This is a genomic window from Roseomonas populi (assembly GCF_024594815.1).
GTDB lineage: Bacteria > Pseudomonadota > Alphaproteobacteria > Acetobacterales > Acetobacteraceae > Roseomonas > Roseomonas populi.
This window is the reverse complement of record NZ_JANJOU010000010.1, coordinates 1-115,343: the sequence shown is the minus strand read 5'-3', so window position 1 is coordinate 115,343 and position 115,343 is coordinate 1. Positions and strand designations below refer to the sequence as shown.

The following is a 115,343-nucleotide window of genomic DNA, read 5'->3' as shown; positions in this document are numbered from 1 at the left end:
CTACTACCTCAACGGCATCTACCTGCACGCGACCGAGGCGAACGGCACCAAGGTGCTGCGCGCGGTGGCGACCGACGGCCACCGGCTGGCGCGGGTGGAAGAGCCCCTGCCGGACGGCGCCGAGGGCATGCCGGGCGTGATTGTCCCCCGCAAGACGATCGCCGAGCTCCGCAAGCTGGCCGAGGAGGCCACGGACGAAATCGAGATGCGGCTCTCCGACACGAAGCTGCAGGTGAAGGTCGGCACCGTCACCCTGACGAGCAAGCTGATCGACGGCACCTTCCCGGACTACGAGCGCGTGATCCCCAAGGGGAACGACCGCGTCATGTCCGTGGACAAGACGGCTTTCGCCGCCGCCGTGGACCGCGTGGCCGCTATCTCCTCCGAGCGCTCGCGCCCCGTGAAGCTCTCGCTGGAGAAGAACCACCTCCTCCTCACCGCCGCATCCCCGGACCAGGGGCAGGCGCAGGAGGAGCTGGACAACGACACCGTGACCTACGATTCCACCCCGCTCGAGATCGGCTTCCAGGCCCGCTACCTGAAGGACATCACGGACCAAGTGGACGGGCAGGTGGAGTTCCGCTTCGCCGACGGCTCCGCCCCCACCATCGTGCAGGATGCGGCGAAGCCCGAGGCGCTCTACGTCCTGATGCCGATGCGGGTCTGAACCCGCTCGGCTTGATCCGGCGCCAACCGGCGCCATCTTCCCCTGGGGATGCGGGGCCGGATCGGGTGATTTCCGCCCGGTCCCGTTCCCTTTGCCGGCATCGGCCCTGATTTCCGCGGCGCCCTGCCCCGGCGCTGTCAGGATGGCCCCGGACCCGACGTGACCCCCTCCCTTCGCCTCACGCGCCTGCAGCTGCAGGATTTCCGCAATCACGCGCGGGCCTCGCTGCGGTTCTCCGCAGGGATCGTCGTGATCGCCGGGGAGAACGGCTCGGGCAAGACGAACCTGCTAGAGGCCATCTCCCTGCTCGGCCCCGGCCGCGGGCTGCGGGGCGCGCGGATCGCCGATCTCGGGCGGCGCGTGGGGGAGGAGGGTTTGCCCTGGGCGGTCTCCGGCCGCTTCGAGGGGCCGGAAGGAACCTTCGACCTTGGCACGGGAACCGCCCATGGCGGCTCGCCCGAGAAGCGCGCCTTCCGCCTGGACAACGAGCCGGTGAAGACCCAGGCGGAACTTGGCCGGCTTGTCGCGGCCGTCTGGCTGACGCCGCAGATGGACCGGCTGTTCCAGGAGGCCGCCTCCGGCCGCCGCCGCTTCCTGGATCGGCTGGTCTGGGCGCTGGACCCGGACCACGCCCGGCAGGTCTCGGCCTACGAGAACGCCATGTCCCAGCGCAACCGCCTGCTTTCCGAGGGGCGCGAGGGGCGGCGCCCGGACCCTGCTTGGCTGGATGGGCTGGAGGACGCCATGGCGCGCCACGGCGTGGCTCTGACGGCCGCCAGGCGCTCCCTCATCGCCCGCCTGAACGCCGCCCTGGCGGAGGGCGTGGCGGGGGCCTTCCCGGCCGCCCTGTGCGCCCTGGAATGCGAGACGGCGGCAGCGCTGGAGACCAGGTCCGCCCTGGCGGTGGAGGACGGGCTGCGGGAAGCCCTGGCCGCCCGCCGGGGGCGGGACGCGGCCGCCGGCATGGCCCTGGCCGGGCCGCACCGCTGCGACCTGCGCCTGTCCCACCTGCCCAAGGGTGTGCCGGCCGAGCTCTGCTCCACAGGGGAGCAGAAGGCGCTGCTGATCTCCACCGTGCTGGCCCACTCGGCCCTCATCGCCTCGGCCCGCGGCTTTGCGCCGCTGCTGCTGCTGGACGAGATCGCCGCCCACCTGGACGCGACCCGGCGGGAGGCTCTCTTCGCCGCTCTGACGGCCCTTCCGGCCCAGAGCTTCCTGACCGGGACGGAGCCCGGGGTCTTCGCTTCCCTGGACGGAACGGCCGAGTCCTTCGCCATCGGGCCGGAGGGCGTGGCGGCCGCCTAGACTCCCGTTCGAAGCCTGTTTTGCGGCGCTTTTTTGGGCCCGGGATGCCCCCGCCCATGGCTTCGCGCGCGCGGAATCCTTATATTGCGGATAGATGATTCCGAACGCCGCGCAACCGTTTCGCGCGGCCCGAGAGGTCCCCGATCCGCATGAACGAAGCCGCCCGCGCCGCCCATGACGCCGAGGTTGCCGCCGCCGGCGCCGATGGCGCCTATGACAGCGCCTCCATCACCGTCCTTCGGGGCCTGGAGGCCGTCCGGAAGCGCCCGGGCATGTATATCGGCGACACCGACGACGGCTCGGGCCTGCACCACATGGCCTTCGAGATCATCGACAACGCGGTGGACGAGGCGCAGGCCGGCTATGCCGACACCTGCGTGGTGGTGCTGAACGGCGACGGTAGCGTCACCGTGACCGACAACGGCCGCGGCATCCCGACCGACATCCATGCCGAGGAGGGCGTCTCCGCCGCCGAGGTGGTGCTGACGCGGCTGCATGCGGGCGGCAAGTTCAACCAGAACTCCTACAAGGTCTCCGGCGGCCTGCACGGCGTGGGCGCGGCGGTGGTGAACGCGCTGTCCGAGTGGATGCAGGTCCGCATCTGGCGGAACGGCAAGGAGCACCTGATCCGCTTCGAGCACGGCGACACGGTGAAGCCGCTGGAGGTGGTGGGCGAGAGCGACCACCCGACGGGCACGGAGGTGACCTTCAAGCCCTCCGCCGGCACCTTCACCAAGACCGAGTTCGAGTTCGCCGTGCTGGAGAAGCGCCTGCGCGAGCTGGCCTTCCTCAACTCCGGCCTGCGTATCCGCTTGCGCGACGAGCGGCACACGCCCGTGCAGGACGCGGAGTTCCACTTCGAGGGCGGGCTCGTCGCCTTCGTGGAGTGGATGGACGCGGCCGAGGACCCGCTGTTCAAGCCGCCCGTGTCCTTTGCCTCCAAGGAGGTGAACGGCATCAAGGTGGAGATGGCGATGTGGTGGAACCGCTCGCCCCGCGAGCGCACCCTCTGCTTCACCAACAACATCCCGCAGCGGGACGGCGGCACGCACCAGGCGGGCTTCCGCCAGGCGCTGACGCGCGTGGTGACGAAGTACGCCGCCGAGTTGGCGAAGAAGGAGAAGGTTGAGCTCTCGGGCGAGGACATGCGCGAGGGCCTTTCCTGCATCCTCTCCGTGAAGGTGCCGGACCCGAAGTTCTCCTCGCAGACGAAGGACAAGCTCGTCTCCTCCGAGGTGCAGCCGGTGGTGCAGGTGGCCGTGGCCGACGCGCTGTCCCACTGGTTTGAGACGCACCCGAAAGAGGCGAAGTTCGTCCTCGATCAGGTCGTGCTCTCCGCCGTGGCGCGGAAGGCGGCCCAGGCGGCGCGCGAGAAGGTGGGGCGCAAGAACGCGCTCGATATCTCCACCCTGCCCGGCAAGCTGGCGGACTGCCAGGAGAAGGATCCCGGCAAGTCCGAGCTGTTCCTGGTGGAGGGTGATTCCGCAGGCGGCTCCGCCAAGCAGGGCCGCAACCGCGCCAATCAGGCCATCCTGCCGCTGAAGGGCAAGATCCTGAACGTGGAGCGCGCGCGGATGGACAAGATGCTGTCCTCCGCCGAGGTGGGCACGCTGATCACGGCGCTCGGCGCCGGCATCGGCGCGCGGGACCCGGACCGGCCGAACATGCCGTTCTTTGACCCGGACAAGCTGCGCTACCACCGCGTGATCATCATGACGGACGCGGACGTGGACGGTTCCCATATCCGCACGCTGCTGCTGACCTTCTTCTTCCGGCAGATGCCGGAGCTGATCGAGCGCGGCTACCTCTACATCGCGCAGCCGCCCCTCTACCGCGCCAAGCGCGGCAACGAGGAGCGCTACCTCAAGGACGACCGCGCGCTCGAGGAGTTCCTGCTGGAGAAGGCACTGCACGGCGCCCGCCTCCTCTACGCCGACGGGCGCGAGATCGCCGGTGAGGAGCTGCGCACGGCGGTGGACGAGCTGCGCAACGCCTCCCGCCGCATCCGGCGCCTGGCGAGCAACGTGCCGGCGGAGATCGTGGAGCAGGCGGCGGTGGCGGGCGCCCTGGGTGCGGATTCGCACCCGGAGGCCGCGCCGCGGCTGGTGGAGCGGCTGAACGCGCTGGCGGCACCGACCGAGCGGACCTGGAAGGCGACGCTGGACGCCGATGGGCTGCGCGTGTTCCGCGACGTGCGCGGCGTGCGGGAGAGCCATCACCTCGATCCGGTGGCGCTGCGCTCGGCGGAGGCGCGCTGGCTGGAGGAGCGGCGCGACGCGCTGGCCGCCGATTTCGCCGCGCCCGCCACGCTGCAATTCGAGGCGCAGCGGCAAGAGGTGCGCGGCCCGATGGCGGCGCTGGACCGCATTCTGGCCCAGGGCCGCAAGGGGCTGGCTGTGCAGCGCTTCAAGGGGCTGGGCGAGATGAACCCGGACCAGCTCTGGAAGACCACGCTGGACCCGGAGGCGCGCACCCTGCTGCGCGTGGCCGTGGAGGATGCCGACGATGCCGGGCGCGTCTTCTCCACCCTGATGGGCGATGTCGTGGAGCCGCGCCGCGACTTCATCGTGGGCAACGCGTTGAAGGTGGCGAACCTGGACGTGTGAGGTGTTTGTGTGGTGCCAGTGGACTTGTCCCGGTGCCACATCCTGTCACTGGCTTCGTTCAGTTCAAGGCCCTGATTAGATTTGTTTTTTTGGCTGAGAGCTGGAACGTGACAGGGAGCAGGCAGGCGATCATCTGCGGGACACATCGGGTGGCACATCGCCGAATGGCAGATGGGCCGAGTGCATCAAGACTATCAGTTGCACTGTTCGGGAGAGGTCCTCGCATCGAGCGAGATGCGTGACGAATCCGCATGCGAACACTGCTGCTTGCGAGGGCCCAAGTCGGGAAGGCGCGTGATCAACGCGTCCGAGCAGGCGGCTGCCCAACTGGCTTGCCGTTCGGATGGCATGGGAAAGGGGAAGCCGATCGAACGAGCCGCCATAAGCGTGCTGTTGCCGCCTAAGCCGGTCAACGATGTAGCGAGACGCGAAAGCCATTTCCGGCTCCATGGCAGGCGTCTCGACCTCTGAATACTTCGTGCCACACGGGCAGACGGCGATGGGTGACCTCTCGTGGCTCAATCGCCTGCAGCAGGAAGGACACCTCGTCAGGAACATGCTGCCATGCTCCGGGCAGCCTCCCAGCGCTTCTACCGTCCACCACCATCGCTGGTGTGGGCTCAATCCAATGCAAGCCGGGCATATTCGGCGTGGCTCCCAGGAAAGGTCCGCGAGACGCAGTTCAACACTGTGCCAAGTTGCGGGTGCATCCCACGACATCAAATCTTGAACACGAGGCTGCATGGCTGCGAGCCGTCTGCACGAAATTCCCGCAAGGGCTCCCAAGTAGATCAAGTCATGTTCAGCGTAATATGGGGCAGGATACCGTACCCCTACATGTCCAAGTATCTCGGCCGGATGGGTCGCGAGATTCCGCTCGGCCAAGCGTAGCAAGAAGCCGTTGAGATCCTCATCAGCCGATGGCCTGCAGCGTAGCGGCAGGGGATGTACGGGAGGAGCAGGAAACACAGGTTCGGCTCGTGCTGGCACTGGCTGATCGTGATTTTTGGCAATTGCTCTTACAGGAAAATCCTTCGACTTGCAGCCAGTAGGCCGAACTGATCGGAATGGCTCCGCCCTGGAAGATTTCCTTTAGACGCCTAGGAACCTCGGCAGAAACACGCCGTTATGTTGACAAGTCTTCAGCCGCAGGCAGAGTATCGGCTGCAGTTCGGTACCTTGAACGAGATGAAAGCTGATGGCACGAGTCAACGCCTTGGCCCGAAGGGTTGAGGCGCAGTTGGCGTTGCGGTGAAACTACGGAACCTGCCGAACATTATGTGCATGTGATCGGTTCGATCCGGAGCCGCTCATAGCATGAGTTTCAAGACCGGCGGCAGGAACTCAGGGTTTGGGCTGTCTGGCAGATTCGCCGACTATCCGCAATTCTGCTTGGTGCGCCTTGATCCTGAACACGCCTGACGGTCCTGCCTTGAGCGGTGCTAATTCGGAGGCATCGCTGTAGTGGGTCTCGCGCCTCTGCAGCCAGTACGAAAGGAGTTCCGATGTCAGCCTTGCCTGATGGATCTTTATTACGAACCTGACCAACAGAAAGGCCGGTTCGCATAAGCGAACCAGCCTCTGCTAATACAGTACTCTGAGTGTGCAGCCACACACCCAGCGATAGAACGGCTGCGGGCGTCCACGGATGCAGCGCGGCCGTTCACGAACGCGTTTTATGCGAATTCCATTTACGACGTGGGTTTGGTCGCCCGTATAGGTGAGCCGGTAATTTAGCGGTGCGGCACATCGTCCTGAGAATGTTTCAGCTACAAAGCTCGTTATGAGAGCCGTGAGGCTGAATGTGTCGTGCATAGCTCTGCGTCATGCCCTTCCTACTTCAAACCATGACAGCACGGTTCTCAGAGAACGGTTCACCTCCACCATTCGACCACCAGGAAGTAGCAGCACGGTCCCGCTGTCGGTCTCGCACGCGGCGACGACCGCGCTGGCCGAAAGCGCCTGGAGCGTCCCGTCCCGGTCGTGCAGGAGGACAAACTTTCCCAGCCGTTCGCCGTCCTCGAACTCGGTCTGCCGCAAGCTCATCTGGACCGACCCTTCCGCCCAGTGACGACGGATCCGCCGGGGGAGGCAGGCGTTCCTTCCGTGGCGTGGCAGTGACCGGGCTCGAGAAGCCGGAGGAGCGCATCGGCATCGACGTCGCCTTTTTCGACCAGCACCTCGGCAATCCTGTCCAGGCAGTCGCGGCGTGCATGCACCAGGGCCCGAGCCTCCTGGTGGCTCCTGGTCAGCAAGGATGCGACCCGTGCCCGGAACTGCGGATCGGCGAGCAACCGTTCCTGGCTCCCGGGGCGGTCTACGTCGCCGAGGTGGACCAGTGCTTCGGGGTGGTCGTCCAGGCCCAGCATCCCTATGGTCTGGCACGCGATTCGGGTAGCCAGGGCGAGGTCCGAGTGCGGAGCTCCGCCTGCACCGGCGGACGCTGCGCCCAGGACCTCCTCCTCTGCGGCGCGCCCCGCAAGGAGCGCTCCGATGAGGGACTGCGCAACGGCCGCGGTCACCACAGGCAGCCTGCTGACGATGGGGCCAGGATCGTACTCGGTGAAATCGGCTCCGCCGGTCCGGCCCACGCTGACCCTGTGCAGCACGCCAGCGCCCAGGGATGCGAAGGCGATGGCGTGCCCGGCCTCGTGGATGGCGATCCGCCTTCGCGTCTGCTCGTCACGTTCGAGCGGCCGCCCGCCCTGTGCTGCCCAGAGGTCGCCGATCGACAGCGACCTGCCGTGCGCCCGGGCGGAGCGCCGCGCCTCGCGGCACCACAGCTCGACGTCCGAACCTACGGCTCGCCTCGCCTCGGCGGCTCCAGCCAGCTCCGCCAGGTCGGTGTCGGCGAGCTCACCTGCCAGATGGACGCGGTAGATGGCCAGGAGCGCCACCGCATCCGGCCTGGCGATCCGGATGACGCGCTCGAGGCGCCCAGCTCGCGTCAACGCATGGTCGAGCCCGCTCGCGTCGTTGCAGGTGCCGACAACGAGTACGCCTTCCCGATCCGCCGCCCCGTCGAGCTGTTCCAGCAGCCCGTCCACGACCTGGACCACGTAGTCGCGGTGGCGGTGCCTCACCGAGTTCCGGTCCGGGACGCTGTCGATCTCGTCGATCAGGAGCACGCAGGGGCTCTTGCGGCGAGCCTCGACGAAGGTGCGGCGCATCGCGGCGAGCAGGGTGCCGAGATGGCCGTCGCGGTCTCCCTGCCATTGGGCAAGGGAAGTCGAGAGGAAATCGACGCCCGCGCTGTTGGCCAGGGCCCGGGCGAAGGACGACTTGCCGGTGCCCGGGGGGCCCTCCAGCACGACCCCGCGATCGAGTTCGCTCCAGGTCAACCTGCCTTCGGCGAACGCACGCAGGTCGCGGGCGGTGCTACGGCCCCAGGCTTCGGCCGCGCCCAGGCCCGGAAGCGTCTCCAGGGTGACGGAGGATCGCCTCGGGTCCTTCCTGGCCCCCGCGTCGCGCCGTCGGACGAGTTCGGCCAGCCGTCGGAGATAACCGTCCGCGGTCTGCCCCGGGCGCCTCGCAAGCAGGACGAGCGCTGGCGTCAGGGTCTCGGCAGCCTTCGCGATCTCCGGCGGCACGACCGGCAAGGCGTCGGACAGGTTTCCCTCCATGGCCGCCAGCGTTCTCGCAAGGATCGCGAGCATCCTTCCGTCGGGCCGACCGACGACGAGGCGCTGGTCCTCCGCCAGGAGCAGGTCGGGGTGGAAGAGCCCGTCCGGGTGGTGGGAGATGGCCACGAGCGGCGTTCCGGCTCGAGCGGCGAGATGAAGCTCGTCCTCGGCACCATCCTTCCGGACGCGCTCCAGGGCCGCGATCACGGACTGGCGCAGCCGTCCTCGCTCCGGTCCCGCACAAGGCGGTTCCGCCGGACGGAGTCGCACTGCGTCGAAGGAGGCCGCTTCGTCGCCCGGCCCGGCTGCCATCGCCTGCTCCGCCAGGACGTCCCAGGCCGCGATGACCTCGACGCCCCAGGCAGCATCGGGCACGCGCAGCACCGAGACCGCGCTGGGCTCCCAGGAGCGCCGCACGAAATCCGGCTGTGCTTCGACGGCTGCCCGGAGCATCAGGAGGGCGCATTCCGCGGCAGGTCGAAGACCGGAGCCTTTCCGATGCAGGGACCTTCCCGCCTCGTCCCCGGCTCCGATGAACTTCACGTCGATGGGGGCGCCGTAGGTCGGCCAGTCCATGTCCACCGGGACATCGGCCAGCGCGTCGGCACTGCCCGCGGAAGCGGCTTTACCTCGAGAGGAGGCCCTCCGGGTGGGCGTCTTGCGCCTGCGGGGCTTGTCAGCAGTCATCGGACCGCTCCTTGCCGAGGACGTAGTAGCGAGACAGGGTGCGTGCCCACCGACCGACGAGGTCAAGCGCGATGATCTCGGTGGTCTGGACGAAGCCGTCCGCCAAGCGGGGATGGCCTTGCCCGACGCCGACGATCGTCGGGACGGTGCGCGCGACGGAGTGCCACCTCTCCACCAACGGGCTGGCGCCGATGTCATGCGGCTGAGGTGCTTGGCCGTCCGCAATCGCCCGGAGGTCGGACGCGAGCCTTTCCAGACGGTCGGCTTCGAAGACGAGGAGCGGGCGTGCGTGGACGAGCCCGCGATGAACCTGAATCATCGGTGCGATACCTTCGGTGTCGATGGCGAGTGTTCGAGCGGGGCTGAGCCGCTTCAGAAGGGCGCGGCAGGGCCTATTCGGTTCGCGGCAGGCCGGTCCTGGCGCGCACGGGCGAGACCCGCCGGTCCGTGCGCGCGACAGTCAGGGAATAGCCGGGCGTCTTGCATGAGGAACAAGTAACGAACGCCCCACCCACGTGTCTAACTCATTCTTTTCGTGGAAATATGTCGTTGCTGGCTAGCCCGTCGACCGAGGCTCGAAACCTTCCGGGGACTGCATCGCTGCCCGAGCATGGGAGGACCATTAAGACCGAGGGAGATCCTGACCGAGATATTCCAGCACCTCTGCGTCATCATCGGCGCGGCAGGGCGCGGTGGCTGCGACTTTCCGGTGAACTTTGACGCCTTCGCCACATACACCCCCAGGAACGAACATGGCGAACCGTTGGCAGCGACACGCCGAAGCGCGACGCCAGCTCAGCCCGCCCGACACGAGCCGATCGACGCGCTTGGCGCAGGCGCGGACCAATGTGGGAACGAAAAGGATTCTGGAACATCGGCAAGTCGGAATAGCAGGGATTCTGGTGTGGATCGGGAGCGCCGAACAGACCCGGTGGAACCGTCGCACGAGTATCCTTCTCATACCCGGGCGCACGCGCCATGTTCCGTGCATGTCGGATGAACGCAGCAACGAGCGGCGCTGGGTCGTGGTGGCCGAGGATGGCCGCTACGTCACCCTGGGTCGCGCCTCGGACCCGTCTGAAGAGGAGATCCTCGGCGCAGAAAAGTCCCTCGTCGCCCAGGGGATGTCCGGTTGGCTAGCCGTGATGCAAGGCAGTCCGCACGTCGGTGCCACGCCGCGGCTGATGGAAGTGCGTGTGCTTGGGAAGCCGAAGGCGGCGTTCGCCGCCGCTTCCGATGCGTGCGTTGCGGCAATCCTGGAACGGCGGCGCGAGGTCAGGGGCTAACCTTGCCTAGCGGCGCCGGAGACTTGGCTACTCGGCGGCGAGCGCCAAATTGTCTTGGCGCGGGTCGAACCCCGCTACTTGGCTGACACCGGTGAGGCTCTCGACGATGGCCCGCATCACGGGAGGGCAGACGCCGTTACCGAGGAGCTTGATCCGGTCGCGCCGCTGCCCGACGCCGTCCAGGGAGTAGGTGTGGTCGAAACCCATCGCCCGGGACAGCTCGTCCACCTGGAGCATCCTAAGCATCGCGGTGCGCCCTTCCCAGGTCACGAGGCCGAAGCGGTCCAGCGTGGTGATGGTGCGAAGGGGTCGGTTCAGGGGCTGCCAACCGCCGCTCCCGTCCGAGCCGTAGTAGACGATCAGGAAGGGCTCCCTGGGCGGAAGCGCGTCCATGGCGCGCTTCGCACGCTCCAGGGTGGCCGGTGCCCGCCGGTCGCTGAAGAGCGGCCGGGACATGTATTTGCCGGGCTTGGCCAGGATGCTGGCCGCGGACCGGAACCGGCGCGCGCGGGAGACGACCGCGAGCGGCTCCTGCTCCAGGTCGCACAGGATAAATACGCGGCGGCGAGCCTGTGGCACGCCGAAATCCGACGCATCGAGAACAAGCTCGCGGGTGCGATACCCGAGGCCATGGAGTTCCTCAAAGAGGAGGTCGTAGCCGTCCCAGCCGCGCATGTGTACGACGTTCTCGATGATGAGCCATCGCGGCCTGGGGTTTAGGTCACGGGCGAACCTCGTGACGTAGTAGGCGGTCCGCTTGCTCTCCTCATCACGGGGACGGCCGCCCCGGGCGCAGGTGTGGTGCGTGCATTCCGGCGATGCCAGGATCAGGTCGATGGTGCCGATGTTCCCCAGCGCCTCCGGACCTGTGTCCGGGGTCATGGTCAGATGGCGCGCCTTGTGGCGCCCGAAGTTCTGGCCGTAAGCCTCGACCGCCCGGTCCCAGGCATCCACCCCACACACGATCTCGGCGCCCGCAGTCTGAGCGCCCCAGCTGCTGCCACCACCGCCACTGAACAGGTCAAGAACACGAATCGGCACGCGCACAGACTAGCGGGTTCCGAATTCCTGGCCAGGCCGATTCGTTTACCTGCGGGGAATCCGGCGGCGTTTTGCCCGACGCGGCAGCAGCTCTTCGACCCTGGCAATGCACCCGTGGAGGTCACGCTTCACTTGGTGCTCCCAGAGCCGGATGACCGTCCATCCGGACCGGCGAAGTTTCCTGAAGTTTCTGGCGTCCCTCCGGCGGTTCGCCTCGATCTTCGCCTCCCATGCCTCCGACAGCTTGTCCCGCCAGACCGGGAACCTCCACCCGTGCCAGAAATCCCCGTCTACGAAGACGGCCACCATGGGGGCGCGGAACAGGATATCCGGACGGCCAGGCAGGTCCCTGGCGTGCGTCTCGAACTCCCAGCCGCGGGATATCAGGGCCTCCGCCACGGCCCGTTCCGGCCCCGTATCCTTGCCGCGGATGCGCGCCATGACGGCACTGCGCTTCTCGGGAGACATGATGTCTCCACGGTGACGGCGGGCCTTCTGCGGGGCCGGGCTCTCAGCCTGCCTATGCGCCAAATCCGGCTTCCTCACACCGCTTCCTTAGGGCGATCAGGCGTTCCGACTGCCAGTCGGTAGGGATTCGTCTTGGAATGACACAGGCGGCAGCCAAAGCGGTCAGATCATCCTGCGTCGCGACGCGGCGGCTCGTGGCGAACTCCCGGATGGTCCGCCAGAACGCGCCTCCTGCTTCCAGCACCTCTTTCTGGGCTTCCAGGCCATCGGCAACACGCTGGCCGCCACGTTCGTCCCGCTTGGCGGCCGTGACATCGGCCTTCGACACCAGGAAGCCGTCCAAGCCATCCACGACGGGGACTGCCGCCTCGAGCGCCTTGGTCCTGCATGCCTGCTGCTTGGCCCACTCCGAGATGTTCTGCCCATCGACGACGGGCGACCGAAGCACCTGCGCCATCACCTCGGCTATTGCCAGAAGCTGCTGTTGCAGCGCCTCGCCGGACGCCTGCATGCTCCAGACCCTTGCGAAATCGAGAATGCCGCCCCTGCTCTCGTCGCTCGCCAGCTTGGAGAGCCTTGCGAGAGTGTAGGCGACGATCTGGGAGCGGTAGCCGCCACCATACCACGGAGCGTTAGAGACCAGCTTCTCGGCTGCCTGGAAGAGGATGTTCCGCGCCACAGCCGCTCGGAACCAGTCATCCCCGTAGGTGCTGCGGCGACTTTCGTCGAGCCACTCCTTGGTCATGCGCTCCGCGAACGCCGTGAATGCTTTCTCCGCGCCCTTGCATGCGACATCGGGCAGAAGGTCGAAGCAGCTCTCGACCTTCGCCATGTCGGTCTTGGTGATAACCTGCTGCCTCGGGTTCTGACGCACGAAGACATCGCGCTGCGCGTCCGTTCTGCCAGCCTGGTCGTTAAGGTACTGACCCCTCGCCCGCTCGTAGTACCAGTGCGTCTGGGTCAACGAGCCGCTTAGAGCGGGAGCCAGTATCCGACGCGACAGCGTCTCCATCCTCCGATGGAACGGATGGTTGGCGAAGAAGTCGCTGTCGCGCACGCTATTCTGCCGATTGGCAAACTTTGAGATGCGAGGAATCAGCTCCTCACCGATGGCGGGAGCGACAACCGACAGCTTCATCGGCACGAAGACCTTGCCCGCAGGCAGCTTCTTGTCACGCTTGAAGCTCGCCAGCGTCGCAGTGGTCTGGGCACCGTTGACTATCTGGAGGTCGGTGATTGCTGTCAGCAGACATGTGCCGCTTTCGCCCTGCGTCTTCTCGACTTCAGATGCCGTTGCCGCGATGCCATTGTTGTACGCGAAAAACCGCTCGGGCTCCTTCCCCAGCGTGTCCAGCATGCCCTTGTTCGTGTTGCCTCGCCTTCCAAGGAAGGTACGGACGTTGCCTTCGAGCAGGCGGCTGCCGTGCTTGATGTAGATATCCGACAGGGTTTCGGCGGGGATGACGGCGAGATAGGCGTCATACTCGTTCTCGCCAAGGGATGCTGGCAGGACAGGAAGTCCACCGCCCGGTAAGGAGGTCAGGTCGATGACGAGGTCGTCCCTGACGCTCACCGCATCGTGGATCCGACGGAGCCTCGTCGCGTCCCAGATCTGAAAGGTGATCGGCACATCGTCCTTCGTGCGATTCGGCGGGATATCCTTGAGACGCTCGCTGGTCGGCCTGTCCGTAAGGACATGGAGCCGCAGCGCGGTGAAGGCGCCTGAGCTATGGATGCGGTTTGCCAGTCCTGCCAGGGGCCGACTCTCTTCGATGCTCGCCGACAGCCAGCCATCGCGAGCCTGTTCGTAGACGTTGGTGAGCCGGTTGAACCCTTGTTCACGCGCCTCGGCCAGGGTGATTGGGGTTATAGGCGACCCCTGCTGGGCCTGGATTGCGATGAAGAGATGCACGGAGCCGTCCGCCTCGTCGAAGGCGTTTGCGTCGATTTCCAGGCGCCTCCTCTGAGGCCCCGTGAGCATCTCCGGGCAGATCTCTGCCTCCGGCGCTTCACCGGCTTCGCGGAGCCGTTCGAGGACTTCCATGACGAAGCCTTCGCGCAGGCTGGTGTTGTGAACCTCGGCGCGTGCGGCGCTCGATGCCAGCAGCTCGGTGCGGAATTCCTCATCGGTCATGGAGCGTCCACAAGTCCTGAGCCCTTCCTGCCGGGGAGAAGTACCCGATAGCTTGCCTCGACAATACCGGATGGCACGGTGCTACGAATGAGCTTCGGGAAAGCCGGGCCAACCGGATACGGGTCGACGGCCATGGGTCTGAGCGCCAGCTCGTGGTGCGATGGGTGCTCGTGCCACCGCAATTGGCCTAACGCGATGTCGAAGAGGCGCTCCGCCTGGGGATGCCCTGCCAGTAACAGGCGGGTCCCCGCGATCAGCCCCGGAGCAGTAACGGCGCCCGCAGCGCCGGGCTGGGAGTTCTCGACGCGCACAGCGATGAGCGTGAGCGGATCACCGAGACCGTCGAGCTGCGCAAGATTGGCGATGCTCACCTCGTTGGCGTGTGCCCGTATCGTCTTCACCTCCACCCTGGCGCCGTCCGGGAGAATGAAGTCCTGCGGTGCTCCAGCCGGGCCTCGCCACGACGCAACTGACTGAAGCGGCCCAAGGGTGGGAAGAAGCAGATCCCGCAGGACCAGCAGTTCGCCGATCAGCCCCTGCAGGACGCTTTCGCCCAGCCCCCCGGCCTCGCGGTCGAGAAGCGCGCGCCAATGCTGTATGCGTTGGACGACCACTCCTCCGAGATGGCCCGGCGCGATGCCCTCCCGCGTGCAGGCCACGATGTCGTCACACAGGGCAGCAAAGACGGGACGGAGCCGAGGCTCGTTCAGGGTGAGGCGCAACGTCCATCGGCCATCGACCCTCGTGCGGACCTCGACAGCTATCGCCCGCATCGTCTCCACGGGTGGAGGCTTGTCCTGCAAGAGGACCAGCAGGCCGATGGCGCCCGGCGGAACGATGTCGGCATAGATATCATGCGGGTGCCGGGCATCGATTCGTGTCTGTGCCGCTACGCCGCCTGTTGCCAGCTGGTTCCAGAGAGGCTCAATCGACATCGTCCTGACCATTCAGGACGTCGTCGTCCTCCGCATCGGTCTCGGGGAGCAGACTGCGCTGTGCCACACGATTCAGCCGGTAGTGCACCAGTTCCTTCTCGGAATCCGGACTTGGCTTGCCTGGGAAGTGCATACCGAGCGCGGGAAGGAGCATCCCTTCCCGATAGGGCGTGCGCGTGTCCTTGTCCCGGACGACGCCCCGGATGGGGTAGAGGATGAGGAGGGGGTTGGACATCACATCCCTGATCGACGGCTCGTCCTCCGTCTGCCCCTCTTCGGTCAGCTCTTCGTATTCTCCAAGGGTGAAGGCATGTCGCAGGTCAGACTTTCCGCCGACACGGGCGGACTTGCCTGAAATCTGGACGGCCCTGTCGTTCGGCTTGTGCTTGACCACGCGTTCGCTGGCGTTGATGTTGAAATCGGCCAGCGCTGGGAACTCGATCACCTTTGTCTTCGACTGGCCGCCCGTCGGCATGGCGACGGTCCACAAAGCGAGTTTGTTTCCTTGCTCCTTATTCCGTCGCACGAACTCGGCGATCGAGTCTGGCTGGAAATCGTAGTTCATCGGGTGGACTGCAAACCGTTCGAGCATGGCCGCGACGAGTTCGGCAGGCACCTCCCGCCATACCAGCGCCCCCTTGAAAGGCGACTCGGCCGGGTTAATGCCCTTCGCGCCCATGGCGTTCACAAACTTCTCGATTTCCGCGACGTTCCTCTCGTTCTCGGTCTTGCCCGCGTAGAGCAGTGGCGACTCGATGCCGCGGCCAGTGAGCGAGATGTCGCGCTGGATTGCGATGGTCCGACCTGTGAGCATCTTGTTACGGGCGGTTATAAGCAGCGTCCCGGGATGCGTCCTGACCCGGAGGCCGAATTCGCGCGGTGTTGCCTTCCGCAGGATCATTCGGGTGAAGTCGGACTTCAGCTCCAGCGTCGCCTCGGTCACCTTGCGGTACATGCCGCGAGCATCAGTGGTGAGCCAGATCCGACAGAGATCCTCATAACCGTCGCGGTATCCAAACCAGCGCCCCATCTGCAGCAGGGTGTCATAGGCCCGAGAGTCCCGCAGGAAGTAGCTTGTGGTCAGTCCTTCGAGGGTAAGGCCGCGGGAGAGGCTGTTGCCGCCGACTGCGATGACGCGCGTGCCGGGCGCTTCCTTCGCAACCGTGTAGTCGAGGCTCTTGGCCCCTGTGCTTTGGTTAACAGCCTGAACGGTGATAGGCGCCATGGACGTGTGGAGGGCTCTTAGCACCATCGGCCAGGTCACCTCGACACGCATGAACTCCTTGATGAACATGCGCTCGAGGTCGGCCACCTCGGGAGAATCCCGAGCGGCACGATCCGGCGGCAGTTCGCCGTAGAGTCGGACGGCGCGCCTGACCTGTTCCAGCAGGTCATGCAGTGCAACGGCCAGAGTATTCTGCACGGCAGTGAAGCGTGAGACGTTGACCAGCATGGAGCGGTGGATGCCCCCACCGTTTCCGGGCGCGCCCGCCGCAGCACGCAGATCGCGGATGGCCGTGGCAAGCAGGAAGCTGAAGACGGCGTCCCGAAGGGATGCGGGCAACGGACCCAGTTCGTGGTCCTTCTTGTGCCCGTCAGGCATCCACTCGTCCGCGTCGGTGACCGTGCGGATGACCTCGTGGTCCAGTTCCTCGTCAGTACCTTCGTTAGGCGTATTGAACAGGCGATGCATGCCGACGTAATTCCCCGGCGGCTTCAGCACATGGATGAAGTCTCTCGGAAATAGGTCATCGTCGAGCATCTCGTGAGTCGAGTCTGGATCGATGAAAATGTTGGCGAACGGGGTGGCGGTGAAGCCGACGTAACTGGACCTGTCGAAAAGCCCGAGCAGATCGCGAATGGCCTTGTTGATGGCGGTGGTCTCGTTCGGGTCGCTCTTCGTGTTGATGGAGGCGTTGTCCGCCTCGTCGTCGATGAGCAGCATCGGCAGCGCGATGCGCCCGTTCTGTGTGGGGTTCCTCGCCCTGAGCCAGCTCGCCAAGCGCTCCAGCACCGCCTTGTTCTTCTTCATGACGACGAGAACGGGTTCGTTCACAGCACCAAGTGATATGTTGAGCGCCGATGCCGCGGCTTTCTGGAAGTCACGATCTTTCGAGGTGAACACGACGCCGAAGCGCTGCGCGTTCTTCAGGCCAACGCCAACGGGGCGGCGATGCTTCACCTTGGTGTCGTTCAGAAAGTCGCTGCTGTCGTAACCAATGAACGATTCGTCGAGGCGCTCCTGCGTCTGGCGACGGACGTTCTCGAGGATGCCCGTGAGCAGGATGATCATTCGATAGCCTGCGTCGGCAGCCTTGCAGATCAGGGCGGCGTATGTCGCCGTCTTCCCCGACTGGACGTCACCGACAACTAGACCGCGACGTCGCCATTGGCCAGAACTGATGGGGTCTCCGAGAAGGTCGAGCATCTCGTCGGTGGATTTGTCGAGCGTCGCGGCGACCATCGCCGACCAGCCTCGCTCGATTAGGAATTCTCTGTATCGCGTCCAGTAGAATGGGTCGATTGAGGCGCGGCGGGGATTTAGCCAAGCTGCGTGTTCGGCGGAATCCCGGAGGGTGTCGCCCATCTCCATGCGGATGGCGAAGCGCGCATGGATTGTCCTGCGGGCGTCCTCTACGACCTTCTCGGGCAGCTGAAAGGCGTCCTTCAGCCGGGTCAGGAAGTCAACGATCTGGGCTTCCGTCGGAGGATGCGCGGGAAACCTGTTGCCTGCCATTGCGGTGATCTGGTCGGGAGTCATGCCGAGAGCTCCGCCTGTACGGATTTCGCCGCTTCAGGATTGCGGTTGAATGGGTCAGTGAAGGGAAGTCTCTGCAGCAGTGCCTTGAGCACGTCGGGCTGGTCCGAGAAAGCAGCCACTAGTCTGGTTGCGTGGGCCAGCAGGTCTTCCCGGGTGGGAACGGCCGCCTCGGCTACTGGGAGGTCATTGCTGATGTGCAGGTAGATCTCGTGGGCGGGCAGGGTAGACTCGAGCAGGCTAAGCAGCCTGCTGACATCTGCGCCGCTATGCTGGCCCTCCGTTATGCTGGCGACTGCGGGGTGGGCGCGGTTCACCACCCATGAAGCGGCTCCATCCCTGTCGTCCTGGCGTAGCCAGATCGGCACACGCTCGGCGGTAAGCTGTACTGTCCCCCGATGGGTGTAGACACGCTTACTGCGGGTAGCGACGTCTCCGACAATCCTCTTCAGATGCGGACGGAGTGCAGGCGGAGGTTCGGCAGTCGTCTTCCGGATATCGATTTTCCAAATGTGATCAAGCGCAACGGGCAGCTCGACCCGTACCCGGGCAAGGCGCAGCAACTCGTCAGCCGGGATTATTCTGAACCATCCTCCGGGCACCACGAGCCGCCCGCCGCGGTAGATGTAGAAGCCGTGGTTGGACTTCAGATTCTCGCGGCCGCCTGCGCGTTCGAGGTCCTGTGCGCCGAGGCGGGAAGGAAAGGGCAGCACGAAGGGAGACACACAGACGGTCTGGCCATCGAGGAGAAAGGTCTCTCGATGAAGCGTCTGGCCCCTGGAATGTCCCTCGAGAAACGGGTCGATGCGGGGCAGGGAGCGCCCGTTCAGGCGTATGTCGAAGCCCTTGCCGAATTCTCCGCCGAGGTAGCGATGGAACGTCAGGGCGAGGTGGTCCGCCGCATCGTTCATGACGGCGTTGAATGCGTTGTGGACGTCGCCACTTGGCTCCACAAGGCGGTCGAGTTTCTCCCACAGGATGACGGTGCCGCTCTTGCGACTTTTCAGACTCGCAAGGACATCGGCGGGAAGCGCTTCGGGTTCAGGCCGTTCGAGCCACCAAGCCTCCAGGCGCTCACACTCGTCAAGATCCCAGCGAGCGACTGACAGCGACCCGTTTACCACGGACGCCACGGTAAACCGCTTGCATTGGGACAGGGATGCCGTCTTCAGGCCGAGGCCGAAGCGGCCGAGGTCGGTTGGTTCCCGCGCCAGCCTCGGATCACGGCTGCCGAAGCGCATCGCGGAAACCAAGGCGTCTGCATCCATTCCGCAGCCGTCATCTAGTATGGTCAGGCTCGGTACAGCCTGCGACGAGAGGTTGATTTCGATGGTTCGCGCGCCCGCCGAGACGCTGTTGTCGAGGAGGTCGGCGAGCGCGGCACGCATGCTGTAGCCGACGGCCCGCAGCGAGTTCATCAGGAGCGGAGCGAGAGGAGGAAGGTCCAGCCCGGCAGCAGACATTCAGCCGCCATGCCCCAACAAAAAAGATCGGGGAGCGCCGCGAAGCGCGGCAGCTAACCCGAACCCTGGCGTGCGCACTTGCCCGTGCTGCCTACCCTCCAAGGCCACCCCCGAACGAATCTGCCCCAACACGGTCCATCCCAGTGATGGTGTACGTCTCAAGCAATCGCCCGTGTGAGATTATCAGCTTCGTTGGCGGTGTGTAGTTCCAGCCCCAGGAAATATTCGCTTTCAACCGGCGTTCCTGAGGCCGTTGCGCCCCTGAGAAGCGTTTGGCGACGGGCGGCACCAAGGATTCTACCAATTCCCTCCCGCACCCCGCCAGGAAATGACGGGGTCTGTGAGTCGAGCCGGACGACCACGTGCCCGCCTTCTGGCGAATTGCCCGCCGATGCTGCTCGTGGTGAGCCCCGTTCATTCAGCTCGGACACCCTTGAAGATTTCAGAGACGCCCGGCCGCGGGACTGTGGCGGGCAGTTACACTGCAGGGGTACCCCGGAAAATGCTGGGCTATGCCGGAAGCGACACCTGGGACGGGCTGACGAGGTGCGGGGCCCCGACCCGGTCAGCAGACGGACGGCGCTGGTGAAGCGGCCGGGCAGCCAGGACTTCACTAGACAGCCCCTCAGTCGTCCGCGGCGCCCCGGGAACCGCGAGGCGCCCCTGCCGCCGCGCTAGGTTCCCTGTCATTCGGGGCTCTGTAGAATGGTCGGATACGTCAGATTCGCTGCCCTCATCTCGGTTCCGACCTTCGGGCAGCGTGTCGAGTCGCCAAGCTGACCCAGTCACAGCTGGCCTTCCAGGTCGCGATCTCCTTGCCGACACTGCGCCAAGCCGAGCGGGGGCAAGAAGCGCTCTCAACCTACGTTGTCCTTGCGAGCGAGTTGGGCCAGGAGATCGGCGGTCGCTCCCTGCCGCCCGGGGAATTCTTGGGCGCGCGTCTATCGGCGTTGCGTCGGCGGAGGGGCATGGGGCGCCGTGTCGTGGCCGAGCTGGCGGGCCTGAGTGACCGTTTGAGAATTCAGCGATGGGCGACCCTGCGGAGGAGGAGGGCGCCAATGGTGACGTGGATCATGGCTTCGGAGACGTCGAGGCGTCGCTCGTAATCGCTGACGAGGCGGCGCCAGCGGATCATCCAGCCGAAGGTTCTCTCTACCACCCAGCGCCGGGGTAGGACCGTGAACCCGGCCGGGTCGGACCGGCGGACGATCTGGACGACAAAATCGAGAAACGCCGCCTTATCCATCAGCTTAGAGCACCTGACGAAACCGGCCGGTGAGCGTTCTGAGGGGCTTGGCGAAACCCCTGGTTCCGGACGATCTATGGGCGGTTGTTGAGCCGCTGCTGCCGCCCGAGCGGCTCAAGCCGAAAGGCGGTCGGCCGCGGCTATCGGATCGGGCGGCGCTGACGGGCATTTTGTTCGTGCTGAAGTCCGGCCTGCCCTGGGAGATGCTGCCCGCCGAGATGGGTTGCGGGTCGGGGATGAGCTGCTGGCGGCGGCTGCGGGACTGGCAGGAGGCCAGGGTCTGGGCAGCCTTGCACCGCGTGCTGCTGGAGCGGCTTCAGGCCGCAGGTGCCATCGACTGGCGCCGGGCAGCGCTCGACAGCGCGAGCATCGCAGCCAAAAGGGGGGCGAAGCGGTCGGGCCCAACCCGACAGACCGTGGTAAACTGGGTACCAAACGCCACCTCGTCACGGATGCCCGCGGCACGCCGCTTGGCCTGACGTTGAGCGGGGCCAACCGCCAGACAGCCGCATGCTCGCCCCGACCCTGGACGCCATCCCGCCGATCAGGACCGGCCACCGCGGCCGACCTCAGCGCAGGCCGGGCAAACTCCACGCCGACAAGGCCTACGACCATCGCCGCTGCCGCCAGGAGTGCCGCGCCCGCAGCATCATCCCGCGTATCGCACGCCGCGGCATCGAGAGCAGCAGCCACCTCGGCCGACACCACTGGGTGGTGGAACGCACCTTCGCCTGGCTGGCCCGTTACCGCCGTCTGACCATCCGGTATAAGCGCCGAGCCGACATCCACCTCGCCTTCACCACACTTGCCTGCGCCCTCGTCTGCCTCAGCCAGATCAGACGGTTCTGTTAGATGTTCTTAGCTCCTCCCGTAGTTGCCAGCTCCGGGGGGAGGGGGGCGAGCATCCGCTTGCCCGTGGCGTGAGACGACCGCGCGTCATGCACCACGGGCAGGCTTGATGGTCTTCGTCAGGTCGTGGCGAGCAAAGCCGCCGGGCTACGGGCGTCTTGGAGGAGGCGAGCCGCGTCACTCATCGAGGCGTGCCGTTCGTGGACTAGTGCGGGCAGGGCGTCCGCCAGGATGGGCAGCCCCAGAATGCTGCGTTCGGCGAGCCAACCTTCCAGCCGAGCGGCCACGTCGGGATTCTCCCACGGCTCGTCGCCGACCTGCCAGAGGTAGGTTTCCCTGACATGCCGGATCCAAAGCCAGGGCTCCACCCGCTCGACCGAACTGTCCGGGCGGATGCGCCACATCGGCTTATAGTCGCGCGAGAAGACGACGATTGACCCTTCGGCCTCGGTCCAGAAGCCGTAGGGCATGTGGAGCCGCATTGGCAGGAACAAGGGAAGCGGGGTCCTCGGGGTGATATACTCGAAGTCGGCGACCAGCATGGAAGAGCTGCCGTGCGATACCACTCGGGTTGCCTTACCGGACTCCCGCAGGATGACGACTTGCCCGTCGAGGCCCGACGATTTGAGCCTGCCGACAGCGCCCGGCATCCGCGGGGCCGAAAGTGGCATGGACGTCGCCCGGAAGCAGGCCAGCCGGATGGCGATCTGGTCCGCTAGGTTCGGCGGGCGATCCCCAGTCAGCCTCGCCCCTGACAGGGCATGCTGGGCATCGCCATCCGGGATCCCGAGCGCCCCGGCGAGCCCGAGAGCGAGCCGCGCGTGCCGCTGGACGAAGTCGTCGTAGGCCAGTTCCGTGTCCAGTGGACTGTGCGGCGAACTGGCAAGTCCGCCCTCAAGTTCGTGCCAGTCCCGGTAGCCGCAGGCCCGCGCTACGGCCCGCTGCGATTGTGCCAGGGGCACGCCCAGCAGGCGCGCCACGTGCTTCGCGGCCTTCTTGGGCCGCGTAACGTTGGGCAGGAAAATCCTCATCAAACACCTTCCGATGCGCCTTGGAAGGCAGGTCCACTCTACCGTTCGGCGCGATCAGAAAGGTTGTCGCGTCTGAAAGCCACACTTGCCCCGAAGGCTTCGCCATTGTGGACGGCGCGGGAGTAACTCCGCTAGCCCGACCATAAGCCAGTCCAGTGCGAAGTCAAATTCAATAGGGCATGGCTCGCCTTCTCCATTCAACCGCCGCCCGGTTCGGGCCGCAGGCCCTCAACGGGCCCGCCCAACGGTAACCCCGCGCGCGTCGTAGAGCGCCGCATGAAGATCTCGGAGGAAATCTTCGGAGAACACGCCGTTCCGGATGGCCGCCTGGAAAAGCGGCAAGAGCTCATTTTCCGGAAGGTCAAGCGGGCGCATCATCATCCTCCCATCCTTCCACCACGAAAACCTGATCTCGTCCTGCCCCTGATGCTTCACGTGCAACCGCTCGATCCGAGATCCGCCAATGTCGGCGTGGGCGAGTTCAGTGGCGTAGTGGGTATCCCGCATATGGATCGGCTCCTCCGTGTCTGTTTCCAAGCATAAGCTCGCTCAGACACAGGTTCGATGGGCTTATCCGTCGGAAGCCGATTCGAGACCGAGACGCTACTCCAGGGGACACCGCCACGCCGCCTGGGGCGAACGCTTCGAGCTGCCCGAGATCGTGAGTAGCAGCGCCCTCGAGAGCGGCTTGGCTATTGGCAATGCCTTGGTATGGTCCGGATGCATGACGAATCGGGACCGGATCCACAGGCGTGGGTCGCTGTGGCTGAACTCGGTTCTGGTGAACTACCCAAGCCAGGCGATGCCCGCCGCCGTGGTTCCCTACGCGCGGGAACGTTTCAACGAGGCCCTCGACCGGTCCGCGGGCAAGTCGCTCCCGGTCCGGTTGCCGGACGACGAGATGGCGCTCGTCCCCCTCACTGACGACACCGTGCTTCCCGGACCGGAAACCTGGCTCGACACCCGGCAGAATCCACGCTTGCTGTCGACGTTGGTGCGGGAGGCGGTGTTCCGGCAGCTGCGCCACATCGCGGAGACGAGGGGTATCTACAAAGTCGTGGGCCGCAAGCCGCCCACCGTTGAGACCCTGAAGGACTTCGGGCTCGTCCCGGCGCACCTGGGCCTGCCGCCGTGGCTCACGAAGCGCGTGGTCATCACCTTCGAGACCCGGATCGTCGAGCTCCCGGGCGCTGGTCCCACAGTCGTCCTGACTTGCGTCCAGAGGCTCCGCACCATAATCGGGGCGAACTGCGAGGAACTCACGGCCGCTGGGGTGGGACTGATCGGGTCCTACGTGTCCCAGTGGGCAGCGCGTCCCGACCCTGCTCTGGACGACCGCCTCGAGATCGCCGGTCGAGTGGTGTCCGTCGAAGGAGGAGTGCTGACCCTCGCGGACCATGCAGGAGGCCCGGATCGGATACCGGCGACCGAAGCGTTCCTCGAGCCGACCCGGGCCAACTTCGACTCCGTCGTCGAGGAGCTGACGCAGCGGAGAGCGGAGCGCATTATCGCCGAGATCACCCGCCGGGAGGCGGACTGGCGCTGGGGCGAAGTCGTGCAGAAGCGGGTGGAGCGCGCGTTCGACTTCATCCGCGGCGCGGAACTCTGGTTGGCCCGCGGCGTCCCTCTCGAACTGGGGCCCTTGCTCGGCGAGGGAGCGCCCTTTCCGTCAGCCCATCAGTTCCCCAAGCCGATCCTGTCCTTCGACCCGGGCGGGAGGCATTCGGATGCTTGGGCACAGCGGACGCTGGACAAGGTCGGCCCCTATGACCGGCAGACCTTCGAAGCCAAGCGACTGCGGATCGCGGTGGTCTGCGAGGCGTCCCAGCGCGGGCGGACCTCCGAGGTCGTCGCGGCCTTCCTCGAAGGCATGCCCGACGTGCGCTCGTCCAAGGGCCTAGTGCCTCATGAGACAGGGCTCGTGGGCCGCTTCCGCCTCCAGCAGGCGTCGGTCGAGTTCTTCGAGGTGAGCGCCGCGACCGGGGAGGCCTACGCCGACGCCGCCCGGAGGGCGATGAGCATGGCGGCCGAACGGGACCAGCCATGGGACCTCGGGATCCTGCAGGTGCGCCGCGAATGGAAGGAACTGCCCGAGGCCAGCAGCCCGTACTGGATGGCGAAGGCGACGTTCCTGAAGCGGGACGTGCCGACCCAGGCGCTCGCTACGGAGATGATGCATCTTTCGGCCTTCGAGCAGGCATGCGCGCTCGCGAACGCGTCCCTCGCGACCTATGCCAAGCTCGGGGGCAAGCCATGGCTGCTGCGGACGAAGGGTTCGACGGACCATGAGCTCGTCTTCGGGCTCGGCTCGAGTACCCGCAAGACGGGGCGGAAGGGCGCGGGGGAACGTGTCGTCGGGATCACCACGGTCTTCTCGAGCGAGGGCAACTACCTGCTGGACGCCCATACAGGGGCGGTCCCGTTCCAAGAGTATCCTGCCTGCCTGACCGAGGTGCTCAGGAAGGCCGTCACGAGGGTTCGCGACGAGAACGCCTGGAGGCCGCGCGACAGCGTCAGGCTCGTATTCCACGCCTTCACGCAGGTGCGGCGCGAGACCGCCGAGGCTGTCGCGCAGGCGGTCCAGGATCTCGGGCTGGACCGCGTGACCTTCGCCTTCCTTCACGTGGCTGAAGACCATCCCTGGACTCTCCTCGACCTCTCCGCCCGTTCCGGGAAGTGTGCTTTCGGGCCGGAGCGCGGGCAGGCCATCGAACTCGGTGAAAGGGAATGGCTCGTCTCCCTCACGGGACGCCAGCAGGTGAAGGCTGACGGCCAGGGGATCCCGGCCCCGGTGCTGCTGCGGCTGCACGGGGACTCTACCTTCAAGGACATGCTGTACCTGTCGCGACAGGTGTCCGACTTCGCGTGCCATTCCTGGCGGACCTTCGGCCCCTCCCGTGCGCCGATCACCCTTCTCTACGCCGACGAGATCGCGAAGCAGCTCGCAGGCCTGGAGCAGACTGCCGCGTGGGATCGGGACGCCGTCACCGGCCGCATCATGCGCAAGCCCTGGTTCCTGTGAACTCCGGGCCGAGCCTCGCAGTACTGCGCTCGGAACTCCGGACCATCCTGGCCGGGGCAGAGCAGATGCAGAGCCATCTACGAGCTTTCGTTCGCTGGGTCGGAGGTAACGGCCCGGCACTGGAAGTGCTGCTGGCCGAGGCGGTCGTGTCGCTCACCTCCGGGGGGCGCTCGTCGCTGGACGTCGCCACCCTCGGCTACGTGGCGGCCCTCGGCGGGCTGGACGACGCGGCCCGGGGCGCGATGGTGGAAGGGCTCGCCTGGCTTCGCGACCGGGTCTGGTTCCGGCCTCAGCAGGCACCGACCTTGGAGGCGGACGGCGTCTCGGCGCTTGGTGTCGCCCTTGCGGCATCAGCGCTGGGCCGGGCCGGGTCCGAAGCGTGGCTGAGCCGTCTCGTCACCAGGAGTGTCGCCCTGCCGGGCCTTCCGCCCTGCGAGCGCTCCCTGTTCGCGGCGGCGGCCGAAGTGCTCGCCGTGCCGGGGAGGCCAGCGCTGGACGCGATGGCACCCGTCGCACGCGTGGCGTTGGCCGTCCGCGGGATCGGCCCGGGCACCAGCGAGGCAGAACGGGCGGCGGCGTGGTCACAGGCGCATCGCTTCTCGGGGGACGACTTCGTCGAAGCAACGCTGACCTTGGCGGCCCTCGACGCCCTCGCGGAGGTGAGCCTCCCGGCCAAGTTGGGCGTGGCTGAACCCGCCGACGTCGTGCGGCTGCTCGAAGGCGTCCACCGGTCCATGCGCCGCTGGGCCTGGGATCAAGCTCCGCTCACGCAGCACTCCCGGACTGCGAGGTGGGACATCTCGAACGAGTACCACGTCCAGGACCTGCTCTGGGCCCTGCTGGCACCTGTATTCCCCGACCTCACCGATGAGGAAAACCTTCCCTCAGTGGGGCAGAAGAACCCTCGCGCCGACCTCACGATCGCCAGCCTCGGCACCATCATCGAGGTCAAGTTCCTCCGTCCCCGGGCGAGCTTCCAGTCCATCATCGGCGAGGTCGCGGAGGATGCATCGCTGTACCGCACGGACCCCCGCTGGACGTCGCTCGTGCCCTTCGTCTGGGACGACTCCGCCCGGACCGAGGAGCACGCCATGCTCGTGAAGGGCCTGTGCACCCTTCCCATGGTGGTCGGGGCAGTGGTCGTCCCACGCCCCCGCAAAATGACCCTGGTACCACCGCCCGATGCAGCCCCGGGTGCATGAGCCCGGTGCAGCCTACCCGGCCCCGACGTACCCTGGCCGGAAGTAGGGGCCCGTTCCCGGGCCAGGCGGCACGGACCGCGTCACCGCCGCGGAAGTGGAACGGGACGAGGTATAGGACAGGGACGATGATTTCCGCCGAGACAATGTGATCAAGGAAGCGATGATGGATCGGTACATGGAAATGGAGGCGGCGCTTGCGTCGCTCCGGAGGATCCCCTCGCCGCAGCCGGACGGCATCTTCCAGCATCCTGCTTTCAGGAGCCTCGAGAACCACTGCCGTTCCCAGTATCCGAGCGCAAACCGTGGGCTGTTCACGTCGTTCGCAATCTGGCACGGGCTCTGCCTCCTCGGCGTGCCTTGCGCGCAACCCCCAAACCTGCCCACTGTGGAACTCGCTGACGCAGCGAAGGGGCTGGTGCACGCCCTTGAGATGCAGAGAGTGACGCGGCGCTACATCGTCCCGCTCGATCTGGGAGGAGATATCCCGCACCTTCAGTTTGGTAAGGCGGAAGTTATGCGTTTCTCCCCAGCTGACCTCCGCGTCCTTTTCGAGGAAGGCACGATACGGCGGCTGCACACCGGACCGTTTGGAATCGAGCGTCTTTCAGAGTTCCACTGACTGGTCGTCGAAGACACGGTGGACGTGGCTCGGCATATCGGTGCGCGTTTATCTGCCTTCGACATTGGGCGTAACATGGGTGCCATCAATCCTCATGAAGGCCGGTTCCCGGCGCAGGTCATGCAGGCCCTCTTCGTGTTGCTGCTCCAGCCATGGGAAGACTGGCACACTGACCGAGAGATCGACTGGCGGCCCTTCACCGTACCCTGGGTGCATGTGGTGACGGAAGACATCTTCGAGCGCACGAACCCGTTTCCCTCCCCGGACAGCCTCACCTGGGAGCCCGCTTTCGACCAGGACGGGAACGAGTACGAACGCCCAGCCGCTTACCACTTCTGTGGGGATACTCATGCAGGACTTGCCCATGTAGACGAAGCGTATTGGATGAAGTTGCAGGCCGCCCGCGTCAGCCCGCTGTTCAAGACTCCCATTGAACATTTTATGCTGCGCGCATTTTTCAGCGATGGGATAGACGAGATCATCGCCCACATCACCGTCATCAAGGCGGCTCTCGGATTGCAGTCCGACTTCACGAAGGTTGGGCGCAACCGGCATCCTAAAATGCCTCCGACACATCGCGTCACCAGGCGCGTCCAGATCCTGCTCGATGACGATGCGGCCGGTAATGCATACGCCCGCCTGTTCGACATTGCGAGAAGGCCGCTCCCGTCTTGGTCCCTTGTTGGACCGGGTTCCAGCAGTTTTTACTTGGGGCTACTTCTTGCCGAGGTGAGCCTTAACCCGCTCGGTTCCGACGCCCACTAGTTCATCTCATACTCGCAGCCTGACGTCCTGCTCCACGAGTGCCCGTCGTCATTCGTGCAGCGCGAGGGAGAACTCCAGCTTCCAAGCAGTCTCAGCCTTCAGTCCCGAGCTGACGACGTGCGCCTGCTGCAATGCCTCCTTGCGCCTTCCGAATACTGCGCACCGGAGAGCCGCAATGGGTGTGACCACAGACATCCCTGAGCATCGCTTCCCGCTTTGGGCGGAACTGCTCGGGCGCGCCGACGAAACAAGCCTGTAGGGGCAGATCGCAGTGCTCCTCCCCTTTAGCATCGGCCAGGGCACTTCCATCTGCCCCAGAAGTGCGGGTACCCTGGGGCACGACGCCGCACGGCAATGGCCGTTGCTCAGCGACACGGAAGAGGGAGCGGCGGTGTGCGGGACGCCATGGAGCTGGACGACTGTCGCTCCTCCATTGCAGGCTTTGGGGCGATATGACTTCGGGTGATCCCTCGCCCGGAGCGGGAAGTGGTGCAGAACCGGCCACCATCAGCCCGGCTGAGGCGCTCGCGCGCTTTTTCGGAGAGGGGCAGCCCTCCTTCGGATCACTCGACATCCTGCTGTTTGACCAGACGGATGGTGATGGGATCTTGCCTCACTTGGTGGTTCACCTCCTTCGGCTAGAAGAAAACCACGGTCCCCGGTTCACATCAGTATCTGTTGTACACGGGCCAGGACAGGATACGCGCGTCAGGCATCTACGGGACAGACAGGGGCGTGTGCGGCTGGTCGAAGCGGCTAGTCTCGACGACGAGAGACTGAAGGAGATCGTCCGCGAAAGCCCCACAGAATCGGCGATCGTTATTGTCGACGCTGCGGCGTATCGGAATCCTGACCTCCGCCCGGCGCACGAGGAGCATCTTGCCAGATCGCCGGACGAGGAGGACGTTTGGGCTTTCCATCTGCGTGCCGCCGCTGTCGAGCTGCTCGCGGTGATAAAGGACGACCACAAGTACGTGGCGCTCCTCTCCGGCCGCCCGCCGCCGGTTCGCCAAGACGTGCTGGACAACCTACTATCGGTGGAGAACGCGTTCGTACTGTCCGGAGAGTTGGACAGTGAGAACGTGCGTGCCCGTCGGGCAATCGCCGCGGAACTGACTCGCCTAGTGGACGCTGGAGAGACCGGCAAAGCGCTTCAGACTGTCGCGAGCCTCTCGGCGGATCAAGATGGCAACAAACCCTTCTTCCGAATTCAGATATACCACCGTGCAGGTCTCCACGGAGCCGTCATCCAGGAGATCGAGGCTCTGGAGAGTCTGAACGATCTCTCGCCCGTCGGACGGCTCCGCATGGCTGAGGCCGCCATCGACGCTGGAGCAGGCCCGATCGCCCGGCGGTTAATTGCCCAGGGCTTTCCGGATCTGACGGACCTCGAGGATCTCGAGACGGCTCTCAAACTTGCCGACAGGATTGACGAGAAGAAGCTCGCCGCAGCGGTCGCCGACCGCCTCTCCACGTTCCATCCCCGCTCGGGAGGTTTGCTCGTACATCGCGTGGAGCGGCGCATCGAAGAAGGGCGGTACGATGAGGCTGCCGCGCACCTTAAAGGACGAACGGGGACCGAGACCTCCTTGGCCGTTCTGACCTTCCTCTCGGAGAACCTTCCAAGGGAGGGCGTGCCGGACTACGTCGCGATTCTGGATCACCTCGCAACCAAGGAGGTGCCCTGGTCGGCGGAGGCGGCCGCCGACTTGGTGCAGGACGCGCTTCGGCGTGCCCTACCATCGCACGCCCTAGTCGTCGGCCTGGCGAGCAAGGCTCTTGGTACGAAGCCGAGAGTGCGCGCACGGCTAATTTGTGATGCGCTGGCCGCGCTGCTTCTCAGGGACGAGACGCGGGGGACAGGATCGGAGGAGCACGAGACATTGACCGCGGCCGTGGTCGAGGTCGTCCGGTTCCTCGCCGCGCACCCAGACGATGGCTGGATCCGCACCCGCCTGAGTGGTCTTCTGTCATCCGAGCACAGCGGGGTCTTTGGCTTGGCGGTCGCGGCCGCCGCGGCCGTGCGCTTGTCCGCCGAACCTCTGGAACTCGCGCCACCGGAGGAGCGGACCCCGCTTGGCGTCCCCGAAAAGGTCATCGATCGCTTTGTCGCGGAGGCCTGGAGTTGGCTGGAGAGCGTTTCACCGTTCGTGCTTGGGCGGCTGAGACTGCCCGAGAAGATCTTGCCGCCAGCGCCAGACGACGTGATGGCCTTCCTTAGGAATCTCCTGCGTCGCCTCGGGACCGAGATCGCCGATGAGACCGACGTCAGGGCATTGCACCAATGTCTTGCGGTCGCCCTTGCTCTCGCGCCGCACACCTCGCAGCCGAACGTCGACCAGGACCTAATCAGGATTGCCGGAGCCGCGCTCGCCCGCGCTGGACGCCACCAAGCTGCCCGCGACTTGGCCGAGCAGGCGTTGCAAAGTGCGAACGGCCCGGTGCGGAGCAGGATCGCTTGGTCCATCGCGGCGGATCTCTACCAGCGGAGCGGCGGAAACCTCGACGCGCTGCTCTTCTCGGCTTGTGCCGCAGCAGGAGATCCGAGAGTTGAAAGCGAACAGGCTATCCTGGAAGCGAACGCTCTCGTCCGCATCTTGCGAGATTTGGGACTCTACGGGGAGGCCCGGCGGGTACACCAAGTCGCGGGACAGAGGCTGGAAGCCGCAGGCCTCATGGAGGTGAACCGTCACCGTCACGAGGTCATGAAGGTGACGCTGGATGCCCAGGCGGTCCTCCGCCATTCGGAGGCGCCAACCGACCTACTCTCCGACCTGCTCCGCCGCCTCACCGAACTGGGGCGAGAAGCCATCGACCAAGGCGACGATCTAGCTCCTATAGCTATCACGCTCGCCAATGTGCTGGCAGAAGCCAGCTCGGCTTCAATCTCCGTCCCGGAGGAGACGAGCGCCGTCAATGCGGAACTCGGAAGCCGCTTGGTCGGGCCCGCGGCTACGCTGTGGCGGGGGATCGCCGCACCCAACCCGGGCACGACCGATCTCCTAGATCTCCTTCGGGGTACGGAGGGCACCCGCTATTCGGATGACGCGCCCCACGACGCCCGACAGGTGGCGGTCGTGGCCCGGCGAGTGCTCGGGACTTGCGTTGAACAGCGCGACACGGCGTCCGCCGCGTTCTGCATCGAGCTCGTTGCGGACCGCGGTGTCGCAATGCCGGGTTGGGAGACGCGGGCACGTCCCGCCCCGAGCCTGACCTCCGTGCCCGAGGCGATCCAGATCGCCGAGAGCATCTCGACAGGGGGAACTGCGGTAATGCTCGCAGCCATGGACTCCTTCGGCAAGCTCGTTGCAGTCCAGGTCCGCGACGGGCAAGCCCACCCTCCTCGCGAGGTCGGGGGCGAGACTTTCTCGACGGAAGCGCTCGAGGGCTGGGCAAAAGACTACCCGAGGCGCTATGGCCTCGACGACAGCACTCCTAACCTCTTCTACGTGAGTACCGAGGGGCTCGGCCTACCTCCACTTGCTCCTGGGCCTGTAACGCTCGTGACCGACGTCGCGCTCCAGCAAGTGCCGCCCAACGTTTTCCGGGAGGGCGAGCATCTCGCAGGTGAGGTACGGCCAATGGCGGCAGCGCCGTCCTTATCGTGGCTGCGGGCGGCGAGAGGCTGGCGGCCCGGTGACGAGGCGCGCAGGGTGGCCTGGATTCCGCTCGGAGATGATCCTGGCGGAACCCTTGCATTCGTGGCCGACCGTCTCGAGGCCGAGTTCGAGGAGCGTGGGATAGAACTCGATATCGCGGCCGAGCTTCCACACGGGATGTCCGATGCCGGACTGGCGATTGTTGTCGCGCACGGGGGGGTCGGAACCGAGGAACGCTTCTTCCGTCGGGTGAGCGACGAAGGCTCTCTCCGGGTTGCTGCGGGAGACTTGGCCGACGCCCTACGTAATGTCGGAATCGTCATCCTATTTGTCTGTCATGGAGGTCGGGTCGATCGGGCTCCGGGGGTGAACACTGTCGTTGGCTTGGCAAAGAAGCTTCTCGATCGGGGCTGCAGCTGCGTTATCGCCTCGCCCTGGCCGCTGAACGCGGACGTGCCGCATCGGTGGCTTCCGGCGTTCCTAAACGCCATGGAACGAGGCGAGTCAGCGATCGTCGCTAATTTCGAAGCAAACGCCGCAGTGCGGGCGACCTTCGGCGGCGATCTCTCCCGAGGGTTGGCGATGAACCTCTACGGCGATCCGCTTCGAACGCTGCCGGGGTACGGACCGGCTCCGGCCGCCTCTGCCTAAACGGGGACACTTCCCCCGGCTCCCCCTTGACCAGCCCCCATGAGGTGATCCGGGCATGTTTTCAGTGGAACACATCGTGGTCTGCGCCCCAACTTTGGTCCGGGATCTATGCAAGTTCTCGGGCTGGTTGAGCTTGGTTGGCGAAAGCGCTCGGGGTCAAGTTCCCGAGCGCTGAGTGGGGTCTCTCCTCGTTGTAGTGGCACCTCCATTCCTCGATGCGCTCCTTGGCGTCGGCCAGGGACAGGAACCACGAAGCGTTCAGGCACTCGGCCCGGAGCCGGGCATTGAACGCCTCGATGAACGCGTTGTCCGTGGGCTGTCCGGGACGGGAGAAGTCGATCTCCACCCCGTTCAGATAAGCCCAGTGGTCGAGCAGGCGCCCGGCGAACTCCGGGCCGTTGTCCACCCTCAGGCTCTTTGGCTTGCCCCGGGCGCGCACGAGCTGATCCAGAACCTCGACCACCTGCGCCGCCCGGAAGTTGGCTCTCGGATGTGTCGAGAGCCCCTCTCGCGTGTGGATGTCCACCACGGTCAGGATCCGGATCGGGCGGCCGTCGAACAGCTGATCCGACATGAAGTCCATGGCCCAGATCTCATTTGGCGTGGCCGCTCCTGGACGTCCCTGGCGGTAGCGCCAAGCCCGCTTGCGCCGCGGCAGCTTGGAGCGGATCGCCAGTCCCTCCTCGGCATACAGCCGGTAGGTCCTCTTGTGGTTCACCGGCCACCCCTCACGCCGTAGCAGCACGTGCAGGCGTCGGTAGCCGTACCGCATCCGGGCCGCGGCCAGGTCGCGCAGCCGCATCCGCAGCTCCGTCTGTGGATCCCGCCGCGGACGGTAGCGCTGCGACGAGCGGTGGAACCCCGTCGCGTGGCAGGCCCGCCGCTCGCCGATGGCGTAGGCGCCCTGAAGATGGCGCACCACCTCTCGACGAACAGCAGGCCTCACCATTTTCTACGCAGCACGTCCTGCAGCATGGTCTTGTCCAGGCTCAAGTCGGCGGCCAGCCGCTTGAGCTTGGCGTTCTCCTCCTCGAGCTGCTTCAGCCGCCGGATCTCGGCTGTGCCCATCCCGGCGAACTGCTTCTTCCAGCGGTAGAAGGTCGGCTCCGAGATCCCGAGCTTGCGGCAGATCTCGGTCACCGCCGTGCCGCTCTCCGCCTGCCTCAGGGCGAAAGCGATCTGCTCGTCCGTGTACCGTTTCTGCTTCATGGCACCGCCCCCTCCTCAGGGGATTACAGTGCCCGAAAAACTTGCGCCCTGGCCGGATCAGTTTCGAGGGTCAGGACCAACTCCACGACGAGGTACCTGCTGAAGCTCGGAATGGGGAAGGCACGTCGAACAAGTGCCTGCCCGCCTCGATCTCGGCCGCCCTGAAGATGTATTGACGACCGCCGTCGATCCCAGGCCCCGAAACCGGCGTGACGCCACATCCCTTCAGGTGACAGGCGAGCCAGCCTCTGGAACGGCCTGTGCTCTTCTCATGATGGGCAGGCACGAAGAAGTCGCGCTTAAAGGTCGCGAGGTCCGCCCCGGAGATTCGTCGGTCTCCGGACAGGCCCGACGCCCGCAGTAGGCCGCGGGAGCACAGGAGGTAGACGACCTCCTGCTTCAGCCCGAGCTGAACCGCCGCCTCCGGGACCGTCATCCCGGGAGGTTTCGCCCTGTCGGCCAAGCCAAGGTCACCGACCGCGGCCGCGTGGACCAGGCACGTCGCCAGATCTCCCGGGGGCCGACGGTGCACGGGACCGAGCTGCCCGGAGGCCAGGGCATTCCATGCCGTCTCCAGGGTGTGACCGCGGCGCCTCAGGAGCACGATGGCGTCCTGAGCAGTGAGCATCCTGTCCTCGGGGGGCGCCGGTGCGTCGCCGGTCGTGGGCAGCCGCTCGAGGCAGGCCCTCAGTCCCGCCTTCGACCATCTCCTGGAGCCCGGGAGCCTGAGGTGCCGACCATCCGCTGCCTGGAGGACGCCGCACTCCACCAAGCCCTGGAACAGGGTCCGGCCGCATCCCAGGATCTGCGCGGCTTCCCGGTCGCCGACCAAGTCGTCCAGCCGCGCTCGGGCCCTAGCGACCCGTGCCGCCTCGACGAGGATCGGCGCCCCACTTCCGCCCGCGTCGGGATCCAGCCCGAGTTCAAGACGGTCGGAGACGTCGCGGAGGTTGGCCAGCCCAATCCCGAGCGCCGCGGCAGCGCCCTTCAGGGGCTGGCGCCGGGAAACCGGCCCCGGAAAACCGGGAGCGCGCGTCGGCGCGACACCGCGACGGCTCCACCAATCGGTGATCGCCGTCCGGAGCAGACGACCAAGGTCTGAGGTACGCGGGACGGAAGAGACCCAGTACGCTAGGAAGCCAAGGTCGTGGCGGAAGCCGTATCGACCGGTCCGCCCCACCGCCCGCGCCGCGACCACGTCCAGGACGTCCTCGAACGTGCGTGGCCAGGCGGCGCAGGCATCGGCCCCGGCGTTCAAGGCCACGTCCAAGGTCCCGCCGTCGGCTGCGAGCCTGCGGGGGGCGGGGTCGTCGGAGAGGGCGAACCAGCCGAGGTGGACGATCAGGTCCACGACGCCGTCCGTCGGCAAGGAGAGGACGGGCGGTGACAGGGGCACCGCCCAGCGACCGGCATCCTGCTCGAGCCCGAGCAATCGGCAGATCGTCGCGAGGCCCCGGATACCTTCCCCGGGGCGAGCCTCGGAGACCGAGCGGGCCAGTCCCGTCCCGCACGCGCATGCGGCGAGGGTGCCGCTGCACCACCGCAGAGGTTCGCCGCATCCCGGGCATGACCGGATCAGGCGGCCGCCGTGGCGCGGACAGGAGGCGGCGAAGGCGAGATGCCAGAGGCGTCGGTGGACAGGGGCCTCGGCGAGGCACGACGGACAGACCTGCCTCGTCGAGGTCGTGAGATACCGGCGCGCGAGCTGCCCGGATCCCACCCGGTTCATGCGGTGCCCGAGGCGGGGGAAACCCTTCGCGATGAGTTCTTCTTCCGGCACGCCCGACATGCGGGCGAGCCCAGCCATAGGGAACGCGGCTTCCTGGATGCTCCCGAGGGTCGTGCCAGGAACGCCAGCCAGCTTCATCAGCGGGATCACCGACCAGCCCTCGGTTCGGTTGCGCTCGGCCAGCCGCGCCACGAAGCCTGCCAGCGATTCCTCGGGGTGATAGCCGACGCGAAGGGGCAGCTGGATGCATCCGGTCGCTTCGGGAGACCGTGACAGGTCCGCCAGGAAAGGACCCGGGGACGTCGACATATCCGGGGCTGGCTCGGATGCCCCGATCCGGGATCCGTTCGGCATGGAAACTTCCCGATGGTGGTGGGAGGTCGGCGCGATCGCCGTGGCGGACATCGCGCACGGGCGCCGCGAAGGCCGGGCAGCCAGGGCATGGCTGAGGGCAAGCCCGAAAGACGGGAGTCGAAGTCCCGTCCTGTCAGCGAAGTGCCGGGTGCCTGACGACGCGCGAAGGCGGTGATGGTCGCTGGGGCTCGAACGATGCCGTCGCGGATCCTGCTCGATGACGGCAGTTCCGGCAGGCCAGCCACTCAGCGTATTCGAACGACATGCCCTGCAGCGGTCCGTCTGGAAGGCGCCGGTGCTGCCGAAGGGGTAGGGCTGGCGGGAGTGCGACCGACGCCGGTCATGCGCGCCAGCCCGCGTTCAGGTTTCCGGCAGGGCGTACAGCCCGGGCCCTGGCGTGCGATGCCACCATCGCGAAGAGCGGCAACGGCGGCTGCTGCGGAATGGCCGCACGACGCGCCGACGTCGTCTCGACCCAGCCGGAGCCGGGCCTCCAGCGGCCGCGAACCGCGCCCGTGTCCCGCAAGGACTCGAGTGCGGGAACCAGGAAGTCGGTCACCTCGCCCAGGGCGTGATGCAGACTCGGCACGGGATGGCTGCGAGGAACGCTGTCCGCGATCTCCTCCCAGGCAGCCCACTGGGCCCGCGACATCCGCAAGGCGTCGAAGGCTGCTTCCCAGTAGGTGTCTCGGCGGACGAGCATCCGCTCGGCATCCCGTCCGACGAATATGGCCTGGACGGCCGCTGCGAGTGCCTGACCGTCGATGTCGAAGCGCCTCTGCAGCATCCAGAGGTCGAAAAGGTCGCGCACCCGGGAATGGTCGGGACCGTAGGTCACGAGGAGGCCGGACTTCTCTCCTGCCAGCCATTCCCGGGTCATGCAGGCGACCAGCGGTCGCAGCCCTCCGGAGCCTGTGCAGTGCATCCGCAGGCGTTCGACGTGGTCCGGACCGCCGACACGAGGTGCCAGGACGACCCTGACGGGGACTGATACCTCCTCTACGCGGGCGGGGATCCTGACCTGGAGGCGCTCCGTCCATCCCGAGCCGGAGCGGCGGGTGGTAGCGCGATCCCAGTCGAAGACGACGCCCCGGGCCGTTCCCGTTGCCGTCCGCAGGATCTGCATCGGGTCCGCAGCACCGCCGAGGTCGACCAGATCAAGGCCGCGGGTCGTGCGGTGAAGCCCGCCGAGCCAGACGGCGAACAACCAGCAGCCGCGGACGGCGAAGCGGCTGCCGCCGGGCGTCTGCGAGAGACTGTCGAGAAGGTGTTCTATGGCCCGTCCGAGCCGATGTTGGCCGACCCGGTCCGTGCGAGAGGGGAGGTGGCGCACACCAACAGCCTCCCGCATCACTCACCTCCGCCGATAGCTGCCGCCGCGACCTGCAGGTCTCGCATCGTGCTCGACGGCACCTGGAGCGTCTCGGCCACCACCAGGAAGTCGGTAGCCCTTCCGCCGTTCGCGACGTAACGCCGGGCGGCGCGGATTCCCGAGCCAATGCCGCCGACATGCTTGGAGTAGCGGAGCAGGTCCACGACGGTGCGAACGGCGTCCGTACGGCGGATCGTGACGCCGCAGACCTCGTCCTCGACAATCCCGACCTCGAACGCCCCGTTGTAGCTCCACCGAAGGACCTGGCGCGGCGTGTCCCCGACCGTGGTGGCGTGCACGCCCTGGGGGAGGGCCAGCCAGAGCTTCGGTGGCGCCTCGTCCACCAGGCCCGCCAAGTGCGCGGCCGAGAGCAGGCAGACCACCGCCCTGGGCATCCGCGTACAGGCCCCGGCGAGGTCAACCAAGTCGCGCCGGGGCTCGGCGCCCGGGACGAAGTAGGCCCCGTCCTGTGTCTTCGCGACCTGCCCGGCCCGTAGGGCATCGGCGATCGCCTGGGGGCGGATGCCCGCCTCCCTGAGCGCCTTCGGTCTCCTGACCGATCCGTCCGACAGCAACATCGTCAGTCTCTCCCGCTGCGGGATCGCAGCGAGGTCAAGGCTGGTTAGACGATTATGCCGTTGTCGAGTCATTTCTAATGCGATTCTATCTGGCCGCGGCCCGGAGTGCACTTGGTTTCAGGGCGGCAGAGGAAGGAATCGCAGTTGCTACTGCGGGCCGCGCGACAGCGTGCCTCGCCAGTTCGATCACAAGGACTCATTGGACCTTTAGGCAGTAGAATCAGGATCGGCCGCGCGCCGCCATACATACGCGATTTCCTTTCGAACTCGCCGTCCATCCAACTTCATGGGGCTGACCGCGATAGCGAAGGTGACGCGAGCAGAGCGAAGCGCAGGCAGGCAAGTGTGGACTGGAACGTTGCTCATCCGCCACAGATAGGGCTGCAAGACGCTGCCGCAAAAACCTCATAGAATGGATGAACGGACGGGGCAGATTGGGCCCCGCAAAGGCTGCTCGGCGCCAGCGTGACACCCTTATGGTATTACCCCAAATAAGCCTTTGACACTGTTGGTGGCGCGCTGTACCTGCGTTGCCTATGTGCAATCAGGCCGACCTTTCCGTCGCTGCCGTGGGCCCGTCGTTCCGGGCTCCTAATCTGCACACTTTAGGCTTAGCGATAAGTCTCGCCTGACGCGGTGCTGCTCTCGGGCAGTTGCCCCGCCAGGCTTGGCGTTGGTGTCCTGAGGCGTTTCCCGAGCCATTGAGTTTCCAACAGTAGGCTGCCGTCGTGCATTCACACTGCACGGGCGGCATTCCGTCGGTACTGCGGCCGGTCCTCTACCAACTCCATCCACACACAGATCTCGACGAATTTGACCGCCAGCGATGGCGGGAGGAGGAGCCATGCGCACTCGGGCGCAGTGGTGTCGCGACGCCGTACGAACGTGCGTCCAAGGTCCGAACGGCCCCCGACTGTCCTTCGCGGAGGCTCGCGACTGATGCGTGTCTCTCGAAAAATCCCGCGCGAGATGATGCCTCAGAATGGGGGGCTCGGTCCGACGCGCCGCATCGAGACGCGGCACCCGTTGAGGGTCATCCGGCTCTACCCGAGCACTCTGATGGGCTGCCTTATTCCATGCGAATCCGCGGGCGAGATGGCGCACTGGATGATTATCGAGGCAGACGGCGCGATCGTCTCGGCCCGCGCCCAGCCCGACATGGTGCGCTGGAGCGATGGCGGCATCGAGCGCCGTCACGTCCCGGACGCCGAGGTCCGGTTCGACGACGGGCGGATCGTCGTTAAGGAGGTGAAGCCCCGAGCGGACCTTTCGCCACGAGCTCTCGCGGAAGTCGATCATCGGACCGCGATCCTGCAGGCCAGGTTCGCGGTCCGCGGAGTGGGTTACGAGGTCGTGGACAGCACATCCCCCGCCTTCCTCCGGCGCCTCCAGGCCGCGAAGGACGTCCTAGCGGCTCGGCGTCACACGGCCCCGCCCGGTTTCGATCTCCTCGTTCGCGAGGCCATCATCCTTCGAAATGCCACGACCCTCGGACGCATCGAGGAACTCGTTCCCGGGGCGTCCCGCGCCGACCTCATGGCGCTCGTCCTGCGCCGGAAGCTCGTTGTCGCCCTCGACCAGGGAGCGATCTCGGCACGGACGCCCGTCCGCATCCCCCATGCCGCCATCCAGGAGACCAGCCGATGACCCCCAAGCTCAGCCTGCGCCGCGGTGACCACCTCATCCGGGGCGGAGTGCGCTTCAAGGTGCTCCACCGAGCCAAGGACGGCAGCGTCAACCTCGAGCGCACCGACGACGATTCGGTGAGCACCGTGCCCGAAGACCAGCTCGTCCGTGAGTATGGCGAGGGACTGCTGGAGATCGACCGCCGCCAGGAGGTCGTGCAGGGCGCAGCCGCTCATCTCCTGGAAGGCGACTTCGCCTCCCTCAGCGAGGCAGCGAAGGCGAAGGCGGAGTTCCGGGTGCCCTTCGTCCGAAAGATGCTCGACGACCGGCGCCGCCGATGGTCGAACCGCGACCTCGCCACCCTCATCGAGTGCGTGCGTCAGGAGAAGGGGTTCAAGAAGGGCCCCAGCCCTCGCTCCCTGCGCCGGTGGGCGAACCGGGCACTCGCTCTCGGCTTCGAACGGCTCGGCGACGTCCGCATCCTCGTACCCAGGAACCACGCCTGCGGAGGCTCCCACGACAAGTTCGGGGCCGAAGTTCAGTCCATCATGGACGGGGTCATCGACGACCTCGTCATGGTGCCCGAGAAGACGTCCGGCTCCGATGCCTATCTGGAGATTCGGGCACGGATCAGGGCCAAGGAGGCCGAGCTGAAGACGAGGTTCGGGGCTAGCGCCCCGAGCCTTCCTGTGCCGAGCAAGCGGACGTTCTACCGCAGGCTCGGCTCCATTTCCGAAGAGGCGATGTCCCTGGCGCGGGACGGCCGCCTCGAGACGGACCGCAAACACTCGCTGGTCGGCCGTGGTCCTCAGGGCGATTATCTGCTGCACGAGGTAGAGATCGACCATACGCCGATCGACGTCATCGTTGTGTGTCCGCTGACCGGCATTCCTATCGGTCGACCGACGGTCACCATCGCCCTGGACCGCTGGAGCCGCATGATTGTGGGCGTCCATGTCGGGCTTGAAGGGCCGGGGTGGCATGCCGCCATGATGTGCCTCCGCAACGCGATCCTGCCGAAGACGGCCCTGCTTGGCGTGGACCGCGAGGACCTCCGTGCGCGGTACCCCTGGGACGCGATGGGCATCATGGACGTCCTGGTGCTCGACAACGGGCCCGAGTTCCACAGCGCTGCGCTTCGGTCCGCGGCCAAGGAGCTCGGCATCACCCTGCAGTACTGTCCGGCCGGACAGCCCCGCTACAAGGGGAAGGTGGAACGGCTCTTCCGCCGCGCGAACGTGGAGCTGTTCCACACGCTGCCGGGGACGACCTTCTCGAATCCCGCCATGAGGGGGAAGTATGATTCGAAGGCGGAGGCGAGGCTCACCGTCACCGACGTGCGCGCGCTGGTGCATCAGTGGATTGCCGACATCTACTGCCGCACGCCGCACTCGTTCACGAAGCAGACGCCGAACGAACGGTGGGCGGAAGGGCTTCGTCAGCGTGGTGGCGTGAGCCTGCCGAACTCCGCGGCGGACGTCATGCTGAGCCTCGCGAATGTCGAGTATCGCCGCCTCACCAGCAAGGGCATCGAGCTCTACGGGCTGCACTACAGCAACCCTCGGGATCCCCGGCTTCGTGCCCTCCTAAACCACCCGGATCGCCCGCAGGCGTTCAAGGTCCGTGTCGGCAGCGAAAATCTCGGGACGGTACACGTCGAGGATTTCCGCGAACCCGGGCACTACGTGCCGGTGCCCTGCATCGACCGAAACTATGCCGAGGGTTTGAGTCTTGGCGAGCACCACGCGATCATGGCGCGGACCCGGATGAACCTGAAGGCTCGGCAGGCCGCGACCATGGCGATGCTTGCGGAATCGAAGGCGAAGCTCCGCGCCGCCATCGCCCGGGTCCGCCAGGCCGGGAACCTGTCCTCCACAAAGCTGAACGCGATCTACCCGGCGCTCACGGGGAAGATCACCGACATCGGTGAGGACGGCAATCCCGTGCCCGTCGCCAGCGGTGCTGCGCCGGTCGCCGCACCTGTCGCTCCGCCCCGGAAGGCGGAACCGCGGGGCCCTGTCGTGCTCGACATGCCCCAGCGGAAGTTCGCCATCAGCTTCGGCTGACTTCCCGTCGACCTTCCATCTACCAGACCCACCAGGAGGCTACCATGACCCACAACGCGGCCGATCATCGTGCCCTCGCTCTCCGTCAGCGGCAGGACGCCCTGGACAGGACGAAGGCAATGCTCGCCCAGTTCCGCACGAACATCTACCTTAACCATCCGCAGCTCGACGCCATCGAGCTTGACCTGGAGGGCGTCCTCGCCTTCGGGCCGCCGGAGAAGGGGAACCCGCAGCCTGCCCGGACCTACCTGCTCGTGGGCGCGTCCGGCGCAGGCAAGTCCACCATCCTCCACCGGTTTCTCGCCCGGCATCCCCCTGTGAAGGAGGTTCTGCGCGACCTGATGGAAGTCGTGTATGCGGAGGTTCCGGCGTCCGCGACCCGTTCGGGCACGATCCGCGCAATCCTTGAGGGGCTCGGGGTAAGCCCGAAAGCGCGAGCGACGGAAGCGGACCTGACCCGCAGCCTGGTCCACTACCTGCGCGGGATGGGGGTCCGCGTGCTCATTCTCGACGAGGCCCAACACCTCATGGACCGGAAGACGGGCAGGTTCGCTTACGACACCGCGGACTGGCTCAAGACCCTGTCCAACTCCGGACTTTCGATCGTCATTGCCGGAACGCCGGAGGCCTCGATGGCCTACCATCTCAACGAGCAACTCGGGCGCCGTTCGATGGGCCAAGCCGAGATCGAGAGCTTCCCATGGGGCGGCCCCGACCCGCAAAGCGAGTGGATGATGATCGTCGAGGCCCTTGCGCCGAAGATCCCGCTCCTCAACGCCTCTCTTCTCCTGGAGGGCGACATTCCTCACCGCCTTCACCTTGCCACGGCCGGGTACCTCGGGCGGCTCGTGGATTTCATGGCGCTCATCATCATGGAGGCGGGGAAACAGGGAGCAACGGCTATGGACCGCCACCTGCTGATGGCCGTCGAGCAACGGCGCCGCGACCTCGATAACCCGGAGTGGGTAAATGTCTTCGCGCTCGTCAGCCTGGCGGATTACAAGGCCCCTGTTCGGGACACCAGCCGCAGGACGCGCATCCGGCGGGGCAGGCGCCTCCCTCGCCAGGAGGATGTCGGCCACCTTGAGGAGGTGTGACAATCATCCGGACTGCGCCCTCGGGGACGCTTCTCTCTGTCCCTGGGGTCGGGCAACATTCGGACGGCTGGACCTCGGTCCGGCCGTTCTTCGTTCATGGGGTTCTCGACCTGGGCAGCAGGTGCCTCTGGTGGCGTTGACAAGGTTGACGGCACGACTGGCTGTCCGGGTCACTGTCGATGACACTGGAGGACAGGTCCCATGTCATAGCCTGACCAAGAATCAACGTGTAAGCTCGGTGCCAGGGACAGGCTTCTTGGCACCACATAGTGTTGTTGTGAGGTGCTAGTGAACTTGTCTCTGTGCCAAGACTTGGCATTGGCCCCTCTCAAGACATATTGCTGAAAAGCAAGGATGTTTAGGAGGAGGTGCGAGGCGGTCTGCCTATTGTCGCAGGAAGTCGTCGTGCTCCTTCGCCCGTGCCAACTCCTCTGACACAGCCTTCCATCAGGTCCCGGGGACCGCGCCAGTACGTCAGGCGCTCCCTGCCGGCCGGGTCCTCGAGGTCGCTCTGACGGGATGGTGCCCTGATCTCGCGCTCGACATCCAGCCGGTCCGCGGGATCCAGCCCGAGCAGGAAGCCCGCACAGTCTAGGGCCTCGCTCTCCAGCCCTCGGGCATGCAGGGTCCGCCCCTAGGCCGAGACCGCCGCCATGAAGAGGCGGCTCTCGGGGGCGTCGTGCCAGCGGATGGGCGCCTCGCCAGCCAGCTCCGCCCCCCGGTCCTCTGGCCGATGCGGACAGCGTCCCGGGGAAGGGCCTCGGTCTCCGCATCGGTGGGAGCGTGTCTCGTCAGAAATGCGAGCTGGAGGACTGCATGCCGCGACCGGACCGCAGGTTCCGGGTAACCGTGGCGCTCTGACCTTTGCGTCGCGACCCGAATGTCGCCGCGCGGCTATTCGTTCTGGCGCCTCGCCCAGATGGACCAGCATCGGCGAGCTTCGGCTGGGATCGCTCGTCTACGCTACGCTGTGCCAGTCGACTGATGACCGCCTCGCTCCATGCGCGCTGGATGAAGGCCTCCACCTCCTCGCCCACGTGCCGATGTCCGGCCATCCAGGCCAGGATCCTGGCAGCGACCTCGTCCTTGAAGGAGGCGCCGGTGAGTTCGATTTCCTCCAGTTCGGACCAGAGACCTGAATCCGACCGGAGATGGCTGCGCCAGGCCTTGACCGCGTAGTGCTCGACGGCGGCGAGGAAGTCAGCCTCCAGGTCGGTGACCTCGAGCAGCACGGCGCTTGTTGTCCCGGCGAGACGGCCCGCTCGCTCCCCCACCGCGGACGCCAGGTCCGAGCGCCCGTCGAGCCGCTTCCCCAGCCGGGGAAGGCGGCGCGCGACGTCCTGGACGATGCTGGTTCCCAGGTGATGATAGATGTCGAAGGTGCGGGAGGCGCCCCTGCCGCGGACTGCCGTGCGCACGGCATGGGTGCTAGCTCCCCTCAGGGCACCGGTCACGGCGGTCCCGACCTCGGCCGGATCGCCACGCAGGATCCGGTTGTCCCCAGTGAAGGCCCTGAGGTTCGCCAGCAGGGCGTCGGCCTGGTCCTGGGTGCCGGGTTCACCTGCTGCAAGCCGAAGCTCGTCTACGGCGGCCAGGGCGGCGCTGGCGTCCCCAAGGTACTCCTGCCGGAGCCTCGCGATCCGCTCCGCGACGAAGTGCTCCAGATCCTCCCGGCGGCCCCGGGCCGCATCGAAGGCGAGGACGCCGACATCCCCGATCCCGAGGCGCGCCAACGCCGCCTGGATCGCCTCCTCCCGCTCAAGGTACTCCTCGGCCAGCTCCCTGGCAGCCGGGTCATGCGGATCCACCGCTCTGGCGGCATCGCCCTGGCGGGCGACGACCAGGATCGCGGCGCGGGTGGAGAGTGTGGTCTCGCGCCTGGTCTGGAGCACAGATCTCAGGAAGAGGGTGATGGCATCGTCCGGAGCCGCCCTCCAGGGCGAGCAGAACACCACGACTGTTCTGGGGTCCCGCAGCACCGGAAGGAGCTCAGGCTCGAGGGAGGCGCCCTGGCTTCCGCGCGTGTCGATGAGGCTCAGTCTGTAGGATGAGTCATCAAACCCGATTGGGACCGTCACGGTGATCTTCGTGGGGAGCGGGAAGTCGGGATGGCGCCCGCTGCACACTGCGGCGAAGACCTCCCTCAGCCAGGCCTGCCCAGCATCGACATCGTCGCCGTCGAACTCGGCAACCCGGCGCGTCCTGCGCCACAGCGCGAGGCGGACCACGATCTCGGCGAGCAGGCCCTGTCCCCTGTGGCGCTGCGCGAGGTTCGCGATTGCCTCCGCGTCTCCTGACAGGTCGCGGATGGCCGCTTGCGAGAGACCTGCCATCGCGAGCAGCGCTCTCTCGATTTCCTGGGGCGGACCGGCGGGGATGGTCGTGGCATCGCTCGCGAGCCAGTCGTTCCGCTCGATGGCCACCCGGCAGAGGTCCCGCACGTGGCGCTGCACCTCCTCCGGATCCATGGGTTCGACCTCGATCGCGAAGCCCTTGCCGGACCTGACGTCCACCTCGCACACCGTCCTGCCGCCACCACCCACGTCGAGTAGCGGGAGGCGGGCGTCCCCATGATTGCGAGGACGTTGGAACAGGCCGCCCAGTCGGCACAGGGCGTGGGTCTTGCCGACTCCCGTCTCCCCCAGGAAGGCGACCCGGTGGTCCCTACGGACCAGGAAGAGGCCGATCCTCCTCAGCCTGGCATAGACGAGGGATGCAAGGTCCCTGATCGCCGGAGGAGCGGAAGGCCGGGTTTCCAGCTCGGCCAGTGCGCAAAGCCCCTGCTCGATGCCGCGCAGCGCGTCGATGTCGGGGTGCTGGAGCGTGGGGGCCGGGAGGTGCAGCCACGGCGCCTCGATGGATGCCAGGAGTGCAATGGCCTCCTCGGTCCCGACCGCCCGCAGGTAGCGGCGCAGCAAGGACGGCTCGCAGCCGCGGTTACCCTGCTCAAGCCGGGACAGCGAGGTCTGGTGCAGGCACAGCCTTGCCGCCAGCTCTCTCTGCGTCAGCCCGGCGCTCTCCCGCACTCGGGCCAGGGCCTGTCCCATGTCAGCCCTCACAGGGCTGCTGCCGTCCGGAGGCAGTCGAGGACCGCCCGTGAACCAGCGATGACCCTGCGCAGACCGACCGGCCTGCCGGCTCCGGACGGCACGGATCGATGTGACGTTGAAGGGGCGCGAGAGGACAGGAAAGGGTTGGCCATTGCCCCTCTCTAGTCACTGATATTCTCGGCCAGATGGGTGGAAGATTTACGCGCGTAAATGTTCCGGGCCGGCGGTGAGACTTGCTTAGCGCGGACGCCCGTGGGCACGGTGCCCGCATGCAGATTTTGCTGATTGAGGACGACGAGCGGGTCGCTTCCTATGTGTCCAAGGGGCTGCGCGAGGCAGGCCACATCGTCGACCACCACGACGACGGAAAGCGCGCCCTCATCCAGGCCACGCTGGAGGACTACGACCTCATCATCCTCGACCGGATGCTGCCCCGACTGGACGGCATCAGCCTTCTCCGCACGCTGCGCGGGGCGGGGAACGACACTCCTGTCCTGATGCTGACCGCGCTGGGCGACGTCGAGGAGCGGGTCCACGGCCTGGAGAGCGGAGCGGACGACTACCTGACCAAGCCCTTCGCGCTGACCGAACTCCTTGCCCGGGTGGCCGTGCTGGGCCGCAGGCAGCGGGCAAGCAGCGAGGAGACCCGTCTCGTGGTGGCGGACCTCGAGATCAACCTGCTCGCCCGGACTGTGAAGCGGTCCGGGAAACCCATCGAGCTCACCCCGCGGGAGTTCCGCCTCCTCGAGGTTCTCGCCCGCAGCGCCAACCGGGTCGTCACGAGGTCCATGCTGCTCGAGCGGGTATGGGAGTACAGCTTCGAGCCGCAGACCAACATCGTCGATCAGTTCATGAGCAAGCTCAGGCAGAAGATCGACCGGGATTTCCCCAGGCAGCTGATCCACACGGTCCGGGGTTCGGGCTACGTCCTGAGGGACGGTCCGTGAGGATCACCAGCAGCCTCTCGTTCCGCTCGACACTCCTCTACACCGTGGTGTTCGGCGCATCCGTGGCGCTGATGATATTCATGTACTTTTTCCATAACGTCGTCGGGCCGATGCAGGACATCAAGACCGCGGTCTATGCCGAGGCGAGGGTCCTGGACGCCGTGCACCGTTCTGGCGGCGCGGACGCGCTTGTTGCCGCTCTCCTTGCCAGAGGACATTCCGACGATGGCAGGAAGGCCTTCCACAGCCTGATCTCCGCATCCGGAGAGACCCTCGCAGGCAACCTCGCGCATGTGCCGCCGAGGAGCAACGAGCAATGGCTGCAGATCGAGGCGGATACGAGGCTCGACGGAGAAAATGACGACCATACGGCACTCGTCTACGACTCCCAGCTTACCGGTGGCGAGCGCCTCCTCGTCGGCTTCGATATCGAGGATCTCGTCCAGCGCAGGGCCACGCTCTCCAACGCCGCCACCTGGCTGGTGCTGGGATCCTTCCCGTTCGGCCTCCTGGGTGGCGCAGTGATGAGCTATGTCATCGGGCAGAGGGTGGATGCCATCGGCAGGACGGCGCGGCGGATCATGTCGGGCCATCTGGAGGAGCGGATCCCGATACGGGAGAGCGGCGACGACTTCGACAACCTTGCCATCACGCTGAACCTGATGCTGGACCGGATCCAGCAGCTTCTGGACTCCTTTCGAAGCGCCTCGGACACCATCGCCCATGAGCTCCGGACACCCCTTGCACGGCTCCATGCCGACCTGAGTGACCTCCGGGCAGCCCTTCCCGGCGAGGCGCCGCCCCAGGCCGATGCTGCTGTCCAGGAGGCCGAGAAGCTGGTTGCCCTTTTCGACTCCGTCCTGCGGATCGCGCGCATCGAGAGCAGGGGCAGCTTGGCAGTCAGGCGGGCCATGGATCTCACGCAGGTCCTCTCGGACGTTGCAGAGGCGTTCGGCCCGGCCTCGGAAGAACGGTGCGTGGAGCTGGGCACCGACATCCAGCCAGGCCTGACCATCGTGGGAGACCAGAACTTGATCTTCCAGGCAATCGGGAACCTTGTCGACAACGCGACGAAATACGCTCGTCCGGGTGGGCGGGTAGACCTCCAGGCACACACCACGGACGTGGGCGTCGAGATCCGGATCACCGACAACGGCCCGGGCATTCCGGCAGAGCAGCGTGACATGGTCTTTGAGCGTTTCATACGCCTGCCGCAGACCGCTGCAGTACCAGGCGCGGGTCTAGGATTGAGCTTCGTTCGTGCCGTAGCAAGCGCCCACGGCTCCGAGATCACGATGGCAGATGCGGCACCAGGCTTGGTGGTGACCTGGACCTTCCCCATGGACCAGCACGGCTGAGACCGCAGCCAAAGGTGCCAATAGCGGCGCGCCGATAGGCGAGAGCGAGAGATCGCGAGAACCCTGAAAAGAAAAGGGCGCCCCGGTTGTCCCGGGGCGCCGCATTCTTGTCAGCCACTGGTCGCCTACTCGGCCAGGGCCTTGTCCTTGCCCTTACGCAGGCCCGGCAGGAGCATGGCCAACAGTGTGATGGCGCACAGCACGATCAGCGTTGCGCTGATCGGGCGCTCCACAAAGATGGTCGGGTCGCCGCGGGAGAGCAGCATGGCGCGGCGCAGGTGCTCCTCCATCATCGGGCCGAGCACGAAGCCGATGAGGAGAGGGGCGGCCTCCATCCGGAGCTTGGAGAAGATGTAGCCGAGAATGCCGAAGAACAGGGTCTGGTAGACGTCGAAGACCGAGTTGTTCAGCGAGTACACTCCGATGGCGCAGAACACGAGGATCGCCGGGTAGAGGTACTTGTAGGGCACCGCCAGCAGCTTCACCCACATGCCGATGAGCGGCAGGTTGATGACGAGCAGCATCAGGTTGCCGATCCACATGGAGCAGATCAGGCCCCAGAACAGATCCGGCTGGGCCTCCACCATGCGGGGGCCGGGCTGGATGCCCTGGATGATCAGCGCGCCGACCATCAGCGCCATCACGGCATTGGCCGGGATGCCCAGCGTCAGCAGCGGGATGAAGCTGGTCTGGGCGGCCGCGTTGTTCGCGGACTCCGGACCGGCCACGCCCTCGATGGCGCCATTGCCGAACTCATGGCCGTACTTCGAGAGCTTTCGCTCCATCATGTAGGAGCCGAAGGCCGACAGGGCCGCACCACCACCGGGCAGGATGCCCAGCACGGAGCCGACCACCGTACCGCGGAGCACGGACGGAACCGACCGGCGGAACTCCTCGCGGGTCAGCCACAGGCTGCCGACCTTGCCGGACATGACCGAGCGGGCCTCGGGGCGCTCCAGGTTCAGGATGATCTCGCCGATGCCGAAGATGCCCATGGCGATGGACACGAAGCCCAGGCCGTCGGAGAGCTCAGGCACGCCGAAGGTGAAGCGCTGCTGGCCGGTCTGCACGTCCGTGCCCACCAGGCCGAGGGCGACGCCGAGCACCACCATGGCGATGGACTTCAGGACCGAGCCCTGGGCCAGCACCGCGGAGATGATCAGGCCGAGCAGCATGAGCGAGAAGTAGTCCGCCGGGCCGAAGGAGAGCGCCACCGAAGTCAGCGCCGGGCCAGACCAGGCGACGAGCAGCGTGGCTACGGAACCCGCGAAGAAGGATCCACAGGCCGCGATAGTGAGCGCCGCGCCAGCCCGACCCCGACGTGCCATCTTGTAGCCGTCGAGCGCCGTGACCACCGAGGAGACCTCGCCGGGCAGGTTTAACAGGATGGCGGTGGTGGAGCCGCCGTACTGCGCGCCGTAGTAGATGCCGGCGAGCATGATGATGGCGGTTGTCGCGGGCTGCCCGAACGTCACGGGCAGCAGCAGCGAGATGGTGGCGACCGGACCGATGCCGGGCAGCACGCCGATCGCCGTCCCGATCAACGCGCCGAGCAGCGCGAAGATCAGGTTGTCCATCGACATCGCGACGGAGAAGCCGTGCGCCAGATTGGATAGCAGTTCCATGGGTTGTTTTGGCCTTCCCTATCCCTGGCGGCTCAGAAAATGGTCGGCCATAGCGGCACGCGGATATCGAGTTCGTAGATGAAGACGAACCAGCAGATGATACAGAGGGAGACTGTCATCCCGATCACGCTGACCGGGTTGTGGTCACGGTCTGCCAGCGCCGAGACGACGCACAGTCCCACCAGCGCCAGGATCAGTCCCAGCGGCTCGAGAAGGAGACCGAAAATCGCGAAGGACGCGAGCACGAGACCGAGTGGGCGCCAGGCGGGCGAGATGGCGAGGACGGCCATGGCGACGAAACAGGGAGCGCCGACCTGGATATAGTTGTTGTTGAGGCCGATCGCCTCCATCACCCGCCAGAGGATCACGCCGGAGCTGACGCTGATGGCCAGGGTCGTGAGGTCCAGCTTCGTCCAGCGCTCCAGCGGATCGGGTCCGTTGCTGAATGCGTTGAAGACGACGAGGCAACCGAGGCCGAGCTGCAGCCAGAAGACGAGCATGGGCATGTAGCCCGGCCCCATGCGACGCGCTGTTCCGAGCGCATGGGACTCCAGCCCAATCCCCAGGAGGCCCCCGTTGATGAAGAGACCCAGCAGGGCAAGGAAGATGAGTATGCCTCCTGCCCACAGATCTTTGACGCCTACCTTCATGACCCTCCACCCTCAAACTCGGGACCTGGAATGCATGCGGAGGTCCTTGAGCAGACGACAGCCGACGGTGCTCAGAACATGCTTGCCGGAGGGGATGTCGGTTCCCTGCATCAGGCTCTCATGTTCGGAACTGACCATCGCCGCGGTCGCGTGCGCTCGGACGTACCTCTCCCGAATGGGGCGCACCGTATTGACGGGCTTTCCCCCTCACAAGGTTCAGAGCGGCGCTTCGTCATAAGCTGGAAAAATATACACGAAGCCCATTACAGTATTGCTCTGCGACATCTTCTCGAGCGCATATATGCGAAGCTTTCCGTCTAGCGCGAAACATTCGATCTTATGGCCGCAGTACCAATAGCTGTTCCATGGCGGCACCATGCCATCAGTGCAGGGCGGTCGTGCCACGGAAGAGCGGTCTTTGCGGAGGGTTCAGAACCGCACCCATCGCCCTCGATGCACCAAATGCAGGCACGGTTCCTACAGACATCGAGCCTGCGGGACCTTGGCTTCAGGAGGCACCACGAGAAGTCGATCGGATTGGCCGATGCACCGGTGTGCAGCCGTCCGCGAGGCGAGACGTAAGGGAGCTGTAAGCTGGTCAGATCAAGCAGATTGCTCTGCTGCGGTGCGGATGGGTTCGTGCAGCCCAGGAAAGGTATGCTCGGAAGTGCCTGCATGTTTGGTGCTCACCACACAGCTGCACAATCTCCAGAAGTCGACCTCCGATTTCCCGCTGGTGGGAACGCTGCGACTGATGCGCTAACTCCTTCCCTGGTGTTCGAACCAATGTGGTTGGTCAGAGAGCTGGGCGCTCGCATATAGGCGGCTCGCATCAGCTGGAGGCTGTTCTGTTCGAGATCGCCGTCGTCGTTGTTCTCATCGTCCTGAACGGGGTCTTCTCCCTTTCCGAGCTTGCAGTGGTCTCGGCCCGCCGCCCCAGGCTCAGGGCGATGGCAGAGGAGGGACGGCCAGGCGCCAGGGCCGCCCTCGCCCTGGCTTCCGATCCCGGGCGCTTCCTGTCGACCGTCCAGATCGGCATCACCCTCGTCGGCGTACTGGCGGGCGCCTTTTCCGGCTCTACACTTGGTGGGCGTCTCACGGCGTGGCTGGCCGGGCTGGGTGTGCCCCTGTCCGTGGCCGAGCCGGTCGGGTTCGGCGGCGTCGTGGCCGTGGTGACCTACCTCTCCATCGTGGCCGGCGAACTGGTGCCCAAGCGCCTGGCCCTGAGCAACGCCGAGGGCCTGGCCTGCACCATGGCGCCCCTGATGACGGTGGTGTCCAGGGTCGCCGCCCCGCTGGTCTGGCTGCTGGACAATTCCACCAGCCTCATCTTCCGCCTGATGGGGCGCGGCGAGGAGCCGGAGGAGAAGGTGACGGAAGATGACGTGCGCTCCCTCGTCGCCGAGGCGGAGCGGCACGGCTCCATCGAGACCGTGGAGCGGCACATGATCGCGGGCGTGCTGCGCCTCGGCGACCGCCCCGTAAAGGGTGTGATGACGCCACGCGGCGAGGTGGACTGGATCAACGCGGCCGGAAGCCCCGACGCCATGAAGGAGGTGCTGATGCGGACCGCGCATTCGCGCCTTCCCGTCATCGACGGCTCCCCCGACATCGTCATCGGCGTGGTGCAGTCGCGCGAGCTGCTGGCCGCGATGCTGCGCGGCGAGGCGCTGGACCCGCGCGCCATGGCCCGGACCGCGCCCATCGTGCCGGACACGGCGGAGGCGCTGGAGATCCTCTCGACCCTGCGCAGCGCCGAGGTGCCGATGGCGTTGGTCCATGACGAGTACGGCCATTTCGAGGGGCTGGTCACGCCGACGGACCTGACGGGCGCCATCGTCGGTGGCTTCCGTTCCGACGAGGATCCCGGTGACGAGCAGGCGGCCGTCCAGCGCGAGGACGGCTCCTGGTTGCTCGCGGGCTGGATGCCTGCCGACGAGATGGTGGAGACTCTCCGCCTCACCATCCCCTCCGACCGCTCCTACCAAACGGTCGCTGGCTTTGTGCTCGACGCCATGCGGCGCCTGCCCGGTGTCGGCGAGGCGGTGGAGGTGGATGGCTGGCGCTTCGAAGTAATCGACCTCGACGGCCGTCGGATCGACAAGGTGCTCGCCGCGCCGATAGAGGCTGCCGCCGTGCTCGCCACCCATCGGCCAGGGAGTGGTACGCCCCTGCGATAGGCCCGGGGCAGCCTGCGGCCCGCCACGGGGCGAACATTAACTCCGTGACATGTGCGAGTGCCTCATGGTAGCGCCCGCCCATGTTCGAAGACTGGACAACGGCCGTCGCGACCTGGGTGGGGGCCAACACCGTATGGGCGGCTCCCGCCACCTTCCTCATTGCGTTCTTGGAATCCTTCCCCGTCATCAGCATCGTCGTGCCTTCCACGGCGCTGCTCCTGGCGATGGGCGCCCTGATCGGGAGCGGCCTCGTGGACCCGTGGCCCGTGCTCCTTGCCTGTGCGGCCGGCGGCATCCTGGGCGACGCGGCGGGTTACTGGCTGGCCAGGCTGGTCGGACCGCAGGCCATCCGGCGCCGCCTGCCGCGCTCGTGCTGGCGCGCCTATGCCTGGTCCACCACGGTGTTCCGGCGCTGGGGCTGGTGGGCAGTGTTCGTCGGGCGCTTCATCGGTCCGATGCGCGCCGTGACACCCTTGGCGGCCGGTGTCACCGGCATGCGGAACCTGCCTTTCCAGACAGCCAACATCCTCTCTGCCCTTGTCTGGGCGCCTGTCGTGCTGATGCCGGGTGCCGTTGGTGGCTGGATCGCTCAGCGGCTCGGAACGCAGCCCAGCGCGGCTGTGCTGGCCGCCCTGGCAGGTGTCGCTGTCCTCCTGTGGCTCGGCCACAGCCGGATGCGTCCGATGCTCTCGTCAGCCATGACCCGTTCCAGGAACAGCAGCTGACGCGGATCCTGGAAGGAGGGTGGTGCGCGGTCAGCTGCCCTCGATGTCGTTGGCGACAGGAACACCAGCAACCTCCCAGGCCCGTGCTGGACGCCTGCTGACGAGGTCCCCTGCGCCCCCTTGGGCGCTCGACGGATCTGGTCGTGCCGCCGAGCTGACCGCATCGACCTGTGAATGGCTGGGACCCGGCGGACCGCCGAATCGTCAGGCAGCGGTCCCGGCGGCATCCCGCGCCTTTTCGAGGAACGCGCTGTTCTGCTGCCGGAGAAGCGCCGCCTCCTCGTCGTACAGGAACGGCAGGGTGGCGTCGTCCCGGCGCGGCCCTCATCCTCCTCCTAACCTATCAATCCCGGCCTGGCACGCCCGGCGGGATGTGCGGGGCCGGGCAGGAGGAGATGCTGCACGTCGTCAGCCTCCGCCCTCACGCCCGGGAGGCCGTCGGGCTGCTCCTCTCCTCCTGCTGGAACAACGTCGAAGCGTCCGGCGCCCCCTCCTGGGACGGGCGTGAAGGCCTCCTCACGGCCGAGCGATGGACACCGACGAGCGGTGCCGCGCCAGAGCGCCTGGGATGGCGCATCGACCGGGACGGCCGCGTAGTCGCGGCCACGCGCGCGGCCCGCGACCAGACCTAGCGCTACTCCGCGGGACCCCGATAGATCGTGGTCAGTCGCCAGCCGTTGCGGCCCAGCCCGAATTGCAGGCTGCCGAGATTGACCTGCCCGGGCGAGGCGTTGCGGCCGTCGAGACGGGGCCGCGGGGTGTCGCGGATCCCGTCCAGCACGGTGCGGCCCGAGGCGGGGTCGTCCACGGTGGCGAGCAGCCGTCGGAAGGCGGGCGGGAACGTCGTCGCGGTCAGCCGCAGGACCGGTTCGTCGTCCAGCTCGCCCCGGCTCTCCACCGGCAGGCGGCTCATCCGGGCGACGGCCTCCAGGTCACCGGCCAGGACCGCCGCCCGGAAGGCCTGCCAGAAGGCGAAGAACGCCTCGTCGCGGAGGACGGATTGGCCGAGCACGGGGGTGGCGGGCAGGACGAGAAGGACGGCCAAAGCGGAGCGGCGTCCAGGGTGGCGCAACGTCATCAAAGCAGAGGGCATCGCAGTCGTGAATCCGTCCCGTGGCCGTGAGTCCTCCCAGGCTAGACCACATCCCCTGCCAAGCCGGAAAGGCATACGCGTGCCCCTGGTTCCTGCACGACCTCGATCGACGGATGGCCTCAGCGCCGCGTGGGAAACGGCGTGGACCGCAGGTGCACGAGCCTGTCACCCTGCATGCGGTAGTAGTGCGAGCCGATGTCGCCCCCTCGCTCGTCCCGCATGCCGAGAAGGACGAGAAGGGTGCTGTCCTGCCGGAAGGCGACCATCCTCTCGTCGCCGTTCGGGGCCTCGCCGACGCAGCACGTGGCGAAGGGCAGGAAGGTCACCCGCCCCGTGCGGAGGTTGACAGCCGCGCCGTACAGGCACTCCGTCCCGCAGCCCCAGGTCGTCAGGACGTAGTGGCCCGCGAAGTTCGGGCGTTCTGCGGCGGCAGCCCGCAGGCGTGTCCGGTAATGCCGGTCCCGCGGCGTGAGGGTCAGGGGAGCATTTCGGGTGGGCGGGCTGGTCACGGCCGGGAAATCCTCGAACCGCGGAGCGCTGGTCACCACGGCGGCTCCCGCTGGAGATGCGGGTCGCACCGGCTGGGAAAAGGCGTTCACCGTGAGGGCCAGAACGATCGCAGCAGAGTGCAGCAGGACCCGCATGCGTGACCTCCTGCTCACCGCCACGGTGATGGATGACTTTCGATCCCGCATCTACCGCCTGCCTTCGGCTGGTGCACGGTCCAGCGTGCAGTTCTCGTCCCCGCAGGTCAGCCACAGGCGATAGGCCAGTTCCCCGCCCTGCGGTGGGAACTCCAGCTCGGCCATGCGGGCCCCCTGCCATCGCAGGAAACGCAGCGGCGTGTCGCCGACGGAGCGGAAGATCCGGCGGGCCTGCCGAGTGTTCGGGTCGGCGAAGACGGTTAGGGTCTCGACCTGTCCGAAGGCCTCGTCCCGCTCCAGCATGACCATCAGGCGGCCGTCCGGGGAGAGGTGGGCGACGGGCGGTGCGCGGACAGGCAGCCAGGGCGTCGCCAGCGCGGGCGCGTCGGGCAGTCCCGGCGCGAGCGCCGCGAGGAGGGCAAGGGCAGCGGGGCTGACAGTCATCGGTGCATCTCCGAAGGACGCAGAAGTCGCGCGGTCAGCACGATCCGGAGCACCGGTACCCGCGCCGACGGTCCCGGTCACGGCCCCGATCCGCTCAGTGGCGCGGAGGTGACCTACGCCAACGACCTCTGCGCCGCCACCGACGACGGCTTCGACGCCGTGGCCCGATCCAGGGTGGGGGATCGCGTCAGGCAGTGACTGGTATCCGTCCCGCGGCACTGCCCAGCCGGTGACGCCAGTGGGCGCCTCTTCGCCGTTGTCGATCTCCGCACGCGGGAGAGTTGGAGGATGAAGAACTCCGCCCGCGGCTGCGGCAGCGCCTGAGAGCGCGACGGTCGCCTTCCAGCCGCGACACGTCACGGACGACCCTCTCGTTCCGGTGTCGCCGATCCCGGCCAGGGCAGGACGACGTGCCGCCGCGTCCTGCCCTCGTGGACGAAGCCGCTGACCGCCACGGGCGGGCGCTCGCGTCCCATCCCGTAAGTGGCCGGGTCGTAGTCCCATCGCACGTCGCCCGAGAGTTCTTGCCCCGCCACGCGGTACGGAGCCTCGCGGTCGTACGTACTCTCCAGGGGCGAGCCGTCCTCGTTGAAGGCGATGATCCAGGGCATCCTCCCCACCACCGGGGATTCCAGGGGCTTGTCCAGTGGGAACGCGAAGTCCAGCTGCAGCCATACCTGATGCAGCTCCGGCCGGGGCTGAACGCTCGTATGCGGCGGCAGCCTCCACCCTCTCCACGTCGGAGTGCCCGACAGTTCGCAGTTCCGCAGCCGTCCTGCGGTTGTCAGTTCGACCTCACCCTTCGCGCAGGTCCAGCCGTCGATCTCCTGTGCGTCCGCCAGCCCGACGACCCATCCTCCCTCCACGACGCGCAGGAGGCCGGTCGCGCGGACGCCGAGGATCTCCGTGGGGGTACGCAGGGTCGCGGCTTGGGGGCGGCGGTGGGACGGGTCCTCCCACACGACTTCCGTTCCGGCAGGGAGCGGGAAGCCGTTGATCACCTGCGGCCGGTCGAGGACCGTGGTGATGCGGGCCATCTCGATGCGTCGCTGCAGGCGCGAGAGGGGCGTGCCCGGCTGGAAAGCCTCGTAGACGAGGAGATAGAGGGCGAGCAGCCCAGCGGCGACGATGCTCGCGACCCAGAGAAGGATGTGAGACAGGGAAGGCCAGGTCATGATGCCGATTCCTGGTGTTCCTGCATGCTTCGTCCCGCCACCCTGATCCCTCACGGCACTCTGAACGTCATTCCACACGCAGACGCTGCTGCCAGACAGACCTGCCGACGGGGCGGCCCATGTCACAGCGCATCGGCAACGTCACCCAGCGCCCGCTCGAGATCGGCGCGGTCGATGGGCGCTCCGAGCGCAAGACGCACCGCGTTCGGCGCGTTGTCGACACCAAACGCTGCCTTCTCGGCGACCGAATGGTGGACCTCGCCACCCGGAACGGCTGGGCTGCCGCGGCTCTCTGCGCTGCCATCCGTGACAGTGAGGCGATCGGCGCCCTGACTTTGGCGTCAAGGCAGTCGGAACTACTGCACGGCGCCCAATGGCAGGCTTCGGGGGTGTTCTCAACGTCCCGCTAACAGTCGGGGGCGCGACTTTCCACCCTGGAAACTGGATCTACGCTGACGCGGACGCTGTTCTCGTCGCCACCAGGCGTTTCCAAGGCTCCGCTGCCTCGTAACAGTGTCCTAACGATGGCGAAGGCTCTCGCTGGCCAAGCAGGCCAACCTTTCGGCTATGCCTGCCCCGTTCCGTCCCCCTGCATCCTTCCGCGCATGTAGCGCCGTTCCGGGCGGTACCGGTCGGAATGAAAGAACTTCCTCCACAGCGCCCGAAGCCAGGATCGCGGGCTCATGCCGTCCCTCCATCCGTCGACGAGACCGCTGCAGGGGCGCCGTGCCCGGGGAGTTCCAGGCGCTCGAAGGCCTCCTGCGGCGCCTCGTGCTGCCGCATGACTGCCTCCATGCCGGACAGGAGCCGCGCCACCACTCCCTCGTCCTGGACGGGCGAGGCCTGTCCGGGGTCGACCGCCAGGTCGTAGAGCACGGTCTGCGCGTCGTCGAAGAGGCCCTGCGGCGGCTCCCGCGTCTTCTGCCCTGGACGCGCGGGCACCTTGAGCAGGGGCATGCCCTGCGTGAAGCCGAGCGGCTTCACCAGTTGCGCGCCGGACAGTTCCTCCGTCGCGAAGAAGGCCTTCTGATGCAGCGGGATCAGGACGTACTCGTAGAGTTCCTGCGCCAGGATGTCGGGCGGATAGCGGAAGTAGGTGTATCGCCCGTCGGTGACGTTGGTAGCCGCGCCGAACATGCCAAAGATGGCCACGTCACGTAGCTTGGCGTCGCTGTCTAGCACGGGCAGGAGGGACCTGCCGGTCACCACCGGTGGCACCTCCACCCCGAAACACTCCAGGATGGTCGGCATCAGGTCGGTGGTCTGGGTCAACGCTTGGCGCCTCCCGCCGGAGCGGTGGTGCGGATGCCAGAAGAACAGCGGGATGCGCGAGATCTCCTCGTAGAACGGCATCACGTTCTTGGCCCACCATTCGTGCTCTCCGAACAGGAAGCCGTGGTCGGTGGTGACGACCAGGGCCGTATCCCGCCAGAGGTCGTCGCGGTCGAACACGTCCAGCAACCGCCCGAGCTGTTCGTCGCACAGCGTCAGCAGGGCGGCGTAGTTGGCGCGGATTTCCGCCACCTCGGCCGGGGATTCGGTCAGCCGCTTGTAGCGTGGCCAGTCCAGGATCGGGCCATCGTAGCCGGTCTGGAACCGCTCCCGCAGCCGGGGCGGCGCGTAGAAGGGCTCGTGCGGGTCGAACGTCTCCAGGTGCAGCAGCCATTTGTCGGCTGTGCGGTTGGTGGCCAGGAACTCCAGCGCGGCGTCGAAGCACTTCACGGAGGGGAAGTCGGCCTCTTCCTTGATGTACTCGCGGTTGACCATGTAGTTCAGCCGTCCGTCGGTCGGTTCGGCCGGCTGCTGGAGCGGGTGGTACATGGCCTTGAACCGCTCCAGCGGCGGCTCCACCATTGCCTTCCATTTGTCCTTCTCCTGGCCGCGTATGTACTCCCAGCTCGAGTACCGCTGGTGGTAGGTCGCGCCACCGTCCTCGAAGTAGTGGAAGTGGTCGGAGACGAGGTGGCTGTACACGCCCGCCTTTCCCAGCAGCGCGGCGTAGGAGACGTCGTAGGGTTCCAGCGGCCCCCAGCCGCGGTGCAGGAAGTTCAGCCGCCCCGTGTGCAGGTCCCGCCGCGCGGGCATGCAGGGCAGGCTGCCGACGTAGTGGGTATCGAACACCGCAGCGCGCTGCGCCAGCCGGTCAAAGTTCGGCGTCGGCACGGCCGTGCCGCCGTAGGCGCCGAGCGCGTGGCGGTTGAGGCTGTCGAACAGGACGAAGACCACGCGCATCGGTGCTACTCCGCGGCGGAATCGTTGAGGAAGGCGCGCCAGCCGCCGAGATGGCTCACGTCGCGTGCATCGGCGATCGCGGCCGCGTCGCACAGGTATCCGTGCACCACCCGCCCGTCGCGGAGCCGTACCTGGCCGAGCTGGATCGGCGCCCGGACCAGCGTCGCCAACTCCTCGAGCGCGCCGCCGGGCAGGGTGTAGAGTTCACCCTCGATCGAGGTGCCCCCGTCACGCGCCACCTCCACCAGCCCCGGCTTCAGCGGTGTCTCCGTGCCGCGCGCCAGCAGGCGATAGGAAGGCTCGGTCCAAGCCGTTCCCACCAGCCGGGCACCGCGATCCGCCAGCTCGAAGTGGCGCGACAGACCCTGCAGGTGGTTGCCGACTGCCAGCAGCAGCGGCATGGATTCTACGCTGCTCATTCGGGCCGGATGCCCTGCCGCTCGATCAGCGTGCGCCACCGGCCGATCTCCGCCATCTGGAAGGAGCGGAACTCATCCGGCCCGCTGGCCACCACGGTGAAGCCGAGGTCGGCCAGCCGCTGCACCACCGTCCGATCCTGCAGCGCCGCCACGATATCCTTGTGCAGCCGCGCGATCACGGGGGCAGGAACGCCGGTCGGCACCGCGATTCCCTGCCAGGAGGTCACGACGAGATCCGTCAGCCCCAGTTCCTTTCCGGTCGGCACCTCCGGCAGCAGCGGCGAGCGCTCAGCGGAAGTGATCAGCACCGCGCGCAGCCGTCCCTCACGAACATGGTTGGTAACGTTGCCCAGATTGAAGAAGGCCATGTCCACGCTGCCCCCCATCAGGTCCGTCAGCGCCGGAGGCCCGCCGGGGTAGGGCACGTGCACCGCCCTGGTGCCGGTGATCTGCTTAAACAGCTCCATCGTCAGCTGGTCCGAGGAGCCGATGCCGCTGGTGGCGTAGGAGACGCGGTCACCCCTGCTCCTCATCCATGTCAGCAGCGAGGGCAGGTCGGTGGCGGGCACGTTCTGCGGGTTCACCACCAGGACGTTTGGCGTGGTCGCGACCAGCGTCACGGGGGCGAGTTCCCGCACCGGGTCGTAGCTGAGGTTCGGCCGAAGGACGAAGTTGATGGCGAAGTGGCCGATAGAACCAATCAGCACGGTGCAGCCATCCGACTTGCTGCGCGCCACGAAGCGCGTGCCGACCTCTCCGTTTGCGCCGGGGCGATTGTCCACCACCACGGGACGGCCGAAGGATTGCTGCAGCATCGGCGAGATGGCGCGCGAGATCACGTCGCCGGTGCCGCCTGCGGGGCCCGGCACCACGAAGGTGACGGTGGTGGGTGGCCAAGCCTCCTGGGCTGTCGCGCCACGGGCCAGCAGGGCACCACCAGCCAAGGCAGGCATCGCCAGCAGCAGCTGACGCCGCGAGGCTCGCACCGTGGGCGCCAGGGGCAGGCTGTCGGGCGCTCCTGATGCCGGAACGTGAAGATCAGCAGTTCGCGAAGCTGATTTCCTCATGAATGCCTCCTCCAGGGCCGCCTATCTGAACCCACGGGCCCACTTTGTTTTGTGGGAGGATCGCGCGATCATGCCCGCTCCGTCCAAGACCATCGGGCTACGGACCCGATGCCGTTTCGGCATGAAGGGGGCGGTGATGGAACTGCGTCAGCTCCGGTACTTCACGATGGTGGCGCGTCAGCGCCATTTCGGAAGGGCCGCCGACGCGCTGCGCGTGGCCCAGCCCGCCCTCAGCCGCCAGGTGGCCAAGCTGGAGGACGAACTGGGTATCCGGCTGCTGGACCGGCATGCCAGGGGGGTGTCGCTGACGCCGGAGGGCGAGGTCATCCTGGCCCGCGCCGAGGCTCTGGTGGCCGAGGCGGACGCGTTGCTGGAGGAAGCCCGCGCTCCGCTCGCGGAACCGCAGGGCACGGTGACCCTCGGCTTTTCGCCCAGCGTGGCCGAACTGTTCGGCGGCCAGCTGGCGGCACTCACCCTGCGCCGCTACCCCAAGGTAAGACTTCGGATCACCACGGCTGCCAGCCCGGTGCTGGAAGGCTGGATCCACCAAGGCCGGGTCGACATCGCCATCCTGAACGGGCCTACCGACCCCTCGCGCTTCCTGCTGACGCCGCTCCTGGAGGAGCCTGTGTGCCTGATCGCACGACCGGGTGACCCGCACTTCGCAGTCCGGCGCCTCACCCTGGCGGCGTTGAGTGGCCTGCCCCTGGTCCTCACCGGTCCGCCCGACGGCCCGATGCAGCGGGTGCTGGTCGCGGCGCAGGCACAGGCCGGGCAGACGTTGAACGCACTGGTCCAGGTGGACACCGCCGCCGTCGGCCGGGAGCTGGTCCTGTCGGGCGTAGGATCCATGGTGGAGGTGGCCGCCGTCGTGCGCCATGAACTCGCATCGGGCACCCTCAAAGCCGTGCCCATTGCGGACCTTCGCATCCAGCGCTTTCTTGCCCGTGCCAAGGGGAGGGCAGGTTCGGATGCCGTGGCGCGGGTCGCGGGCCTGATGCGAGACTGCGTGGCCGAGATGGTTGCCCAGGGGAGTTGGCCGGGCGCCGTAGAGATAACGGCCCTGTAGTCGCTGACGACCTCAGGATGGTCACCGCGGCTTCCGATCCATCACCAGCAAGCGAGCCAGGGTAGTTACAAGGCGAGTGGCTCGGGCTGGCCGGATCCTTCGGCAGGGAGCGCGCGGCATCCGATGACGTCGAGGATGCCCTTCGCGAACATCTCCCGCGCGATGCCCGTCCGGCTGGCGCAACTGCGTCATGTGGCTACCCCGCATTGCGCCCGTGGCCGCGGACCAGGGACATGCCTAGACGCCGGGCGGGGCAGGTCCGCGGACCCGCTGGTGCATTCGGGTGAACATGGATGCCGTCTTAACCCTGGTCTATCCGGCTGTGCGACGGCGGCTCGGGCAGTGCTCAGGAACTCCGGCGGTCCTCCACGGTTCCGTGACCTTCCGTCGCGCAGTGGCCATGCCCGAAGTCGGCCAGGGTTTCGATGATGCGGCACTCCTCCACGTGGCCACCCACGCACAGGCTGGCCATCCGCTCCAGTTCTGCCCTGAGTGCCTCGAGCCGACGCATGCGGGCGTCCACCTCGGCGATGTGCGCCATTGCTATGGCGTGCGCGGCCGAGCAGTCCGCCCCGGGGCGATCGGCGAGATCAAGGAGGGAGCGGACGTGCTCCATGGAGAAGCCGAGTTCCCGGGCGTGGCGGATGAAGCCGAGCCGTCGAAGGTGAGTGTCCCCATAGGAGCGGTGCCCGCCCTCGGTCCGGGCGGGAGGAGGCAGCCAGCCCTCGGCCTCGTACCAGCGGATAGTGGTCGCCTTGACCCCGGTCAGCCGCGACAGTTCCCCGATCGTCAGTCTCGCCATGGTCACTCCTCGGTCAGGGCCGCCCCGGCAAGATATGGGACCCCGGTGACCCTATGCCTCCCCGCTGGTTCCCCGGACCGCCCTGCATTCCGGACGGGGGTGGTGGGACAAGATGTCCTCCCGTCGCCCGATGACATCGGATTACAGCCGCGTTAGACTTCCCCCTGCATGCTCGCCCTGCCGACATCGCTGGCCGCCAGGATCCTTCGCCGAGTTCTCTCGGTGATGATGTGTGCGCTCATGCTCCTGTCGGTCGCGGTCTCGACGGAAGCAGGAGCCTCGACGGTTTCGGCGCCGGCCGGGCAGGTCGAGTTCGTGCTCGCCAACGGTGGCTCGGTTGATGACCCCCTGCGGCCCGACGCCCTGCCGTGCCACTCCGCCCACCACCTCTGCGGCAAGGTGACACCGCTCCCGCCGGTGCTCGCCGCCATGGTTCCTGCCGTCGTTCATCCGGAGTTCAAGCCGGTCCCGCCCCCTGGGCGGGTGCTGCTGTCCGGGGTGACGGAACTGCCGCCCAGACCACCTCGCGCCTGACGGAACACGCCTTCCCGTTGGTCCGGCCCGCCTATCCCTGAAGGTGGCGGTGCCCGGCCCGCTTGCGGTCCGTCTTCCCAGGTGCTCCCCATGCTATTCAGCGTTGCCTGGCTCGCGGCGGTTCTCGCCGTCGTCCCGGCCCTGGCCCTCGCGCAGGACACCCGTCCGCCCGTCGCGCCCCTCGTCGTCACATCTCCTCAGCAGGCCGTCGAGGCCGCACTCACTGTCTCCCCCGCCCTCCGCGGCGCCGGGGCCGCCCGCCAGGCCGTCCAGGCCGATGCCCTGCAGGCGCGCCTGCGGCCCAACCCGGAACTGAGAGGCAGCTTCGAGAACTTCGGCGGGTTCGGCGGCCGCCAGGAGAACCGCGGCGTCCGGGCGATGGAGAGCACCGTCGGCCTCGCCCAGCGCATCGAGCTGGGCGGTAAGCGCTCCGCCCGCATGGATCTGGCCGCCCGGATTGGCGAGGTCGCGGCGCTCGACTTCACGGGCGCCCGGCTGGAGATCGCCCGCGAGGTGGTGACCGCCCTGGCGACAGCAGAGGCTGCGCGGCGGCTGGTCGCCGTCGAGCGGGAGCGCGCGCGGCTGGCAGCCGAGACGCTCCGGGCCGCCCGAGCACGGGTCGAGGCGGGCCGTGACCCGCTGCTCCAGGCCGAGCGCGCCGAGGTCGTACGGGCCACCGCCGACATCGCGGCCGAGCGTGCCCAGCGCGAGGTGGAGATCGCCTTGGCCGACCTCGCCGTGTTCATCGGCGTCCCGCGCGTCGAGCTCGCCCCGCGCCAGCCCTGGTTCGACGACATCGGTTCCAACCCGGGGCGCCCGGTCCCGGCCGACCCGCTAGCCCGCCTCTCGGGCAGCCCCGAACTGGCGCGACTGGATGCGGCCATCGTCCAGCAGCGCGCGAACGTGACGCTCCAGCGCGCCACGGCCGTGCCCGACGTGACCATCTCCGGCGACGTGCGCCGCTTCGGCGACAGCAACGAGACGGCCTTCGTGGCGGGCGCCTCCATCCCGCTGCCCTTCTACGATCGGAACCAGGGTGGCATCGCCCGTGCTCAGGCCGAGCTGACCCGGGCCGAGGCCGAGGCCGAGCGCGGGCGCAACATCCTGGTCGCCACCCTGGTCGCGGCCGAGCAGCGTCTCGCGCTGGCTTGGCGGTCCGTCGACACCCTGCGCCGCACTGCCCTGCCTTCCGCCGAGCAGGCCGCCCGCTTCGCCACTCTCGGCTACGGAGAGGGGCGCTTCAGCTTCCTGGAGGTGCTCGATGCCCAGCGGGCGCTCTCGGACACCCGCGCCCAGCTCGTGGAGGCGATCCAGGCCTTCCATGCCCTTCGCGCCCAGGTGCAGCGCCTGCGTGGCGATCTGCCCGCCGTCTCCACCCAGCCCGTGAACGCCCCGAACGGGAGTGCCCGCTGATGCTCCGCATGACCCTCATGGCGGGCGCCGCCGTCGGTGGCCTCGCCCTGGCCGTCGTCTATCCATCGATCCCCGACACCGCGCGAAACCTCCTCGGGATGCAATCCACGCCCGCCGGGGCCGCTCGTGCTGCGGCGCCCGCCACTGCCCCCAAGGGGGATGGCCACGGGCACGCCGAGGGAGAAGGCCACGGCGAGGAAGGGCACATCGCCATGACCGCCGAGGGCATCGAGGCCGCGGGCATTCGTGTCGCCCCTGTCCAGAGCGGCACGCTGGTCACCCGCGCGGCCGTGCCAGGCGTCCTCTCAGCCAGCCAGGATCGCCAGGCGCGGGTGACGGCCCGCCTTGGTGGCATCGTGGCTGAGGTCCGAACGGCACTGGGCCAGGAGGTCGGAAAAGGCGACGTCCTGGCCGTCCTGGAGAGCCGCGAAGTGGCGGACGCCAAGGGCGAGTTCCTGGCGGCCACCCGCTCGGCCGCCTTGGCTGAGACCACCCTGGCCCGCGAGACCCGCCTCTGGCGGCAGCGCATCTCGGCCGAACAGGAGTTCCTGCAGGCCCGCACCGCGGCCGAGGAGGCCCGCATCAAGGTCGATCTCGGCCGCGCCCGCCTGGCTGCCCTCGGCCTTTCGGACGCCGAGATCGCTGCCCTCGCGCGCCAGCCCGCCGCCACCCTCCGCCGGTTGGAACTGCGCGCGCCGATCGCGGGCCGGATCACCGCCCGCAACGCCGTACTGGGCGCCTCGGTGGCTGCCGACGCCGAGGTCTTCTCCGTCGCCGACCTCTCCGTCCTCTGGGTGGAGCTGGCCATCCCACCCCGTGACCTCCCTATGGCCCGGCAAGGCCAGACGGTGCTCGTCACCGGGGAGGGCGAGGCACGCACCGAGGGGAAGATCGTCTTCCTCAGCCCCGTCCTGGATCCCGAGACCCGGTCCGCCCGGGCCGTGGCCGAGATCCCCAACCTGGAGGGTACCTGGCGCGCGGGCGGCTTCGTGACCGCCCATCTCTCCACGGCCGAGCAGCGGGTGGACGTGCTGGTGCCCCGCGACGCCGTCCAGGAGGTCGAGGGGAAGAAGGTCGTCTTCGTCAGGAACGAGGAGGGCTTCGAGTTGCGGGAGGTCGAGACCGGGCGCGAGGACGCAAACGGCTACGAGATCATCTTCGGGCTGGATGCCGGGACGGAGATCGCGGTGGCCAACGCCTTCTCGCTCCGGGCCGAGCTGAGCAAGTCCGAAGCCGGGCACGCGCACTGAGGCCCGCCCGGACATGATCGGACCCATCCTGGACTTCTCCGTCCGCAACCGATGGACCGTGGTGCTGCTGGCCGTCATCGCGGCCTGCATCGGCGCGTGGTCGGTCGCCCGCCTGCCCATCGACGCGACGCCCGACATCACCAACAACCAGGCGCAGATCAACACGCTGGCGTCGTCGCTTTCGCCTTACGAGATCGAGAAGCAGGTCACCTTCCCGATCGAGACGGCCCTGGCGGGCATCCCTGGCCTGGAGAGCACGCGCTCTATCAGCCGCAACGGCTTCAGCCAGGTCACGGCGGTGTTCACGGAAAGCACCGACATCTACTTCGCCCGCCAGCAGGTGCTGGAGCGATTGATCGAGGCGCGGGAGGCCATGCCGGAGGGGGTGGAACCCCGCCTCGGCCCGGTCTCCACCGGCCTGGGCGAGGTCACCATGTGGACGGTGAACTTCGCGCCCAGGAAGGAGGGCGACGTCGTGCCGGACGGCCAGCCCGGCTGGCAGGCCGACGGCAGCTACCTGACCCCCGAACGCGAGCGCCTGACCACCGAGGCCGACCGCGCCACCTATCTCCGGACGGTGCAGGACTGGATCATCCGGCCGCAGATCCGGAACGTGCAAGGCATCGCGGGCGTGGACGCCATCGGCGGCTACACCAAGCAGTACGTGGTCCAGCCCGACCCGGCGCGCTTAGTCGGCCTCGGGCTGAGCTTCGCCGACCTGACCACGGCCATCGAGCGGAACAACGTCTCGGTGGGAGCGGGCTACGTCGAGCGGGGCGGGGAAGGACTCGTCGTCCGCTCCGGCGGGCGCGTGACGGGCGCCGCCGAGCTGGAGCAGGTCGTCATCGCGACCAGGGAGGGGGTGCCAATCCTGCTCCGTGACGTCGGGCGCGTCGTCATCGGCCAGGCGCAGCGGACGGGCAGCGCCAGCGGCAACGGGCAGGAGATGGTGGTCGGGACTGCCCTCATGCTCATCGGCGAGAACTCCCGCATCGTCGCCGAGGCGGTCCACGCCAAGGTGGACGAACTCAGGCAGACCCTGCCAAGGGGCATCGAAGCAGTCACGGTGCTCGACCGCGGCATCCTGGTGGACGCCACCATCCACACCGTCGCCAAGAACCTGGGCGAGGGTGCGCTGCTGGTCATCGTCATCCTGTTCCTGATGCTGGGGAACATCCGGGCGGCTTTCATCACCGCCCTGGTCATCCCCGTGACCATGCTGCTGACCGCCTTCGGCATGGTGCGCGGGCACATCTCCGCCAACCTGATGAGCCTCGGTGCGCTGGACTTCGGCCTCATCGTCGATGGCGCGGTCATCATCACGGAGAACAGCCTCCGGCACCTTGCCGAGCGCCAGCACGAGAAGGGGCGCCTGCTGACCGTGGCGGAGCGCCTGCAGACGGTGGCGGAGAGCGCGAAGGAGATGATCCGGCCCTCGCTCTACGGCCAAGCCATCATCATCCTGGTCTACGCGCCGCTCCTGACCTTCACGGGGGTCGAGGGCAAGATGTTCATCCCCATGGCGATGACCGTCATCATCGCCCTGGCCTGCGCCTTCATCCTGTCGCTGACCCTTGTCCCGGCGCTCATCGCCATCTGGATCACCGGGCGGGTCCAGGAGAAGGACGTGGCGATCGTGCGCGGCCTCAAGCGCGTCTACGCACCTGCTCTCGGCGGGGCGCTGCGCGCTCCCATCCCCGTCATTACCGCAAGTGCCCTCATCTTCGTCGCCTGCCTCGGCCTGTTCTCGCGGCTCGGGCAGGAGTTCATCCCGACGCTGGACGAGGGCAACCTCGCCATGCAGGCCCTGCGAATCCCCAGCACTTCGCTCCAGCAGTCCCAGGCCATGCAGTCCGTGCTGGAACGGCGCATATCCCGCCTGCCCGAGGTTCAGGTCATCTACTCCAAGACCGGCACGGCCGAGGTGGCATCCGACCCGATGCCGCCGAACGCCTCGGATACTTTCATCATCCTCAAGCCCCGGGACCAGTGGCCGGACCCGTCGCTGCCGAAGGCCGAGCTGGTCCGCCGCATCGAGGAGTCGGTCGTGGGCATCCCGGGCAACGCCATCGAGTTCAGCCAGCCCATCCAGATGCGCTTCAACGAGCTTCTCGCGGGCGTGCGCGGCGACCTCGCCGTGAAGGTCTTCGGCGACGAGTACGCCCCCATGCTCCAGGCGGCCGGGCAGATCTCCCGGATCCTGGAGAGCATCGAGGGCGCCGAGGACGTGAAGGTAGAGCAGGCCACGGGCCTGCCGTTCCTGGAGATCACGGTGAACCGGGCGGAGGTGGCCCGGCGCGGCCTGAGCATCGCCGACGTCCAGGCCGTGGTGGCGACCGCGGTCGGGGGGCGCGAGGCCGGGATGGTCTACGAGGGGGACCGCCGCTTCGCCATCGTCGTCCGCCTTCCGGACAGCCTGCGGGGCAACTTCGAGACGCTCCGGAGCCTGCCCGTGCCCCTGCCTCCCGTTGCGGGCCGTCCAGCGGCATCGGTTCCACTCCAGCAGCTGGCCAACCTCCGCGTCGTCGAGGGGCCGAACCAGATCAGCCGTGAGCAGGGGCGCCGCCGTGTCGTCGTCCAGGCCAACGCCCGCGGCCACGACATCGGCTCCATCGTGGCCGAGGCGCAGGCGCGGGTGGAACGGGAGGTGCAGCTGCCGCCCGGCTACACCATCACCTGGGGCGGCCAGTTCGAGAACCTGGCCAAGGCGCGGGAACGACTGACCGTCGTGGTGCCCGCCTGCTTCCTGCTGATCCTGGCGCTGCTCTACGCGGCCCTCGGTTCGGTGCGGGACGCCCTGGTGGTGTTCAGCGGTGTGCCGCTCGCGCTGTCGGGCGGACTGCTCGCCCTGTGGCTCCGGGACATGCCGTTCTCGGTCCCGGCCGCGGTCGGCTTCATCGCGCTGTCCGGCGTGGCCGTCCTGAACGGGCTGGTGATGGCGACCTCCATCAAGGACCTCATTCTCCGGGGCCACCTGTCCCTGCGGGATGCGGTCTACCAGGGCGCCATGGTCCGGCTCCGGCCCGTGGCCATGACGGCGCTTGTCGCATCGCTGGGCTTCGTGCCGATGGCGATCGCGACCGGGGCTGGCGCCGAGGTCCAGAAGCCGCTGGCGACCGTCGTCATCGGCGGGCTGATCACCGCGACCCTGCTCACCCTGCTGGTGCTGCCCGCCCTCTACGTGCGGTTCGGCCGGGTGCAGGAGCCTGTGGCCGAGGAGGCCGTCCCCGTCGGGGCAGGGCATGCCCCGGCCGAGTGAGCGTGCCGGTGGCCGCCGAACGAGGGCCACCGGGTTCGACCAACCCCAGTCAGCAAGGATCTATGACATGCGCAGGATCTTCCTCGCGACCATCGCGGCCGCCTCGCTTCCCACCGCAGCCCTGGCCCAGCAGGGCCACAGCCACGGCGACCAGGGACCCCACGGTGGCAAGATGCAGGACGTGGTGGGCATCCACGCCGAGCTGCTCACCGCCGAGCGGACGCTGACCGTCCACCTCTATGACGAGGCCGGGAAGCCTGTGCCCTCGACCGGCTACACGGCCTCGGCCCTGGTCGGCTCGGGTCAGTCGCGCCAGGTGGTCCAGCTGGCACCCGGTGCGGAGAACACGATGACCGGAACCGCCGCCAGCGCGGTCGCCCGCGGGACCTCCGTCACGCTGCAGATCAAGAACCCCGCTGGCCGCAGCGGACAGGCGCGCTTCTGAGTTCCCGCGGCGCTGAAGCCTGCCGATCCATGGCGGGCTTCGGTGCCGTTTGGGTGGCCTGGAGCCGAAGGGCTCTCAGCGGAGCAGGAGACGGCCGCCCGCGAACAGGAGAACGGCCGCGAGGACGTAGCGGGTCGCCCGCTCCGTCATCCATCGCTGTCCGATGGCGGCGCCCAGGATGGCCCCAATGATGGCCCCTACCGAGTAGGCGGCTGTGCCCGAGGCGATCTGCTGCCCGGCGAGCAGGGCGCCCGCGAGGCCGAGCACGGAGTTGAACAGGATGAACGGGGCCGAGATGCCCGCCGCGTGCCTGGCGGAGGCCCAACCGAACACGACTAGTTGCGGAACCAGGAAGACGCCGCCTCCGACCCCGGTCACCCCGGACAGGAACCCGGCCACCGCGCCCGCCATCGTGGCGGGCAGGAGGCGGACCGTGGCGGTATCGACCGCCCCCTTCCGGCGGTGGAGCATCAGCCCCGCCGCGGCGATGAGCAGGATCCCGGTTGCCCTGAAGTAGAGGGGGCCGTCGAGGACGAGCAGGCCGCCGAGGAAGGCCGCCACCAGCGAGGGCAGCGTGATCGGGAGCAGCAGGCGCCAGTCGATGGCGCCGGACCGATGGAGCCGCCAGGTGGCGTAACCGGCGGCCACGATGTTCAGCAGCAGGGCGGTCGGCCGCATCTCCTCGGCCGGGAAGCTCGCGAAGGCCATGACGGCGAGGAAGGCCGTCCCTCCCGCCTGGCCGACCGTGGCGTAGAGAAGCGATACGCAGGCGATGAGGAAGGTCAACAGGATGACGTGATCCATGAGAGGGTGCTGTCGCCCCCTCGGCTCCATGGCAAGCCCGGACGCGATGTCCGATGGATGCGAGGGCCGTCCCTCGGATGCAGATTTCCCTCTTGAACCTCCAGCCACTGGAGGCCCTATCTGTGGAGCCGTCAGCAGGAGATCGCTCGATGGACGGCATAGGGACCGAGCGCAAGCAGGTGCAGTCCGTGGCTTGGCGCGTGGAGGGCATGGATTGCGCCTCCTGCGTGGCGAAGGTGGAGAAGGCCGTCACCCGCCTGCCGGGTGTCACGGATGTCACGGTGAACCTCATGGCCGAGCGCCTGGGAGCCACCCTGGCGCCGGGCGGCGCTACCCCGGAGGCCGTGGAGGGCCAGATCTCCGCCCTGGGCTACAAGGCCACCCGCCTGGACACCCCCGCGGCCTCGCAGCTTCTGTCGTGGCACGTCGAGGGCATGGACTGCGCCTCCTGCGTCGCCAAGGTCGAGGGCGCCATGAAGCGTCTGCCCGGCGTCACGGACGTCGCGGTGAACCTGATGGCGGAGCGGCTCACCCTGCGGCTGGAGCCGGGCCGGACCGATCCGGCCGCCGTCGAGCGCACGATCTCCGCCATCGGCTACACGCCCCGCCCGCTCCCCGCGATCGACGCCGAGAAGGTCGCCCCGCATCCGACCGACAAGAACGCGGACCATAATCATGCCGGGCACGACCACGGCGACGGCGGCGCCTTCGGTCACTCCCATGCCGACCATGACGACCCGGCCGACGCTGCCAAGCCATGGTACGCCACGGGCAAGGCACGCCTGGTCTGGCTGCTCGGCGCCCTCGTCCTCGGCGCCTATGCCTTGTCGCTGGTCCTCCCGGCCCGGCTGACCTACCCGCTCTTCCTGGCGGCGACCCTCGTGGCCCTGGTTCCGTTCAGCCGCCGCGCCTTCGCCCTGGCCCGGGCCGGGACTCCGTTCTCCATCGAGACCCTGATGGTCACGGCGGCCGTTGGTGCCTCGATCATCGGTGCCGCCGAGGAGGCAGCCGTGGTCGTCCTGCTCTTCGCGCTCGGCGAGCTGCTGGAGAACATGGCGGCCGGGCGCGCCCGTGCTGGCATCAAGGCGCTGGCCACCCTGATGCCCCGGACGGCGCAGCGCCTGCGCGCCGACGGCACGGCCGAGGAGGTGCCCTCCGACCGCCTCTCCGTCGGGGACCTCGTCCTGGTCCGGCCCGGCGACCGTGTGCCCTGCGACGGCACCATCGAGGAGGGGCAGTCCGCCCTCGACGAAAGCCCCGTCACGGGCGAGAGCGTCCCCGTCTCGCGCGGCCCAGGCGAGGCCGTCGTCGCGGGTTCCATCAACGCCGACGGCGCCCTGCGAGTACGCGTGACCCGCGCGGCGACCGACAACACCATTGCCCGCATCATCCGCATGGTCGAGGAGGCGACCGCTTCCCGGGCGCCGACCCAGCGCTTCATCGAGCGCTTCTCGAACTGGTGGACCCCGGGGGCGATGATCGTCTCCGCACTCGTCATCCTCGTCCCGCCATTCCTGCTGGGATGGGACTGGTGGACCAGCGTCTACCGCGGGCTCGCCGTTCTCCTGATCGCCTGCCCCTGCGCCCTGGTCATCTCCGTCCCCGCCGCCATGGCGTCCGGGCTGTCCGCTGGTGCCCGTCGTGGCCTGCTCATCAAGGGCGGTGCGGCACTGGAGGAGATCGGCGCCGCGAAGACGGTGGCCTTCGACAAGACGGGCACCCTGACGGAGGGCCGTCCCAAGGTTACGGACGTCCTTCCCGCCCCGGACACCTCCGATTGGGACCTCCTGGCCTACGCGGCGGCCGTGGAGCAGGGCTCCTCCCACCCGCTGGCCAAGGCGGTCCTGGCCGAGGCAGCAGCGCGCGGCATCGCGACGCCTCCCGCCTCGGAGCAGGGCGCCGTGCCTGGCAAGGCGGTGACCGCCACGGTTGCGGGCCGCAACGTCAGCGTCGGCAGCCCGCGCCACGCGGCCGGGTCCGGCGCCGACATGGGCCGGTTCGCCGGGGAGATCACGCGCCTGGAGAGCGAGGGCAAGACGGCCGTCGTCGTGGTCGTAGGCGGTGCGGCGGCTGGTGTCCTGGCGCTCCGCGACGAGCCGCGTGGCGACGCCGCTTCCGGGGTGGCCGCCCTTACGAGGCTTGGTGTCCGCTCGGTCATGCTGACGGGCGACAATGCCCGGACGGGTGCTGCCATCGCAGAGGGCCTTGGCCTCGACGTGAAGGCGGAACTCCTGCCGGACGACAAGCTCCGGGAGATCGCTGCCCTCAGGTCGGTGGGCTCCGTCGTCATGGTGGGTGACGGAATCAACGACGCCCCGGCGCTGGCCGCTGCTTCCGTGGGCGTCGCCATGGGCGGGGGCACCGACGTGGCCCTGGAGACCGCGGACGCCGCGGTCCTCAAGGACCGGGTGTCGGGCGTTGCGGAGCTGGTCGGCCTGTCGCGGTCCACCATGGCGAACGTGAAGGCGAACGTGGCCATCGCGGTCGGCCTCAAGGCGGTCTTCCTGGTCACCACGCTGATCGGGGTGACCGGCCTGTGGCCCGCCATCATGGCGGACACGGGGGCCACCGTCCTGGTCACGCTGAATGCCCTTCGCCTGCTCGCCTGGAAGCCAGGCGCTTGAGGAGCGACCCTGTTCCAGACAGCTTCACCCCATTTGTGACGTCACCTATCGCGGACGGTGCCTAGTGGGTCGTCAGGACGCCATCTCCGCCCTCCGGAACCCGAGCGTCATGGGATCGCGGCCAAACGCGATGTTCGACACCGCCTTCCCGAGCAGGACCGAGATCGAGGCATCCGCTCGATCGTGGAGACCTGCTGGAGCGACTGGCGCCTATGACGTGGCCCCGTTGTTGTCCGGCGGCAGCTTCAAGGAGGCGGGGGAGGGGCCGGAAGAGTTGCGCTCGCTGCACAGGCTGGATGCCGTCAGCGCCGCCACGCAGGCTCCCTCTTCTCGAGGAATGCAGCCAGACCCTCCTGGGCCTCGTCGGTGGCGGCGAGGCCGCAGAAATCCTCGACTGCGTTGGCGATGCTGCGTCGGTAGTCCAGGTCGTTGGCCCGCATGAAGGCGGCCCGGCCCAGGCGCATCGCGATCGGCGGCTTGCTGGCAAAGTCGGCTGCCAGGGCACGGGCTTCGCCGTCCAGCGCATCGTCGGGCACGACCCGGCTGACCAGCCCCATGGCCGCAGCTTCGGCAGCCTCGAAGCGCCGCCCGCTGAAAAGGAGATCGAAGGCCCGGTGGCGGCCGACGATGCGCGGCAGGTGGGCGAAGTGGATGGCCGGGATCAGGCCCAGCTCGATCTCCGGGTAGCCGAAGCTGGCTCCCTCGGCGGCGATGATCACGTCGCAGGAGATGGCGAGCGTCATCCCGCCACCGCGTGCGGCACCGTTCACCGCGGCGATGGTGGGCTTGCCCATGCCGTACTGAACGTCGGCCAGCCCGACATAGAGGCGCTCCAGGAAGCGACGCACCTCGAGACCGCTCTTGCCGACCAGGATGTCCAGATCCAGCCCGGCGGAGAAGCGACGCGGCAGGGCGCTGCGCAGGATCACCGCGCGCACTGCGTCGTCGGCGGCAGCACGGCGGAAGCCGTTCAGGATGGCCTCCAGGAAGTCGACGCTCAGCGCGTTGACCGGGCCGCGCCCCAGCGTGATCTCGGCGATGCCGTCCGCCGCATGGTAGGTGACCTCGTCAGTCATGCGGATACCTCCTCCTGGGGCATGTGAATGGGGCCCTGCGCCGGGAGTGTGGCGATGACCCCTGCGTCACCTCCGAGGCCCCGCAGGATCTCTGCGGCGTGCTGGCCATGGAGCGGCGGGGGCCACTGTTCCTCGCGGGGGCGCCGGCGGAGGCCACGGGGAAGCCCATCTGCGGCATGGGGCCGAGCACGAGGTGGTCGATCCCCAGCACCAGCCCCCGCCGGTCGTGGCGTGCATGGAACCGAACCGACCACCGGCGCAGCTAGCGGCCCGGAGCGTCCCTGACCATGCGCACGAAGGACCCAAGGAGCGCTGGCATCTCCACCGCCTTGGCGGGCAGCCGCTCCTCGGGGAGGGTCAGGCCGTCGAGGAAGCGGCCGCTACCAGTGTAGAGCGACAGCTCCAGCCCCTCGCCGACGATCTCCGCGCGGCAGACGACCTCCTCGTCCCCGGCCTTGCGCCTGGCGGCGGTGACGCAGGCCACGATCTCCTCCAGGCCGCGGGTCTGCGCCCCGGCCTCGTCCAGGAACTCCTCGATCTCGGCCCCGACCTCGGTGGGCGGAACCAGCGCCAGCGGCACGCACCCCCCGCTCACCTCGAAGACCGCACCGCGCCAGCTGTCGAAGAGGGCCGCTGCGCGGGCCTCCCCGGCCGTCTCCTCGCCCTCCTCATCCGTGCCAGGCGGCGGGCCGCCCTCCGCGGCGATGGCGTCCCAGACCGGGATGTCCCAGTCGATCTGCAGGCCGACCAGCACGCCGAAGCCGCCCCGCAGAAGCTCGTCGGTGTCGCCCGGCGGCAGGTCGCGAGGCTCGCCACCGGCAGCCATGTCGAGGAGCACGCGCCGGAGCGCGCCGGGCGAGAGGCGAGCCAGGGTCCTGGGCGAGCGCCAGCCCGGCAGGAAGCGGAGCTCGATCGTCTCCTCCAGCGCGCCGGACGCGAGCAGCCCGTCCACGATGGCGGCCGCCTCCGGCAGCTGCCCCTGCGGCAGGGCCACGGGAAGGGCGACCAGCTCCGCCCATCCGGACGGCCCGGCCGCATCGCCCGCCGCCACCGCACGCAGCGCGTCGGCCAGTTCCCGCGCGTTCTCGTCGCCATGCCGCTCCGCCGCCTTCCGCACGGCGAGGTCGAGGACGTCCTCACGCCCCGCCGCCAGGAGATCCTCGGCCAGCGCCTCGAGCTCGTCCTCCTCCCCGGCGACAAAGGCAGCGAGCAGCCGGTCCGCGATGGGGCCGGGCGCCCTGCCAAAGCGGGGCTTCGGGGCAGGCGACCCGACCGGCTCGAGGCCGAGCAGTTCCAGGGCGGCATCGCCCCTGAGCAGGCGGCCGCGGTCGATCCAGGCGCGGCGGCTCTCCGGCGTGTCGTCCCGCCCCTGCATCCAGCGCCGGAAGGCCGCCCTGTCCGCACGCTGCACGAAGACCTCCACGCCCCCGTCGATCATCTCAGCCGCGACGACTCGGTTCACGGCCTGGGCAGTCTCGATGTCGGTCTCGCCGGGGCGCAGCGTGTCCAGCGTCTCGGCGTCGGCGTAGTGGGTGAGGAGGACAGCATCGAGCTCCCTCGCGACCTCACGTGCCAGCTCCGCCATTGCCTCCAAGGTCTCGTCCATGGATCCATCATCGTTCGGCACTATGGGCGTCCTGAACTCGGGTGGGTTGCCTACAGGGTCCGCGACCTCTTGATGATCGCTTCGATGCCGACCACGCAGGTCGTGGCAACCTCACCGCATCGGCGGTGCGTACATAAGCCCACCCTGGGAGGCGAGACGGTTGGCACCGCGCTCGATGCCCAGCGGCGCGAGGTTCCGCTCCCAAACCTCACCGTAGTTGCCGACCTGGCTGATCACGTTGAAGGCCCAGGCGTTGTCCACCCCGAGCGCAGTCCCCAGCTCGCCCTGGGTGCCGAGCAGGCGCTGCACCGACGGATCCGTGGTCGTGCGCCTCTGCTCGGCGGCGTTCGCGCTCGTCACCCCCGCCTCCTCGGCCGCGACCAGCACTGCACCGGTCCACCGCACCAGGTCGAACCAGCGGTCATCGCCCTTGCGCACCATGGCCCCGACGGGTTCGGAGCTGATCCGCTCAGGCAGGATGACCAGCCCCTTGTCGGGCTGCGTGGCCCGGAAAGCCCCGAGGTAGGAGGCGTCGTTGGCCCAGGCGTCGCACCGGCCAGCCAGGAAGGCCGCCCCGGTCTCGGCCACGCCGCCGAACAGGACGGGCGTGAAGTTGAGGCCGTTGGCCCGGAAATAGGCCGCGACGTCCAGCTCCGTCGTGGTTCCCTGCAGCAGGCAGACCGTGGCTCCGTCCAGGCCCTTCGCCGAGGTCACCCCGGCATCGCCACGCACCACGAAGGCGGTGCCGTCGTGGAAGTTGACCCAGGCCATGCTCAGCCCCAGCGAGGCCTCCCGGGTCAGAGTCCAGCTGGTGTTGCGCACCAGCAGGTCCACCTCGCCCGATTGCAGGGCCGTGAAGCGCGCCTGCGGAGAGAGGGGAACGAAGCGGACCAGCTTGGCATCGCCCAGGGCGGCGGCGGCAACGGCACGGCAGGTATCGGCGTCGAGCCCGCGCATCTCGCCGCGGCTGTCGGGCAGGGAGAAGCCCGGCGACTCGCCCGACACGCCGCATAGGAGGAGGCGCCGGGCGCGTACCGCGTCCAGTATGGCCGATCTGCTACTCGCTGCATTGCCTTCCTGCGTCTGCGCAGGGGAGGGGGTCGGAGCAAGCAGGCTGACCAGCGCGGCAGCGACCCCGCAAAGGGTGAAGAGAAGATGCCGTGGGCGGGCCATCGCGATTGCTCCGTCGGATTCATCATCAACGTCGGGGTGTCGTTGATGGTTGAAGGACCTGCCCCACGCTCCTCGGCACCCTGCCGCAAGCCGGCACTGGAACTGCCGCAGTTCGCGCCACGTTCCCGATCCGCCATGCCTGCTCGCCCTGCAGCCGTTCGCGACACCTCGGTCCGGACGTACCGGGCCAAGCGCGACTTCACTCAGACCCGAGAGCCATCCCCCGAGCATATCGAGGCGTCTTCAGCATCTGCCTTGAAGTTCGTTGTACAGAACATCCGTGCGACACTCGGCCGCTAGCCGAGTTGGCAATCCTGGTCGCCAAGCCTGCTGGATCGAGCTACGGCAGGAACTTGAGATGAAGGCCAAGGTGGTAGCAGGCCTCATCAACCGGGGCTGGCCGGACCCGCCCGACAAACAGACGGGCTGGACCGCAATCGCTTTTCCAGGAGCGCCTGCACTGCCCCGAGGAGTTGCGCCTGGCTGATCGGCTTCTCCAGGCGCGGGCGCTCCCGGTGCGCCGCGTCGTCGATGATCCGCACGTCCCCCGTCGCGAAGAGATAGGGCACACCCAGCTCGATCAGCCTGTCGGCAATGGGGTAGGCCGTCTTGCCGCGGCCCAGGTTCACATCCAGCACGGCCCCATCCAGCGCGCCCGCCTCCATCTCGATCAGGGCTAGGGCCTGTTCGACGCTCGGCACGGGGCCGATGACGTCGGCTCCTGCCCGGCCCAGCCATTCCTCCATGGTCTCCGCGATGAGGTACTCATCCTCGACGAGCAGGATGCGGCGGCCGGCCAACGGCCCTGTGACGCTGGACATCGGATCGCTCTGCCGCCCCAAGGGGAGGCAGCTAAGTGCGGCAACCGCATCTCGCCAGCCACAACCTGGATTACTCCAGCGGCAGCTGAATGCGGCACCGAACCCCGTCGTTCCCCAGGATGAACTCGGTCCTTGCCTCGAGCGCGTAGGCCAGCGCCTTCTCGATCAGCTGGCGACCGTAGCCGCGCCGTGTCGTCGCCCCCGGCGGCACCTGGACGCCGCTCTCGGTCCAGTCCAGCGTCAGGCGGCGTCGCCCCCTTCCATCCCGATCCACCGTCCAGCTGACGGAGAGCTGCCCGGTGCCGTTCCGCAGAGCCCCGTACTTGACGGCGTTGGTGGTCAGCTCGTGCACCGCCAGGGAGAAGTTCTGAACCTGACGAACCGTGAGATGCACCATGGGGCCGGAGACCACGACCTTCGGCGCCCGGACTTCCGTATGGGCCTGCAACTCGGCGCGCACCAGCGCTCCGACCTCGGCCGTGTCGCTGCCGAACTCGCTGAGCAGGCCCTGCGCCCGGCTGAGGGCCTGGAGGCGGGCCTGGAAGTTCGCGGCTGCCCCGTCCTCGCCGAGGGTCTTGGAGGCGACCGAGGCGATCACGCCCAGGAGGTTGCGGCTGCGGTGCTGCAACTCGGCCACCAGCACCTCCAGGCGGGCGGCGCTCCGGCGGGCTTCGGTGACGTCCTTGGCCAGCCCCGCAATCCGCTGGACGCGGCCAGCCTCGTCCATGAGCGGAAAGTCCGTGTTCTCGATCCAGCGGGTCTCCCCGTCGGACGGGCGCACGATCCGGAACGCGTTCATGACCCGCTCACCGTCCCTGACGCGGTGGACCATGGAGAGCGCCCGCTCGCGGTCCTCCGGATGAATGAGGTCGGCCCAGCGCTGAAGCGTGTCGCCGCTCAGGATGGCCTCCCGGTCCTCCCCGTAGATCGGCTCGAAAGCCGGGCTGAGATACTCGAACTGCAGGGTAGCGGCGTCCCGGATCCAGATCAGGTCCGAGGATGCCTCGGCGAATTGCCGGAACCGCTCCTCGCTCTCGCGGAGGCGCTCCTCGGCGGCACGCCGGTCGGTCACGTCCTGGCCGATCTTGAGGAACCCCCGCAGCGTGCCGTCAGGGCCGCGCAGGGCCCGGGTGGAGCCCTCGATGAACACGCGCCCGCCGTCCTTCCGGACGTGCCAGCGGATGTCGGGCGCGACATTCTCCCGGGCGGCCGTCTCGATCTCCTTCCGGTCCTGATGCGTCTCCCGGTCCTCTGGCGTGAAGGTGATGGCCGCGGCTTGGCCGACCGCCTCACTCGCCGTCCAGCCAAAGACGGCCTGAGCTCCGGGCAGCCAGTCGGTGATCCGGTCCTCCGGGTCCGTGACGAAGATGGCGTAGTCGAGGGCCGCCTCGACGGTCAGGCGAAAGCGTTCCTCCGCCGAGCGCAGCTCCTGGGCCATGAGCAGCCGGTCGATAACGGGGCCGATGATGGTGGTGTAGGTGCGGAGGAACCCGCTGTCGTCCTCGCCGAAGTCGCGCGGCTCGGTCGCATCCACCTCCAGCAGGCCGTAGGCCCGCCCCCCTGGCCGGATGATGGGCACGTTCACGAAGGCAACCACCCCGGCGTCCCGCATGAAGGGCGGAAACACGAAGCGATCCTCGCTTCTGATGTCCTGTGTCACCACCGGCTCGCCAGCCTCGATGGCGAAGGTCTCGGACGTGCGCTCCTTCATCCGCATGGAGAGATGCCCCACGATGCCGGGATCCCAGCCAACGCCCGCCCGGACCAGCAGGGATCTCCCCTCATCCCCGATCTCCAGGATCTTGGAGCGCCCGGTTCCCAGCGCCTTCCCAACGAGGCGGCAGGCCTCCTGCAGGAGCATGTCTAGGTCCTGGGATCGCAGCGCGAGCTGCCCGAAATCGGCGAGGACCTGCTGTCGCCCCATGATGGTCAGGTGGTCAGGCATGTCAGATCCTCGTCCTGGCCATCCATCTAGACGGCAGGGAGGCCTGTGCCGAACAACCCAGGACGCACCTCGTGGATGTAGGCCAACGCTGGAGGGGGTAATTCGTAACGGAATCTTACCGAATTCGGCATCGTTCGGTCCCAAGGGGATGGCCCGCCAGGCGAATTCGCATTCCGGGTCCGAACTGGCCGAACGGTGCCGGGGTGGGCTTACGAGCCCGACCAGACCAGGGCCTGAAGTGCCTCGGCCATCTTGGGAGGGCTCATGATCACGTCGGCTCGCCCGAGATCGATGGCGTAGCTGTCCGTCATTCACTGCACCGTTTCGGGGAACAGGCGCTGCCCGTCAGGTCCGAGATCGCGCTCGCGGAGGCGAGCAGCGTCATCGGGCTGTCGCGCGCGATCGCTGGTCAGATTGGCATGCTGGTGGGCGGCCTCGGGGTCAGCCAGACCTACGCCTCGGTGGCGAGACATCTGGTGCAATCGGGCGCGCTGCTTCCCGTCCTGGAGGATTGCACAGACGGGGCCCTGCCGATCTCCGTCGTCAATGCACTGACCAAGCGGCTGAACGCGAGAGTGCGGACTTTCGTGGACTGGGTCAAAGAGCGTCTTTCGAGCGAGCAGAGCAGAGCCGCAGATCCGCTCGTTGCCTGATGGCTGCCATCCCGGATGATCTGCCCGGAAGCGGCCGTGCCGCTATCGGCCAACTCCGGTGGTTCACCTACCCGTCCCAGTATGGCGGGTCGCCGAAAGCGGCTTTGATCTCGTCCACCATGGCGCGCAGCTTCGCGGACGCGCGCCGTCCTTCCGGGTGGGCGACGTAGATGAACTCGGCCTCCGTGTCGGCGCCGAGGTCGATGACCCGGAGCGTCCCGGCTTTGACATCCGCGTTCGCGATGAAGGTCGGCAGGAGAGCGATGCCCAGCCCGGCCAGCGCGGCATCCCGCATGACATCCCCGTTGTTCACTCGCAGGGCAAGGCGGCCCCGCACGATCCTCGGTCCATCGGGGCCGACGAAGCGCCAGTCCAGGTGGCTGCGGTTCGTGTAGAAGATGCCCCGGTGCTTCTCCAGCGCGGGGACGGAAGCGGGCACGCCGTGCCGTTCGAGATAATCCGGCGACGCCACCAGGATCCGCCGGCTCGGGGCCAGGCGCCAGACCGTCAGGCGGCTGTCTGCGATCGGACCGTGCCGAACCACCGCATCGTAGCCATCCGCGGCGGCATCCACCCGCCGGTCATCAAGGTCCAGCGTGAGTTCCACTCCGGGATGTCGCCCGAGGAAGCCGTAGAGCGCGGGGCCGAGATGCATGCGGCCGAAGGTCACCGGGGCCGAGATGCGCAGGGGGCCACGCAGCATTCCCCGTCGCTCCGCGACCATGACGGCGGCTGCCTCGACGTCCCGCGTGATCTGTGCCGCACTCTCGAGGAAGCTCGTTCCGTCCTCCGTCAGGGTCAGCTTGCGCGTGCTGCGATGCAGGAGCGGCGCGCCGAGGCTTCGTTCGAGTTCCGCCAGCCGGTCGCTGACCACCGATTTCGACAGTCCGAGGCGCCGGGCGCCGGCGCTGATGGAACCGGCCTCCGCGACAGCGACAAAGGTCGAGAGGCCTTCCAGCTTCATGCGTTCGGCTTTCCCGGCGGCCAAGTTCCCGGTCCGCAGCCTAATCGGAACGGTGCATGGCCGCTACGTTCGGCACGACCCGGGAGCCTCCGGGCCATGATCCGCGTCAGGAGACCACCGTCATGCGCAAGCTCTTCCTCGGCTTCCTCGGTGCCCTGGCCGCCGTCTGGCCCGCGCTGGCGCAGCCACAGCCCTTTCCGCCCGAGTTCCGGATGCAGGACATCCAGACCCCGGCCGTCACCATCCACACCCGGGTCGGCGGGTCCGGCCCGCCTGTCGTGCTGCTGCACGGCTACGGCGAGACCGGCGACATGTGGGCCCCGCTGGCGGCCGACCTGGCCCGCGACCACCGGGTGATCGTGCCCGACCTGCGCGGCCTGGGCCTGTCCTCGAAGCCCCCCGGCGGCTTCGACAAGAAGACGCAGGCGGGCGACCTCGCGGCGGTGCTGGCGGCGCTCGGCATCGGCGGGATCGATCTCGTGGCGCACGACATCGGCAACATGGTCGCCTTCCAGTTCGCCGCGCAGCATCCGGACCGGGTCCGGCGCCTGGTGCTGATCGACGCCCCGGTGCCGGGTGTCGGCCCATGGGAGGAGATCCTGAAGAACCCGCTGCTCTGGCACTTCGGCTTCGGCGGGCCGGACATGGAGCGGCTGGTCGCGGGGCGCGAGCGCATCTACCTCGACCGCTTCTGGAACGAGTTCTCCGCCGACCCGGCCCGGTTCGGCGAGGCGGCGCGGGCCCATTACGCCGGGCTCTACGCCCTGCCTGGCGCCATGCACTCCGGCTTCGCCCAGTTCGCCGCCTTCGACCAGGACGCCTTGGACAACCGTGCCTGGCTCGCCACCGGCGCCCGGCTGGGGATGCCGGTGCTGGCCGTGGGAGGTGAGAAGTCCTTCGGGGCGACGATGGCGGAGATCATGCGTGCCGGTGCGACGGATGTGCGTGAGGCGATCGTGCCCGCGTCAGGGCACTGGATCATGGAGGAGAACCCGCAGGCGACTACTGCCCTCGTCCGAGCCTTCCTGGGAGGGAGGGACTGAATAGAGGGGCGGTAGCGCTGGGCGGCTGGTCCGCCGCGCTTCCCAGCGCATCTGGTTTTCTTCAGCATAGGCCAGAGGGCGGCCGTGCCGCTCTCGGCCAAGATCAACCGCCCGTGGCGACGCTGAGATGGCCTGAGACGGGGTGGCTGCGGCGCTAGCACTCCCGCCTAGGCACCTGCCGGAGTGGGTGGCTTTCAGACCGACCGCGCGAAGTTCAAGGAGCGCAGTTCAGCGAGATGGCAGCGGCTCCGACATCCCGGTCCGCTGGATTTTCAGCGGACCGAGCGCAAGGCGCGGGACAGACCGTCAGCTGAGTAGGGCTTGTGCAGCAACTCGAAGCCCTGGGCGCCGCCGTTCGCGAGCACATGACTGTAGCCGCTGGTCAGGACCACCCGCAGGTCTGGCCAGCGACGACGAACCTCCTTGCCGAGTTCCACTCCGTTCATCCCGGGCATGACCACGTCCGAGAACACCACGTCGAAGCGGCTGGCGTCTTGTTCCAGGAAATCCAACGCGGCCTGAGCGTTCGGTGCCCAGGTCGCCGTATAGCCGAGATCCTCCAGCAACTGCTTGGCGAAGTCGCCGACCTGCGTGTTGTCCTCGACCAGCAGCACGCACCTGCCCTCCGGCTCATGAGCCTCGGCAGAAGCGCCCGAAGCCCTGGCCGCCAGGAGCGGCTTTGCCTCGGCTTTCGGCAGGTAGAGGGTGAAGATCGTACCCTGGCCGACCTCGCTCTCGACGTGGATCTCGCCTCCCGACTGCTTGGCGAAGCCATAGACCTGGGACAGTCCTAGGCCGGTGCCTTTGCCGACTTCCTTGGTCGTGAAGAATGGCTCGAAGATGCTGCCCAGCACCTCCGGCCTGATTCCCGCTCCCGTGTCGGACATGGAAACCGCCACGAATTCGCTTCGGGTGCCTGCATGGCCTCGGGTCGGTGGCAACTCATGCGCCAGCCAGGTCCGTAGGGTCAGGCGGCCCTCGCCCTCCATGGCATCCCGGGCGTTCACCGCGAGGTTGACCAGGGCCGTCTCGAACTGGTTCGGGTCGGCCTCGACGACGCATCCCTCACACTCGATCAGCGTCCTGATCGCGATACGCGCTCCCACCAGTGGGCGAACAAGGTCCGTGACAGCTTGGACCCGCTCGCCCACTGCGAAGGCCTCCGGCTGGAGGGGCTGCCGCCGCGCGAATGCCAGGAGCTGACGCGTAAGCTTCGCCGCCCGGCCCGCCGTCTCCGAGATCGCCTCGATATAGCGCTGGCGCCTCCCTTCCGAGAGGTTCGGACGGCGGAGAAGCTCAGCCGATGAGCCGATGATGGTCAGGAGGTTGTTGAAGTCGTGCGCGACGCCGCCGGTCAACTGCCCTACGGCCTCGAGCTTCTGGCTCTGTCGGAGCGCATCCTCATGCCGCCTCAGTTCCTCGGTGCGCCGGGACACCTCGATCTCGAGATGCTCGTTGAGCTGCCGCAGCTCCCTTTCCGACCGCCTGCGCTCGGTGACGTCGAGCATGGCGCCGATGATCCGCAGAGGCTCGCCGTCCGGTCCGCGCACCATGAAGCCGCGGTCGAGCACATCGGCATAGGACCCGTCAGCTCGCCGAAAGCGGTACTCGCCCGACCAGCGGCTGCTGGTGCCGTCAATCATTACATGGATGGATCCGCTGACGCGCTCCCGGTCATCCGGGTGGATCTGCTCGATCCACCAATCACCGGACGGGCCCACATCCTCCGGCCGATAGCCATAGGCTTCATGGAGCGCCTCATTCCACTCGATGCTGTTTTGGCGCAGGTCCCAGTCCCAGATGGCGTCGTTGGTGGCGCGGACAGCGAGACGGTAGCGTTCCTCGCTCTGGCGCAGCGCCTCCTCCGTCCTCCTTCGATCGGTGACGTCCAGAACGAACTCGACGGCTTCGCCATTAACCCGGCGTGGCGCGAACAGGCCCCACCAGCGCGAGCCGTCCTTGCGGTAATACTGCTTCTCGTAAGGAGTCGCCTCGCCGAAAGTGGTCAACTCCTGGACGGCCTTCCGTGAGGCCCGATGGAACTCCGGCGGCGTCAACTCCTGCCAAGTCTTGCCAATCACCTCCTCGCGGCTGAAGCCGGTCATCCGCAGGAAGGCGTCGTTCACCTCCGTCAGGCTGAATCCCGGTCCCCAGAACAGCACGCCAACCGTCCTGATGCTGAGCGCGGTCCGCAGCCGCTCCTCACTGTGGCGCAGGGCCTCCACAGCCTCCCTTTCGACGGTCACGTCGTGGGAAATGCCCGCAACGCGGACGATGGCATCGCCATGACCTCGGATGGGAAAGCCGGTGTCGCGAATCCAGCGCACGCCGCCGTCCGGCCGCAGGATGCGATACTCCAGCACTTGGGCTTCACCACCGAGTAGACGCGGCATGGCGCTCAAGACGCGCTGCCGGTCCTCGGGGTGAACGGTCTCCGCCCAATGGGTGAGATCGCGCATGATCCTGTCACGCGGCTCGCCCCATACACGCTCATAGGCCGGGCTGAGATACTCCAGCCGTCTCTCACCGGCATCGATGATCCAGAGCACGTCGGCGGAGTTCTCGGCGAAGCCATGGAGCCGCGTGCTCGTCTCGCGCAGCAGTTCCTCGGCGCTCGCCTGCTCCGTGCGATCCCGAATGATCTTGACGTAGCCGAGGTGCTCGCCGGTCTCGGTTTCCTCAAGCCGGGTCATGGAGCCGGAGCCCCAGAAGTGTGTGCCGTCCTTCCGGAGATGCCAACGCTCGTCCACGGCCCGCCCATCCTTCCGGGCGGTTTCCATCTCCTGCTCACAGGCCCCCTTCGCCTGATCCTCGGGCGTGAAGATCATGCAGGCGTCCTGGCCGACCGCCTCAGCCTCCGACCAGCCCATGATGCGCTCGGCGGGCGCATTCCAGCTGGTGATGATGCCGTCGAGGTCGGTCGTGAAGATCGCGAAGTCGGCCGTGCTCTCCAGGACAAGTTCCGCAAGGCGGCCGCGGCTCAGTTGTCCGGAACGGGGAACGCCTACTTTAGACCCGCTCATCGGCATCGCTCGAGCAGAGGCTTGGGGATTGGTCCTGCCGAGCGGAGACCGGTTGCGCTTCGGCGCGCTCCAGCAGGCGCAGGCCCGCGCGAACGACCTCGCTTGAGCTTTAGTATCGGCCCGATGCAACCAGTCGCGCGACGAAGCCGCAAAGCTCGCCCGTCAGGGCGACATGGAGACTGTGGTGGGCGGGCATGACTCAACCCGTGTAAGGCGGTGTAATGAGGGTGTCACCCCACAAGCGGTTGATTTCCTAACCTTCGGCCACCCATCGAGAACCGAGCCAAGAGCCTGGAAGTTCTGGTGCTCTCGCATCCGAAGTCTCCGTCTCGGGCTGGAGCGCTGCCTGGCCTCGCCTGCCCTGACCGCGCTCAACGAACTGGCTGAGGCCTGTCGGCCGCAAGCCTGGCGAATGCTCGGACTGTCATCGCCCCTGCTCGCCAGTGCTCAACCGGCCGTCGATCCTGCCTGTTATGCACGGTGCGGGAGCGCAGTCCCATTCGGATCCTGTCCACCGCTGCTGCCCAGCAGCCTGTCCATCATTCCGGGCAGGCCGCCCCCACCCAGTTCCCCCTCATGCTGAGGAAGGCTTCCCTGCGGCGTCGCTTGGTCGACGAATTGGGGGAGCAACCTGCTCAGCTCATCGAGCACGCTGGCGCGGTCGGTGCCCGCGTGGCGCGCCGCTTCGTCGAGGTCCTGCGGATCGATGCTGCTCTCGAGGTCCTGAGGCGAGATCCCCTCGTTCGGGCCGGGCGCCATCCAGGAGTCCACCTGTCGGCCAAGGCCCTGGCTTCGCAATCCGCCGAGAAGGCCACCCAGGCCGCCCAGCAGGCCGCCCAGACCGCCTCCCGCACCTCCCGACATCGGAGTGCCCTGGCCGCCTAGCAATCCTCCGAGCAAGCCGCCGAGACCGCCACCGGCGGCACCGCCAGCCATGGGCGAACCAGCTCCTCCGCCAAGCAGCCCTCCGAGGAGGCCACCCAGGCCTCCACCGGCCGGTGCGGCGCCGGGGCCGCCCTGCATCCCGCCAGCCTGCGCGCCTCCTGCCTGGGAGTGCTTGAGCAGCTGCTGGACGAGGAGCGCCATCGCGGCCGCCTTGACGCTGTTGGGGATCGCGCCGAGCAAGCCGCCGCCTGACCGCCCGAAAAGGTTCTCGCTCATGGTGATGGGTCCCGTCGGCTGGTGCTTCGAATTGAACGCGCCGCCCGATGGCGGCGTTGCTGCGGCTTCAAGGTACATCGATGCAGGAGGGCGTCGGGAACTCCCGTGCTCGGGCCGTGGCCAGAGGAGCGCAAGGTGGGAAGGAAAGTGGTTCTGGCGCACTTGGTCGGGCCAAGCGCTGCTGAATGGCAGGGATTCTGCCACGTTTGCCAGCCTTCGAGACCTGCCCGCCGCCGGCCGGGCCGGACGGACGCAGGAAGCCGCATCCCGGGCAGAATCCGCCGCAATATGTCGGCCTGCAAACCTCACGCAGTCCGCGAAGACGGCAGGGCCGGTTAGCTCGGCATCCATTCGGCGGCGAGGACGGTACCGGTCTCTGATTCGGTGACGAAGACCCTTGTTCCATCAGCGCCAAAGGCGAGGTTGGTCGTGGTCGCACCGCGGCACGAACGGAAACGCGCGATAGGCTCTCCTTGCACGGAAAGGACGAACACGCTTCCAAGCGACGCGTGGGCGACGAGGATGTTGCCCCTAGGGTCCATCGCCAGGCCGTCCGGACCGGAGGTGCCGTGAAAGGAGGCGAAGCGGCCGACCTTGGCCGTGCTGCCGTCGGGGAGGAGCGGTACGCGCCAGACCGCATTGTCGCGCGTCATGGCGACGAACAGCACCTCCTCATCCGGTGACAGGACGAGGCCGTTCGGGCTCGGGCCGTTAGAGAGGAGAAGGTCGAGACGGCCATCGGAACTCAGGCGGTAGACCCGCCCCGTCGGGTCGTGCAGGCCGCTCTGGCCCTGATCGGTGAAGTAGAGGTCACCGTTACGGGCAAAGACGAGGTCGTTCGGCCCCTTGAAGCGCTCGGAGTTGCGGCGCGTGAGAACCGGGGTGATCTGCCCCGTCGCGAGGTCGAGCGAGAGGATGCCCTGCTTGTAGTCGGCAACGTAGAACCGCGTGCCGTCCGGGTGCAGCGCCAGGCCGTTCGGCTCGCCGTCATACTCAACGACGCAGGTCCAGCTCCCCTCAGGCGAGATGCGGAAGATGCGCCCGTGCGGGATATCGGTGACGTGCAGATTGCCGTCCCGGTCAAAGCAGGGCCCCTCCAGGAAGCAGCCCACCGGCAGGCCGCGCTTGTTGGCGCGGGACCACTCGGTAACGACGGGGCGGCGGAACTCCGCGGGCATCTCGGTGTGCGCGCGGGTGGCAATGTCGCGGGGCTGGGCGAAGAGGATCATCCGTTCGTCTCCGGCTCGATTGGTGGCGGTGCGGGGATCAGCCGCCGATGCCGCGCGACAGGAGGGCGGCCTCCCCGGTGATCATCGCGGCGAGCGCCCCGTGATCCTCGGCCTCGAAGCGGCTCCTCGGGCCGATGATGCCGAGGGCGCCGACAAAGTGGCGCCCGCGCCCGAAGACCGGCGCCGCGAGCGCCGCCACCTCAGGGTCGCGCTCGCCGAGGGACAGGTACCAGCCCCGGGTTCGAACCTCGTCGTGCAGCGGATCCGCCTCGCCGGTGTAGGCCATCAGCACGCGCCCGGCCGCGCCCCGGTCCAGCGGCAGCGCCGAGCCTTCCTCCACGTGGTGCCGGATGAGGCGAGGGGAGTGGTGCCGGTAGAGGCAGACGCGCCTGTCGCCCTCGCGGACGTAGAAGGCGGCGGTCTCGCCCGTGCGCTCGACCAGGCGCGCCAGCACGGGCCGGACGTGATCGGCGAGGTCGAAGGCATCGCGGTAGAGCAGGCCGAGGCGCAGCGGGGTGGGACCGAGGCGGAACAGGCCGTCGGCTCCGCGGTGAAGGTAGCCGAAGCGGTCGAGCGATGCGGCGAGACGGAGGACGGTGCTGGGATAGAAGCCCGTGCGCGCGGCGATCTCGGCAAGCGAGAGCCGCGGCGCGCCATCGGAGAAGGCGTCGAGGATCGACAGGGCGCGCTCGACCGCCTCAACCCGCGGCTCGGCGGCGTCGTTCGGCCCTTCCAGGGGCCGGGCGGCCGAGGGTGGGCGGCCGCGGCGGCGCGGCAGGGTGGTGTTCTCGGGCTTGGTCACGCCGGATCCCTCCTCCGGGGCTGCCCCGCGGGCAACGTATTTTTCCGTTGACGCGCCATCGCCGGCGTCGCTAGGTATTTCTACAGAACGCATATAATTTCTGTCAAACAGAAATGTTGGCCAGCGGTGTGGGACAATCCTCACCGGCGAAACCGAGCACGAAGAAGGAAACGCCAAATGACCCACGCCCATCTGTCCCGCCGTGCCCTGTTGGCTGCTGGCGGTGCCGCCCTTGCTGCCCCGGCGGCCCTGCGAGCACAGACAGCTTGGCCAACCGCGCCAGTGCGGGTGATCCTGCCCTACGCACCCGGCGGCCCGACCGACGTCATCGCCCGCCTCCTCTGCGACACCCTTTCGCAGCGGCTGCCGCAACGCTTCGTGGTGGAAAACCGCACCGGCGCGGGCGGCAACATCGGGGCTTCGGCCGTGGCCAAGGCCCGGCCCGACGGCACGACCTTCCTCTTCACCAACACCGGCCACGCCGTGAACCGCGCCCTCTACGCCCGGCTCGACTACGATCCGGCGAAGGATCTCACCCCCGTCACCATCGTCGCCGAGAGTCCGATGGTGCTGCTCGTGCCGAACTCGTCTCCCGCCAAGACCCTCGCCGAGTTCGTGGCCCGCGTCCGCGCTAAGCCCGGCGAGTACTCCTATGGCAGCACCGGCACGGGCGGCGCCCTCCAGCTCGTCTCCCTCCTCATCACCCGGGCTGCCGGGCTGAAGATGGAGGAGGTGCCGTATCGTGGCAGCGCGCCCGCGGCGCAGGACCTGATCTCCGGGCGGCTGGAGATGCTCTACGATGCCGGAGCCACCGCCTTCCCGCTCGCCACCGCTGGCCAGGCGCGGGCGCTCGCCGTGTCCTCGGCCCAGCGCAGCACGGTCATGCCGGACGTTCCGACGGTGGCGGAGGCGGGCTTCCCCGAGGCGACCTTCTCCGTCTGGCAGGGGCTGCTGGCCCCCGCTGGTACGCCGCAGCCGATCCTGGAACGCCTCCAGGCGGAGGTCGCGGCGGTGCTGGCTGAGGGTTCGCTTCGCGCCCGCCTCGTCGAGCTCGGCGCCGAGCGGATCATCGCCAACAAGCCGGACGAGGCGCGCGCCTACATCAACGCGGAGATGGCGCGCTGGGAGCGCGTGCTCCGCGAAGCTGGCGCCCGGCCGCAGTGAGTGTGAACGGGACCATGGACATCTTCATCAGCGAAGTCGGCCCGCGGGACGGGCTGCAGAGCATCCACCGGACCATGCCGACCGCGGCGAAGATCGCCTGGGTGCGGGCACTCGCCGCCGCCGGGCTGCGCGAGATCGAGGTCGGCTCCTTCGTGAACCCGAAGCGCCTGCCCCAGATGGCGGACGCGGCGGAGGTGGTCCGCGCCGCGCGCGAGATTCCCGGCCTGACCGTGATGGCGCTGGCCCCCAACCTCCGGGGTGTCCAGGGCGCGGCGGAGGCGGGGGTGGACAAGGTCACCATGCCCGTCTCGGCCTCGGAGCCGCACTCCATCGCCAACATCGGCATGACGCACGAGCAGGTACTGGCCGAGGTGGCGAGGGTGATCGCGTACCGCGACGGTCTGCCGGAAGACCGGCGGCCCGAGATCGAGGTCGGTATCTCCACCGCCTTCGGCTGTACCATAGCGGGCCCCGTGGACGAGGACTGGGTGATCGACCTGGCCGTCCGGCTCGCCGGGCTTGGGGTGGACAGCGTGGGGCTCTCGGACGGGGTAGGCTACGCCAACCCGGCCCAGGTGCGGCGGCTCTTCATGCGTCTGAAGGAGGAAATCGGCGGGAAGGCGGGCGGCGCGCACCTGCACAACACGCGGGGACAGGGGCTGGCCAACGTCGTGGCCGCCCTGGAAGCGGGGGTGACGACCTTCGATTCCTCCCAGGGCGGGATCGGCGGCTGCCCATACTCTCCCGGCGCCACCGGCAACATCGTCACCGAGGACCTCGTCTGGATGCTGGAGGCGATGGGCCACGACACCGGCGTGGATCTGGCTAAGCTGGCGGAGGCGCGGCGCGTGCTGGCCGAGGCCCTGCCGGGCGAGCCGCTCTACGGCCACCTGCCGGATGTCGGCACCGAGAAGGGCTTCTCCTACGCCGCGCGCGGCCCGGTGCCGGAGGGAACCGGCCGCAGCGCCGAGGCGAAGGCCTGCGCGGCATGAGCGGCGCTCCTCTTCCGCTGGAGGGCGTGCGCGTCCTCGACCTGACGAACGTCCTGGCCGGGCCTTTCTGCACCTACCAACTCGCCCTCATGGGTGCCGAGGTGATCAAGGTGGAGCAGCCGGTCCGGGGCGACCTCGCCCGCCGCCTCGGTGCCGACCCGGAGGCGGCAAAGCGCGGAATGGGCGCCTCCTTCGTTGCGGTGAACGGCGGCAAGCAGTCGGTCACGCTCGACCTGAAGCATCCGGAGGGCAAGGAGATCCTCCGGCGCCTCGTCGCCGAGGCCGACGTGCTGGTGGAGAACTTCCGGCCCGGCGTGATGGACCGTCTGGGCCTCGGCTACGACGTGCTGCGCGCGGTCAGGCCGTCGCTCGTCTACTGCGCCATCTCCGGCTTCGGAAAGGATGGTCCCTTCGCGTCCCGCCCCGCCTACGATCAGATCATCCAGGGCGTCTCCGGTGTCATGAGCATCACCGGCGATGCGGAATCGGCGCCGCTGCGCGTGGGCTACCCCGTGTCCGACACGGTCGGCGGGCTGACGGCGGCCTTCGCGGTCGCCTCCGCGCTCGTCGGCGCCCGCGCGACGGGTGTCGGGCGCTATCTCGACGTGTCCATGCTGGAGGCGACGCTGGCCACCATGGGCTGGGTCGTCTCAAACTACCTGAACGCGGGCGTCCACCCCACGCCGATGGGCAATGCGAACTTCACCGCGGCGCCGTCCGGCACCTTCCGGACCGGCGAGGGCCTGATCAACATCGCCGCCAACGAGGACAAGCAGTACGCCGCCCTCTGCGACGAGGTGGGGCGGCCGGACCTGAAGGCCGATCCGCGCTTCGCGGACCGCCACGCGCGCAAGACCAACCGCGCCTCGCTCACGGTGGAGCTGGAGGCGGCGCTCGCCGCCCGCGGCGCGGCGGAATGGGAGGAGCGCCTGATCCGCGCGGGCGTCCCGGCCGGGCAGGTCCTCACCGTGCCGGAGATCGTCGAGCACCCACACCTGCGCGGCCGCGGCTTCGTCGCCGAGATGGATGCACCGGAGGGGCCCCAGCGCGTCACCCGCTGCGGCTTCCGCTTCGGCGACAGCAACCCGGCCCCGTCCGGCCCTGCTCCCGCGCTCTCGGCCGACACCGCGGCATGGCTGGAGCGGCTGGGCTACGGCGCGGACGACATCGAGCGCCTGAGGGAAGCTGAAACAATCTGAGCGGCACCGCCGCCTGCCGACAAACGAAGAGCCGGGCACGTGCCCCGGCCGGGACCACACGTGCGCAAACGCGCGAGATAGGGAGGATACCATGAACCGACGCGACCTGTTCCTGGCGAGCGCGGGAGGCGCCTTTACGGGGCTCCTGCCTTCGGCCGTTCGCGCCCAGGCCACTTGGCCCGACCGCCCGATCCGGCTCATCGTGCCGTTCCCGCCTGCGGGCGGCACGGACGTCATCGCGCGCGAGATCGCGGCCAGGCTCGGCGCCGCGACAGGCTGGAACATCGTGATCGACAACCGCCCGGGGGCTGGCGGCAACATCGGCCTGGAGGCCGTCGCGAAGGCGGCGCCGGATGGCTACACGCTCGGCATGGGCCAGGCGGCCAACCTGGCGATCAACCCCGCCCTCTACCCGCGCATGCCCTTCGACCCGCTGCGGGACTTCGCGCTGGTCTCGACCGTCGCCGTGCAGCCCAACGTCCTCGTGGTGGCGAAGAACGCACCCTACCGAACGCTCGCGGACCTCGTCTCCGCCGCGCGCTCCAGGCGCAGCCAGCTGACTGCGGGCAATGCGGGCAACGGGACCGTCGGGCACCTGGCGGGGGAGATCTTCGCCCGGAAGGCCGGATTCGAGATCATCTCGGTGCCCTACAGGGGCGCCAGCCCGGTGGTGACCGACCTCCTTGCGGGCCGCGTGGACCTGTTCTTCGCCAACCCGCTCGCCGTGAAGGGTACGCTGGAGTCCGGTGACGTTCGCGCCCTCGCCGTCACCTCGGCAACCCGCATGAGGGCGCTCCCTGACGTACCGACGATTGCCGAGGCCGGCTACGCGGGCTTCGAGGCGGTGAACTGGACGGGGCTGGTCGCGCCCGCCGGTACGCCCGCTCCCGTCATCAGCCGCCTCAACGAGGAGGTCCGCAAGGCGCTCGGCCAGGACGAGGTGGTGGCCCGCCTCGCGGCCGAGGGAAGCGAGCCGAAGGGCTCCACGCCGGAGGAGTTCCGGATCTTCCTCGCCGCCGAGCACGAGAAGTGGGGTCGGGCCGTGCGGGACGCCCGCGTGCAGCTCGACTAGCCTGTTCCGGGCGCTGCAGCACGCTCCCGCGGCGGCGCCCGACCAGCGCTCACCAGAATGAGGAGGAAATCCATGCTCCGCCTGTCGCGCCGCAGCCTTGCCCTCAGCATGCCCGCCCTCATCACACTGCGGCCTTCGTCGGGCCGGGCCGCCGAGGACAAGTACTTCGACTCCGCCGGGGTTCGGATCCGCTACGTCGAGGCGGGCCAGGGCGACCCAGTGGTCCTCGTGCATGGCTTCTCCAGTAACGTCGAGAACCAGTGGGTCCGGTCCGGCGTCATGCCGAAGCTCGCCGACCGCTATCGGGTGATCGCCTTCGACGGCCGGGGCCACGGCCTGAGCGACAAGCCGCACGATCCAGCGCTCTACGGTCCGGAAGCGTCGCGCGACACGTCGCGCCTGCTGGATCATCTGGGGCTGAGAAAGGCGCACGTCGTCGGCTACTCGCTGGGCGCGCACTTGGTGGCTTGGCTCGTCACGGACAGCCCGGACCGCTTCGTCACCTGCACCCTGGGCGGTGCCTGCGGCCGCTTCCGCTGGTCCGAGGAGAAGACCGCCGAGGTCCTGGCCGAAGCCGCCGAGATGGATGAGGGGCTTCAGCGGTCGCAAATCCTGCGCCTCTGGCCGAAGGACCAGCCGCCCCCGTCCGACGAGCAGATCCGGGCACAATCCGCCCGGGCCCTGGCAGGGCAGGACCACAAGGCGCTGGCAGCGTCGCGGCGCGGCGGCCTGCGCCTCGTGATGCCCGAGGAGAGGATGGCGGCCATTACGGTGCCGGCCATCGGCATCGTCGGCAGCGCCGACGGCTACCTGGCCGACTTCACGGCCCTGAGACAGATCAATCCCCGGATCGACGTCACGGTGATCGAGGGTGCCGGACACTCCGCCGCCCCTGGTCGGCCGGAGTTCGTCCAGACCCTGGATCGGTTCCTGTCGGCACATCGCGCCTAGGCTAAGGTCAAGGCGGCCTGGCAGTGACATCCCGGCCGTATCTTCTCCACTTCGCTCCGGCTGTCTCTCGGTAGCCGGAGCCAAAAGGGCGCGCCGCTCCTGTGGCGGCCACGCCCGCCGGTGGCCTGGGTACCTCGTTGGAAGACCGGGCCACCGGGTTTGGCGCCGCTCCCGTGCGGCGGACGCTTTTCAGGGAAGGACGGACCATTGACCAAAGCCTCGGACCTACTGGTGGCGGCCCTCGAGAACGAAGGCGTGGACCGCATCTTCGGGGTGCCCGGGGAGGAGAACCTCGACGTCCTCGAAGCTCTCCGCACGTCCCGGATAGAGCTGGTCCTGACCCGTCACGAGCAACCCGCCGCCTTCATGGCGGCCACCCACGGACGCCTGACCGGCAGGCCGGGCGTCTGCCTCACCACCCTTGGCCCCGGCGCGCTCAACCTCGTCACCGGTGCCGCCTATGCCCAGCTCGGCGCCATGCCGATGGTCATGATCACCGGTCAGAAGGGGATCATGAGCAGCCGCCAGGCGGGCTTCCAGATCGTGGACACGGTCGCGGCCATGCGGCCCCTCACCAAGCTCACCCGCCAGATCGTCTCCCCCGCCACCATCCCCACCCTGGTGCGCGACGCCTTCCGCGTCGCCCAGGAGGAGCGGCCGGGCCCCGTACACCTCGAACTGCCGGAGGACGTAGCGGGCGAGGACGTCGATGCTCCGCCGCTGATCCCGCCCCACCCGGTCGAGATTCCCGTGGCGCATCCCGCCGCGCTCGACCGCGCGGCCGAGTTGATCCTGGCGGCCGAGCGGCCGCTGGTCATGCTCGGCGCCGCGACCAGCCGCCCGCGGGCCACGCGGGGGCTGGCGGGCTTCGTCCACCGCACCCGCATTCCCTTCTTCACCACGCAGATGGGCAAGGGCACCGTCCCGGGCGGCTCCAACCTCTACATGGGCACTGCGGCGCTGTCCGAGCGCGACTACGTCCACGAGGCGATCGAGCGCGCCGACCTCATCATCGCCATCGGCCACGACACGGTGGAGAAGCCGCCCTTCATCATGGGCCCGGGCGGGCCGAAGGTGATCCACGTCTCCTATACCCCGGCCCATGTCGAGCAGGTCTACTTCCCGCACGCCGAGGTGGTCGGCGATGTCGGCCCCAGCCTGGAACTGCTGGCCGACCGCCTTGAGGGCCGCCTGCCCAACGCCGGGGCGCTGCTGCCGCTGCGCGAGGGTATTCTCGCCCGCATCGCCGACCGCGCCGAGGAGGAGCGGTTCCCGCCCACGCCGCAGCGCCTGGTGCGCGACATCCGCCGGGTGATGCCGGAGGACGGGATCGTCGCGCTCGACAACGGCATGTACAAGATCTGGTTCGCCCGCAACTACCGGACCACGGTCGCCAACACGCTGCTGCTGGACAACGCGCTGGCCACGATGGGTGCGGGCCTTCCGTCGGCCATGATGGCGGCGATGCTGAATCCGGCGCGGCGCGTGCTCGCGGTCTGCGGCGATGGCGGCTTCATGATGAACAGCCAGGAAATGGAAACGGCCGTCCGGCTCGGCCTCAACCTCGTGGTGCTGGTGCTGGAGGACGGCGCCTACGGCATGATCCGCTGGAAGCAGGCGGTGGATGCGTTCCCCGACTTCGGCATGACCTTCGGCAACCCGGATTTCGTCCGCTATGCCGAGGCCTATGGTGCCAAGGGGCATCGCGTCGCGGCGACCGAGGATCTGGTCCCGACATTGGAGGCGGCCTTCCAGGCGGGAGGCGTGCATCTCGTCGCGGTGCCAATCGACTACTCCGAGAACAAGCGCGTCCTGGTGGATGAGCTGAGATCCCGGTTGCCCATCGCGGACCCCGCTAACTAGCGATCAGCTGGCGGGAGCCGTTCCCCGCAGCAATCGTGGTGGCGCCGTATGGCGGCCCGCGCGGCTCAGGGACCTGATCGCGGGCCCCGAACCGGGATAGGGCTTCGCGCGTCAGGAAGAGGATCTGTTGCCGTCAGGCGGGGCGAGCTGCGCCACCGCGCTGCCCGGCTTGCGTCAGAGAAGGGAAGACCGGTGCCGCGAATGATCCCGTTCGCGGTGGTCCCGGTCACGGATGCCGGCGCGGAGGTCTGGCCGGACCGGAGCAGGCCGAGGTTGGAGCAGCACCTTTTCCATGTGACCAACCGGGAAGCGGGTTGATGATTGTGCCGTGTGGGAAGTCGTCCTGCTCCAGCTTCTCGTGCCTGATACGGCGGGGCACCATGACAGGGTTCATGGCCGGAAATCGGGCTGTCCGGGCAGGGGGCCCCTTGCGTTCCGTTGCCTGAACTGGGATGCCTCCGGCCATCATGAACTCTTTGTAATCGGAGAGAGCGGCTTTGCAGGAAGTGCTCCTGGGGCAGGACCTCGCGCCAACCCTGCGCGCGCGCGCTGCCCGGCTGGTCCTGTCAGCGGGATTCCAGCACGCCGTCACCGGGCTCATCCTCCTCAACGCCCTTACCCTGGGCCTGGAAACCTCGGCCACGGTGATGGCGAGCTTTGGGCCGATCCTGGAACTCATTGACGGCGCCCTGCTCCTGCTGTTCACGGCCGAGCTGTCCTTGCGGATCTTCGCCTTCCGTGGCCGCTTTTTCCGGGACCCCTGGGGTATCTTCGATCTCGCTGTAATCGGCATTTCCTGGGCCCCCTCGGGCGGGGATCTGGCAGTCCTGCGCTCCCTGCGCGTTCTACGAGTTCTTCGCCTCCTCTCGGTCGTCCCGTCCCTCCGCAACGTGGTCGGGGCCATGCTGGCCGCGCTTCCCGGGATGGGCAGCATCGTCCTGCTCATGGGCCTGATGTTCTACGTCTCGGGCGTGATGGCGACGAAGCTGTTCGGCGAGAGCATGCCGGAGAAGTTCGGGACCCTCGGGGACTCCGTCTTCACCCTGTTCCAGCTCATGACCCTGGAGGGCTGGGTGGAGGACATCGTGAAGCCTGCCATGGAGCAGCATCCTGGAGCCCTGCTCTTCTTCATCCCCTTCATCGTCATCTCCACCTTCGTCGTGCTGAACCTCTTCCTCGGCGTGATTGTCGAGAGCATCCAGACGCTTCGGGAAACGCGCGAGAGCGCCGACGCCGAGGCAGCCCAGGTCGCCACGGATGCCGCTGCGTCCGCCGCCCATGCCGACAGCCAGATGGTGCTGTCGGAATTGCGCGCGCTGCGGCGTGAAGTCGCCGCGCTGCGGGCCGAGAGGAGCTAGGCACGCGGGCCCGGGGTGTGGTGGTGCGTTCTCCCGGGCAGGATGTCCGGCGGCCGCGCAGGACACCGTGCCCGCCGGCGGCCCCGGATCCCTGCAGGCAAGGGGCGGCATCTTGGGACGGCCGGGGGCCAGAATTCGGGATCGGGGGTGCGGCGCATCAGGAGCTTGCGGCGTGCTTGGGGGCGACCCCAAGCTGGCCGGCCGGTGCTTGGCGGAAGCTGCCGGGCGCTCGGCTCCGCTCCGCTGCTCATCGGGGCCGCGTCTCTCACCGGCCCAGTAGGAGAGGTGCTGCAGGATGCGGCCTGACCATGGTGTACCGGAGAAGGAGGAGGCGGAGCCGGAACACCCCTTCGCTCCCTTTATCCGCACCCTCGGCCGTGGGCCCGGCCGTTCCCGCGCCCTGACGCGGGAGGAGGCGCGAGAGGCGCTGCGCATGGTCCTGGCCGGAGAGGCGGAGCCGGTGCAGGTGGGCGCCTTCCTCATGCTGCTGCGCTACCGCGGCGAGGACCCGGAGGAGCTGACGGGCCTCGTAGAGGCCGCACGGGGGGCGGTGAAAGCGGGCCCGGTACAGCCCGGCCATGGCGGCGTGGACCTGGACTGGCCGTCCTACGGATCCGGCCGCACGCGGGGGGCACCCTGGTTCCTGCTCGCGGCCCTGGCGCTGGCGAGCGCGGGGCACCGCGTGCTGATGCACGGTTCCAACGCCTTCACGTCGGGAATGCCCGTGCTGGACGCCCTGCCGATGCTCGGGCTGCGCCCCGCCCGGAGCCGGGACGAGGCGCTGGAGCGGGTGGAGGAGACGAACTTCGCTTACCTGCCACTCCGCGCCATGAGCCCGGGGCTGGACGAGATGCTGCACCTTCGCGCTCTGCTCGGCCTGCGGTCGCCGGTGAACACGGTGGCGCGGCTGATCAACCCGGCGGACGCGCCCGCCGGCGTCGATGGCGTGTTCCACCCGCCCTACATCGCGGCCCATCTCGGCGTGGCGCAGCGCATGGCCCGGCCGCGCCTCCTCGTTATGAAGGGCGGCGGCGGCGAGGCGGAGCGTGGGCCGGCAAAGCCTGTGGCGGCCCACCTGCTGACCTATCCCGACGTGGAAGTTCTCTCCCTGCCGGCCCTGCGAGAAACCCGCGCCTCCGCCGCCGGGTTTGTGGAGGTGTGGACGGGCAGCGCACGAGATGAGCATGCGGAGGGCACGGTGATCGGGACCATCGCGTTGGGCCTTTTGGCCATGGGAAAGGCCAGCACGCCCGAGGCCGCCGATGCGCAAGCCGCAGAGATCTGGAACCGCCGGTTCGGGTAGTGGATCCCGCCTTGCCCCGCCGCCCCGCCCGGCCGCGCCGTACGAGCTGCGGCGTGCTCGTCAGCGATGGCGCGCTGCTCCTGCTCGGCCATGCCGCGCGCTCCGTGCTCTGGGACATTCCGAAGGGCGTGGCGGAGGCGGGGGAAGCCTTCGCCGAGGCCGCTGCGCGCGAGTTGCGGGAGGAAACCGGACTTCGGGTGGAGCGCGAGGCCCTGATCGACCTCGGCGTGCACCGCTACTTGCCGGGCAAGGATCTGGCCGTCTTCGCCTGGCGGGTGCCGGCGATGCCGGAACTGGACGCCCTGCGCTGCACCTCCCGCATCCCGCTTCCCGGCGGTGGATGGGTCCCGGAGTTCGACCGCTTCGCGATCCTGCCCTGGGACGAGGCGATGGGGCGGGTGGGTAAGAACATGGCGCGGGTGCTGGGGGAGCTCCGCGCCGCGCGGGGGTGGCCGTTCGGCGGCTAGGGGCGGCGGCACCGGTAAGCCCCTCTGCGGGGCTTGATCCGATGGCCGCCTTCCGCGCCCAGCCGGCCGCGAGGTGGCGGGCTCAGCCCTGCACCGAATCCGGCGAGGTCGCCACGGACAGCCGGAAGCCCCGCAGGACGCTTGCGTCCCGCTCGGATGCATCGGCCGGCATCAGCGCGACGGGGGAGCTCTCTCCCATCTGCGACAGGATCTCGGGCAGGCTGATCGCCGTGACTAAGCCTCTCAGGATGGAGGTCTCGTCATCCTCCTGCCGCGTGCCCGGGCCGAACGACACCGTCGTGCTCCCCTCCGGCTCGGGCAGGGCCTCTTGGCCGGGGGCGATGCCAAAGGCCCGGGCGGTGAGCCCGCCTCCCTTCTTTTCCACGACCCATCCCCTGGTGCCGGGATCGCCGAGGCCGTCCTCCTCCCACGGCATCTCGATCCAGAAGAGGGGCGGCAGAGCCTCCAATACGGCGGGCGAGCGCGATACCTCGGAGAGGGCCAGCCCGCGCGCCAGTCCGGCAACCTCGCCATCGGCCGCCAGGGCGGGCGCCCCCTCGGCGCGCAGGCGCTGCGCCGCGCGCCGGACATCCATCGGCGCGTTCCCGCCGAGCATGGCGGCCAGCAGGCTGCCCTCGGGAAATCTCGGCCTCGGCACTGGCCGCAACACCTAGCGGCCGAGGCCCATCCGCGCTGCGGTCGCCAGCTTGTCCGCGCGCTCGTTCATCACGTCCCCGGCGTGGCCGCGCACCCATTTCCACTCGATCTGGTGCGGCTTGGCAGCGGCCAGGAGGCGTTGCCACAGCTCGTAATTCGCCACTGGGTCCTTCGCGGCGTTGCGCCAGTTGTTGCGGACCCAGCCGTGCACCCAGCGCGTCACCCCGTTGCGCACGTACTCGCTGTCCGTGTGGATCACGACGCGGCAGGGCTTCTTCAGCGCCTCCAGGGCGGAGGCGGCGGCGGTCAGTTCCATGCGGTTGTTCGTGGTGGCGGGCTCCGCGCCCGTCATCTCCTTCTCATGCGCCCCGAAGCGCAGGATGGCGCCCCAGCCGCCCGGGCCGGGGTTGGGCTTGCAGCCGCCATCCGTCCAGATCTCCACCACCGCCTCGGCCGGGGCGGCCACCTCTTCAGACGCCATAGGCGGAAACTCCGGTGGCCTGGGCGTGGAAGCGCAGGCGCCGCAGGTACTCCAGCGGGTCCTTGCGCGTCACCAGCGCGCCGGGCGGCGTGTTGGTCCAGTCGTAGAGGCGGGTGAGCAAGAAGCGCAGCGCGGCGCCGCGGCACAGCACGGGCAGCGCGTCCAACTCGGCGGCGGAGAGCGGCCGCGCGGCGTTGTAGCCGGCCAGCAGGGCGCGGGCCTTCGTGATGTTGAAGGAGAGGTCCGGCTCGAAGCACCAGGCGTTGAGGCAGATGGCGATGTCGTAGGCCAGGATGTCCGTGCAGGCGAAGTAGAAGTCGATGAGGCCGGAGACGCGGGGCTTGCCGCGCTCCTCCTCCAGGAAGAAGACGTTGTCGGGGAAGAGGTCGGCGTGGATCTGCCCGCGCGGCAGGTCGCGTGGCCAGTCCCGCAGGATTCCCGCCAGATGTCCGTCCAGTTCGGCGCAGAGACCGGGCTGCACCGTGTCCCCGTTCGGGCGGCAGCGGTCCAGCAACGGTCCCCAACCCTCCGGGCCGAGGGAGTTGGGCCGCTCGGCCGTGAAGCCCTGGCCGGCGGCGTGCAGGGCCGCCAAAGCGCCGCCGAGCGGGCCGCAATGGGCCACGGAGGGCCGGCGGGGCCAGACGCCCGGCAGGAAGGTGCAGATGGCGGCGGGGCGCCCGGCCAGTTCCCGCAGCGCCTCGCCGTCGCGCCCGGCCACCGGCTCCGGGCAGGCGAGGCCGCCGGCCGCCAGGTGCCGCATCAGGCCGAGGAACCAGGGCAGCTCCGCCGGGTCCACGCGCTTCTCGTAAAGGGTGAGGATGAAGTCCCCACCCGTAACCTTGAGGGCGTAGTTGCTGTTCTCCACCCCCTCCGCGATGCCGCGGAAGGCGATCAGCTCGCCCAGGTCGTAGCCGGAGAGGAAGGCGCGCAACGCCTCGTCGGACACCTCGGTATAGACAGCCATAGAACCCCCTGGCCGGGGTCCATGCCCCAGCCAGGCCGGGACGGCAAGCTACTCGGCGGCGGGGGCGGGGGCCCGGGCAGGGCGGTCCCGCAGGGGGCGGGGCAGGTTGAAGATGATCTTCTCCTCCGCCACCGTCACGTCCTCGATCTCCAGGGTGAAGCGCTCCCGCAGGCGGGTCAGCACCTCGCCCACCAGCACCTCCGGCGCGCTGGCGCCGGCGGTGATGCCGATGGTGGAGAGGCCGTCCACCAGGGCGGGGTCGAAGTCCCGGCCGCGCTGGACCAGCACGGCGCGCGGGCAGCCGGCCCTCTCCGCCACTTCCCGCAGCCGCACGGAGTTGGAGGAGTTGGGCGCGCCCACTACCACCATGAAGTCGCATCGCTCCGCGATCGCCTTCACCGCCGCCTGGCGGTTGGTGGTGGCGTAGCAGATATCCTCCTTGATCGGTGCCGAGAGGTTGGGGAAGCGCGCGCGCAGCACGTCCAGCACCTCCGTCGTGTCGTCCACGGACAGGGTGGTCTGTGTGGCGTAGGCCAGCGGCCCCGGGGGGGGCTGCACCGTCGCGGCCTGCTCCGCGTCCTCCACCAGGGTCACGCTGCCGGCGGGCAGCTGGCCCATGGTGCCGATCACCTCGGGGTGGCCGGCATGGCCGATCAGCAGGATATGAGCGCCGTCCTTGAAGTGGCGCTCCGCCTCGCGGTGGACCTTGCTCACCAGGGGGCAGGTGGCGTCCAGGTACATCATCTGCCGCGCCTCGGCGGCGGCCGGGACGGATTTCGGCACGCCATGGGCGGAGAAGATCACGGGCTGCCCGTCATCCGGGATCTCGTCCAGCTCCTCGACGAAGATGGCCCCCTTGGCCTGCAGCGTCTCCACCACGAAGCGGTTGTGGACAATCTCATGCCGGACATAGACCGGGGCGCCGAAGCGCTCGATCGCCAGCTCCACGATCTTGATGGCCCGGTCCACCCCGGCGCAGAAGCCGCGCGGGCCGGCCAGCAGGACCTTCAGGGTGGGCTTGGCCACCCCGGACTCGGCGGTGAAGGAGAGGTTTGCGGTCTGGTCCATGGCGTGCGACTTGGTCCCTCGGTGCCGGCGCGAACAGCCCCCGGCCGGACCGTGGGCGCGCCTTTTTAGCCGCCTCCGCCGCCGCCGCCCAGGGCTTCCTGCCGGCCGTGCCCGAGAAGACGATCCTGAGAAGACGATGGCGCAAGGAGTGCCTTTCGCGTGACTCGAACCCCTCGCCCGGCCGCCCTCCTGGCCCTTGCCCTGCTGCCTCTCCTGGCCGCCTGCAGCCGGGGGGGGAATATCCTTACCCAGCGGCCCCAGGCGCCTTGCCCCCGCGTGTCCCTGCTGGCGGATGCGGTGGACCTCACCCGCTACAGGGCGGGCGCCGTGCCGGACGTGGGAACGGTGGAGGTGGACGCCCGGATGATCGGCTTCCAGGCCCGCTGCGACTACGCCCCCCGAGATGCCGGGCTGGACGTGACCCTGGTGGTGCAGGTGGCGGCCGAGCGCGGCCCCACCGCCACCCGCGCGGTGGACCTGCCCTATGTGGTCGCCGTGACCGACGAGGCGGAGGGGCGCGTCCTGAACCGTGGAACGGATACGGTTCGCCTGACCTTCGCCGGGAACGAGCGCCGCACGGCGGTCCAGGGCGAGCAGATGATGGTCCGCATCCCCGGCGACGTTCGCCGGGCGGCGGAGAAGGTCGTGCTGATCGGCTTCCAGCTGACGCCGGAGGAGCTGGCCGCCAATCGTCGGCGCGGGGTGCGGTAGGGAACGGGCCCGACAAGGTTGCGCCCGGCGCGGCATTCGGGCACGACAGGGGACCCGCTGATTCCGCGCGGGAGAGAGGGGTGGCGACACCCCCGCCGAAGGCGCAACCGGCCCCCGGAAACGCTCAGGCAGAAGGACCGCGCGGGGAAGGGGCCTCTGGAAAGCCCGGCGCCTGAGAGGGCACCGGCACCGACGGAGTAAGGCGCCGATCCCGCATCGGGCCGAATCTCTCAGGTCTCGGGACAGAGGGGGGCCACGATCTGAACCGGCCGCGTCCGCGCGGCGTTGGGGGATGCGTGGCCGATACCGAAACACTGCTTGAAACGCCGCTGGCCGGCCTGCACCGCGAACTCGGCGGGCGCATGGTGGGCTTCGCGGGCTACGCCATGCCCGTTCAGTACCCGGCGGGCATCATCGCGGAACACGGGGCCTGCCGGACCGGCGCGGCCCTGTTCGACGTCTCCCACATGGGCCAGGCGGAACTGCGAGGGGAAGGCGCCGCGGCCGCGCTGGAGCGGGTGACGCCCGCCGAGATCCAGGCCCTGAAGCCTGGCCGCCAGCGCTACGCCCTGTTGCTGAACGAGGCGGGCGGCATCATCGACGACTTCATGGTCGCCAATCTCGGCGACCGGCTGTTCCTCGTCCTCAACGCCTCCCGCAAGGCCGTAGACGTGGAGGCCATCGGCGCCGCGCTGCCGCCGGGCGTCTCGATCGTGCCGCGTCCGGACCGCGCCCTCCTGGCCCTCCAGGGGCCGGGGGCAGAGGCGATCCTGGCCGGGCTGGCCGAGGGCGTGGCCGCACTCTCCTTTATGGGCGTGCTGGAAACCCCGGTGGCGGGGGTGCCCGCCCTCATCACCCGCTCCGGCTACACCGGGGAGGACGGGTTCGAGATCGGCATCCCCGCCGAGGGCGCCGAGGCGGTGGCCCGCGCCTTGCTGGCCGCCGGCGCCGCCCCTGCCGGCCTCGGCGCGCGGGACAGCCTGCGGCTGGAGGCTGGGCTGCCCCTCTACGGCCAGGACATCGACGAGACGACCTCCCCGGTGGAGGCCGCGCTGACCTTCAGCATGGGCAAGCGCCGCCGCATGGAATGGAACTTCGCGGGCGCGGAGCGGGTGCGGGAGGAGCTGGACAACGGCCCCAAGCGCCTGCGCGTTGGCATCCTGCCCGAGGGGCGCCAACCTGCCCGTGCCCATACGGAGATCGCCCTGAACGGCGTGCCCGTGGGCGAGGTGACGAGCGGCGGCTTCGGCCCCAGCCTCGGGGCGCCGGTCGCCATGGGCTACGTCGCCCGCGCCCATGCCGAGGATGGCACGGCGCTTGAACTGATGGTCCGCGGCCGGGCGCTGCCCGCCCGGACCGCGCCCACCCCCTTCATCCCCCACCGATACAAGCGCAGTTCAGGAGCCGCCGCATGAGCGAGACCCGTTTCGCCGAGAGCCATGAGTGGGTGCGCCTGGACGGCGACGTCGCCGTGGTCGGCATCTCCGACCACGCCCAGGGCGCGCTGGGAGACGTGGTGTTCGTGGACCTGCCGGAGGTGGGGCGAGAGGTGACAGCCGGCGAGGCCGTGGCGGTGGTGGAGAGCGTGAAGGCCGCCTCCGACATCTACGCCCCGATCTCCGGCACCATCGCCGCCGTGAACGAGGCGCTGGTGGACAACCCCGCCCTGGTGAACAGCGGCGCGATGGGCGAGGGCTGGTTTTTCACGATCACGCCGAAGGATACGTCCGAGATCGGCAAGCTCATGGACGCGGAGGCCTACGCGAAGCACGCGGAGGAGGCGCATTGAGCGCGCTGGAGAAGCTGGCGGCGCTGGAGGACCACGCCGCCTTCGCCACCCGCCATATCGGGCCGGGCGAGGAGCAGATCGCCGCCATGCTGAAGGTGGTGGGGGCAGGGAGCCTGGACGACCTAGCCGCCCGCACCGTGCCCGCCGGCATCCGGGACAGCCACCTGGACGCCCTGCCGCCGCCCGTGGGGGAGTGGGAGGCGATTGCGGAGCTGCGCGCGCTGTCCGAGAGGAACGCGCGGGTGAAGTCGCTGATCGGCTGCGGCTATAGCGGCACGCACACCCCGCCGGTGATCCTGCGCAACGTGCTGGAGAACCCGGGTTGGTACACGGCCTACACGCCGTACCAGGCGGAGATCGCCCAGGGGCGCCTGGAAGCCCTGATCAACTTCCAGACGATGGTGAGCGACCTGACGGGGCTGCCCGTCGCCAATGCCTCGTTGCTGGACGAGGCGACGGCAGCGGCCGAGGCGATGGCGCTCGCGCTCGCTGCCCATAAGGGCAAGTCCACGGTGCTGGCCGCGGCGCCGGACCTGCACCCGCAGGTGCTGGCCGTTCTCCGCACCCGCGCGGAGCCGCTGGGCATCACGGTGGAGATCACGGACGACTACGCCGCCCTGAAGCCCTTCGCCGTCGTCCTCTCATACCCCGGCACCACGGGCGAGGTGCGCGACATCGCGCCAGGGATCGCCGCCGCGCAGAAGGCGGGCGCGCTGGCGATCGTGACCGCCGATATCCTGGCGCTGACACTCCTCACCCCGCCTGGCGAAATGGGCGCGGACGTGGTTGTGGGCAGCACGCAGCGCTTCGGCGTGCCCATGGGCTATGGCGGGCCGCACGCCGCCTATATGGCCGTGAAGGACGGGCTGAAGCGCCTGATGCCCGGCCGCCTTGTCGGCGTCTCCGTCGATGCCGCCGGACGCCCGGCCATGCGCCTGGCCCTGCAGACCCGCGAGCAGCACATCCGCCGCGAGAAGGCGACGAGTAATATCTGCACGGCGCAGGTGCTGCTGGCCGTGATGGCCGGCATGTACGCCGTGTGGCACGGGCCGGAGGGGCTGACCCGCATCGCCCGCCGCACGCACCTGCTGGCGAGTCTGCTGGCCGATGCCGCGATCCGCGCTGGCTTCACGCTGCGCCACGAGAGCTTCTTCGATACGGTGGCGATCGAGGCCGGCGAGGAGGCCGAGGCGCTGATGCAGGCCGCGCTGCGCGCCGGCTTCAACCTGCGCCGCGTGGATGCGGGCTGCGTCGCGGTCGCGCTGGACGAGACGGTGACGCGCCAGGACCTGATCGCGCTGGTCTCCGCGCTCTGCGAGGTGGCGGGGTGCGAGCGTGCGGGGCTGGATGCGCTGGCCGTAACCGAGCGCTTGCCCGCCGCCCTGGCCCGCCGCACGCCCTTCCTCACCGCCTCCGTCTTCCACGCGCACCGCTCCGAGCACGCGATGCTGCGCTACCTCAAGCGGCTCGAGGACAAGGACGTCGCGCTGAACCGCAGCATGATCCCGCTGGGGTCCTGCACGATGAAGCTGAACGCCACGGCGGAGATGATCCCCGTCACCTTCCCCGGCTTCGCGGAGGTCCACCCCTTCGCCCCGGCGGATCAGGCGAGCGGCTACATCGAGATGATCCGGCGCCTGGAATCCTGGCTCTGTGCCTGCACGGGTTTCGCGGCCGTGTCGCTGCAGCCCAATGCGGGCAGTCAGGGCGAGTATGCCGGGCTCCTCGCCATCCGCGCCTACCACCGGGCGCGCGGGGAGGGGCACCGCGACATCTGCCTCATCCCGTCCTCCGCGCACGGCACCAATCCCGCCTCCGCCGTGATGGCGGGGATGCGGGTGGTGGTGGTGGGCTGCGACCGCGACGGCAACGTGGACCTGGACGACCTGCGCGCGAAGATCGAGGCGCACGCCGCCAACCTCTCCGCCCTGATGGTCACCTATCCCAGCACCCACGGCGTGTTCGAGGAGGGCATCCGCACGATCTGCGATGCCGTGCACGCGGCCGGCGGGCAGGTCTACATGGACGGCGCCAACATGAACGCGCAGCTCGGCCTCACCAGCCCGGCCGCGATCGGCGCCGATGTGTGCCACCTGAACCTGCACAAGACCTTCTGCATCCCGCATGGCGGCGGCGGGCCGGGCGTCGGGCCGATCGGCGTGGCCGCGCACCTTGCGCCGCATCTGCCGAACCACCCGATGCTGGCGGAAGCCGGGCCGGAGACGGGCTTCGGCCCCGTCTCCGCCGCGCCCTTCGGCAGCGCGAGCATCCTGCCCATCTCCTACGCCTATATCCGCATGATGGGCGCGGCCGGGCTGACGCGGGCGACGCAGGTGGCCATCCTCAACGCCAACTATGTCGCCAAGCGCCTGGAAGGGCACTTTCCCGTCCTCTACCGCGGCAAAGCCGGGATGGTGGCGCATGAGTGCATCCTGGACTGCCGCGGCTTCCAGCAGGGCGGCGGCGTGCTGGTGGAGGACATCGCCAAGCGCCTGCAGGATTTCGGCTTCCACGCCCCCACCATGTCCTGGCCCGTTGCCGGCACGCTGATGGTGGAGCCGACCGAGAGCGAGCCGCAGGAGGAGTTGGACCGCTTCGTGGAGGCGATGATCGCCATCCGCGCGGAGATCCGCGCCGTGGAGCAGGGCGTGGCGGACAAGGCCGACAACCCGCTGAAGAACGCCCCGCATACCGCGGAGGAGGTGACGGCGGAGGCCTGGTCCCACCCCTACACCCGCGTGCAGGCCGCCTTCCCGCTGCCCTGGGTGGCGGCCGCGAAGTACTGGCCGCCGGTGAAGCGCGTGGACAACGTCTATGGAGACCGCAACCTGGCCTGCACCTGCGCGCCGCTGGAGGCGTATCAGGAGCACCCGAAGGTGGCGGCGGAGTGACACCTCCCCTCTGGGAGGTGCTCTCCTCCCGCACCGTGGTTCGTGACCGTTGGATCGAGCTGCGCGCGGATGCGGTGCGGGATTCGAAGGGGAACGTGTTGGACCCCTTCTACAGCCTGTCCTACCCGGACTGGGTGCAGGTGGTGGCGATCACGCCGGCGGACGAGCTGGTGCTGGTCCGCCAGTACCGCCACGGCGCCCAGGCCTGGGTGCTGGAACTGCCGGCCGGCGCCATCGACCCGGCCGATGCCGATGAATGCGCGGCCGCCGCGCGCGAGCTGCGCGAGGAGACCGGCTACAGCGCCGCCGAATACCGCTCCGTGGGCGCGCTGAGCCCGAACACGGCCACGCACCGCAACCTCTCCCGTACCGTGCTGGCGCTGGGCGCCGCGCCCACCCATCCCACGGCGCATGAGGCGGGGGAGGACATCACGGTGGAGCTGTGGCCGATCCCGCGCGTGCTGGCCGGGCTGCAGGATGGACTGCTGGCGCAGGCCATGCATGTCTCGGCCCTGTTGCTGGCGCTGCAGGCCGCCGGCCGGCTCGACCTCCGCCTGAAGGACCCGACATGAGCGAGATCCGCATCCTCCCCGTCGAGCAGCGGCACCGTGCCGACTGGGACAAGCTCTACGCCGGCTATGCCGAGTTCTACCGCGTGACGCAGACGCCCGAGATGCGCGACCGCGTCTGGTCCTGGATCCACGACCCCGCGCATGAGACGAACGGCCTCGTCGCCGAGGATGCAGAGGGGCGCGCCGTGGGCCTGGCGCATTTCCGCGCCTTCGCCCGCCCGCTCTCCGCGACCACCGGCGGCTATCTGGACGATCTCTTCGTCGATCCCCAGATGAGGGGCAAGCGTGTCGCCGACGCGCTCATCGAAGCCCTTGCCGAGGAAGGCCGCCGCCGCGGCTGGAGCGTCATCCGTTGGATCACAGCCGAGGACAACAGCCGCGCCCGCGCGGTGTACGACCGCGTGGCGAAGCTGACGCCCTGGCGGACCTACGATATCCCGCTTTGACACGCCGCCGGGCGCTGCTCGCGGCGCCCGCGCTGATGCTTGCCTCCTCGGGCTGCTCGGCCCAACCGCGCCCGACGGAGGCCCGCATCACCGAATCCCGCACCATCTGGCGCGACGCCGCCCGCGCGCGCGACATTCCCGTCCTCATCCGCGCTCCGGGCAACACCGGCCCGGCGCCCACCGTCATCATCTCCCACGGCCTCGGCGGCTCGCGCGAGGGGCTGGCCTATCTCGGCCGCGCTCTGGCGGAGAGGGGCTACCTCGCCATCCACCTCCAGCACATCGGCTCCGATGACAGCCTGTGGCGCGGTGGCGGGGACCGCATGATCGGGCTCGCGGCCGGGGCGCTGAACGTGCAGGCGGCGCTGGACCGGCTGCTGGACGTGAAGTTCGCCCTGAACAACCTGCCGGAGCGCGCGGACCCTCAGCGCCTGGGCATTGCCGGCCACTCCTTCGGCGCCTGGACCGTGCAGCACATGCTCGGCGAGCGCCTGCCCGGCGGCGACCGCGGCCTGGGCCTGCCCGATCCGCGCCTGAAGGCCGGCGTCGCCCTCTCGCCCATTCCCGCCATCGGCCTGCCGCCGCGCCTGGCCTATGGGGGCTACGCGGTCCCCATTCTGCACATCACCGGCACGGAGGATCACGGCTTCATCGAGGGCATCCGCGCCCCCGCCCGCCGCGTGCCCTTCGAGGAATCCCGCAACCCCGGTGCGCTGGCCGTGCTGAACGGCGCCGCCCACGCCTCCTTTGCCGACGAGGCGGAGGCGGGCGCCCGCTGGGCCGACAGCACCTACCACGCCCGCGCCGCCGCCCTCTCCGTCACCTTCCTGGACGCCATCCTGCGGGCGGACGGGGCCGCGCGGCAGCTCCTGCGCGGGGGCGCGGCGGAGCTGCTGGGGCCGGGGGACGAGTTCATCGAGCGAGGCCTCTGAAGGCCCCTTTCCCGCCGGGCCGCATGGCGGCAGAAGGGGCCCTTCGGCCGTCCTCCAGGGCGGCCCAAGAGGATTGTTCCCCATGAGCGCCGCCTCCAGCCTCGAAGCCGACCTGGCCGAAACCCTTCCCGCCCATATCAAGAGCGTCGGCACCAGCCAGATCGGCCTTGTCGCGGACCGGGGGCGGGACGACCCGGACGTGGTGAAGCTCTGGATCGGCGAGGGCGACCTACCCACCCCGGATTTCGTGGTGGAGGCCGCCCACAAGGCCATGCTGGCCGGCGAGACCCGCTACACCTATTCCCGCGGCATCCCCCAGCTCCACCAGGCCCTGTCCGACTACCACCGCCGCCACTGGGGGGTGGAGGTGGCGCCGGAGCGCTTCTCCATCACCTCCGGCGGCATGAACGCCATCATGCAGGCCTGCCAGGCCCTGCTGGAGCCGGGCGACGAGATCCTCATTCCCACCCCGAACTGGCCCAACCTGGCCGAGGCCGCGCGGGTGAACGGCGCCGTGCCCGTCACCGTGCCCTATCGCCGCAGCGCCGATGGCCGCTTCTCCCTGCCGATCGAGGACATCGAGGCCGCGATCACCCCGCGCACCCGCATGGTGGTGGTGAACTCCCCCTCCAACCCCACGGGCTGGGTGATGCCGCTGGCGGAGATGGAGGCCCTGCTGAAGCTGGCCCGCGCGCGGGACCTCTGGATCCTCTCCGACGAGGTCTATTCCCACTTCACCTACGGCAACGCGATCGCGCCCTCCTTCCTGCAGATCACCACGCCGCGGGACCGGCTGATCGTCACCAACACCTTCTCCAAGAACTGGGCGATGACGGGCTGGCGCGCCGGCTGGATCATCTTCCCGGAGGGGCTGACGGGCGCCTTCTCCAAGCTGGCCCAGTACAACACCACCTCTATCCCCACCTTCATCCAGCACGCCTGCGTCACGGCGCTGGAGGAGGGGGACGCCTTCATCCGCACCATGGTTGGCCGCTGCGCGGAGAGCCGCCAGATCATGGTGGAGGGGCTTTCCCGCCTGAAGGGCGTCACCGTCTTCCAGCCGGAGGGCGCCTTCTACCTGATGGCGAAGATCGACACGGGCGAGACGAGCCTGGACCTCGCCTTCCGCCTCCTGCGTGAGGCGAAGGTCGGCGTGGCCCCCGGCACCGCCTTCGGGCCGGAGGGGGAGGGGTTCGTCCGCATCTGCTTCGCCGTCAGCCCCGGCCTGGCGCGGGAAGCGGTGGCGCGGCTGACGCGGGTGCTGGGCGAGAAGTAGCCGGCGCGGCTTGTTCTCAACCCCGGCTGGGGCGACCCTGCCGGGGAGGAGGAAACCCATGCCCCGTTACGATTTGGCGGGCCGCGCGGCGCTGGTGACCGGCGCCGCCTCCGGCATCGGCCTCGCCACCGCGCGTGCCCTGGCGGAGAATGGCTGCGCCGTGGCCCTGAACTTCCTGCCCGGCGACCCGCGCGGCCCGGAAGCGGCGGCCGAGCTTCGCACCACCGGCACCCGAATCGTGGAGGCGCCGGGCGCCATCGGCGACGGCACGGAAGCCGCCATGGTGGAAGCTGCCATCACCGCGCTCGGCCGGCTGGACCTGCTGGTTAACAATGCCGGCACGCCCGGCACCACCCGCAGCATCCCCGGCCGGGAACTGGATGCGATCACGGATGATCTCTGGGATTCGGTCCTGGACACCAACCTCAAGGGCCTGTTCCGTACCACCCGCGCCGCGGTGCCGGCGCTGCGGCAGGCGCGCGGCGCGGTGGTGAACATCTCCTCCGTGGCGGGGATGACGGGGCGCGGCTCCTCCATGGCCTATGCCGCGAGCAAGGCGGGCGTGATCGCGCTCACCCGCCATCTCGCGCGCGGGCTGGGGCCGGAGATCCGGGTGAACGCCGTGGCGCCGGGCGCGGTGGACAGCACCTGGCAGATCGAGTGGACGGACGCGCAGCGGCAACAGTCCATCGACAACTGCCCGCTCGGGCGCCGCTGCGTGCCGGAGGACATCGCGGAGGTGGTGCTTTTCCTAGGCTGCGCCGGCGCGATGGTGAATGGCCAGACCCTGCTGGTGGATGGTGGCCTGACCCTTTAGATACGAACGGATGGCCGCCAAGCCCCGCCCGACGACCCGGCCCGACTTCGCGCTGGAATCCGCCCACTCCGGCCCCGTGGCGGGGGTGGACGAGGCCGGGCGCGGCCCGCTGGCCGGCCCCGTGCTCGCCGCGGCCGTGATTTTTTCCGAGCCACCTTCGGGATCGCTCGCCGCCCTGCTGGACGACAGCAAGCGCCTGGACGCCACTCGCCGCGAGGCCGCCCACGACGCGCTGTTATCGGCCCAGGCGGAAGGCGCCGTGCTGATCGGCGTCGGCGCGGCCAGCGCGGCCGAGATCGGAGCGCTGAACATCCTGCGCGCCACACACCTCGCCATGCTGCGCGCCGTTTCACGCCTGCCGCTGGTGCCTGCCATCGCACTGGTGGACGGCAATGCGCCGCCGCGCCTGTCCTGCCCCGTGCGCTGCGTGGTCGGCGGGGACGGCCTTTCCCTCTCCATCGCCGCGGCCTCGATCATGGCGAAGGTGGTGCGGGACAGGGCGATGGCGCGGCTGGGCGCGCGCTGGCCGGATTACGGCTTCGCCCGCCACGCTGGCTACCCGACGCCGGCGCACCGTGCCGCGCTTGCGCGCTTCGGCCCGACACCGCACCACCGGCGCGGATTCAGCCCGGTGGATCAAGCCGTTCTGGCCTTGTCCTGAGTCGCGCCTTGACCGGGCGACTCGGCCGTGGGCATGGTGGGAAGGGGGCTCGGCGCGGCGCGACGCGGGGATGCGACGCCGCCGCCGACAAGGATTCGGAGCTGATGGCGCGTTTGGGAACCGGGCTGGACCTGCCGTTGGACTCTGTCCTGCGCGGCGATTGCATCGAGAGCCTGAAGCGTCTGCCGCCGGCTTCCGTCCACGCCATCTTCGCGGATCCGCCTTACAACCTTCAGCTGAAGGGCGCGCTGCGCCGCCCGGATGACAGCCTCGTCGATGCGGTGGACGAGGAGTGGGATCGCTTCGACGATCTCGCGGCCTACGACGCCTTCACGCGCGAGTGGCTGACGGAGTGCCGGCGCATCCTGCGTAAGGACGGCACCATCTGGGTGATGGGCGCCTACCACAACGTCTTCCGCCTCGGTGTCGCGCTGCAGGACCTGGGCTTCTGGATCCTGAACGACGTGGTGTGGCGCAAGTCCAACCCCATGCCGAACTTCCGCGGCCGCCGCTTCACCAACGCGCACGAGACGCTGATCTGGGCCGCGCGCGGGCCGGAGAGCCGCTACCGCTTCAACTACGCCGCCATGAAGGCGATGAACGACGACAAGCAGATGCGGAGCGACTGGCTCATCCCGCTCTGCACGGGCAATGAGCGGTTGCGCGGGGAGGATGGTCGCAAGCTGCACCCCACGCAGAAGCCGGAAGCCCTGCTGCACCGCGTGATCCTCTCCTGCACCTCGCCGGGCGAGGTGATTCTCGATCCCTTCCTCGGCACCGGCACCACGGCGGCGGTGGCGAAGCGCCTGGGCCGCCGCTTCATTGGGCTGGAGCGAGACGACGGCTACGCGGATGCCGCCGAGGCGCGGATCAAGGCGGTGGAGCCGCTTTCCGAGAGCATCGCCCTGGCCCTGCCGGCGAAGCGCGAGCAGCCGCGCATCCCCTTCGGCGCGCTGGTGGAGCGCGGCCTCGTCCCGCCCGGCACGAAGCTGTGGGACCGGCATCGCCGCTGGATGGCCGAAGTCGGCGCCGACGCCACGCTGCGCTGCGGCCGCGTGGCGGGCAGCATCCACCAAGTGGGTGCGGCCGTGCAGGAGGCACCCTCCTGCAACGGTTGGACCTTCTGGCACATCGAGCGCCGTGACGGCTCGCTGCGCGTGATCGACGAGCTGCGCCAGGAGCTGGCGCCGGGCAGCTAGGCTCCCGTTTCCTGTAGCGGAAGTCGGGGCGGAAAGGGCCGGCCCGGACGTGCCGGCCCCGGGCTGCCCTCGCCGCGGAAGCGCGCGCGCCATGCGGAGGGCGCGAGGCCGAACCGGGCGCGGAACCCCGCCCGCAGCGAGGCCGCGGAGCCGAGTCCGCTCGTCGCCGCCACCTCTTCGATCCCGAGGGCTGACGTCTCCAGCAACTCCCGCGCGCGGGCCAGCCGCGCCGCTGCCAGCCAGGCGGCCGGGGCCTCGCCCGTCGCGGCGCGGAAGCGGCGGATGAAGCTGCGGCGGCTCATCCCCGCCTCGGCCGCCATGCGATCGACCGGCCAGGCCTCGCCGGCCTCCAGCCGCATCCGGTCCAGCAGCGGGGAGAGGCGCGATCCCTCCCGCGCAGGGGGCACGGGCCGCTCGATGAACTGGGCCTGCCCACCCTCCCGGTGCGGCGGCACCACCAGCCGCCGCGCGACCTTGTTCGCCGCCTCGGCCCCGTGGTCGCGCCGGATGAGGTGGAGGCAGAGGTCGATTCCGGCCGCCGTTCCCGCCGCCGTCAGCACCTGCCCTGAATCGACGTAGAGCACGTCCGGCACCACCGTCACCGTCGGGTGCCGCGCGGCCAGGGCCTCGGCGTAGCGCCAGTGGGTCGTGGCCCGCCCGCCATCCAGCAGCCCCGCCGCGGCCAGCACGAAAGCGCCGGAGCAGAAGGAGAGGATCCGCGCCCCGCGTGCATGGGCCGCGCGTAACGCCTCCGCCAGCGCGGGCGGCACCGGGGCATCCGCGCCGCGCCAGCCCGGCACGATCACCGTGCCCGCCTCCTCCAGCAGTTCCATCCCGCCATCGGCCAGCACGCGCAGCCCGCCCATGGCGCGCAGCGGCCCCTGCTCGATGGCCGCGGTGGCGAAGCGGTACCAGTCCGGCCCCATTTCCGGCCGCGGCAAGGCGAAGACCTCCACCGCCACGCCGTACTCGAAGGTGCAGAGCCCGTCATAGGCCAGGGCGACGACGAGCGGGTTATCGGGCGGGGAGAGAGGTGAGGTCTTTGGCACGATCCTGACGGTAATCGTCCCGCGTGCCACTCACCAGGGTCCTACCGCTCCGGGCAGGCTGCGTGCGGAAGGAGCCCCCCATGACCAACGCCGTCACCGCCATCCCTGCCGCCGCAGCCACCGAGGCGGAGGCCCATTTCGCTCGCCGTCTCTCGCTGGAGACCGACTGCGCCGACGTGCAGGCCGCCGCCTTCGATAATCCGGGCTTCGTGCTGCTGGACGTGCGCGGCCCCAACGCCTTCGCGCGCGGCCATCTCCCCGGCGCGCTGAACCTGCCCCACCGGGAGATGGAGGCGGCGCGGATGGCGAAATGGCCGGAGGAAACGCTCTTCGTCGTCTACTGTGCCGGGCCGCACTGCAACGGGGCGGACCGGGCGGCGCTGCGCCTGGCCCGGCTGGGTCGCCCAGTGAAGATCATGATCGGCGGCGTGACGGGCTGGCAGGACGAGGGCTTCGCCCTCGAATCCGGGCGCTGAAACGAGAACCGCCCGCCCCGGCATCCCGGGGCGGGCGGCTCGGAAACCCGATGATGGGGCGGGGATCAGCCCCGGCGCAGCGCCCGCATCACGGCGAAGGCCAGCGCCGTCTTCACGGCCGTGCCCGGCACGAAGAGCAGGAAGCCGGCCATCCAGGCCTTCTCGAAGCCGACGAAGGTCGAGAGCCACAGCACGCCCGGCACAAAGACGGCCAGGTGCGCCGCCGTCAGCACCGCGCCCTGGCGCAGCGCGCCGCGGCCCGCGAGCCCGGCGATGAGGGCGGAGGGGATGAAGCCCAGCAGGAAGCCCGCGGTCGGGCCCATCAGCGCGGCCGGGCCGGCGCCGCCCGCGAAGACCGGCAGGCCCATCGCGCCCTCGGCGAGGTAGAGCGCCACGGTGGCGGCACCGAGACGGGAGCCGCCCAGCGCGCCGAGCAGCAGCACCACGAGCGTCTGCAGCGTGGCGGGCACCGGCCACATGGGCAGCGTGACCTGGGCGGAGGCCGCGAGCGCGGCGCTGCCGAGCACGGCCATGGATAGGAAGCGCAGCGCCGGCCGCGCGGCGAAGAACTGGATGGCGGTCATGGCGAAGTCCCCCTTCTCCGGGCGCCACGCGCCCTGGGAGGATCGCTTGCCACGGCCCCGGCACCCTCTGCAAGCGGGGGGTCCGCAAGGGGCAGCAGCCGGCGGATGGCGGTGGGCAGGGCAGTCAGGGCCGCCTCGGGCGTCATCCAAACCATCCCCTCCGGGGCGGGCAGGGCGGGCGCGGCGGCCTCGGCCAGCCGCATGTCCAGGTCCATGTGGGTGAAGCCGTGCCGCGCCAGGCCTGGGCGCAAGGCCCAGGCGAGGCCGGGCAGGGGGGCGTGGGGCAGGGCCTCGTCCAGCGACCAGGGCTCCTCCCGCCAGGGGGCGCCGGGGATCTCCAGCATCCCGCCCAGCAGCCCCTCCGGCGGGCGGTGGCGCAGCAGCAGGCGTCCGGCCGGGTCGCGCGCCAGGAAGTGCAACCCGTGCCGCAGCTTGCGCGCTGCCTTCGGCGCCTTGGCCGGCAGGCTCTCCTGGATGCCCTCCTGCCGCGCCCGGCAATCCTCCCGCCAGGGGCAGAGGGCGCAGGCCGGGCGGCGCGGCGTGCAGATCGTGGCGCCGAGGTCGAACAGGGCCTGCACGAAGTCCCCCGGGCGGGCCTGCGGTGCCTCCTGCTCCATGAAGCGCGCCGCGACTGGGGCGATCAGGCGGCGCGCGCCGGGCAGGGGATCGGTGATCGCCATCAGCCGCGCCACCACCCGCTCCACGTTGCCGTCCACCGGCACGGTAGGGCGATCAAAGGCGATGGCGGCGACGGCGGCGGCCGTGTAGGCGCCGATCCCCGGCAGTTCCCGCAGCCCGGCCTCCGTGTCCGGGAAGCCGCCGCGCGCGGCCACGGCCTTCGCCGCCGCGTGCAGGTTGCGGGCACGGGCGTAGTAGCCCAGCCCCGCCCATTCCGCCGCCACATCCTCCCACGCCGCCGCCGCCAGGGCCGCCACATCCGGGAAGCGCGCCAGGAAGCGGGCGTATCGCGGCCCCACCGCCGCCACGGTGGTCTGCTGAAGCATCACCTCGGAGAGCCAGATGCGGTATGGATCGTCCTCGCCCCGCCAGGGCAGGGTCCGGCGGTGGCGATCATACCAGGCGAGCAGGGGCTCGGCGGGCGGGGGGG

General features: G+C 68.6%; 93 protein-coding genes, 3 pseudogenes and 2 riboswitches (1 of these 98 running past the window's edge). Of the genes and pseudogenes, 50 read left to right on the top strand and 46 right to left on the bottom strand.

Going from position 1 to position 115,343, the window contains the following annotated elements; translation table 11 throughout:
• The 3 genes from dnaN to gyrB all read left to right on the top strand — a co-directional run.
• Positions 1–667, top strand: partial view of a DNA polymerase III subunit beta gene (gene dnaN / locus NRP21_RS13935; RefSeq protein ID WP_257716819.1) — the 3' portion only. 461 nt of this gene lie to the left of the window's left edge; 667 of the gene's 1,128 nt are visible here — the last part of the coding sequence; the start codon falls outside the window, past its left edge; it ends in the stop codon at positions 665–667.
• Between the two features lie 159 nt (positions 668–826).
• Entirely contained in the window at positions 827–1,972 is a 1,146-nt protein-coding gene (gene recF, locus NRP21_RS13930) for a DNA replication/repair protein RecF (protein ID WP_257716818.1), read from the top strand.
• A 149-nt stretch (positions 1,973–2,121) separates the two neighbouring features.
• Complete coding sequence (gene gyrB / locus NRP21_RS13925; RefSeq protein WP_257716817.1) at positions 2,122–4,578, top strand: DNA topoisomerase (ATP-hydrolyzing) subunit B; 2,457 nt, start codon at positions 2,122–2,124, stop codon at positions 4,576–4,578.
• A gap of 129 nt (positions 4,579–4,707) precedes the next feature.
• Here gyrB and NRP21_RS28040 read toward each other — a convergent pair whose 3' ends face one another.
• From NRP21_RS28040 to NRP21_RS13915, 3 genes are all read right to left on the bottom strand, one after another.
• The gene (locus NRP21_RS28040) at positions 4,708–5,547 is read right to left on the bottom strand and encodes a TniQ family protein (protein WP_408639626.1); all 840 of its coding nucleotides are present in this window, start codon (positions 5,545–5,547) and stop codon (positions 4,708–4,710) included.
• A gap of 1,073 nt (positions 5,548–6,620) precedes the next feature.
• Positions 6,621–8,888, bottom strand: coding sequence for an AAA family ATPase (locus tag NRP21_RS13920; protein WP_257716816.1), 2,268 nt, complete (start codon positions 8,886–8,888; stop codon positions 6,621–6,623).
• Entirely contained in the window at positions 8,878–9,207 is a 330-nt protein-coding gene (locus NRP21_RS13915) for a DUF6634 family protein (RefSeq protein ID WP_257716815.1), read from the bottom strand. Before NRP21_RS13915 ends, NRP21_RS13920 begins: the two co-directional genes overlap by 11 nt.
• Positions 9,208–9,877: 670 nt before the next feature.
• Between NRP21_RS13915 and NRP21_RS13910 the strand changes: the two genes are divergently transcribed.
• Positions 9,878–10,174 (top strand): hypothetical protein, encoded by a 297-nt coding sequence (locus tag NRP21_RS13910; RefSeq protein WP_257716814.1) that lies wholly within the window; start codon positions 9,878–9,880, stop codon positions 10,172–10,174.
• A 27-nt stretch (positions 10,175–10,201) separates the two neighbouring features.
• On the opposite strand, the gene NRP21_RS13905 is transcribed toward NRP21_RS13910, so the two are convergent.
• The 7 genes and pseudogenes from NRP21_RS13905 to NRP21_RS13875 all read right to left on the bottom strand — a co-directional run.
• A complete protein-coding gene (locus NRP21_RS13905; protein ID WP_257716813.1) occupies positions 10,202–11,215 on the bottom strand; it encodes a DNA cytosine methyltransferase in 1,014 nt (337 codons plus the stop codon).
• A 45-nt stretch (positions 11,216–11,260) separates the two neighbouring features.
• Positions 11,261–11,683 carry a very short patch repair endonuclease gene (locus NRP21_RS13900; RefSeq protein WP_257716812.1) on the bottom strand — a complete coding sequence of 141 codons (423 nt, stop codon included), beginning with the start codon at positions 11,681–11,683 and terminating at the stop codon, positions 11,261–11,263.
• 52 nt (positions 11,684–11,735) lie between these two features.
• Complete coding sequence (locus NRP21_RS13895; protein ID WP_257716811.1) at positions 11,736–13,817, bottom strand: AIPR family protein; 2,082 nt, start codon at positions 13,815–13,817, stop codon at positions 11,736–11,738.
• Positions 13,814–14,764 (bottom strand): PD-(D/E)XK motif protein, encoded by a 951-nt coding sequence (locus NRP21_RS13890; protein ID WP_257716810.1) that lies wholly within the window; start codon positions 14,762–14,764, stop codon positions 13,814–13,816. The genes NRP21_RS13895 and NRP21_RS13890 overlap by 4 nt, the downstream gene beginning before the upstream one ends.
• On the bottom strand, positions 14,742–17,513 hold the full coding sequence (locus NRP21_RS13885) for a Z1 domain-containing protein (protein ID WP_257716809.1): 2,772 nt from the start codon (positions 17,511–17,513) through the stop codon (positions 14,742–14,744). The genes NRP21_RS13890 and NRP21_RS13885 overlap by 23 nt, the downstream gene beginning before the upstream one ends.
• On the bottom strand, positions 17,510–18,973 hold the full coding sequence (locus NRP21_RS13880; protein ID WP_257716808.1) for an ATP-binding protein: 1,464 nt from the start codon (positions 18,971–18,973) through the stop codon (positions 17,510–17,512). The genes NRP21_RS13885 and NRP21_RS13880 overlap by 4 nt, the downstream gene beginning before the upstream one ends.
• Before the next feature lie 1,021 nt (positions 18,974–19,994).
• A pseudogene (locus NRP21_RS13875) lies at positions 19,995–20,225 on the bottom strand (transposase); the annotation flags it as partial.
• A gap of 41 nt (positions 20,226–20,266) precedes the next feature.
• Between NRP21_RS13875 and NRP21_RS13870 the strand changes: the two are divergent.
• Positions 20,267–21,071 (top strand): annotated as a pseudogene (locus tag NRP21_RS13870) (IS5 family transposase).
• A 116-nt stretch (positions 21,072–21,187) separates the two neighbouring features.
• On the opposite strand, the gene NRP21_RS13865 reads toward NRP21_RS13870, so the two are convergent.
• Positions 21,188–22,099, bottom strand: a complete 912-nt coding sequence (locus NRP21_RS13865) for a hypothetical protein (RefSeq protein ID WP_257716807.1) — start codon at positions 22,097–22,099, stop codon at positions 21,188–21,190.
• Positions 22,100–22,327: 228 nt separating this feature from the next.
• Positions 22,328–22,606, bottom strand: a complete 279-nt coding sequence (locus tag NRP21_RS13860; RefSeq protein ID WP_257716806.1) for a hypothetical protein — start codon at positions 22,604–22,606, stop codon at positions 22,328–22,330.
• Positions 22,607–22,823: 217 nt separating this feature from the next.
• Here NRP21_RS13860 and NRP21_RS13855 point away from each other — a divergent pair, with 217 nt between their 5' ends.
• The 5 genes from NRP21_RS13855 (at position 22,824) to NRP21_RS13835 (ending at position 31,957) form a co-directional block, all read left to right on the top strand.
• Positions 22,824–25,121, top strand: a complete 2,298-nt coding sequence (locus NRP21_RS13855; RefSeq protein ID WP_257716805.1) for an argonaute/piwi family protein — start codon at positions 22,824–22,826, stop codon at positions 25,119–25,121.
• Between the two features lie 125 nt (positions 25,122–25,246).
• Positions 25,247–26,323: a PD-(D/E)XK nuclease domain-containing protein gene (locus NRP21_RS13850; protein WP_257716804.1), complete on the top strand. Its 1,077-nt coding sequence runs from the start codon at positions 25,247–25,249 to the stop codon at positions 26,321–26,323.
• 145 nt (positions 26,324–26,468) lie between these two features.
• A complete protein-coding gene (locus tag NRP21_RS13845; protein ID WP_257716803.1) occupies positions 26,469–26,942 on the top strand; it encodes a hypothetical protein in 474 nt (157 codons plus the stop codon).
• 24 nt (positions 26,943–26,966) lie between these two features.
• Positions 26,967–27,707, top strand: a complete 741-nt coding sequence (locus NRP21_RS13840; RefSeq protein ID WP_257716802.1) for a hypothetical protein — start codon at positions 26,967–26,969, stop codon at positions 27,705–27,707.
• 737 nt (positions 27,708–28,444) lie between these two features.
• Positions 28,445–31,957 (top strand): CHAT domain-containing tetratricopeptide repeat protein, encoded by a 3,513-nt coding sequence (locus NRP21_RS13835; protein WP_257716801.1) that lies wholly within the window; start codon positions 28,445–28,447, stop codon positions 31,955–31,957.
• 106 nt (positions 31,958–32,063) lie between these two features.
• Here NRP21_RS13835 and NRP21_RS13830 read toward each other — a convergent pair.
• From NRP21_RS13830 to NRP21_RS13815, 4 genes are all read right to left on the bottom strand, one after another.
• Positions 32,064–33,166, bottom strand: a protein-coding gene (locus tag NRP21_RS13830; RefSeq protein WP_257716800.1) for an IS3 family transposase whose coding sequence is annotated in 2 segments (ribosomal slippage) — positions 32,064–32,905 and positions 32,905–33,166 — 1,104 coding nt in all. Because the reading frame shifts where the segments join, the coding sequence is not laid out codon by codon here.
• 70 nt (positions 33,167–33,236) lie between these two features.
• A complete protein-coding gene (locus NRP21_RS13825) occupies positions 33,237–35,249 on the bottom strand; it encodes a TniQ family protein (RefSeq protein ID WP_257716799.1) in 2,013 nt (670 codons plus the stop codon).
• Between the two features lie 340 nt (positions 35,250–35,589).
• On the bottom strand, positions 35,590–36,600 hold the full coding sequence (locus tag NRP21_RS13820; protein ID WP_257716798.1) for a nucleotidyl transferase AbiEii/AbiGii toxin family protein: 1,011 nt from the start codon (positions 36,598–36,600) through the stop codon (positions 35,590–35,592).
• Positions 36,600–37,199 carry a type IV toxin-antitoxin system AbiEi family antitoxin domain-containing protein gene (locus NRP21_RS13815; protein WP_257716797.1) on the bottom strand — a complete coding sequence of 200 codons (600 nt, stop codon included), beginning with the start codon at positions 37,197–37,199 and terminating at the stop codon, positions 36,600–36,602. Before NRP21_RS13815 ends, NRP21_RS13820 begins: the two co-directional genes overlap by 1 nt.
• A gap of 1,107 nt (positions 37,200–38,306) precedes the next feature.
• Between NRP21_RS13815 and NRP21_RS13810 the strand changes: the two genes are divergently transcribed.
• From NRP21_RS13810 to NRP21_RS13800, 3 genes are read left to right on the top strand one after another with little or no spacing between them, the layout of a single operon-like run.
• Positions 38,307–38,846: a hypothetical protein gene (locus NRP21_RS13810; RefSeq protein ID WP_257716796.1), complete on the top strand. Its 540-nt coding sequence runs from the start codon at positions 38,307–38,309 to the stop codon at positions 38,844–38,846.
• Entirely contained in the window at positions 38,843–40,891 is a 2,049-nt protein-coding gene (locus NRP21_RS13805) for a hypothetical protein (protein ID WP_257716795.1), read from the top strand. The genes NRP21_RS13810 and NRP21_RS13805 overlap by 4 nt, the downstream gene beginning before the upstream one ends.
• A gap of 44 nt (positions 40,892–40,935) precedes the next feature.
• On the top strand, positions 40,936–41,988 hold the full coding sequence (locus NRP21_RS13800) for a TniB family NTP-binding protein (protein ID WP_257716794.1): 1,053 nt from the start codon (positions 40,936–40,938) through the stop codon (positions 41,986–41,988).
• 791 nt (positions 41,989–42,779) lie between these two features.
• On the opposite strand, the gene NRP21_RS13795 is transcribed toward NRP21_RS13800, so the two are convergent.
• Positions 42,780–45,035 carry a helix-turn-helix domain-containing protein gene (locus tag NRP21_RS13795; protein ID WP_257716793.1) on the bottom strand — a complete coding sequence of 752 codons (2,256 nt, stop codon included), beginning with the start codon at positions 45,033–45,035 and terminating at the stop codon, positions 42,780–42,782.
• A gap of 272 nt (positions 45,036–45,307) precedes the next feature.
• Here NRP21_RS13795 and NRP21_RS13790 point away from each other — a divergent pair, with 272 nt between their 5' ends.
• Complete coding sequence (locus NRP21_RS13790) at positions 45,308–45,985, top strand: response regulator (RefSeq protein ID WP_257716792.1); 678 nt, start codon at positions 45,308–45,310, stop codon at positions 45,983–45,985.
• A complete protein-coding gene (locus NRP21_RS13785) occupies positions 45,982–47,343 on the top strand; it encodes a sensor histidine kinase (RefSeq protein ID WP_257716791.1) in 1,362 nt (453 codons plus the stop codon). Before NRP21_RS13790 ends, NRP21_RS13785 begins: the two co-directional genes overlap by 4 nt.
• Positions 47,344–47,468: 125 nt before the next feature.
• Here the strand turns inward: NRP21_RS13785 and NRP21_RS13780 are convergent, their stop codons facing one another.
• Both NRP21_RS13780 and NRP21_RS13775 read right to left on the bottom strand, forming a co-directional pair.
• Complete coding sequence (locus tag NRP21_RS13780; RefSeq protein ID WP_257716790.1) at positions 47,469–48,968, bottom strand: tripartite tricarboxylate transporter permease; 1,500 nt, start codon at positions 48,966–48,968, stop codon at positions 47,469–47,471.
• A gap of 32 nt (positions 48,969–49,000) precedes the next feature.
• The gene (locus tag NRP21_RS13775) at positions 49,001–49,618 is read right to left on the bottom strand and encodes a tripartite tricarboxylate transporter TctB family protein (RefSeq protein WP_257716789.1); all 618 of its coding nucleotides are present in this window, start codon (positions 49,616–49,618) and stop codon (positions 49,001–49,003) included.
• A gap of 788 nt (positions 49,619–50,406) precedes the next feature.
• Between NRP21_RS13775 and NRP21_RS13770 the strand changes: the two genes are divergently transcribed.
• The 3 genes from NRP21_RS13770 (at position 50,407) to NRP21_RS13760 (ending at position 53,155) form a co-directional block, all read left to right on the top strand.
• A complete protein-coding gene (locus NRP21_RS13770) occupies positions 50,407–51,798 on the top strand; it encodes a hemolysin family protein (protein ID WP_257716788.1) in 1,392 nt (463 codons plus the stop codon).
• Positions 51,799–51,878: 80 nt separating this feature from the next.
• Positions 51,879–52,523 (top strand): DedA family protein, encoded by a 645-nt coding sequence (locus tag NRP21_RS13765; RefSeq protein WP_257716787.1) that lies wholly within the window; start codon positions 51,879–51,881, stop codon positions 52,521–52,523.
• A gap of 395 nt (positions 52,524–52,918) precedes the next feature.
• Positions 52,919–53,155, top strand: coding sequence for a hypothetical protein (locus tag NRP21_RS13760; RefSeq protein ID WP_257716786.1), 237 nt, complete (start codon positions 52,919–52,921; stop codon positions 53,153–53,155).
• A gap of 2 nt (positions 53,156–53,157) precedes the next feature.
• On the opposite strand, the gene NRP21_RS13755 is transcribed toward NRP21_RS13760, so the two are convergent.
• From NRP21_RS13755 to NRP21_RS13740, 4 genes are all read right to left on the bottom strand, one after another.
• Complete coding sequence (locus NRP21_RS13755; RefSeq protein WP_257716785.1) at positions 53,158–53,568, bottom strand: hypothetical protein; 411 nt, start codon at positions 53,566–53,568, stop codon at positions 53,158–53,160.
• A 167-nt stretch (positions 53,569–53,735) separates the two neighbouring features.
• The gene (locus NRP21_RS13750) at positions 53,736–54,161 is read right to left on the bottom strand and encodes a hypothetical protein (protein ID WP_257716784.1); all 426 of its coding nucleotides are present in this window, start codon (positions 54,159–54,161) and stop codon (positions 53,736–53,738) included.
• Positions 54,162–54,311: 150 nt separating this feature from the next.
• Positions 54,312–54,704, bottom strand: a complete 393-nt coding sequence (locus tag NRP21_RS13745; protein ID WP_257716783.1) for a hypothetical protein — start codon at positions 54,702–54,704, stop codon at positions 54,312–54,314.
• A 356-nt stretch (positions 54,705–55,060) separates the two neighbouring features.
• Positions 55,061–55,879: a hypothetical protein gene (locus NRP21_RS13740; RefSeq protein WP_257716782.1), complete on the bottom strand. Its 819-nt coding sequence runs from the start codon at positions 55,877–55,879 to the stop codon at positions 55,061–55,063.
• Between the two features lie 119 nt (positions 55,880–55,998).
• Between NRP21_RS13740 and NRP21_RS13735 the strand changes: the two genes are divergently transcribed.
• Positions 55,999–56,289: an RraA family protein gene (locus NRP21_RS13735; protein ID WP_257716781.1), complete on the top strand. Its 291-nt coding sequence runs from the start codon at positions 55,999–56,001 to the stop codon at positions 56,287–56,289.
• Entirely contained in the window at positions 56,253–56,390 is a 138-nt protein-coding gene (locus tag NRP21_RS28035) for an RraA family protein (RefSeq protein WP_408639624.1), read from the top strand. The genes NRP21_RS13735 and NRP21_RS28035 overlap by 37 nt, the downstream gene beginning before the upstream one ends.
• A gap of 170 nt (positions 56,391–56,560) precedes the next feature.
• Here NRP21_RS28035 and NRP21_RS13730 read toward each other — a convergent pair whose 3' ends face one another.
• Genes NRP21_RS13730 through NRP21_RS13720 form a run of 3 tightly spaced genes read right to left on the bottom strand, consistent with a single transcriptional unit; the run spans position 56,561 to position 59,483 of the window.
• Positions 56,561–58,111: a sulfatase gene (locus tag NRP21_RS13730; RefSeq protein WP_257716780.1), complete on the bottom strand. Its 1,551-nt coding sequence runs from the start codon at positions 58,109–58,111 to the stop codon at positions 56,561–56,563.
• A gap of 5 nt (positions 58,112–58,116) precedes the next feature.
• On the bottom strand, positions 58,117–58,530 hold the full coding sequence (locus tag NRP21_RS13725; RefSeq protein WP_257716779.1) for an allophanate hydrolase-related protein: 414 nt from the start codon (positions 58,528–58,530) through the stop codon (positions 58,117–58,119).
• Positions 58,527–59,483 carry a Bug family tripartite tricarboxylate transporter substrate binding protein gene (locus NRP21_RS13720; RefSeq protein WP_257716778.1) on the bottom strand — a complete coding sequence of 319 codons (957 nt, stop codon included), beginning with the start codon at positions 59,481–59,483 and terminating at the stop codon, positions 58,527–58,529. The genes NRP21_RS13725 and NRP21_RS13720 overlap by 4 nt, the downstream gene beginning before the upstream one ends.
• Before the next feature lie 112 nt (positions 59,484–59,595).
• Here NRP21_RS13720 and NRP21_RS13715 point away from each other — a divergent pair, with 112 nt between their 5' ends.
• On the top strand, positions 59,596–60,666 hold the full coding sequence (locus NRP21_RS13715) for a LysR family transcriptional regulator (protein ID WP_257716777.1): 1,071 nt from the start codon (positions 59,596–59,598) through the stop codon (positions 60,664–60,666).
• Between the two features lie 346 nt (positions 60,667–61,012).
• Here NRP21_RS13715 and NRP21_RS13710 read toward each other — a convergent pair whose 3' ends face one another.
• Positions 61,013–61,468: a MerR family transcriptional regulator gene (locus tag NRP21_RS13710; protein ID WP_257716776.1), complete on the bottom strand. Its 456-nt coding sequence runs from the start codon at positions 61,466–61,468 to the stop codon at positions 61,013–61,015.
• 168 nt (positions 61,469–61,636) lie between these two features.
• Between NRP21_RS13710 and NRP21_RS13705 the strand changes: the two genes are divergently transcribed.
• The 5 genes from NRP21_RS13705 (at position 61,637) to NRP21_RS13685 (ending at position 68,369) form a co-directional block, all read left to right on the top strand.
• Positions 61,637–62,002, top strand: a complete 366-nt coding sequence (locus tag NRP21_RS13705; RefSeq protein WP_257716775.1) for a hypothetical protein — start codon at positions 61,637–61,639, stop codon at positions 62,000–62,002.
• Between the two features lie 90 nt (positions 62,003–62,092).
• Positions 62,093–63,415, top strand: a complete 1,323-nt coding sequence (locus NRP21_RS13700) for a TolC family protein (protein WP_257716774.1) — start codon at positions 62,093–62,095, stop codon at positions 63,413–63,415.
• On the top strand, positions 63,415–64,665 hold the full coding sequence (locus tag NRP21_RS13695) for an efflux RND transporter periplasmic adaptor subunit (RefSeq protein ID WP_257716773.1): 1,251 nt from the start codon (positions 63,415–63,417) through the stop codon (positions 64,663–64,665). Before NRP21_RS13700 ends, NRP21_RS13695 begins: the two co-directional genes overlap by 1 nt.
• A 13-nt stretch (positions 64,666–64,678) precedes the next feature.
• Positions 64,679–67,924, top strand: a complete 3,246-nt coding sequence (locus tag NRP21_RS13690; RefSeq protein ID WP_257716772.1) for an efflux RND transporter permease subunit — start codon at positions 64,679–64,681, stop codon at positions 67,922–67,924.
• Between the two features lie 67 nt (positions 67,925–67,991).
• The gene (locus NRP21_RS13685) at positions 67,992–68,369 is read left to right on the top strand and encodes a hypothetical protein (protein ID WP_257716771.1); all 378 of its coding nucleotides are present in this window, start codon (positions 67,992–67,994) and stop codon (positions 68,367–68,369) included.
• 75 nt (positions 68,370–68,444) lie between these two features.
• Here NRP21_RS13685 and NRP21_RS13680 read toward each other — a convergent pair whose 3' ends face one another.
• Positions 68,445–69,173, bottom strand: a complete 729-nt coding sequence (locus tag NRP21_RS13680; protein WP_257716770.1) for a sulfite exporter TauE/SafE family protein — start codon at positions 69,171–69,173, stop codon at positions 68,445–68,447.
• A gap of 149 nt (positions 69,174–69,322) precedes the next feature.
• Here NRP21_RS13680 and NRP21_RS13675 point away from each other — a divergent pair, with 149 nt between their 5' ends.
• Complete coding sequence (locus NRP21_RS13675) at positions 69,323–71,797, top strand: heavy metal translocating P-type ATPase (protein ID WP_257716769.1); 2,475 nt, start codon at positions 69,323–69,325, stop codon at positions 71,795–71,797.
• A 302-nt stretch (positions 71,798–72,099) separates the two neighbouring features.
• Here the strand turns inward: NRP21_RS13675 and NRP21_RS13670 are convergent, their stop codons facing one another.
• From NRP21_RS13670 to NRP21_RS13650, 5 genes are all read right to left on the bottom strand, one after another.
• The gene (locus NRP21_RS13670; protein WP_257716768.1) at positions 72,100–72,873 is read right to left on the bottom strand and encodes an enoyl-CoA hydratase/isomerase family protein; all 774 of its coding nucleotides are present in this window, start codon (positions 72,871–72,873) and stop codon (positions 72,100–72,102) included.
• A gap of 262 nt (positions 72,874–73,135) precedes the next feature.
• Complete coding sequence (locus NRP21_RS13665; protein WP_257716767.1) at positions 73,136–74,479, bottom strand: hypothetical protein; 1,344 nt, start codon at positions 74,477–74,479, stop codon at positions 73,136–73,138.
• A 111-nt stretch (positions 74,480–74,590) separates the two neighbouring features.
• A complete protein-coding gene (locus NRP21_RS13660) occupies positions 74,591–75,652 on the bottom strand; it encodes an amino acid ABC transporter substrate-binding protein (protein WP_257716766.1) in 1,062 nt (353 codons plus the stop codon).
• Between the two features lie 386 nt (positions 75,653–76,038).
• Positions 76,039–76,473: a response regulator gene (locus tag NRP21_RS13655; RefSeq protein ID WP_257716765.1), complete on the bottom strand. Its 435-nt coding sequence runs from the start codon at positions 76,471–76,473 to the stop codon at positions 76,039–76,041.
• Between the two features lie 70 nt (positions 76,474–76,543).
• Positions 76,544–78,418: a PAS domain S-box protein gene (locus NRP21_RS13650; protein WP_257716764.1), complete on the bottom strand. Its 1,875-nt coding sequence runs from the start codon at positions 78,416–78,418 to the stop codon at positions 76,544–76,546.
• 203 nt (positions 78,419–78,621) lie between these two features.
• Here NRP21_RS13650 and NRP21_RS13645 point away from each other — a divergent pair, with 203 nt between their 5' ends.
• On the top strand, positions 78,622–79,071 hold the full coding sequence (locus NRP21_RS13645) for a type 2 periplasmic-binding domain-containing protein (protein ID WP_257716763.1): 450 nt from the start codon (positions 78,622–78,624) through the stop codon (positions 79,069–79,071).
• A 67-nt stretch (positions 79,072–79,138) separates the two neighbouring features.
• Here NRP21_RS13645 and NRP21_RS13640 read toward each other — a convergent pair whose 3' ends face one another.
• The gene (locus NRP21_RS13640) at positions 79,139–80,035 is read right to left on the bottom strand and encodes a LysR family transcriptional regulator (RefSeq protein ID WP_257716762.1); all 897 of its coding nucleotides are present in this window, start codon (positions 80,033–80,035) and stop codon (positions 79,139–79,141) included.
• A gap of 122 nt (positions 80,036–80,157) precedes the next feature.
• Between NRP21_RS13640 and NRP21_RS13635 the strand changes: the two genes are divergently transcribed.
• The gene (locus NRP21_RS13635) at positions 80,158–81,078 is read left to right on the top strand and encodes an alpha/beta fold hydrolase (RefSeq protein WP_257716761.1); all 921 of its coding nucleotides are present in this window, start codon (positions 80,158–80,160) and stop codon (positions 81,076–81,078) included.
• A 272-nt stretch (positions 81,079–81,350) separates the two neighbouring features.
• Here the strand turns inward: NRP21_RS13635 and NRP21_RS13630 are convergent, their stop codons facing one another.
• From NRP21_RS13630 to NRP21_RS13615, 5 genes and pseudogenes are all read right to left on the bottom strand, one after another.
• Entirely contained in the window at positions 81,351–84,101 is a 2,751-nt protein-coding gene (locus NRP21_RS13630; protein WP_257716760.1) for a PAS domain S-box protein, read from the bottom strand.
• Positions 84,088–84,201, bottom strand: a pseudogene (locus NRP21_RS28030) (hypothetical protein); the annotation flags it as partial. The gene NRP21_RS13630 and the pseudogene NRP21_RS28030, both read right to left, overlap by 14 nt.
• A gap of 371 nt (positions 84,202–84,572) precedes the next feature.
• Positions 84,573–85,262 (bottom strand): YidB family protein, encoded by a 690-nt coding sequence (locus NRP21_RS13625; protein WP_257716759.1) that lies wholly within the window; start codon positions 85,260–85,262, stop codon positions 84,573–84,575.
• A 335-nt stretch (positions 85,263–85,597) separates the two neighbouring features.
• Positions 85,598–86,491: an SMP-30/gluconolactonase/LRE family protein gene (locus tag NRP21_RS13620; RefSeq protein ID WP_257716758.1), complete on the bottom strand. Its 894-nt coding sequence runs from the start codon at positions 86,489–86,491 to the stop codon at positions 85,598–85,600.
• Positions 86,492–86,528: 37 nt separating this feature from the next.
• Positions 86,529–87,293, bottom strand: a complete 765-nt coding sequence (locus tag NRP21_RS13615) for an IclR family transcriptional regulator (RefSeq protein ID WP_257716757.1) — start codon at positions 87,291–87,293, stop codon at positions 86,529–86,531.
• Positions 87,294–87,470: 177 nt separating this feature from the next.
• Here NRP21_RS13615 and NRP21_RS13610 point away from each other — a divergent pair, with 177 nt between their 5' ends.
• The 9 genes from NRP21_RS13610 (at position 87,471) to NRP21_RS13570 (ending at position 97,662) form a co-directional block, all read left to right on the top strand.
• Complete coding sequence (locus NRP21_RS13610) at positions 87,471–88,457, top strand: Bug family tripartite tricarboxylate transporter substrate binding protein (RefSeq protein WP_257716756.1); 987 nt, start codon at positions 87,471–87,473, stop codon at positions 88,455–88,457.
• Positions 88,458–88,471: 14 nt separating this feature from the next.
• A complete protein-coding gene (locus NRP21_RS13605; RefSeq protein WP_257716755.1) occupies positions 88,472–89,449 on the top strand; it encodes a hydroxymethylglutaryl-CoA lyase in 978 nt (325 codons plus the stop codon).
• A complete protein-coding gene (locus NRP21_RS13600; RefSeq protein ID WP_257716754.1) occupies positions 89,446–90,648 on the top strand; it encodes a CaiB/BaiF CoA transferase family protein in 1,203 nt (400 codons plus the stop codon). The genes NRP21_RS13605 and NRP21_RS13600 overlap by 4 nt, the downstream gene beginning before the upstream one ends.
• 91 nt (positions 90,649–90,739) lie before the next feature.
• The gene (locus tag NRP21_RS13595) at positions 90,740–91,720 is read left to right on the top strand and encodes a Bug family tripartite tricarboxylate transporter substrate binding protein (RefSeq protein WP_257716753.1); all 981 of its coding nucleotides are present in this window, start codon (positions 90,740–90,742) and stop codon (positions 91,718–91,720) included.
• A gap of 72 nt (positions 91,721–91,792) precedes the next feature.
• Positions 91,793–92,671, top strand: a complete 879-nt coding sequence (locus NRP21_RS13590; protein WP_257716752.1) for an alpha/beta fold hydrolase — start codon at positions 91,793–91,795, stop codon at positions 92,669–92,671.
• 207 nt (positions 92,672–92,878) lie between these two features.
• Positions 92,879–94,534: an acetolactate synthase large subunit gene (locus NRP21_RS13585; RefSeq protein WP_257716751.1), complete on the top strand. Its 1,656-nt coding sequence runs from the start codon at positions 92,879–92,881 to the stop codon at positions 94,532–94,534.
• A 506-nt stretch (positions 94,535–95,040) separates the two neighbouring features.
• Entirely contained in the window at positions 95,041–95,892 is an 852-nt protein-coding gene (locus tag NRP21_RS13580; RefSeq protein ID WP_257716943.1) for an ion transporter, read from the top strand.
• Between the two features lie 295 nt (positions 95,893–96,187).
• Positions 96,188–97,195: a glycosyl transferase family protein gene (locus NRP21_RS13575; protein ID WP_257716750.1), complete on the top strand. Its 1,008-nt coding sequence runs from the start codon at positions 96,188–96,190 to the stop codon at positions 97,193–97,195.
• An 11-nt stretch (positions 97,196–97,206) separates the two neighbouring features.
• Entirely contained in the window at positions 97,207–97,662 is a 456-nt protein-coding gene (locus tag NRP21_RS13570) for an NUDIX domain-containing protein (RefSeq protein ID WP_257716749.1), read from the top strand.
• An 82-nt stretch (positions 97,663–97,744) separates the two neighbouring features.
• Here the strand turns inward: NRP21_RS13570 and NRP21_RS13565 are convergent, their stop codons facing one another.
• The 4 genes from NRP21_RS13565 to ispH are packed head-to-tail and all read right to left on the bottom strand — an operon-like array spanning position 97,745 to position 100,832.
• On the bottom strand, positions 97,745–98,320 hold the full coding sequence (locus NRP21_RS13565) for a hypothetical protein (protein ID WP_257716748.1): 576 nt from the start codon (positions 98,318–98,320) through the stop codon (positions 97,745–97,747).
• Positions 98,321–98,332: 12 nt separating this feature from the next.
• Positions 98,333–98,800, bottom strand: a complete 468-nt coding sequence (gene rnhA / locus NRP21_RS13560) for a ribonuclease HI (RefSeq protein ID WP_257716747.1) — start codon at positions 98,798–98,800, stop codon at positions 98,333–98,335.
• Positions 98,790–99,764, bottom strand: coding sequence for a homoserine kinase (locus tag NRP21_RS13555; RefSeq protein WP_257716746.1), 975 nt, complete (start codon positions 99,762–99,764; stop codon positions 98,790–98,792). Before NRP21_RS13555 ends, rnhA begins: the two co-directional genes overlap by 11 nt.
• A gap of 48 nt (positions 99,765–99,812) precedes the next feature.
• A complete protein-coding gene (gene ispH / locus NRP21_RS13550) occupies positions 99,813–100,832 on the bottom strand; it encodes a 4-hydroxy-3-methylbut-2-enyl diphosphate reductase (RefSeq protein ID WP_257716745.1) in 1,020 nt (339 codons plus the stop codon).
• Positions 100,833–101,108: 276 nt separating this feature from the next.
• Between ispH and NRP21_RS13545 the strand changes: the two genes are divergently transcribed.
• The 11 genes from NRP21_RS13545 (at position 101,109) to NRP21_RS13495 (ending at position 112,126) form a co-directional block, all read left to right on the top strand.
• Positions 101,109–101,543 carry a hypothetical protein gene (locus tag NRP21_RS13545; RefSeq protein ID WP_257716744.1) on the top strand — a complete coding sequence of 145 codons (435 nt, stop codon included), beginning with the start codon at positions 101,109–101,111 and terminating at the stop codon, positions 101,541–101,543.
• Positions 101,544–101,601: 58 nt separating this feature from the next.
• Positions 101,602–101,693, top strand: a riboswitch (glycine riboswitch).
• 3 nt (positions 101,694–101,696) lie between these two features.
• Positions 101,697–101,792: riboswitch (glycine riboswitch) on the top strand.
• A 47-nt stretch (positions 101,793–101,839) separates the two neighbouring features.
• Complete coding sequence (gcvT, locus tag NRP21_RS13540) at positions 101,840–102,958, top strand: glycine cleavage system aminomethyltransferase GcvT (protein WP_257716743.1); 1,119 nt, start codon at positions 101,840–101,842, stop codon at positions 102,956–102,958.
• Positions 102,955–103,332, top strand: coding sequence for a glycine cleavage system protein GcvH (gene gcvH, locus NRP21_RS13535; RefSeq protein ID WP_257716742.1), 378 nt, complete (start codon positions 102,955–102,957; stop codon positions 103,330–103,332). Before gcvT ends, gcvH begins: the two co-directional genes overlap by 4 nt.
• The gene (gene gcvP, locus NRP21_RS13530; RefSeq protein ID WP_257716741.1) at positions 103,329–106,223 is read left to right on the top strand and encodes an aminomethyl-transferring glycine dehydrogenase; all 2,895 of its coding nucleotides are present in this window, start codon (positions 103,329–103,331) and stop codon (positions 106,221–106,223) included. Before gcvH ends, gcvP begins: the two co-directional genes overlap by 4 nt.
• On the top strand, positions 106,220–106,795 hold the full coding sequence (locus NRP21_RS13525) for an NUDIX hydrolase (RefSeq protein ID WP_257716740.1): 576 nt from the start codon (positions 106,220–106,222) through the stop codon (positions 106,793–106,795). Before gcvP ends, NRP21_RS13525 begins: the two co-directional genes overlap by 4 nt.
• Entirely contained in the window at positions 106,792–107,241 is a 450-nt protein-coding gene (locus NRP21_RS13520) for a GNAT family N-acetyltransferase (RefSeq protein ID WP_257716739.1), read from the top strand. The genes NRP21_RS13525 and NRP21_RS13520 overlap by 4 nt, the downstream gene beginning before the upstream one ends.
• On the top strand, positions 107,238–108,173 hold the full coding sequence (locus NRP21_RS13515; protein ID WP_257716738.1) for an alpha/beta hydrolase family protein: 936 nt from the start codon (positions 107,238–107,240) through the stop codon (positions 108,171–108,173). The genes NRP21_RS13520 and NRP21_RS13515 overlap by 4 nt, the downstream gene beginning before the upstream one ends.
• An 82-nt stretch (positions 108,174–108,255) precedes the next feature.
• Positions 108,256–109,449 carry a pyridoxal phosphate-dependent aminotransferase gene (locus NRP21_RS13510; RefSeq protein ID WP_257716737.1) on the top strand — a complete coding sequence of 398 codons (1,194 nt, stop codon included), beginning with the start codon at positions 108,256–108,258 and terminating at the stop codon, positions 109,447–109,449.
• A gap of 58 nt (positions 109,450–109,507) precedes the next feature.
• Positions 109,508–110,266 carry an SDR family NAD(P)-dependent oxidoreductase gene (locus NRP21_RS13505; RefSeq protein ID WP_257716736.1) on the top strand — a complete coding sequence of 253 codons (759 nt, stop codon included), beginning with the start codon at positions 109,508–109,510 and terminating at the stop codon, positions 110,264–110,266.
• 10 nt (positions 110,267–110,276) lie between these two features.
• Positions 110,277–110,927 (top strand): ribonuclease HII, encoded by a 651-nt coding sequence (locus NRP21_RS13500; protein WP_257716735.1) that lies wholly within the window; start codon positions 110,277–110,279, stop codon positions 110,925–110,927.
• 104 nt (positions 110,928–111,031) lie between these two features.
• Positions 111,032–112,126 carry a site-specific DNA-methyltransferase gene (locus NRP21_RS13495; RefSeq protein ID WP_257716734.1) on the top strand — a complete coding sequence of 365 codons (1,095 nt, stop codon included), beginning with the start codon at positions 111,032–111,034 and terminating at the stop codon, positions 112,124–112,126.
• Here the strand turns inward: NRP21_RS13495 and ftrA are convergent.
• Positions 112,123–113,205, bottom strand: a complete 1,083-nt coding sequence (ftrA, locus tag NRP21_RS13490) for a transcriptional regulator FtrA (RefSeq protein WP_257716733.1) — start codon at positions 113,203–113,205, stop codon at positions 112,123–112,125. The genes NRP21_RS13495 and ftrA overlap by 4 nt on opposite strands.
• A 50-nt stretch (positions 113,206–113,255) precedes the next feature.
• Between ftrA and NRP21_RS13485 the strand changes: the two genes are divergently transcribed.
• Positions 113,256–113,651, top strand: a complete 396-nt coding sequence (locus NRP21_RS13485; RefSeq protein ID WP_257716732.1) for a rhodanese-like domain-containing protein — start codon at positions 113,256–113,258, stop codon at positions 113,649–113,651.
• A 65-nt stretch (positions 113,652–113,716) separates the two neighbouring features.
• On the opposite strand, the gene NRP21_RS13480 is transcribed toward NRP21_RS13485, so the two are convergent.
• Together NRP21_RS13480 and NRP21_RS13475 are read right to left on the bottom strand one after the other, a co-directional pair.
• The gene (locus NRP21_RS13480; protein WP_257716731.1) at positions 113,717–114,235 is read right to left on the bottom strand and encodes a biotin transporter BioY; all 519 of its coding nucleotides are present in this window, start codon (positions 114,233–114,235) and stop codon (positions 113,717–113,719) included.
• The coding region (locus NRP21_RS13475; protein ID WP_308219894.1) for an A/G-specific adenine glycosylase at positions 114,232–115,343 on the bottom strand (1,112 nt) is incomplete at its 5' end. The genes NRP21_RS13475 and NRP21_RS13480, both read right to left, overlap by 4 nt.

Coding starts and splice junctions, on each gene's coding strand:
- rnhA (WP_257716747.1), bottom strand. CDS start 98,800: ATGGCGTCTGAAGAGGTGGCCGCCCCGGCCGAGGCGGTGGTGGAGATC.
- NRP21_RS13520 (WP_257716739.1), top strand. CDS start 106,792: ATGAGCGAGATCCGCATCCTCCCCGTCGAGCAGCGGCACCGTGCCGAC.
- NRP21_RS13605 (WP_257716755.1), top strand. CDS start 88,472: ATGGACATCTTCATCAGCGAAGTCGGCCCGCGGGACGGGCTGCAGAGC.
- NRP21_RS13725 (WP_257716779.1), bottom strand. CDS start 58,530: ATGAGCAGCGTAGAATCCATGCCGCTGCTGCTGGCAGTCGGCAACCAC.
- NRP21_RS13810 (WP_257716796.1), top strand. CDS start 38,307: ATGATTATCGAGGCAGACGGCGCGATCGTCTCGGCCCGCGCCCAGCCC.
- NRP21_RS13915 (WP_257716815.1), bottom strand. CDS start 9,207: ATGATTCAGGTTCATCGCGGGCTCGTCCACGCACGCCCGCTCCTCGTC.
- NRP21_RS13675 (WP_257716769.1), top strand. CDS start 69,323: ATGGACGGCATAGGGACCGAGCGCAAGCAGGTGCAGTCCGTGGCTTGG.
- NRP21_RS13795 (WP_257716793.1), bottom strand. CDS start 45,035: ATGGGACAGGCCCTGGCCCGAGTGCGGGAGAGCGCCGGGCTGACGCAG.
- NRP21_RS13695 (WP_257716773.1), top strand. CDS start 63,415: ATGCTCCGCATGACCCTCATGGCGGGCGCCGCCGTCGGTGGCCTCGCC.
- NRP21_RS13715 (WP_257716777.1), top strand. CDS start 59,596: ATGAATGCCTCCTCCAGGGCCGCCTATCTGAACCCACGGGCCCACTTT.
- NRP21_RS13670 (WP_257716768.1), bottom strand. CDS start 72,873: ATGACTGACGAGGTCACCTACCATGCGGCGGACGGCATCGCCGAGATC.
- NRP21_RS13880 (WP_257716808.1), bottom strand. CDS start 18,973: ATGTCTGCTGCCGGGCTGGACCTTCCTCCTCTCGCTCCGCTCCTGATG.
- NRP21_RS13765 (WP_257716787.1), top strand. CDS start 51,879: ATGTTCGAAGACTGGACAACGGCCGTCGCGACCTGGGTGGGGGCCAAC.
- NRP21_RS13610 (WP_257716756.1), top strand. CDS start 87,471: ATGACCCACGCCCATCTGTCCCGCCGTGCCCTGTTGGCTGCTGGCGGT.
- NRP21_RS13620 (WP_257716758.1), bottom strand. CDS start 86,491: ATGATCCTCTTCGCCCAGCCCCGCGACATTGCCACCCGCGCGCACACC.
- NRP21_RS13800 (WP_257716794.1), top strand. CDS start 40,936: ATGACCCACAACGCGGCCGATCATCGTGCCCTCGCTCTCCGTCAGCGG.
- NRP21_RS13780 (WP_257716790.1), bottom strand. CDS start 48,968: ATGGAACTGCTATCCAATCTGGCGCACGGCTTCTCCGTCGCGATGTCG.
- NRP21_RS13590 (WP_257716752.1), top strand. CDS start 91,793: ATGCTCCGCCTGTCGCGCCGCAGCCTTGCCCTCAGCATGCCCGCCCTC.
- NRP21_RS13805 (WP_257716795.1), top strand. CDS start 38,843: ATGACCCCCAAGCTCAGCCTGCGCCGCGGTGACCACCTCATCCGGGGC.
- NRP21_RS13685 (WP_257716771.1), top strand. CDS start 67,992: ATGCGCAGGATCTTCCTCGCGACCATCGCGGCCGCCTCGCTTCCCACC.
- NRP21_RS13825 (WP_257716799.1), bottom strand. CDS start 35,249: ATGCCGAACGGATCCCGGATCGGGGCATCCGAGCCAGCCCCGGATATG.
- NRP21_RS13820 (WP_257716798.1), bottom strand. CDS start 36,600: ATGCGGGAGGCTGTTGGTGTGCGCCACCTCCCCTCTCGCACGGACCGG.
- NRP21_RS13600 (WP_257716754.1), top strand. CDS start 89,446: ATGAGCGGCGCTCCTCTTCCGCTGGAGGGCGTGCGCGTCCTCGACCTG.
- NRP21_RS13575 (WP_257716750.1), top strand. CDS start 96,188: ATGCGGCCTGACCATGGTGTACCGGAGAAGGAGGAGGCGGAGCCGGAA.
- NRP21_RS13625 (WP_257716759.1), bottom strand. CDS start 85,262: ATGAGCGAGAACCTTTTCGGGCGGTCAGGCGGCGGCTTGCTCGGCGCG.
- NRP21_RS13680 (WP_257716770.1), bottom strand. CDS start 69,173: ATGGATCACGTCATCCTGTTGACCTTCCTCATCGCCTGCGTATCGCTT.
- NRP21_RS13500 (WP_257716735.1), top strand. CDS start 110,277: ATGGCCGCCAAGCCCCGCCCGACGACCCGGCCCGACTTCGCGCTGGAA.
- NRP21_RS13485 (WP_257716732.1), top strand. CDS start 113,256: ATGACCAACGCCGTCACCGCCATCCCTGCCGCCGCAGCCACCGAGGCG.
- NRP21_RS13705 (WP_257716775.1), top strand. CDS start 61,637: ATGCTCGCCCTGCCGACATCGCTGGCCGCCAGGATCCTTCGCCGAGTT.
- NRP21_RS13920 (WP_257716816.1), bottom strand. CDS start 8,888: ATGACTGCTGACAAGCCCCGCAGGCGCAAGACGCCCACCCGGAGGGCC.
- NRP21_RS13775 (WP_257716789.1), bottom strand. CDS start 49,618: ATGAAGGTAGGCGTCAAAGATCTGTGGGCAGGAGGCATACTCATCTTC.
- NRP21_RS13890 (WP_257716810.1), bottom strand. CDS start 14,764: ATGGTCAGGACGATGTCGATTGAGCCTCTCTGGAACCAGCTGGCAACA.
- NRP21_RS13690 (WP_257716772.1), top strand. CDS start 64,679: ATGATCGGACCCATCCTGGACTTCTCCGTCCGCAACCGATGGACCGTG.
- NRP21_RS13480 (WP_257716731.1), bottom strand. CDS start 114,235: ATGACCGCCATCCAGTTCTTCGCCGCGCGGCCGGCGCTGCGCTTCCTA.
- NRP21_RS13665 (WP_257716767.1), bottom strand. CDS start 74,479: ATGGACGAGACCTTGGAGGCAATGGCGGAGCTGGCACGTGAGGTCGCG.
- ispH (WP_257716745.1), bottom strand. CDS start 100,832: ATGGACCAGACCGCAAACCTCTCCTTCACCGCCGAGTCCGGGGTGGCC.
- NRP21_RS13790 (WP_257716792.1), top strand. CDS start 45,308: ATGCAGATTTTGCTGATTGAGGACGACGAGCGGGTCGCTTCCTATGTG.
- NRP21_RS13505 (WP_257716736.1), top strand. CDS start 109,508: ATGCCCCGTTACGATTTGGCGGGCCGCGCGGCGCTGGTGACCGGCGCC.
- NRP21_RS13635 (WP_257716761.1), top strand. CDS start 80,158: ATGCGCAAGCTCTTCCTCGGCTTCCTCGGTGCCCTGGCCGCCGTCTGG.
- NRP21_RS13815 (WP_257716797.1), bottom strand. CDS start 37,199: ATGTTGCTGTCGGACGGATCGGTCAGGAGACCGAAGGCGCTCAGGGAG.
- gcvH (WP_257716742.1), top strand. CDS start 102,955: ATGAGCGAGACCCGTTTCGCCGAGAGCCATGAGTGGGTGCGCCTGGAC.
- NRP21_RS28035 (WP_408639624.1), top strand. CDS start 56,253: ATGGCAGGCTTCGGGGGTGTTCTCAACGTCCCGCTAACAGTCGGGGGC.
- NRP21_RS13510 (WP_257716737.1), top strand. CDS start 108,256: ATGAGCGCCGCCTCCAGCCTCGAAGCCGACCTGGCCGAAACCCTTCCC.
- NRP21_RS13495 (WP_257716734.1), top strand. CDS start 111,032: ATGGCGCGTTTGGGAACCGGGCTGGACCTGCCGTTGGACTCTGTCCTG.
- NRP21_RS13745 (WP_257716783.1), bottom strand. CDS start 54,704: ATGACTGTCAGCCCCGCTGCCCTTGCCCTCCTCGCGGCGCTCGCGCCG.
- NRP21_RS13660 (WP_257716766.1), bottom strand. CDS start 75,652: ATGGCCCGCCCACGGCATCTTCTCTTCACCCTTTGCGGGGTCGCTGCC.
- NRP21_RS13735 (WP_257716781.1), top strand. CDS start 55,999: ATGTCACAGCGCATCGGCAACGTCACCCAGCGCCCGCTCGAGATCGGC.
- NRP21_RS13865 (WP_257716807.1), bottom strand. CDS start 22,099: ATGAGGATTTTCCTGCCCAACGTTACGCGGCCCAAGAAGGCCGCGAAG.
- NRP21_RS13730 (WP_257716780.1), bottom strand. CDS start 58,111: ATGCGCGTGGTCTTCGTCCTGTTCGACAGCCTCAACCGCCACGCGCTC.
- NRP21_RS13630 (WP_257716760.1), bottom strand. CDS start 84,101: ATGAGCGGGTCTAAAGTAGGCGTTCCCCGTTCCGGACAACTGAGCCGC.
- NRP21_RS13855 (WP_257716805.1), top strand. CDS start 22,824: ATGACGAATCGGGACCGGATCCACAGGCGTGGGTCGCTGTGGCTGAAC.
- gyrB (WP_257716817.1), top strand. CDS start 2,122: ATGAACGAAGCCGCCCGCGCCGCCCATGACGCCGAGGTTGCCGCCGCC.
- NRP21_RS13640 (WP_257716762.1), bottom strand. CDS start 80,035: ATGAAGCTGGAAGGCCTCTCGACCTTTGTCGCTGTCGCGGAGGCCGGT.
- NRP21_RS13650 (WP_257716764.1), bottom strand. CDS start 78,418: ATGCCTGACCACCTGACCATCATGGGGCGACAGCAGGTCCTCGCCGAT.
- NRP21_RS13895 (WP_257716811.1), bottom strand. CDS start 13,817: ATGACCGATGAGGAATTCCGCACCGAGCTGCTGGCATCGAGCGCCGCA.
- NRP21_RS13700 (WP_257716774.1), top strand. CDS start 62,093: ATGCTATTCAGCGTTGCCTGGCTCGCGGCGGTTCTCGCCGTCGTCCCG.
- NRP21_RS13740 (WP_257716782.1), bottom strand. CDS start 55,879: ATGACCTGGCCTTCCCTGTCTCACATCCTTCTCTGGGTCGCGAGCATC.
- NRP21_RS13595 (WP_257716753.1), top strand. CDS start 90,740: ATGAACCGACGCGACCTGTTCCTGGCGAGCGCGGGAGGCGCCTTTACG.
- NRP21_RS13860 (WP_257716806.1), bottom strand. CDS start 22,606: ATGCGGGATACCCACTACGCCACTGAACTCGCCCACGCCGACATTGGC.
- NRP21_RS13710 (WP_257716776.1), bottom strand. CDS start 61,468: ATGGCGAGACTGACGATCGGGGAACTGTCGCGGCTGACCGGGGTCAAG.
- NRP21_RS13760 (WP_257716786.1), top strand. CDS start 52,919: ATGCTGCACGTCGTCAGCCTCCGCCCTCACGCCCGGGAGGCCGTCGGG.
- NRP21_RS13655 (WP_257716765.1), bottom strand. CDS start 76,473: ATGTCCAGCGTCACAGGGCCGTTGGCCGGCCGCCGCATCCTGCTCGTC.
- NRP21_RS13555 (WP_257716746.1), bottom strand. CDS start 99,764: ATGGCTGTCTATACCGAGGTGTCCGACGAGGCGTTGCGCGCCTTCCTC.
- NRP21_RS13910 (WP_257716814.1), top strand. CDS start 9,878: ATGTCGGATGAACGCAGCAACGAGCGGCGCTGGGTCGTGGTGGCCGAG.
- NRP21_RS13900 (WP_257716812.1), bottom strand. CDS start 11,683: ATGTCTCCCGAGAAGCGCAGTGCCGTCATGGCGCGCATCCGCGGCAAG.
- NRP21_RS13885 (WP_257716809.1), bottom strand. CDS start 17,513: ATGACTCCCGACCAGATCACCGCAATGGCAGGCAACAGGTTTCCCGCG.
- NRP21_RS13720 (WP_257716778.1), bottom strand. CDS start 59,483: ATGCCTGCCTTGGCTGGTGGTGCCCTGCTGGCCCGTGGCGCGACAGCC.